The organism is Croceibacterium soli, from assembly GCF_009828065.1.
GTDB classification, from domain to species: Bacteria; Pseudomonadota; Alphaproteobacteria; order Sphingomonadales; family Sphingomonadaceae; genus Croceibacterium_B; species Croceibacterium_B soli.
Genome location: NZ_WTYK01000002.1, coordinates 339,512 through 453,812 on the forward strand (window position 1 = coordinate 339,512; position 114,301 = coordinate 453,812).

At 66.9% G+C, this 114,301-nt stretch carries 105 protein-coding genes, 1 tRNA gene, 1 pseudogene and 1 riboswitch (2 of these 108 cut by a window edge); of the genes and pseudogenes, 65 read left to right on the forward strand and 42 right to left on the reverse strand.

The features are described from left to right. A protein-coding gene (locus GRI75_RS04780) for a DUF3857 domain-containing protein (RefSeq protein ID WP_160745809.1) crosses the window boundary here: on the reverse strand, window positions 1-442 show its beginning. It extends 2,300 nt beyond the left edge of the window; the window shows 442 of its 2,742 coding nt (coding positions 1-442); its start codon is at window positions 440-442; its stop codon lies off the left edge, out of view. A gap of 253 nt (window positions 443-695) precedes the next feature. Here GRI75_RS04780 and purB point away from each other — a divergent pair, with 253 nt between their 5' ends. The 8 genes from purB (at window position 696) to GRI75_RS04820 (ending at window position 8,377) form a co-directional block, all read left to right on the forward strand. Further along, window positions 696-2,006: an adenylosuccinate lyase gene (gene purB, locus GRI75_RS04785; RefSeq protein ID WP_160745810.1), complete on the forward strand. Its 1,311-nt coding sequence runs from the start codon at window positions 696-698 to the stop codon at window positions 2,004-2,006. A gap of 91 nt (window positions 2,007-2,097) precedes the next feature. Beyond that, window positions 2,098-2,466: a hypothetical protein gene (locus tag GRI75_RS04790; protein ID WP_160745811.1), complete on the forward strand. Its 369-nt coding sequence runs from the start codon at window positions 2,098-2,100 to the stop codon at window positions 2,464-2,466. Beyond that, the gene (pyrF, locus tag GRI75_RS04795) at window positions 2,463-3,137 is read left to right on the forward strand and encodes an orotidine-5'-phosphate decarboxylase (protein WP_160745812.1); all 675 of its coding nucleotides are present in this window, start codon (window positions 2,463-2,465) and stop codon (window positions 3,135-3,137) included. The genes GRI75_RS04790 and pyrF overlap by 4 nt, the downstream gene beginning before the upstream one ends. 317 nt (window positions 3,138-3,454) lie before the next feature. Continuing rightward, window positions 3,455-4,090: a phosphoribosylanthranilate isomerase gene (locus tag GRI75_RS04800; protein ID WP_160745813.1), complete on the forward strand. Its 636-nt coding sequence runs from the start codon at window positions 3,455-3,457 to the stop codon at window positions 4,088-4,090. Then, window positions 4,087-5,301 carry a tryptophan synthase subunit beta gene (gene trpB, locus GRI75_RS04805; protein WP_160745814.1) on the forward strand — a complete coding sequence of 405 codons (1,215 nt, stop codon included), beginning with the start codon at window positions 4,087-4,089 and terminating at the stop codon, window positions 5,299-5,301. Before GRI75_RS04800 ends, trpB begins: the two co-directional genes overlap by 4 nt. Continuing rightward, window positions 5,298-6,092 carry a tryptophan synthase subunit alpha gene (trpA, locus tag GRI75_RS04810; protein WP_160745815.1) on the forward strand — a complete coding sequence of 265 codons (795 nt, stop codon included), beginning with the start codon at window positions 5,298-5,300 and terminating at the stop codon, window positions 6,090-6,092. The genes trpB and trpA overlap by 4 nt, the downstream gene beginning before the upstream one ends. Continuing rightward, the gene (gene accD / locus GRI75_RS04815) at window positions 6,089-6,937 is read left to right on the forward strand and encodes an acetyl-CoA carboxylase, carboxyltransferase subunit beta (RefSeq protein WP_160745816.1); all 849 of its coding nucleotides are present in this window, start codon (window positions 6,089-6,091) and stop codon (window positions 6,935-6,937) included. The genes trpA and accD overlap by 4 nt, the downstream gene beginning before the upstream one ends. Before the next feature lie 147 nt (window positions 6,938-7,084). Next, a complete protein-coding gene (locus GRI75_RS04820; RefSeq protein ID WP_160745817.1) occupies window positions 7,085-8,377 on the forward strand; it encodes a bifunctional folylpolyglutamate synthase/dihydrofolate synthase in 1,293 nt (430 codons plus the stop codon). Window position 8,378: 1 nt separating this feature from the next. Here GRI75_RS04820 and GRI75_RS04825 read toward each other — a convergent pair whose 3' ends face one another. Next, window positions 8,379-10,091, reverse strand: coding sequence for an AmpG family muropeptide MFS transporter (locus tag GRI75_RS04825; protein WP_160745818.1), 1,713 nt, complete (start codon window positions 10,089-10,091; stop codon window positions 8,379-8,381). 96 nt (window positions 10,092-10,187) lie between these two features. Between GRI75_RS04825 and GRI75_RS04830 the strand changes: the two are divergent. Both GRI75_RS04830 and rsmD read left to right on the forward strand, forming a co-directional pair. Continuing rightward, window positions 10,188-10,937 (forward strand): annotated as a pseudogene (locus GRI75_RS04830) (pseudouridine synthase); the annotation flags it as partial. A gap of 158 nt (window positions 10,938-11,095) precedes the next feature. Next, window positions 11,096-11,641, forward strand: a complete 546-nt coding sequence (rsmD, locus tag GRI75_RS04835) for a 16S rRNA (guanine(966)-N(2))-methyltransferase RsmD (protein ID WP_160745820.1) — start codon at window positions 11,096-11,098, stop codon at window positions 11,639-11,641. Between the two features lie 472 nt (window positions 11,642-12,113). On the opposite strand, the gene GRI75_RS14430 is transcribed toward rsmD, so the two are convergent. Beyond that, window positions 12,114-12,788, reverse strand: a complete 675-nt coding sequence (locus GRI75_RS14430; protein ID WP_202389596.1) for a hypothetical protein — start codon at window positions 12,786-12,788, stop codon at window positions 12,114-12,116. A 143-nt stretch (window positions 12,789-12,931) separates the two neighbouring features. Here GRI75_RS14430 and GRI75_RS04840 point away from each other — a divergent pair, with 143 nt between their 5' ends. From GRI75_RS04840 to GRI75_RS04850, 3 genes are all read left to right on the forward strand, one after another. Then, window positions 12,932-15,223: an ATP-dependent helicase gene (locus tag GRI75_RS04840; protein ID WP_328597937.1), complete on the forward strand. Its 2,292-nt coding sequence runs from the start codon at window positions 12,932-12,934 to the stop codon at window positions 15,221-15,223. Window positions 15,224-15,358: 135 nt separating this feature from the next. Next, window positions 15,359-16,630, forward strand: coding sequence for a ferritin family protein (locus GRI75_RS04845; RefSeq protein WP_160745822.1), 1,272 nt, complete (start codon window positions 15,359-15,361; stop codon window positions 16,628-16,630). Between the two features lies 1 nt (window position 16,631). After that, window positions 16,632-17,153: a DUF4142 domain-containing protein gene (locus tag GRI75_RS04850; protein ID WP_160745823.1), complete on the forward strand. Its 522-nt coding sequence runs from the start codon at window positions 16,632-16,634 to the stop codon at window positions 17,151-17,153. Window positions 17,154-17,600: 447 nt separating this feature from the next. On the opposite strand, the gene GRI75_RS04855 is transcribed toward GRI75_RS04850, so the two are convergent. Next, window positions 17,601-18,983 (reverse strand): DEAD/DEAH box helicase, encoded by a 1,383-nt coding sequence (locus GRI75_RS04855; protein WP_160745824.1) that lies wholly within the window; start codon window positions 18,981-18,983, stop codon window positions 17,601-17,603. A gap of 119 nt (window positions 18,984-19,102) precedes the next feature. After that, window positions 19,103-19,672 carry a hypothetical protein gene (locus GRI75_RS04860; RefSeq protein WP_160745825.1) on the reverse strand — a complete coding sequence of 190 codons (570 nt, stop codon included), beginning with the start codon at window positions 19,670-19,672 and terminating at the stop codon, window positions 19,103-19,105. Between the two features lie 130 nt (window positions 19,673-19,802). Between GRI75_RS04860 and GRI75_RS04865 the strand changes: the two genes are divergently transcribed. Together GRI75_RS04865 and GRI75_RS04870 are read left to right on the forward strand one after the other, a co-directional pair. Next, window positions 19,803-21,251, forward strand: coding sequence for an FAD-binding oxidoreductase (locus tag GRI75_RS04865; RefSeq protein ID WP_160745826.1), 1,449 nt, complete (start codon window positions 19,803-19,805; stop codon window positions 21,249-21,251). A gap of 66 nt (window positions 21,252-21,317) precedes the next feature. Next, window positions 21,318-22,121 carry a SapC family protein gene (locus GRI75_RS04870; RefSeq protein WP_160745827.1) on the forward strand — a complete coding sequence of 268 codons (804 nt, stop codon included), beginning with the start codon at window positions 21,318-21,320 and terminating at the stop codon, window positions 22,119-22,121. Between the two features lie 177 nt (window positions 22,122-22,298). On the opposite strand, the gene GRI75_RS04875 is transcribed toward GRI75_RS04870, so the two are convergent. After that, window positions 22,299-23,243 carry an N-formylglutamate amidohydrolase gene (locus GRI75_RS04875; RefSeq protein ID WP_160745828.1) on the reverse strand — a complete coding sequence of 315 codons (945 nt, stop codon included), beginning with the start codon at window positions 23,241-23,243 and terminating at the stop codon, window positions 22,299-22,301. 120 nt (window positions 23,244-23,363) lie between these two features. Between GRI75_RS04875 and cpdR the strand changes: the two genes are divergently transcribed. The 9 genes from cpdR (at window position 23,364) to GRI75_RS04920 (ending at window position 32,075) form a co-directional block, all read left to right on the forward strand. Continuing rightward, window positions 23,364-23,738 (forward strand): cell cycle two-component system response regulator CpdR, encoded by a 375-nt coding sequence (cpdR, locus tag GRI75_RS04880; RefSeq protein ID WP_160745829.1) that lies wholly within the window; start codon window positions 23,364-23,366, stop codon window positions 23,736-23,738. 81 nt (window positions 23,739-23,819) lie between these two features. After that, window positions 23,820-23,894, forward strand: a tRNA-Val gene (locus GRI75_RS04885). 94 nt (window positions 23,895-23,988) lie between these two features. Next, window positions 23,989-25,059: a type III polyketide synthase gene (locus GRI75_RS04890; protein ID WP_160745830.1), complete on the forward strand. Its 1,071-nt coding sequence runs from the start codon at window positions 23,989-23,991 to the stop codon at window positions 25,057-25,059. Then, window positions 25,049-25,735: a methyltransferase domain-containing protein gene (locus GRI75_RS04895; RefSeq protein WP_202389597.1), complete on the forward strand. Its 687-nt coding sequence runs from the start codon at window positions 25,049-25,051 to the stop codon at window positions 25,733-25,735. The genes GRI75_RS04890 and GRI75_RS04895 overlap by 11 nt, the downstream gene beginning before the upstream one ends. A 14-nt stretch (window positions 25,736-25,749) precedes the next feature. Then, on the forward strand, window positions 25,750-26,808 hold the full coding sequence (locus GRI75_RS04900) for an NAD(P)/FAD-dependent oxidoreductase (RefSeq protein ID WP_268891496.1): 1,059 nt from the start codon (window positions 25,750-25,752) through the stop codon (window positions 26,806-26,808). 78 nt (window positions 26,809-26,886) lie between these two features. Beyond that, window positions 26,887-28,110: an NADP-dependent isocitrate dehydrogenase gene (locus GRI75_RS04905; RefSeq protein WP_160745832.1), complete on the forward strand. Its 1,224-nt coding sequence runs from the start codon at window positions 26,887-26,889 to the stop codon at window positions 28,108-28,110. Between the two features lie 7 nt (window positions 28,111-28,117). Next, window positions 28,118-29,728, forward strand: a complete 1,611-nt coding sequence (locus tag GRI75_RS04910) for a bifunctional GNAT family N-acetyltransferase/carbon-nitrogen hydrolase family protein (RefSeq protein ID WP_160745833.1) — start codon at window positions 28,118-28,120, stop codon at window positions 29,726-29,728. Window positions 29,729-30,022: 294 nt separating this feature from the next. Next, the gene (locus GRI75_RS04915) at window positions 30,023-31,786 is read left to right on the forward strand and encodes a cation:proton antiporter domain-containing protein (protein WP_160745834.1); all 1,764 of its coding nucleotides are present in this window, start codon (window positions 30,023-30,025) and stop codon (window positions 31,784-31,786) included. Between the two features lie 109 nt (window positions 31,787-31,895). Then, window positions 31,896-32,075, forward strand: coding sequence for a hypothetical protein (locus tag GRI75_RS04920; RefSeq protein WP_160745835.1), 180 nt, complete (start codon window positions 31,896-31,898; stop codon window positions 32,073-32,075). Here the strand turns inward: GRI75_RS04920 and alaS are convergent. From alaS to dapA, 7 genes are all read right to left on the reverse strand, one after another. Beyond that, complete coding sequence (gene alaS, locus GRI75_RS04925) at window positions 32,072-34,732, reverse strand: alanine--tRNA ligase (protein WP_160745836.1); 2,661 nt, start codon at window positions 34,730-34,732, stop codon at window positions 32,072-32,074. The genes GRI75_RS04920 and alaS overlap by 4 nt on opposite strands. Window positions 34,733-34,804: 72 nt before the next feature. Next, window positions 34,805-35,647, reverse strand: a complete 843-nt coding sequence (locus GRI75_RS04930) for a class I SAM-dependent methyltransferase (protein WP_160745837.1) — start codon at window positions 35,645-35,647, stop codon at window positions 34,805-34,807. Window positions 35,648-35,785: 138 nt separating this feature from the next. Next, window positions 35,786-36,856, reverse strand: coding sequence for a recombinase RecA (gene recA / locus GRI75_RS04935; protein ID WP_160745838.1), 1,071 nt, complete (start codon window positions 36,854-36,856; stop codon window positions 35,786-35,788). 137 nt (window positions 36,857-36,993) lie between these two features. Further along, a complete protein-coding gene (locus GRI75_RS04940) occupies window positions 36,994-39,369 on the reverse strand; it encodes a response regulator (RefSeq protein WP_160746011.1) in 2,376 nt (791 codons plus the stop codon). Between the two features lie 88 nt (window positions 39,370-39,457). Continuing rightward, on the reverse strand, window positions 39,458-40,024 hold the full coding sequence (locus GRI75_RS04945) for a DUF2062 domain-containing protein (protein WP_235911312.1): 567 nt from the start codon (window positions 40,022-40,024) through the stop codon (window positions 39,458-39,460). A 68-nt stretch (window positions 40,025-40,092) separates the two neighbouring features. Next, on the reverse strand, window positions 40,093-40,575 hold the full coding sequence (smpB, locus tag GRI75_RS04950) for an SsrA-binding protein SmpB (protein WP_160745839.1): 483 nt from the start codon (window positions 40,573-40,575) through the stop codon (window positions 40,093-40,095). A 596-nt stretch (window positions 40,576-41,171) separates the two neighbouring features. After that, a complete protein-coding gene (gene dapA / locus GRI75_RS04955) occupies window positions 41,172-42,053 on the reverse strand; it encodes a 4-hydroxy-tetrahydrodipicolinate synthase (RefSeq protein ID WP_160745840.1) in 882 nt (293 codons plus the stop codon). 127 nt (window positions 42,054-42,180) lie between these two features. On the opposite strand from dapA, the gene GRI75_RS04960 reads away from it, so the two are divergent. Genes GRI75_RS04960 through GRI75_RS04970 form a run of 3 tightly spaced genes read left to right on the forward strand, consistent with a single transcriptional unit; the run spans window position 42,181 to window position 45,191 of the window. Continuing rightward, window positions 42,181-44,139 (forward strand): lytic transglycosylase domain-containing protein, encoded by a 1,959-nt coding sequence (locus GRI75_RS04960; protein WP_328597928.1) that lies wholly within the window; start codon window positions 42,181-42,183, stop codon window positions 44,137-44,139. A 30-nt stretch (window positions 44,140-44,169) separates the two neighbouring features. Then, the gene (locus GRI75_RS04965; protein ID WP_202389598.1) at window positions 44,170-44,691 is read left to right on the forward strand and encodes a GreA/GreB family elongation factor; all 522 of its coding nucleotides are present in this window, start codon (window positions 44,170-44,172) and stop codon (window positions 44,689-44,691) included. An 11-nt stretch (window positions 44,692-44,702) separates the two neighbouring features. Further along, on the forward strand, window positions 44,703-45,191 hold the full coding sequence (locus GRI75_RS04970; RefSeq protein WP_160745842.1) for an invasion associated locus B family protein: 489 nt from the start codon (window positions 44,703-44,705) through the stop codon (window positions 45,189-45,191). A gap of 64 nt (window positions 45,192-45,255) precedes the next feature. Here the strand turns inward: GRI75_RS04970 and GRI75_RS04975 are convergent, their stop codons facing one another. Then, window positions 45,256-45,915, reverse strand: a complete 660-nt coding sequence (locus GRI75_RS04975) for an outer membrane protein (RefSeq protein WP_160745843.1) — start codon at window positions 45,913-45,915, stop codon at window positions 45,256-45,258. Between the two features lie 292 nt (window positions 45,916-46,207). Here GRI75_RS04975 and rlmN point away from each other — a divergent pair, with 292 nt between their 5' ends. Next, on the forward strand, window positions 46,208-47,446 hold the full coding sequence (gene rlmN / locus GRI75_RS04980; protein ID WP_160745844.1) for a 23S rRNA (adenine(2503)-C(2))-methyltransferase RlmN: 1,239 nt from the start codon (window positions 46,208-46,210) through the stop codon (window positions 47,444-47,446). Window positions 47,447-47,500: 54 nt separating this feature from the next. Here rlmN and GRI75_RS04985 read toward each other — a convergent pair whose 3' ends face one another. Continuing rightward, entirely contained in the window at window positions 47,501-48,412 is a 912-nt protein-coding gene (locus GRI75_RS04985) for a PhzF family phenazine biosynthesis protein (protein ID WP_328597929.1), read from the reverse strand. 124 nt (window positions 48,413-48,536) lie between these two features. Here GRI75_RS04985 and GRI75_RS04990 point away from each other — a divergent pair, with 124 nt between their 5' ends. After that, complete coding sequence (locus tag GRI75_RS04990) at window positions 48,537-51,002, forward strand: PhoX family protein (protein ID WP_160745845.1); 2,466 nt, start codon at window positions 48,537-48,539, stop codon at window positions 51,000-51,002. A 205-nt stretch (window positions 51,003-51,207) separates the two neighbouring features. Next, on the forward strand, window positions 51,208-51,579 hold the full coding sequence (locus GRI75_RS04995) for a glycine zipper 2TM domain-containing protein (protein WP_160745846.1): 372 nt from the start codon (window positions 51,208-51,210) through the stop codon (window positions 51,577-51,579). Between the two features lie 73 nt (window positions 51,580-51,652). Here GRI75_RS04995 and GRI75_RS05000 read toward each other — a convergent pair whose 3' ends face one another. After that, the gene (locus GRI75_RS05000) at window positions 51,653-52,231 is read right to left on the reverse strand and encodes a c-type cytochrome (protein ID WP_160745847.1); all 579 of its coding nucleotides are present in this window, start codon (window positions 52,229-52,231) and stop codon (window positions 51,653-51,655) included. A gap of 400 nt (window positions 52,232-52,631) precedes the next feature. Between GRI75_RS05000 and GRI75_RS05005 the strand changes: the two genes are divergently transcribed. The 23 genes from GRI75_RS05005 to GRI75_RS05115 all read left to right on the forward strand — a co-directional run bounded on the left by GRI75_RS05005 (window position 52,632) and on the right by GRI75_RS05115 (window position 80,285). Continuing rightward, window positions 52,632-53,141 carry a CinA family protein gene (locus tag GRI75_RS05005; protein WP_160745848.1) on the forward strand — a complete coding sequence of 170 codons (510 nt, stop codon included), beginning with the start codon at window positions 52,632-52,634 and terminating at the stop codon, window positions 53,139-53,141. A gap of 76 nt (window positions 53,142-53,217) precedes the next feature. After that, entirely contained in the window at window positions 53,218-55,275 is a 2,058-nt protein-coding gene (locus GRI75_RS05010; RefSeq protein ID WP_160745849.1) for an NAD(+) synthase, read from the forward strand. Between the two features lie 103 nt (window positions 55,276-55,378). Continuing rightward, window positions 55,379-55,906: a methanogen output domain 1-containing protein gene (locus GRI75_RS05015; RefSeq protein WP_160745850.1), complete on the forward strand. Its 528-nt coding sequence runs from the start codon at window positions 55,379-55,381 to the stop codon at window positions 55,904-55,906. Further along, on the forward strand, window positions 55,878-56,954 hold the full coding sequence (locus tag GRI75_RS05020; protein ID WP_160745851.1) for a sensor histidine kinase: 1,077 nt from the start codon (window positions 55,878-55,880) through the stop codon (window positions 56,952-56,954). The genes GRI75_RS05015 and GRI75_RS05020 overlap by 29 nt, the downstream gene beginning before the upstream one ends. After that, complete coding sequence (locus GRI75_RS05025; RefSeq protein ID WP_160745852.1) at window positions 56,951-57,427, forward strand: response regulator; 477 nt, start codon at window positions 56,951-56,953, stop codon at window positions 57,425-57,427. The genes GRI75_RS05020 and GRI75_RS05025 overlap by 4 nt, the downstream gene beginning before the upstream one ends. A gap of 734 nt (window positions 57,428-58,161) precedes the next feature. Beyond that, window positions 58,162-58,767: a YceI family protein gene (locus tag GRI75_RS05030; protein WP_160745853.1), complete on the forward strand. Its 606-nt coding sequence runs from the start codon at window positions 58,162-58,164 to the stop codon at window positions 58,765-58,767. Then, the gene (locus GRI75_RS05035) at window positions 58,764-59,525 is read left to right on the forward strand and encodes an SDR family oxidoreductase (RefSeq protein ID WP_328597930.1); all 762 of its coding nucleotides are present in this window, start codon (window positions 58,764-58,766) and stop codon (window positions 59,523-59,525) included. Before GRI75_RS05030 ends, GRI75_RS05035 begins: the two co-directional genes overlap by 4 nt. Then, complete coding sequence (locus GRI75_RS05040; protein ID WP_160745854.1) at window positions 59,522-60,196, forward strand: cytochrome b/b6 domain-containing protein; 675 nt, start codon at window positions 59,522-59,524, stop codon at window positions 60,194-60,196. Before GRI75_RS05035 ends, GRI75_RS05040 begins: the two co-directional genes overlap by 4 nt. Next, window positions 60,183-60,917, forward strand: coding sequence for a molybdopterin-dependent oxidoreductase (locus GRI75_RS05045; protein ID WP_160745855.1), 735 nt, complete (start codon window positions 60,183-60,185; stop codon window positions 60,915-60,917). Before GRI75_RS05040 ends, GRI75_RS05045 begins: the two co-directional genes overlap by 14 nt. Window positions 60,918-61,161: 244 nt before the next feature. Further along, window positions 61,162-62,427 carry an SAM-dependent methyltransferase gene (locus tag GRI75_RS05050; protein WP_160745856.1) on the forward strand — a complete coding sequence of 422 codons (1,266 nt, stop codon included), beginning with the start codon at window positions 61,162-61,164 and terminating at the stop codon, window positions 62,425-62,427. Window positions 62,428-62,442: 15 nt separating this feature from the next. After that, window positions 62,443-63,696, forward strand: a complete 1,254-nt coding sequence (locus GRI75_RS05055) for an SAM-dependent methyltransferase (RefSeq protein ID WP_160745857.1) — start codon at window positions 62,443-62,445, stop codon at window positions 63,694-63,696. A 309-nt stretch (window positions 63,697-64,005) separates the two neighbouring features. Then, window positions 64,006-65,379, forward strand: a complete 1,374-nt coding sequence (locus GRI75_RS05060; RefSeq protein ID WP_235911314.1) for an MATE family efflux transporter — start codon at window positions 64,006-64,008, stop codon at window positions 65,377-65,379. 10 nt (window positions 65,380-65,389) lie between these two features. After that, window positions 65,390-65,941 carry a hypothetical protein gene (locus tag GRI75_RS05065; protein WP_235911316.1) on the forward strand — a complete coding sequence of 184 codons (552 nt, stop codon included), beginning with the start codon at window positions 65,390-65,392 and terminating at the stop codon, window positions 65,939-65,941. Between the two features lie 71 nt (window positions 65,942-66,012). Next, a complete protein-coding gene (locus GRI75_RS05070) occupies window positions 66,013-67,230 on the forward strand; it encodes an argininosuccinate synthase (protein WP_160745858.1) in 1,218 nt (405 codons plus the stop codon). Window positions 67,231-68,248: 1,018 nt separating this feature from the next. Next, window positions 68,249-68,764, forward strand: coding sequence for a septal ring lytic transglycosylase RlpA family protein (locus tag GRI75_RS05075; protein WP_202389599.1), 516 nt, complete (start codon window positions 68,249-68,251; stop codon window positions 68,762-68,764). 149 nt (window positions 68,765-68,913) lie between these two features. Continuing rightward, window positions 68,914-71,928, forward strand: a complete 3,015-nt coding sequence (uvrA, locus tag GRI75_RS05080; RefSeq protein WP_160745860.1) for an excinuclease ABC subunit UvrA — start codon at window positions 68,914-68,916, stop codon at window positions 71,926-71,928. A 527-nt stretch (window positions 71,929-72,455) separates the two neighbouring features. Then, window positions 72,456-72,878 carry a hypothetical protein gene (locus GRI75_RS05085; protein WP_160745861.1) on the forward strand — a complete coding sequence of 141 codons (423 nt, stop codon included), beginning with the start codon at window positions 72,456-72,458 and terminating at the stop codon, window positions 72,876-72,878. Window positions 72,879-74,096: 1,218 nt separating this feature from the next. Then, window positions 74,097-74,411: a hypothetical protein gene (locus GRI75_RS05090; protein ID WP_160745862.1), complete on the forward strand. Its 315-nt coding sequence runs from the start codon at window positions 74,097-74,099 to the stop codon at window positions 74,409-74,411. Window positions 74,412-74,642: 231 nt separating this feature from the next. After that, window positions 74,643-75,068 (forward strand): CHRD domain-containing protein, encoded by a 426-nt coding sequence (locus GRI75_RS05095; protein ID WP_160745863.1) that lies wholly within the window; start codon window positions 74,643-74,645, stop codon window positions 75,066-75,068. 885 nt (window positions 75,069-75,953) lie between these two features. After that, the gene (gene thpR, locus GRI75_RS05100) at window positions 75,954-76,484 is read left to right on the forward strand and encodes an RNA 2',3'-cyclic phosphodiesterase (protein ID WP_160745864.1); all 531 of its coding nucleotides are present in this window, start codon (window positions 75,954-75,956) and stop codon (window positions 76,482-76,484) included. Window positions 76,485-76,592: 108 nt separating this feature from the next. Beyond that, window positions 76,593-77,357 carry a lysozyme gene (locus GRI75_RS05105; protein ID WP_235911322.1) on the forward strand — a complete coding sequence of 255 codons (765 nt, stop codon included), beginning with the start codon at window positions 76,593-76,595 and terminating at the stop codon, window positions 77,355-77,357. 67 nt (window positions 77,358-77,424) lie between these two features. Next, complete coding sequence (locus GRI75_RS05110) at window positions 77,425-77,967, forward strand: hypothetical protein (RefSeq protein ID WP_328597931.1); 543 nt, start codon at window positions 77,425-77,427, stop codon at window positions 77,965-77,967. A 95-nt stretch (window positions 77,968-78,062) separates the two neighbouring features. Continuing rightward, window positions 78,063-80,285, forward strand: a complete 2,223-nt coding sequence (locus tag GRI75_RS05115; protein ID WP_160745865.1) for a M3 family metallopeptidase — start codon at window positions 78,063-78,065, stop codon at window positions 80,283-80,285. Window positions 80,286-80,626: 341 nt separating this feature from the next. On the opposite strand, the gene GRI75_RS05120 is transcribed toward GRI75_RS05115, so the two are convergent. From GRI75_RS05120 to GRI75_RS05135, 4 genes are all read right to left on the reverse strand, one after another. Then, window positions 80,627-81,376: an ABC transporter ATP-binding protein gene (locus GRI75_RS05120; protein WP_202389601.1), complete on the reverse strand. Its 750-nt coding sequence runs from the start codon at window positions 81,374-81,376 to the stop codon at window positions 80,627-80,629. Next, the gene (locus GRI75_RS05125) at window positions 81,376-82,329 is read right to left on the reverse strand and encodes a FecCD family ABC transporter permease (RefSeq protein WP_160745867.1); all 954 of its coding nucleotides are present in this window, start codon (window positions 82,327-82,329) and stop codon (window positions 81,376-81,378) included. Before GRI75_RS05125 ends, GRI75_RS05120 begins: the two co-directional genes overlap by 1 nt. Beyond that, entirely contained in the window at window positions 82,326-83,198 is an 873-nt protein-coding gene (locus GRI75_RS05130) for an ABC transporter substrate-binding protein (RefSeq protein ID WP_328597932.1), read from the reverse strand. Before GRI75_RS05130 ends, GRI75_RS05125 begins: the two co-directional genes overlap by 4 nt. Window positions 83,199-83,362: 164 nt before the next feature. After that, a complete protein-coding gene (locus tag GRI75_RS05135; RefSeq protein WP_202389602.1) occupies window positions 83,363-85,210 on the reverse strand; it encodes a TonB-dependent receptor plug domain-containing protein in 1,848 nt (615 codons plus the stop codon). A gap of 130 nt (window positions 85,211-85,340) precedes the next feature. Further along, a riboswitch (cobalamin riboswitch) is annotated at window positions 85,341-85,543 on the reverse strand. Window positions 85,544-85,834: 291 nt separating this feature from the next. Here GRI75_RS05135 and GRI75_RS05140 point away from each other — a divergent pair. The 11 genes from GRI75_RS05140 to GRI75_RS05190 all read left to right on the forward strand — a co-directional run bounded on the left by GRI75_RS05140 (window position 85,835) and on the right by GRI75_RS05190 (window position 98,989). Beyond that, a complete protein-coding gene (locus GRI75_RS05140; RefSeq protein ID WP_235911332.1) occupies window positions 85,835-86,785 on the forward strand; it encodes a cell wall hydrolase in 951 nt (316 codons plus the stop codon). Window positions 86,786-86,898: 113 nt separating this feature from the next. Beyond that, a complete protein-coding gene (locus GRI75_RS14550) occupies window positions 86,899-87,207 on the forward strand; it encodes a hypothetical protein (protein WP_235911334.1) in 309 nt (102 codons plus the stop codon). Between the two features lie 172 nt (window positions 87,208-87,379). Beyond that, on the forward strand, window positions 87,380-89,260 hold the full coding sequence (locus GRI75_RS05150; protein WP_328597933.1) for a putative bifunctional diguanylate cyclase/phosphodiesterase: 1,881 nt from the start codon (window positions 87,380-87,382) through the stop codon (window positions 89,258-89,260). A gap of 207 nt (window positions 89,261-89,467) precedes the next feature. Then, entirely contained in the window at window positions 89,468-90,430 is a 963-nt protein-coding gene (gene mdh, locus GRI75_RS05155; RefSeq protein ID WP_160745871.1) for a malate dehydrogenase, read from the forward strand. A gap of 103 nt (window positions 90,431-90,533) precedes the next feature. Beyond that, the gene (gene sucD / locus GRI75_RS05160; RefSeq protein WP_160745872.1) at window positions 90,534-91,424 is read left to right on the forward strand and encodes a succinate--CoA ligase subunit alpha; all 891 of its coding nucleotides are present in this window, start codon (window positions 90,534-90,536) and stop codon (window positions 91,422-91,424) included. Between the two features lie 49 nt (window positions 91,425-91,473). Then, complete coding sequence (locus GRI75_RS05165) at window positions 91,474-94,323, forward strand: 2-oxoglutarate dehydrogenase E1 component (protein WP_160745873.1); 2,850 nt, start codon at window positions 91,474-91,476, stop codon at window positions 94,321-94,323. 3 nt (window positions 94,324-94,326) lie between these two features. Next, complete coding sequence (odhB, locus tag GRI75_RS05170; protein ID WP_160745874.1) at window positions 94,327-95,589, forward strand: 2-oxoglutarate dehydrogenase complex dihydrolipoyllysine-residue succinyltransferase; 1,263 nt, start codon at window positions 94,327-94,329, stop codon at window positions 95,587-95,589. 114 nt (window positions 95,590-95,703) lie between these two features. Then, window positions 95,704-97,107 (forward strand): dihydrolipoyl dehydrogenase, encoded by a 1,404-nt coding sequence (gene lpdA, locus GRI75_RS05175; RefSeq protein ID WP_160745875.1) that lies wholly within the window; start codon window positions 95,704-95,706, stop codon window positions 97,105-97,107. A gap of 135 nt (window positions 97,108-97,242) precedes the next feature. Beyond that, window positions 97,243-97,662 (forward strand): VOC family protein, encoded by a 420-nt coding sequence (locus GRI75_RS05180; protein WP_160745876.1) that lies wholly within the window; start codon window positions 97,243-97,245, stop codon window positions 97,660-97,662. A 32-nt stretch (window positions 97,663-97,694) separates the two neighbouring features. Then, complete coding sequence (locus GRI75_RS14555; protein ID WP_160745877.1) at window positions 97,695-98,378, forward strand: PepSY domain-containing protein; 684 nt, start codon at window positions 97,695-97,697, stop codon at window positions 98,376-98,378. Next, window positions 98,375-98,989 carry a trimeric intracellular cation channel family protein gene (locus GRI75_RS05190; protein WP_328597934.1) on the forward strand — a complete coding sequence of 205 codons (615 nt, stop codon included), beginning with the start codon at window positions 98,375-98,377 and terminating at the stop codon, window positions 98,987-98,989. The genes GRI75_RS14555 and GRI75_RS05190 overlap by 4 nt, the downstream gene beginning before the upstream one ends. A 45-nt stretch (window positions 98,990-99,034) precedes the next feature. Here GRI75_RS05190 and GRI75_RS05195 read toward each other — a convergent pair whose 3' ends face one another. Next, window positions 99,035-99,601: a hypothetical protein gene (locus GRI75_RS05195; protein WP_235911340.1), complete on the reverse strand. Its 567-nt coding sequence runs from the start codon at window positions 99,599-99,601 to the stop codon at window positions 99,035-99,037. A 204-nt stretch (window positions 99,602-99,805) separates the two neighbouring features. Beyond that, on the reverse strand, window positions 99,806-100,225 hold the full coding sequence (gene rplQ / locus GRI75_RS05200; protein ID WP_160745879.1) for a 50S ribosomal protein L17: 420 nt from the start codon (window positions 100,223-100,225) through the stop codon (window positions 99,806-99,808). A 269-nt stretch (window positions 100,226-100,494) separates the two neighbouring features. Here rplQ and GRI75_RS05205 point away from each other — a divergent pair, with 269 nt between their 5' ends. After that, complete coding sequence (locus GRI75_RS05205; RefSeq protein ID WP_160745880.1) at window positions 100,495-102,807, forward strand: EAL domain-containing protein; 2,313 nt, start codon at window positions 100,495-100,497, stop codon at window positions 102,805-102,807. A 395-nt stretch (window positions 102,808-103,202) separates the two neighbouring features. On the opposite strand, the gene GRI75_RS05210 is transcribed toward GRI75_RS05205, so the two are convergent. From GRI75_RS05210 to rpsC, 20 genes are all read right to left on the reverse strand, one after another. Beyond that, window positions 103,203-104,258 (reverse strand): DNA-directed RNA polymerase subunit alpha, encoded by a 1,056-nt coding sequence (locus GRI75_RS05210; protein WP_160745881.1) that lies wholly within the window; start codon window positions 104,256-104,258, stop codon window positions 103,203-103,205. A gap of 104 nt (window positions 104,259-104,362) precedes the next feature. Further along, complete coding sequence (rpsK, locus tag GRI75_RS05215) at window positions 104,363-104,752, reverse strand: 30S ribosomal protein S11 (protein WP_160745882.1); 390 nt, start codon at window positions 104,750-104,752, stop codon at window positions 104,363-104,365. Between the two features lie 54 nt (window positions 104,753-104,806). Then, window positions 104,807-105,175 carry a 30S ribosomal protein S13 gene (gene rpsM / locus GRI75_RS05220; protein WP_160745883.1) on the reverse strand — a complete coding sequence of 123 codons (369 nt, stop codon included), beginning with the start codon at window positions 105,173-105,175 and terminating at the stop codon, window positions 104,807-104,809. Between the two features lie 300 nt (window positions 105,176-105,475). Continuing rightward, window positions 105,476-106,057, reverse strand: coding sequence for an SRPBCC domain-containing protein (locus tag GRI75_RS05225; RefSeq protein WP_160745884.1), 582 nt, complete (start codon window positions 106,055-106,057; stop codon window positions 105,476-105,478). 8 nt (window positions 106,058-106,065) lie between these two features. Further along, window positions 106,066-106,713, reverse strand: a complete 648-nt coding sequence (locus GRI75_RS05230) for an adenylate kinase (RefSeq protein WP_160745885.1) — start codon at window positions 106,711-106,713, stop codon at window positions 106,066-106,068. 29 nt (window positions 106,714-106,742) lie between these two features. Beyond that, window positions 106,743-108,107, reverse strand: coding sequence for a preprotein translocase subunit SecY (secY, locus tag GRI75_RS05235; protein WP_160745886.1), 1,365 nt, complete (start codon window positions 108,105-108,107; stop codon window positions 106,743-106,745). Window positions 108,108-108,221: 114 nt separating this feature from the next. Further along, complete coding sequence (rplO, locus tag GRI75_RS05240) at window positions 108,222-108,758, reverse strand: 50S ribosomal protein L15 (RefSeq protein WP_160745887.1); 537 nt, start codon at window positions 108,756-108,758, stop codon at window positions 108,222-108,224. A 154-nt stretch (window positions 108,759-108,912) separates the two neighbouring features. Continuing rightward, a complete protein-coding gene (rpmD, locus tag GRI75_RS05245; RefSeq protein WP_160745888.1) occupies window positions 108,913-109,098 on the reverse strand; it encodes a 50S ribosomal protein L30 in 186 nt (61 codons plus the stop codon). A gap of 5 nt (window positions 109,099-109,103) precedes the next feature. Continuing rightward, entirely contained in the window at window positions 109,104-109,910 is an 807-nt protein-coding gene (gene rpsE, locus GRI75_RS05250) for a 30S ribosomal protein S5 (protein WP_160745889.1), read from the reverse strand. Between the two features lie 2 nt (window positions 109,911-109,912). Next, on the reverse strand, window positions 109,913-110,257 hold the full coding sequence (gene rplR, locus GRI75_RS05255) for a 50S ribosomal protein L18 (RefSeq protein WP_160745890.1): 345 nt from the start codon (window positions 110,255-110,257) through the stop codon (window positions 109,913-109,915). A 1-nt stretch (window position 110,258) separates the two neighbouring features. Next, window positions 110,259-110,792: a 50S ribosomal protein L6 gene (gene rplF, locus GRI75_RS05260; protein WP_160745891.1), complete on the reverse strand. Its 534-nt coding sequence runs from the start codon at window positions 110,790-110,792 to the stop codon at window positions 110,259-110,261. Beyond that, complete coding sequence (gene rpsH / locus GRI75_RS05265; RefSeq protein WP_160745892.1) at window positions 110,792-111,187, reverse strand: 30S ribosomal protein S8; 396 nt, start codon at window positions 111,185-111,187, stop codon at window positions 110,792-110,794. Before rpsH ends, rplF begins: the two co-directional genes overlap by 1 nt. Window positions 111,188-111,198: 11 nt before the next feature. Further along, window positions 111,199-111,504 carry a 30S ribosomal protein S14 gene (rpsN, locus tag GRI75_RS05270; protein ID WP_160745893.1) on the reverse strand — a complete coding sequence of 102 codons (306 nt, stop codon included), beginning with the start codon at window positions 111,502-111,504 and terminating at the stop codon, window positions 111,199-111,201. 24 nt (window positions 111,505-111,528) lie between these two features. Further along, the gene (gene rplE, locus GRI75_RS05275; protein WP_160745894.1) at window positions 111,529-112,113 is read right to left on the reverse strand and encodes a 50S ribosomal protein L5; all 585 of its coding nucleotides are present in this window, start codon (window positions 112,111-112,113) and stop codon (window positions 111,529-111,531) included. After that, window positions 112,106-112,426, reverse strand: coding sequence for a 50S ribosomal protein L24 (gene rplX, locus GRI75_RS05280; protein ID WP_160745895.1), 321 nt, complete (start codon window positions 112,424-112,426; stop codon window positions 112,106-112,108). Before rplX ends, rplE begins: the two co-directional genes overlap by 8 nt. Beyond that, entirely contained in the window at window positions 112,426-112,794 is a 369-nt protein-coding gene (gene rplN / locus GRI75_RS05285) for a 50S ribosomal protein L14 (RefSeq protein ID WP_160745896.1), read from the reverse strand. The genes rplX and rplN overlap by 1 nt, the downstream gene beginning before the upstream one ends. A gap of 72 nt (window positions 112,795-112,866) precedes the next feature. Continuing rightward, a complete protein-coding gene (rpsQ, locus tag GRI75_RS05290; RefSeq protein WP_160745897.1) occupies window positions 112,867-113,157 on the reverse strand; it encodes a 30S ribosomal protein S17 in 291 nt (96 codons plus the stop codon). Window positions 113,158-113,168: 11 nt separating this feature from the next. After that, window positions 113,169-113,390 (reverse strand): 50S ribosomal protein L29, encoded by a 222-nt coding sequence (rpmC, locus tag GRI75_RS05295; protein ID WP_160745898.1) that lies wholly within the window; start codon window positions 113,388-113,390, stop codon window positions 113,169-113,171. Continuing rightward, a complete protein-coding gene (gene rplP, locus GRI75_RS05300) occupies window positions 113,390-113,824 on the reverse strand; it encodes a 50S ribosomal protein L16 (RefSeq protein ID WP_160745899.1) in 435 nt (144 codons plus the stop codon). Before rplP ends, rpmC begins: the two co-directional genes overlap by 1 nt. Window positions 113,825-113,845: 21 nt before the next feature. Then, window positions 113,846-114,301: the 3' portion of a 30S ribosomal protein S3 gene (gene rpsC / locus GRI75_RS05305; RefSeq protein ID WP_160745900.1), read on the reverse strand. The gene runs 240 nt beyond the window's last position; 456 of the gene's 696 nt are visible here — the last part of the coding sequence; its start codon lies off the right edge, out of view — the gene reads right to left on this strand; its stop codon occupies window positions 113,846-113,848.

Here is a 114,301-nt window from a genome sequence, read left to right on the forward strand (position 1 = left end):
AAAGCGAGGTCGTATAGCGGACCCGCAATACGTCGCCGACCTGCAACCCGGGGACCGGCATCGTCGCGGTGAATTCGCCGTCGAGTACCCGCTGCTCCAGGGAGGTTTCGCGTCTGAGGACATCGAGACGGCGCCCCTGCGCCAGAACGTCGATAGTCTCGCCTCCGCGCAATATCGTCACCTCGTGGACGATGAGATCGCCCTTGTCGGGTAGCCACGTCGCGGTGAGCGTCCCCAGTTCGGTGAGTTCCTGCGGCGTTCCCACGCGCACGGCCGTGTCGAGGTAGCGCCAGAGCGTCCCTTCCTCGAGCCGCAGTTGCTGATCGAACACCTGTAGATTGCCGGATCTGGCCGAAGGATTGGAAGGCAGGCTGGCCTTCTCGACCCACTCCGGCGCCGGACGGTAGAGGATCTCCTCACCCGCCAGAGCCGATGTGTGCATCAGGCTCGCGCCCACGCAGGCTGCCGCCGCCAGAAATCTGACTCTCACTGTCGCCCCCCGTCGAATCCCTGCGAGCCAGCCTAAAGCAAACGCCCGGCGGAGCAACGATCTCAATTACCACCCTAACGACCCGGGCGAGAGCTCGGCTCTGCTGGCAAGGGGACATTTGAAACGCTCGCGCTTGCCATTTGCTGCGCTGCCTCCTAGCCGCCGCGCTGTCCCGACAACTACATCCCAGCACCCGGAGCTACCGATGGTCCCCCGTTATTCCCGCCCTGCCATGACCGCGATCTGGGAGCCCGAGGCGAAGTATCGCATCTGGTTCGAGATCGAGGCCCATGCGACCGAGAAGCTCGGCGAACTGGGCGTGGTGCCGGAAAGCGCGGCCAAGGCGCTGTGGGACTGGTGGAAGACCGATCCGAAGATCGATGTCGAGGCGATCGACGCCATCGAGGCCGTGACCAAGCACGACGTGATCGCCTTCCTCACCTGGGTGGCGGAGAACGTGGGCGAACAGGCCCGCTTCATGCACCAGGGCATGACCAGCTCCGACGTGCTCGACACCACCCTGGCTGTGCAACTCGCCCGCTCCGCGGATCTCCTGATCGAGGATCTCGACCAGCTCCTCACCGCGCTGCAGCGCCGGGCGGAAGAGCACAAGTACACGCCGACCATCGGCCGCAGCCACGGCATCCATGCCGAACCGGTGACCTTCGGCCTCAAGCTGGCGCAGGCCCATGCCGAGTTCGCCCGCTGCCGCAAGCGCCTCGTCGCCGCGCGCGAGGAGATCGCCACTTGTGCGATCAGCGGCGCGGTCGGCACCTTCGCCAACATCGATCCGGCGGTGGAGGAGCATGTCGCCGAGCGCCTCGGCCTGCAGCCGGAGACGATCTCCACCCAGGTGATCCCGCGCGACCGCCATGCGATGTTCTTCGCCGTGCTGGGCGTCATCGCCAGCTCGATCGAGCGTCTGGCGATCGAAGTGCGCCACCTGCAGCGGACCGAAGTGCTGGAGGCGGAAGAGTACTTCTCGCCCGGCCAGAAGGGCTCCAGCGCCATGCCGCACAAGCGCAACCCGATTCTGACCGAGAACCTCACCGGCCTCGCTCGCGTGGTACGCGGCGCCGCGGTTCCGGCGATGGAAAACGTCGCGCTGTGGCACGAGCGGGACATCTCCCACTCCTCCGTCGAGCGGTTCATCGGGCCGGACGCGTGCATCACGCTCGACTTCGCGCTCGCCCGCCTGACCAGCGTCGTCGACAAGCTGCTCGTCTATCCCGAGCGGATGCAGAAGAACCTCGATCGGATGGGCGGCCTAGTCCACTCGCAGCGCGTGCTGCTGGCGCTCACCCAGGCGGGCGTCAGCCGCGAGGACGCCTACCGGCTGGTCCAGCGCAACGCGATGAAAGTGTGGGAGTCCGACGGCGCGCTGTCCCTGCTCGAGCTGCTCAAGGCCGATCCCGAAGTGAACGCGGCGCTGTCCGACGCGGAGCTCGAGGAGCGGTTCGACCTGGAGTACCATTTCAGGCAGGTGGACCGCATCTTCGAACGCGTGTTCGGCTGAGGGCGTAACCCCTTGGGGAACCGGCGTCCTCTTTCCTTCCAGCACCAACGGCCCTAGCATCCTCGCACGGCGGGATAGGAGAATAGGCGCGATGCAAATCGTTCGAACGATCGTCTGGGTGCTGCTCCTGGTGGCGCTGCTGGTGTTTTCCGCGTTCAACTGGAAGCCGGTGGAAGTGAAGATCTGGGAAGGGCTGGTGCTCGAAACAAAGATCCCCGCGCTTGTGGTGATCTCCTTCCTGATCGGCCTGGTGCCGATGTGGATGCTCCATCGGGCGAACCGGTTCTACATGAGCCGCCGGATCGCCTCGCTCGAAACCGCAGCGCGCAGCGCCGCGGTGACCCCGGTTGCACCGCCCGCTCCCGTCGAGGAGCACGGGACCGACCGCACGCTCGCCCGCGAGCACAGGCCGGACCACGCGTCCGAGCGGCCGAACCCTCTGCAGGCGGACGACCGTTGAGCAATCCCGTATACCTGGCACTCGATCTTCCGCAGCTCGACGCGGCGAAAGCGCTGGCCGAGAAGGTCAAGGCGCACGTCGGCGGGTTCAAGCTCGGCCTCGAATTCTTCTGCGCGCACGGCCATCACGGCGTGCACGAGATCGCCCATCTCGGCCTGCCGATCTTTCTCGACCTCAAGCTGCATGACATCCCCAATACCGTCGCCGGCGCGATGCAGGCGATCCACGTGCTCGAACCGGCGATCGTTACCGTCCATGCCTGCGGCGGGCGCGCCATGATGGAAGACGCCAAGGCCGCTGCCGGTAGCGGCACAAAAGTGGTCGCCGTGACGATGCTCACCAGCCTGGACGAGCGCGATCTCGAACGGACCGGCGTGGCCGGCAGCGCGCACGACCAAGTCATGCGGCTGGCCGACCTGGCCCATGCCGCCGGGCTCGACGGGATCGTCTGCTCGGGCGAGGAAGTCGGCGCAGTCCGCCGCCAGTGGAAGGACGGCTTCTTCGTCGTCCCCGGCCTGCGCCCCGCCGGCAGCGCGGTCGGCGATCAGAAGCGCGTCGTCACCCCGCGCCAGGCCCGCGATGACGGCGCCAGCGTCCTGGTCATCGGCCGCCCGATCAGCCGCGCCGAAGAACCGGCCACCGCCGCCCGGGCCATCGAAGCTACGCTGTGAGGTGAGCAACTGCCTCCTTCGCGCTCCTCGCGAAAGGCTTTTTTGCGCGCGCAGAGGCGCAGAGGCGCGGAGGACGTTCCTCTCAGCTCGTCGTCCCCACGAACGCGGGAGTTCAGGGACGAATAGGACCATAGGTTCCCGCTTTCGCGGGAGTGACAAAGGAGGGGGAGCGCTCTGCGCCTCTGCGAGCGCCTTCTTTCAACAGTCTGGTCTCTCGGTCGTTACCGACCTCCTCGTTATGCCCGCGAAGGCGGCCATGATGAGGCATTCACACGCGGCGAACTCGACTCCCGCGCAAATGACGCTAGATGCGCCTCATGGCGAACGTAGAGATCAAGATCTGCGGGCTTTCGACGCCCGAAACCGTCGATGCGGCAGTCGATGCAGGGGCGACGCATATCGGGCTGGTCCATTACGAGCCGAGCCCGCGCCACGTGTCGCTGGAGCAGGCCGCCGCCCTGCGCCAGCGGGTACCGCCGAGGACCAAGGTCGTGCTGCTGCTGGTGAGCATGGAGGCGCAGCCTACTGCCCTGGCGCTCGATGCGGTGCGCCCCGACGTCGTGCAGTTCCACGGCCGGGAGACGCCGGAATGGCTCGCCCTGCTGAAGCAGCATACGCCGCTTGAGATCTGGAAAGCGATCGGAGTGAAGAGCGCCGACTCTCTGACCAAGGCCCAGCGCTTCAAGGGCGCGGCGGACCGGCTGATCTATGACGCCGCGGCCGGCGCCCTGCCCGGCGGCAATGGCCTGGCGCTCGACTGGTCGCTCCTGTCGGCTTTCCGCCACGAGATGCCCTGGGGCCTTGCCGGGGGGCTGACGCCCGGCAACGTGGCCGAGGCGATCCGCACGACCGGCGCGCCACTGGTCGATACCTCTTCAGGCGTCGAGAGCGCCCCTGGCGTCAAGGATGTGGACTTGATCGCCGCCTTCTGCAAAGCGGCCCGCGGATTATGACCAAGCAGCCCAATTCCTATCGCAACCAGCCTGACGAGCGCGGGCATTTCGGCCAGTTCGGCGGCCGCTATGTCGCCGAAACGCTGATGCCGCTGGTCCTGGAGCTGGAGAGGGAATACCGCGCCGCCAAGGCCGATCCGGCGTTCAAGGCGCAGTTCGATGACTTGCTGGAGCACTATGTCGGCCGCCCCAGCCCGCTCTACTTCGCCGAGCGGCTGACCGAGGAATTGGGCGGCGCGGAGATCTGGTTCAAGCGTGAGGAGCTGAACCACACCGGCGCGCACAAGATCAACAACTGCATCGGCCAGATCCTGCTCGCCCTCCGCATGGGCAAGACGCGGATCATCGCCGAGACCGGCGCCGGCCAGCACGGCGTCGCCACGGCCACCGTCTGCGCGCGCTTCGGCCTGCCTTGCGTGATCTACATGGGCGCGACCGACGTCGCCCGGCAGCAGCCGAACGTGTTCCGCATGAAGCTGCTCGGCGCCGAGGTGATCCCGGTCGAGAGCGGCGCCAGGACGCTCAAGGACGCGATGAACGAGGCGCTGCGCGACTGGGTCGCCAACGTCCACGACACCTTCTACATCATCGGCACCGCCGCCGGCCCGCATCCATATCCGGAGCTGGTGCGCGACTTTCAGAGCGTGATCGGCACCGAAGCGCGCGCGCAGATGCTGAAGCGCACCGGCGCCCTGCCCGACCTGCTGGTCGCCGCAGTGGGCGGCGGATCGAACGCGATCGGGCTGTTCCACCCGTTCCTCGACGATCCGGACGTGGCGATGATCGGCGTCGAAGCGGCCGGCCACGGAATCGAGAGCGGCCAGCACGCGGCCAGCCTTACCGGCGGTTTCCCCGGCATCCTGCATGGCAACAAGACTTACCTGCTGCAGGACGAGGACGGTCAGATCACCGAAGCGCACTCGATCAGCGCGGGCCTCGACTATCCCGGCATCGGGCCGGAGCATTCCTGGCTGCACGAGAGCGGCCGGGTGAAGTACATGCCGATCACCGATGACGAGGCGCTCGAAGCGTTCCAGCTCTGCTGCAGGCTCGAGGGGATCATACCAGCGCTCGAAAGCGCTCACGCCCTCGCCGCGCTGCCGAAGATCGCCCGCGATTACGGCAAGGAGCAGCGCATCCTCGTCAACGTCTCCGGCCGGGGCGACAAGGACATCTTCACCGTGGCCGAGCATCTCGGGGCCAAGCTGTGAGCGACCGGCTGAGCAGGGCCTTCACCAAAGGCCGTCCCGCGCTCGTCTGCTTCATCACCGCGGGTGACGGCGACACGGCGGCCAATCTCGACGCGCTGGTCGAAGGCGGCGCCGACGTGATCGAGCTGGGCATGCCGTTTACCGACCCGATGGCCGACGGTCCCGGCATTCAGGCGGCAAACCTGCGCAGCCTCGGCAAGGGCACGACGACTGCAGACGTGCTGGCGATCGCCCGCGAGTTCCGCGCGCGCCACGCGGACGTGCCGCTGGTGCTGATGGGCTATGCCAACCCTATGGTCCGCCGTGGGCCGGAATGGTTTGCCGAGCAGGCCGCTGCCAACGGCGTTGACGGGGTGATCTGCGTCGATCTGGGGCCGGAGGAGGACCAAGACCTCGGACCTGCCCTTCGCGCTAAGGGTGTCGCCATGATCCGCCTCGCCACGCCGACGACCGACGATACGCGGCTGCCGGCCGTGCTCGATGGCGCCGGCGGGTTCCTCTACTACGTCTCCGTCGCCGGGATCACCGGCAAGCAGCAGGCCGCGCTCGGCTCGATCGAGCAGGCGGTCGCCCGGCTGAAGGCGCACACCACGCTGCCGGTCGCCGTCGGCTTCGGCGTGCGCACGCCTGAGCAGGCCCAGGCCATCGCCCGCGTCGCCGATGGCGTCGTGGTCGGTTCCGCTCTGGTCGAACTCGTCGGCAAGTACGGCGCCGACGCGCCGGAGCATCTGCGCGCGCTGACCGCATCGCTCGCCGACGGCATCCATTCCGCGCGAAAGGAACCCGCATGAGCTGGCTCACCCGCGTCCGCAATTCGCTTCCGTTCCTCGAGAAGCGCGAGACGCCCGACAATCTCTGGGTCAAGTGCCCCGGCTGCAGCGAGATGCTGTTCACCCGCGAGTACGAGGCCAATCTCTACGTCTGCCCGCGCTGCGAGCACCACGGCCGGATCGGCGCCGACACGCGGCTCGGCCAGATCCTCGACCCCGGCTACGCGCTGCTGCCGGCGCCGGAAGTGCGCGAGGATCCGCTCAAGTTCCGCGATTCGAAGCGCTATGCCGACCGCCTCAAGCAGGCGCGCGCCAACAACGCTCACCCTGACGCGTTCACGGTGGCCGCAGGCACGATCGAGGGCCAGAAAGCCGTCGTCGGCGTGCAGGACTTCACCTTCATGGGCGGATCGATGGGCCTGGCGGTCGGCGCGGCGTTCGTCGCCGGGGCGGAGCGGGCGCTGGAGGACAAGTGCGGCTATGTCGTCGTGACGGCGGCCGGCGGCGCGCGCATGCAGGAGGGCATTCTCAGCCTGATGCAGATGCCCAAGGCGACCGTCATGACGCGCCGCCTGAAGGAAGCCGGGCTCCCTTACATCGTCGTTCTGGCCGACCCGACCACCGGCGGCGTCACCGCCAGCTACGCGATGCTTGGTGACGTGCACATCGCCGAGCCGGGCGCGCTGATCGGCTTCGCCGGCCAGCGGGTGATCCAGGAAACGATTCGCGAGAAGCTGCCGGAAGGCTTCCAGCGCGCCGAATACCTGCACGAGCACGGCATGGTCGACATGGTCGTCCCGCGCGCAGAGATCCGCTCGACACTGGCCAAGCTGCTCCACTACATGAGCCCGGCGGAGGCTGCGTGAGCTACGGTAAGATCCTCCCCGCGACGGGGAGGTGGCAGACGCCGAAGGCGGCTGACGGAGGGGGCTCACTTCCAGCGCAGCGCTTGCGGCGCGCCCCCTCCACCGTCCTGCGGACGGTCCCCCTCCCCGTCCCGGGGAGGATTTGAAGTGAAAGACTTCGCAGCTTCCGAGGACCCGGCGGTTCAGGCGCAGCTCGACCGGCTGGCGGCGCTGTCGCTGCCGCAGGGGCGGCTCGGGCTGGATACGATCCGCGAGCTGCTCGCCCGCGTGGGCGATCCGCAGAAGCACCTGCCGCCGGTGTTCCACGTCGCCGGCACCAACGGTAAGGGTTCGACTTGCGCCTATCTGCGCGCGATCATGGAAGCGGAAGGGCTGACGGTCCACGCGGCGATCAAGCCGCACCTCGTGCGCTACAACGAGCGGATCCGCATCGGCGGCAAGCTGATCTCGGACCACGAGCTGGCCGCGCTGCTGAAGGAAGTGCTCGATCTCGGCGAGGAGCTCGGCCCGAGCTTCTTCGAGGTGACCACCGCCGCCACGTTCCTCGCCTTCGCGCGCCACCCGGCGGACGCCTGCATCATCGAGGTCGGGCTCGGCGGGCGGTTCGACGCGACCAATGTGATGGAGCGCCCGGCGGCATGCGGGATCGCCACGCTCGGCATCGACCACGAGGCGTTCCTGCTGGTGCCGGAGGAAGGCGCTCCCGAGGAGCCGATGGTGCGCATCGCGTTCGAGAAGGCGGGCATCGCCCGTCCCGGCGCGCCGCTGGTGACCCAGACTTATCCCGAGGAGCTCGAGGCCGAGATCGCGCTGCGTGCCAGCCTCGCGGGCGCACCGCTGCACATGCGCGGGCGCGACTGGTGGGCCGAGGTGAACGAGGCCATCGAATACCGCGACCGTCATGGCGCGATCACCCTGCCCCTGCCGCAGCTTCCCGGCCGGCATCAGGGCGACAACGCCGCGCTGGCCGTGGCCATGCTGCGCCACCAGGACCGGGTGAACGTCTCAGAGGCTGCAATGGCCGAGGGCATCCGCTCGGCACGCTGGCCGGCGCGTCTGCAACTGCTGGCGCAGGGCCCGCTGACAGAGCTAGCGCCCGCCCGCGAGGTGTGGCTCGACGGCGGGCACAACGCCGACGCGGGGCTCGCCATCGGCCGCCACTTTGCCGGGCAGCGCCTGCACCTGGTGATCGGGATGCTCGCCAACCGTTATCCGCAAGCGATCATCGATCCGCTCGAAGGACAACTCGCCAGCGTGACCGCGGTGCCGATCCAGGGCAGCGAGAGCCACGGCGCGGAAGCCTTCCCCGGCGCACGCTGGGCCAGCGATGCGGCGGACGCGCTACGCGGACTGCCGGACGACGGGCTGCCGGTGCTGATCGCCGGATCGCTGTACCTGGCAGGCAAGGTCCTCGCCGCGAACGACGAGATCCCCGACTAGGCTACTCCGCCGGTACGATTGCCCGATCGGGTGCGACGACGCCGGCGGCACGGCCGTAGCGGCGCTCGCGGATCCATTCGAACACGCACAGCACCACGGCCACGAGGCCGATCAGCGTGACGAACAGGAACATGTTGTAATAGCCCTGCTCCTCGATCATCTGCCCGAGCGCACCGCGCCCGAGCGTGCCGACGAGCAGCGTCAGGGATGAGAGCAGCGCATACTGCACCGCGCTGTGGCCTTTCGCCACGATCGAGGAGAGCCAGGCGATATAGGCCGCGCCGGCGATCCCGGTGGAGAAGTTCTCCGCCCCGATCGTCACCATTAGCCGGGCAAGCTTCTCCGTGCCGCCGAGGTTCTCGATCGCCCAGGTGAAGCCGATGGCGTTGCTGACGGTCGACATCACCGCGCCGCCCGCCGCGAGGTCCGCGTAGAGCAGGTTCGTCGCCGCCGCGAGCGCCGCGCCGAGCGTCAGCGTCGCCATTCGGCCGAGCACCGTCAGCAGCCAGCCGCCGAACGCCAGCCCGAGCACCATGGCACCGATCCCGAAGAACTTCGAGGCGACCGCAACCTCGTCATTGGTGTAGCCGAGCTCACCCAGGTAGAACGGATAGGCGAACGTGCCCCAGATCGAGTCCGTGATCCGGTAGGTCAGCACCAGCGCCAGGATCAGCACGAGCGCCCAACCGATGCGCCCGACGAACTCGGTCAGCGGCAGCACGAGCGCACGGTAGAGATGATCGGCCATCGCGCTGGAGCGCAGCGAACCCGCCTCCTCCGCTGTGACGACATGCCTGCCGTCGCGCTGCAGCTTGGCGAGCCAGCCGGCGATGAGGGCCGGCAGCACGATCGTGGCGATGACGATCAGCGGCCCGTAAGTGGCGGTGAAGACGGTCGGATCGGGCCGGGCGTCGGGCTCGGCGGTCATCGAGCGGACCATGAACACTATCACGACGCCGAGCGCCCAGGCCCACAGCAGGCCGACGGCCAGGAGCCCCCAGTTGCGGACGTTCGGGCGCAGCTGGCCGGGCTGGCGCAGTTCGGCCAGTTCCTCGGCGCTGGCGCCCAATGCCCGCTTGGCTTCCGCGTCGGGCGCGAACAGCCCGACGATACCGATCGCCAGCAGGATCGCGCCCATCATCATGTAAGTCTGCGGCCAGCCGATCCGCGCCGCGACGATCAGCCCGAGGGCGCCGCCGACCAGCGACGAAAGACGGAAGCCCATCTGGTAGACCGTCGACAGGATATCGATCGTCGCCTCGTCGTCGGCGACGTCGATGCGCCAGGCGTTGATCACGATGTCCTGCGTCGCGCTGGCGAAGGCGCCGATACCCGCGAGCAGGGAGAACCAGCCGAGCGAGGTCTTGGGGTCGAGCGCCGACAGGCTCACGAGAATGATCCCGAGCACGACTTGCGCCAGCACGATCCACTGCTTGCGCTTGCCCAGCCGCCGCATGACCGGAATGTCGAACCTGTTGAGCAGCGGCGACCAGAGGAACTGGAACGAGTACGCGAGGCCGATCAGCGAGAAGACGCCCATCGTCTCTAGGTCTACCTCAGCCTCGGTTAGCCAGGCGTAGAGCGTGCCGAGGAACAGCGCGAACGGCAGGCCAGAAGCGAAGCCGAACAGCGCCATGAACCCGGTCTTGCGGTTGCGCAGCGCGCGCAGCAGGATGCGCCATCCGGGCTTCTTCGTGGCTACGGCTTCCGCCATGCGGCGCTCCTCAAAATATTCGAACCGCAAGAACTAGCGGCATCGCCCATCATTGGAAGGGTGGATGAACGGGCGATCAACAGCTAGGGCGCGGCAATGGTCCAAGGCGAAAAACCCGAAGGCGAGCGAATCGCCAAGTTGCTGGCCCGGGCCGGTGTCGCCAGCCGGCGCGAAGTCGAGCGGATGATCGCCGAGGGGCGGGTCGCGCTGAACGGCGCCACGCTGCAGACCTCGGCCACGATCGTGCCCAACTTGCGGGGCGTGACGGTCGACGGAAATCCCGTCGGTTCCGCTGAGCGCACGCGGCTCTATCGGTTCCACAAGCCCGCCGGCCTGCTCACCGCCGAACGCGACCCGAAGGGCCGGCCGACGATCTACAACGCCCTCGCTAACGCCCTGCCGAAAGACGCACCGCGGCTGATGCCGGTCGGCCGACTGGACCTCAACACCGAAGGCCTGCTGCTGCTGACCAACGACGGCGAGCTCAAGCGCGCGATGGAGCTTCCCGCCAGCGAAGTCCCGCGCACATATCGCGCCCGCACGTTCGGCGAAGTCAGCCAGGCGCAGCTCGAAAGCCTGATGGACGGCATCACCATAGAAGGCGTCCGCTACGGCCCGATCGACGCCAACCTGGAGCGCCGCACCGGCCGCAACCAGTGGATCGAGCTGACCCTCACCGAAGGCAAGAACCGCGAGGTCCGCCGGGTGCTCGAACATCTCGGGCTTCAGGTCAGCCGCCTGCTGCGCACGAGCTACGGCCCGTTCGAGCTCGGCGATCTGCCGAAAGGCGCGGCCGAGGAAGTGAAGAAGCACGAGCTGGAGCGGTTCCAAAGCACCCTCAAGAAATCCTCCCCAGCACGGGGAGGTGGCGCCCGCGAAGCGGGTGACGGAGGGGGCCCACGACCACCACAGCGCCCGCGGCGGGCCCCCTCCACCACCGCCGCTCCGTCCTCCAGTTCTGGGCGCCGGCGGTCCCCCTCCCCGTCCCGGGGAGGACCGCGGAAGTGAGAATCATCGCCGGCGAATGGCGCCGGCGCCTGCTGAAGGCGCCGCCGGGCGAGGCTACGCGGCCGACCGCCGACCGCACGCGCGAAACGCTGTTCAACATGCTTGCCAGCCGCCTCGGTGACTTCGAGGGGCTCGCTGTGGCGGACCTGTTCGCCGGGTCCGGCGCTCTCGGCCTGGAAGCCCTCTCGCGCGGCGCGGCGACGTGCCTGTTCGTGGAGCAGGATGCGGCCGCCATCCGTGCGCTGCGGGCCAATATCGCCGCCTTGCGCGCTCAGACGCGGGGTTCGGTTCAGGCGAGTTCTGTCCTCTCGCTCCCCCAAGCCAAAGCACCGTACGACCTGCTGCTGCTGGACCCGCCATACGGCAGCGGCGCAGGCGCAGTGGCGCTGGACCGGCTGACGCGGCTCGGCTGGATCGGGGAGGCGACCTGGATCGCCCTCGAAACCGCGAAGGACGAACCCGCGAGGGTCAAGGCCCTCGAGATCGAAGCCGAACGCACCGTCGGCTCGGCACGCCTTACGCTGCTTCGCCTGCCCCGCTAAGTCCGCCCATTCTCCCCCTTACCCGTCATGCTGAACTTGTTTCAGCACCCATCCCGCCACTCGCGCGGGGTCGTGAGTAGGGGCACGGGCGGGGACCGCCTGCCCGCAGCAAGTTCCGCGCCTCGCTGCCCCATGGGCCCTGAAACAAGTTCAGGGTGACGAGGGGGGGGGGGGGTGATTTAGGACGACGGAGAGGTGGATATCGCGATATCTCACGCTCTCACACTTTTCGTCATGCTGAACTTGTTTCAGCATCCATCCCGCCACTCTCGCAGGTCGTGGGTCGGGCCGCCTGCCCCCCCAGCAAGCTCCGCGCCTCGCTGCCCCATGGGCCCTGAAACAAGTTCAGGGTGACGGAAGAGGGCTAATGGTGATGGCCATGGCGTCGTCCCGGCGCATGCCGGGACCGCTGGCCGCCTGGGTCGAACCGTACGGCCGCGGTCCCGGATCAAGTCCGGGACGACGTGACCAGTCAATCCCGCTCGCTGGCAGGCTCACCGGGCCAGTGCTGGAGAGCCCGCGACCGGCCGGGAGCTCCGCCCTCGCCAGGGTTCTGGCAGTTGTCCTGAACCTTTGCGGTGCAGACCGGGTAAGTCTTGTTCTGCGCGGAGGCCGGCGGCGGGGTGAGATTGCCGGGATTGGTGCGCACGACAGTTGCCGGTGTTGCCGGGTCACCCTCATCCACAACGGTGGTGCTGGACGGCGGCGGGACGGCTCGGGCGTTTGCCTGGTTCGCCGTCTGCGCAGAGGCCGAAGCATCGACGCTGGTGCTCGCGCCCACGCTGGTCTGGCTGTCATTCGCCTGAGCCGCGATTTGTGCCTCGATTGAGGTCCAGGCACTCGCGCGGGCTTCAGGCGTCATGCCCATGATCTGCGTGCGCTGTTGCGGTGTCAGGAACCAGTAGGCATCGCGCTGCTTCGGCGTGAGCGTCCAGAAGTAAGTCTGGTGCTCCTGCTCCAGAGCGTCGTACGTCGCCCGCCGGTCGTCGGGCCATGCATCATACATCGCCCGCTGTTCGGCAGTGAGTTCGACATCCGCTGCGGCATTGGCGGACGTCTGAAGTTCCGGGGCGTCCTGCGCTGATAGGACGGCAGGGGCGGCGATGATGCCGATCGTCGCAGCGCCTGCCAATAAGAGCTTACGCATGCTGTCTCTCCTTGGCCCGTCCAAGGTTTCCTCGCTCTGCCGCCCCAACGGCGCGGCAAGCGCCCGGGTTCCGGCGCCGGGCCGATCCAAAGCTTGCACCCACCTGCCGTGTTCCCTAGCTGTTCACCGTGAACGACACCCCCATCCCTGCCCCCGCGGACGCGCTGTCCGAAGCTCCCGAATGGCTCGCCGGATTGAACCCGCCGCAAAAGGAAGCAGTGCTCACAACCGAAGGGCCCGTGCTCATGCTGGCAGGCGCCGGCACGGGGAAAACCGCGGCTTTGACGGCGCGTCTGGCGCATCTGATCCGCTCGCGCCGCGCCTGGCCGAGCGAGATCCTGTGCGTCACTTTCACCAACAAGGCGGCGCGCGAAATGCGCCACCGCGTGGGGCAGCTGATCGGCGACGCGGTGGAGGGAATGCCGTGGCTCGGCACCTTCCATTCGATTTGCGCCAAGATGCTCCGCCGGCACGCCGAACTGGTGGGGCTCGAGAGCAACTACACGATCATCGACACCGACGATCAGCTCCGCCTGCTCAAGCAGCTCATCACCGAAAACGGTCTGGACGAGAAGCGCTGGCCGGCCCGCCAGCTCGCCGGGCTGATCGACCGGTGGAAGAACCGCGGGCTCAACCCAGACGATCTCGATGCGGTCGAGAACGAGGCCTATGCCAACGGCAAAGGCCAGCAGATGTACGGGCTCTACCAGCAGCGGCTGAAGGCGCTCAACGCCTGCGACTTCGGCGACCTGCTGCTCCACGTGCTCAACATCTTCCGCCGCGAGCACGACATCCTGCGCCAGTACCAGCAGCGCTTCAAATACGTGCTGGTGGACGAGTACCAGGACACCAATGCCGTGCAGTACCTGTGGCTGCGCCTGATCGCGCAGGAGCGGAAGAACATCTGCGTGGTGGGGGACGACGACCAGTCGATCTATTCCTGGCGCGGCGCGGAAGTCGCCAACATCTTGCGGTTCGAGAAGGATTTCCCGGGCGCGAAGGTAATCCGGCTGGAGCAGAACTACCGCTCCACCCCGCCGATCCTGGCGGCAGCGTCCGGCCTGATCGCCGCCAACAGCGAGCGGCTCGGCAAGACGCTTTGGACCGAGCAAGGCGGCGGCGACCGCGTGCGCGTGATCGGCGTGTGGGACGGTCCCGAGGAAGCACGCCGCGTCGGCGAGGAGATCGAGCGGCTGGAGCGCGAGGGCGCCTCGATGGAAGGCATCGCGATCCTGGTGCGGGCGCAGTACCAGACTCGCGAGTTCGAGGACCGCTTCATCCAGATCGGGCTCGGCTACCGCATCATCGGCGGCTTCCGTTTCTACGAACGTGCGGAAATTCGCGACGCCCTCGCCTATCTGCGGGTGATCGCCCAGCCGGCCGACGATCTGGCGTTCGAGCGGATCTACAACCAGCCCAAGCGCGGTCTCGGCGCCAAGACGCTGGAGAAGATGCACCAGCACGCCCGTCGGCGGGAGATGCCGCTCGCCGCCGCCGCGCTGGAGTTGGCCGACAGCGACGAACTGCCCGCCCGCGCGCGCGGAACCATCGGCAGCATGATGCGCGGCTTCCTGCGCTGGCGGGAGATGGCCGAGACGGTCACCCCCTCCGAGCTGCTACGGACCGTGCTGGAGGAGACCGGCTACAACGCCATGCTCCAGGCGGAGCGTTCGGCCGAAAGCGCCGGTCGGCAGGAGAACCTCGCCGAGCTCGCCCGGGCAATGGAGGAGTACGAAACGCTCGGCGACTTCCTCGAGCATGTCAGCCTCGTCATGGACAACGAGGCGGCGGGTAACGAGGAGAAGGTCACCATCATGACCATCCACGCTGCCAAGGGCCTGGAGTTCGACAACGTGTTCCTGCCCGGCTGGGAGGAAGGCGTGTTCCCCAGCCAGCGCTCCCTCGACGAAGGTGGCCTCGCCAGCTTGGAGGAGGAGCGCCGCCTGGCCTATGTCGCGATTACCCGTGCCCGCCGGCGCTGCACGATCCTGCACGCCAGCAACCGCCGCATCTATGGCCAGTGGACCAGCTCCATCCCCTCCCGCTTCATCGCCGAACTGCCCGAAGAGCACATCGAGCAGGAGACCACGATGACCGGCGGGGCATCGCTGTGGCGCGCCAACTGGTCGGAGCATGACGATCCGTTCGCCAGCGTCGCCCGCCAGCAGCCGAGCCGCACGGTCACCCGAGGCCCCGGCTGGCAGCGTGCCGTCGCCACCGGATACGACGCGACGCCGAAACGCCTTGCCGAACCGGGCCGCAGCGCCGCCAGCTTCGCCGCCAAGCCGCGCACCGACATCGCGATCGGCGACCGGGTGTTCCACGACAAGTTCGGCTATGGCGAAGTCGTGGGCCAGGAAGGCAACAAGCTGGAGATCGAATTCGAGCAAGCCGGCCGCAAGCGAGTGATCGACAGCTTCGTGACTCCGGCATGACAGAGCAGTCTAGGGACCTTTACTAGGGGCCGCGTGAGCCGTCCGTAATATTACCCATTCCGTCGCTGCGCCGGGACCGTTCTGCCCTGCCATCCCTTCCCGGAGTCCACCCCCCCCCCGGGAATGGAGGAAAACGTGAGCTTCAATCCTTTAAACGAGCGGGGAATCCCGCTCGAACGCCAACTGCGCAACTGGTCCGAACTGAACACACCGCCCTACGACCCCAACGCAGTCCACCCTTACACCCGCTGCCGCGCGATCTTCATGAACGGGATCGAGGTGGAAGCGATCATCAACTCCCACCAGTTCGCCCGCCACACCGCCGACGTGGGCGTGAAGCAGAAACTGGCGCTGGTGCGGCGGATCGAGCAGCAACAGCAGAAAGCCGTGAATTGGCTGATCCCCGGTAACGAGACGACGATCGAACGGACGATCGGCTATGAGCAGGTTGCCGTCGACCTGACGAGCTGGCTCGCCCGGCAGGAACCCGATCCTTACCTCAAGCGGGTCTACGAGTTCGCGCTGCTCGAGGATTTCGATCACCTCTACCGCTACGCCAACCTGATGGACCTGATGGGCGACCGGATGAAGGCCGAAGAGATCACCGGCGACCTGACGGAAATCCTCCCCGGCCGCCCGACGATCTTCGAGCACCGCGATCCGCACGACGACCTGCGCCGCCCGATGACCCTGACCGCAGCCGACACGCAGTCGGTGATGAACGCGATCACCATCGTCGCCGCCGAACAGCAGACGATGAACTTCTACATGAACGTCGGCAACGTTCCGGAAGACCCCCTCGCCCGCGGCCTCTACCTCGAGATCGCCCAGATCGAGGAGCAGCACGTCAGCCACTACGAATCGATCCTCGACCCGACGCTCGGGTGGCTGACCAATCTCGTACTCCACGAATATAACGAGTGCTGGCTCTACTGGTCGTGCATGCAGACCGAGGTCGACAACCGCATCAAGGCGCTGTGGGAGCTGCACCTCAACATGGAGATCGAGCACCTGCGGATCGCCTGCGAGATGCTCAGGGACATCGACGGCATCGAGGCCGAAAGCTTCCTGCCGGACGCCGGCATGCCCGAACCGATGACGTTCGAAACCAACAAGGAATACGTGCGTGACGTGCTGCGCAGGTCGGGCGATTTCACCGCCTGGGACGCGCAGTTCATGCCGGTCACGCAACTGCCGCCGGACCACAGGTATTTCGAATACCAGAAGGTGGTGAACGCCGGCGGCGCGCCGAGCGAGATGGTGATCAACCGGCACCGCGCGGACTTCGGCCAGGAGTACCGCTTCGCGACCCAAGGCGAGCACCCGATCGAGTCGCTGCGCGAACAGGGCGACCACGACAGCTACCCCTATCACCAGGTCGTCACCCGCGAACTGGAGGAGGTGTGAAATGACGAGCGAACTAAAGCAGACCATGGACAAAGCCACCGACGCGCTGGGCGGCATGGCGGGCAAGATGACTGCGGCGATGACGACGGAGCCTGACGGCTTCGTGGAGAACGCCGCCATGGGCGACATGTACGAGATTGCCGCGGCCGGGATCGCTCTGCGCAAGGGGCGCAGCGATCACATCCGCATGATGGCACGCCAGATGATCGCCGATCACACCACCAGCAAGCACCAGTTGCAGGCGGCGCTGGAGATGAACGAGACGCGGGGCGTGGCGCCCCCGCCGCGCGAACTCGACACACGGCGGCAGACGATGATCAAGCATCTCGAGGAAGCGCCGGAGGACGGCTTCGACACGATGTACCTCGATCAGCAGGTACTGGCGCACGAGGAGACCGTCACCCTCATGCGCGGCTTCGAGGAGCACGGGCGCAATCCGCAGCTGCGCTCCTACGCCGCCGGCACCCGCCCGGTGGTCGAGCGGCACCTGGCCATGGTCAAGCAAATGCGCGCGCAGCTTTGACCCGAGGCAGCAGTGAAGGCGCTTGTGCAACGGACAGCGCGCGCCTCGCGTGGTTCGACAAGCTCACCACGAACGGGGGTGGTGTGTAGGCATGAAGCCCGTGCCCTTACCCGCATCCGTTCGTCCCGAGCTTGTCTAAGGACGAAAGCGCGCGCCTCGCGTGGTTCGACAAGCTCACCACGAACGGGGGTGGTGTACAGGCATGAGGCCCGTGCCCTTACCCGCAAACGTTCGTCCTGAGCTTGTCTAAGGACGAAAGCGCGTGCCTCCCGTGGTTCGACAGGCTCACCACGAACGGGTTTCGGTTCTACCTTCTCCGTTCGTCCTGAGCTTGTCGAAGCACGATAACTGGTGCCTCCTCGTTCGACAGGCTCACGAACGGGGTCGCATTCAACCCTCTCCGTTCGTCCTGAGCTTGTCGAAGGACGCTAGCGCGGCGCTGAAGTACTAGAGCAGCGCGGACCTGGTCAGGAAGCCGGGGACCGGGCCGTTCCAGTCGCCTGGCTCGCTGTCGTCCTGCTCCTTGCGCCGGGGGCGCTGTGTCGCAGCCGGCTTGGCTACGGGCTCAGAACTGGACTGGGCGGGCACTTCCGCCTCGCGCTCCTGCCGCGGCTCTTCGCGGCGCTTCTCGCGCTTGGGGCGCTCCTTGCGTTCGCGCGGCGCCGGCTCGACAGCGGCAGGCTCAAGCGCGATCGGCTCGGCTTCAGCGGCGCCGCCGGAGAGGTCGAACACGGGGATCTTGAGCCCGGTCAGCTTCTCGACGTTCGCGATCGCCTCCTCGTCCTCGGGAGTGACCAGGGTGAAGGCACGGCCCTTGGCTCCGGCACGGCCGGTCCGCCCAATCCGGTGGATGTAGTCGTCCGGGTGCCAAGGCGTGTCATAGTTGATGACGTGGCTGACGCCCTTGATGTCGAGCCCGCGGGCGGCGACGTCGCTGGCGACGAGGATGTTGATTTCGCCCTTTTTGAACCGGTCGAGTTCCGCGATGCGGCTGCCCTGGTCCATGTCGCCGTGGATCTCGCCGGTCGCGAACCCATCGCGCTTCAGGCTCTTGTTGAGATCGCGCACGGTGGTCTTGCGGTTGGCGAAGATCACCGCGCTGCTGACGTTGTCGGTACGCAGGATGTGGCACAGAACGTCGCGCTTCTTGCGCGCGGTGACCGCCACTTTGTGCTGAACGATGTTGATGTTGGCCGTCGCGGGGCGAGTCGCCTCGATGTACTTCGGGTTCGTCAGGAACTTGTCGGCCAGCTTCTTGATCGGCGGCGGCATCGTCGCCGAGAACAGCAGCGTCTGGCGATTGGCCGGCAGCTTCTCGCAGATGAACTCGATGTCGGGGATGAAGCCCATGTCGAGCATGCGGTCGGCTTCGTCGATCACCAGCAGGTCGCAGCCGGTCAGCAGGATCTTGCCCCGTTCGAACAAGTCCATCAGCCGCCCGGGGGTGGCGATCAGCACGTCCACGCCTTCGTCCAGCGCCTTGACCTGGTCGCCCATCTGCACGCCGCCGATCAGCAGCGCCATCTTCAGGTCGTGGTTGATGCCGTACTTCTCGAAGTTCTCCGCCACCTGCTGCGCGAGTTCGCGGGTCGGCTCAAGGATCAGCGAACGGGGCATGCGCGCACGGCGGCGGCCGTGGGCGAGGATGTCGATCATCGGCAGGACGAAGCTGGCGGTCTTGCCGGTGCCCGTCTGCGCGATCGCGATCAGGTCCTTCATCATCTGGACCTGCGGGATCGCCTGGGCCTGGATCGGAGTCGGCTCGCTATAGCCCGCGGCTTCGACCGCCTGCAGCAATTCGTCAGAAAGGCCGAGATCGGCGAAGTTCATAGGCGTATAATGTCCGGGTTCGTGGGCGGTTGCCCGCCCGATCGGCGCGAGGGCAAATTCCCCAGGCCACAGTGCCGCGCCCTATGCACCAGGACGGGCGAAAGTCAAGGAAGTCAGCCCTAGTCGCGCACCGCGACCAGGCGGTTGAGCCGCGCGACCTCGCAACTGGCCCCGGCACGCGATTGCAGCCGGTCGCGCCCGGAGCAGAGCATGCCGTCGCCGTTGCGCTCGACATAGAAGCCCGAATAGAACGCCTGCGCGCTGCAAGCCCGCTCCAGCGAAGCGCTGAGCACGCGGCGGTCGCGCATGAACAGGAGCAACCGGTTTTCCGGCAGCGGCGCGGAGCCGGCGATGCTTTCGACCGGCACGCAGCCGTCGAGTTCTTCTTCCTGGTAGCGCTTCGCCATTTCGCGGCGCGGCAGACGGGAGAGCATCTCCTCGCGGGCGGAAGGCGGGCTCGGCGCAATGCGAATGATCACGCGCCGCTCGATCCGCACCTGTTCCTGCACTTGCGGGCGGAACCCGTCCTCGAACTTGCGAAACGGCTCCGGCATCTGCTGCTGAAAACCGAGGCTCGGCGTCTCTGCCTTGGGAACGCTGTGCGCAGCCGTCTCGCCATCCTTGAGCGCACCGAACAGGGCCGGCGCAAGCAGGGTGGCGGAAGCGAGAAAGACGGCGAATGTGTTCATGCGGCGGTTTGGTACCTGGCGGATGCGACGCGCGGCCGGTCGCTCGCCACCTTGCCGCAATCGCTTGAATGATGGCTTAACTCCTCGTTTTTGCTTTGCAAGCCGGCGCGCCTGCTGGCACATCGCCGCCATGAATGCGCCCGAGACATTCCTCGCCGAAGCCGCCGACCTGCTGGGACCGCGCGGCCTCACTCGCGACCCCGAAATCGTGCGCCCGTGGCTGACCGACTGGCGCGGACGCTTCACCGGCCAGGCTCTGGCCCTTGCCTCGCCGGCATCCACCGCCGAAGTAGCGGCGCTGGTCGCGCTCTGCGCGGCGCACGGCGTTCCGATCGTGCCGCAGGGCGGCAACAGCGGCATGTCCGGCGGCGCGACCCCGGACGAAAGCGGCACCGCGATCGTTCTCTCGCTGCGGCGGATGAACGCGATCCGCCGCCTCGATACAGAGGCGCGCGAGGTCACCTGCGAGGCCGGGGTAATCCTGCAGACGCTGCACGAGGCGGCGGCGGCCGAAGGGCTGCGCTTCCCGCTCACGCTCGGCGGAAAGGGATCGGCCACGATCGGCGGGCTGATCTCGACCAATGCCGGCGGCACGCAAGTGCTGCGCCACGGCTCGATGCGCGCGCAAGTGCTGGGTATCGAGGCGGTGCTGGCCGACGGCAGCGTCTTTGACGCTCTCGTCCCGCTCAAGAAGGACAATCGCGGGTTCGATTTAAAGCAGCTGCTGATCGGTTCCGAGGGCACGCTCGGGATCGTCACCGCGGCGACCTTGCGCCTGGTGCCGGCGCTCGTGGACCGGGCCGTGCTCTGGGCCGGGCTCGCCAAGGTGACCGACACCCGCGAGCTGCTGCTGCACGCGGAGCGGATCGCGGGCGACAGGCTCGAAGGGTTCGAGATCCTGCCCCGCCACAGCCTCCAGGCCGTGCTCGCGCACATGCCGGGCACGCGCTCACCCCTGCAGGGGGAGCACGAGTGGCACGCGCTGATCGAACTCGCCGCGGATCGCTCCGGAGCCGAAGCCCTGCCCGCACTTGCGCAAGAGTTGCTGGAAAGCGCCTTCGAAGCCGGGCTGGTGGAGGACGCCACGATCGCCGCCAACGAGACGCAAGCGGAGGCCTTCTGGCTGCTGCGCGACGAGATCGCCCCGGCGGAGCGCGCGATCGGCCCGGCGATGCAGCACGACATCTCGGTGCCGGTCGCACGAATGGCGGCGTTCATCGCCGAAGCCTCGCCGCAAGTGGAGGCGCGCTTTCCGGGCACATTGGCGGTGGCGTTCGGCCATCTCGGGGATGGCAATGTCCACTTCCACGTGCTCGCCCCGACAGGCGCCGTTCGCGGCGATTGGGAGGCGAACCAAGGCAAGGAAATCAGCAGCTTCGTGCACGATCTTGTCACTGAATGGGGCGGATCGATCAGTGCCGAGCACGGCATCGGGCAGCTTAAGCGTGACGAGCTCGGCCGGCTCGGAGACCCGGTGCACCTTCATCTGATGCGCGCGATCAAGCAGGCTCTCGACCCCCAAGGCCTGCTCAATCCGGGCAAGCTGGTGCCGCTTGCGCCGGGCGCGGCAACCTTTTAAGGCCGCGGCTTCGAGAGCGCGGCGCCCTGGGCACCGGGCAAATACGTCATAATTCGGAGAGACCAGATGGCCAGCGCGCCGCAGCCCCAGTTGCCCTTGTTCTATAACGACCTCGCCCCGCTCAACAGTCGCGACCACGCCAGCTGGCGCGCCCGTTCGGTGGACAAGGCCCCGTGGGTCGCCGGGCAGCATGCAGTGCCGATCACGACCGACGAGTTCGCCCTGGCCCTCCGCGATTTCCCGATCGTGTTCTCGGGCGGCGACCAGCCGGTTCCGCTGGCGCTCATGGGCCTCAACGAAGGCGTCAACGTGTTCTTCGACGACGAAGGGCAGATGACCACGCCGGCTTACGTCCCGGCCTACATCCGCCGGTTCCCGTTCCTCCTGGCCCGGCTGAACCCGAACTCCGAAGACATGTCGCTTTGCTTCGATCCGACGAGCGACATCGTCGGCGAAGGCGAAGAGGGCAATCCGCTGTTCGAGGGCGACCAGCCGAGCGAGCACACCAAAGGGCTGCTGCAGTTCTGCCAGAACTTCGAGGAAGCCGGTGCGCGGACCCAGTCGTTCATGGAAGAGCTGAAGAAGGCCGACCTGTTGATGGACGGCGAACTGGCGATCCAGCGCGCCGATGAGCCGGACAAGCCCTACGTCTATCGCGGGTTCAAGATGATCAACCAGGACAAGCTGCGCGAACTGCGCGGCGACCAGCTGCGCACCTGGAACCAGAACGGCATGCTGCCGCTGATCTACGCGCACCTGTTCTCGCTGGACCTGATGCGCGTGATCTTCGCCAAGCAGACGGAACAGGGCAAGGGCCCGGCCGCGAGCAGCGGCAACGCCGCGCTCGAAAATGTCGAAGCGAGCGCCTGACGCGCCGAGCGACAATTTGCGACAATCCCGGCCCCTTGCACAATCGGAGGCTGGCTCTATCTAGGTGATGTCCGGGCGGCGCTTCCCTCATGGCCCGCTCGGATAGGCGCGCTTCGGCGTGCCTCCTCCCTGAACCTTGGCCACCTCGTGCTTCTGCACGAGGTGGTTTTTTCTTGTCTACTCCGCCGCCTGGCGCGTGACGCCTCCGAGCCCGGCGAAGTCGCTCGCCAGACGGCGCACGAGGCCGCCGAGCAGCGTGACGACAGGGTCGAAGCCCGCGCCGGGCTCGCGAAGGCCCCGGTCGAGATAGATCTCCCGGCAGATCTCGAGCTGCAGACCGTGAAATCCTCGCGCCGGTGCCGTGTGACGGTCGAGCACATATCCGCCCGCGTAAGGCCGGTTGTGCGCCGCCCGCCGTCCGGCAGCCGCGAGATGATCGAACGCCGCCGCGCAGAGCATCCCGTCGCACGAACTGCCGAAGCGGTCGCCGATCACGATGTCGGCAGCGGCCTGTGCTCCGCGCTTGGGCCCGAGCGGCGGCATCGAATGAAGATCGATCAGCAGCGCCGCGCCCCAGCGGGCCTTGAGCGCCGCCATCTCGACCGCCAGGGCACTGTGGTAAGGTGCGTGAACCCCGGAAATGCGATCGCTAAGCTCGTCCTGCGTGATCGGACGACGCCAGATCTCGCCCAGGCCCGGCAGGCGGCGCGGAACCAGGCCGAGACCGCCACGTGCCCGGCGCCCGGTGCGCAAGCTTCCGCGCGGATGCTCGCCGCCGCCGGCGAGCATCTCCCAGTCCATGTCCTCCGGCGCGCGGTTGAGATCGATCATCGCGCGCGGCGCATGGGCGATCAGCAGCCCGGCGCCGGTCTGCTGGGAGACGGCGCGGGCGAGCAGGTCGACGTAGCGGTCTTCGAGCTTGAGGGCGGCGAGCTCAGGGTCGCGCATCTGCTGCATCAGCGCTGCGGGATAGCTTCGCCCGGCATGAGGGACGGCGATCAGCACCGGGATGGGTGAGGGATGGCGGCGCGCCAATGTGAAGGCGGGTTCGCCGGGCAACCCGGGGATGCGCCCCCCTCCCTCGCCGGGCGAATCGCCCCCTTGCACCGCGACTGGATCCATCTCCGCTAGCTGCCCCTCCCGCCCGGCTGTGTCAAAGCAGGGCAGTGCCGAAAACGGGAAAGACGTGACCGGCCACAGTGAGCTACCTGCCCGGTAATTCGACAAACAAGGGGACGTTCGATGATCCGCATTCTGCTCGCAGAAGATGACGAGGCGATGCGCGCCTACCTCTCCCGCGCGCTCGAGAATGCGGGTTACAGCGTGGTCGCGGTCGACCGCGGAACGGCGGCTCTGCCGCTGCTGGAGGAGGAGGATTTCGATCTCCTGCTGTCCGACATCGTCATGCCCGAGATGGACGGGATCGAACTCGCCCAGCGCTGCAGCGAGGTAAGCCCCCGCACGCGGGTGATGTTCATCACCGGATTCGCCGCCGTCGCGCTCCGCGCAAGCCGGGAGGCGCCGCAGAGCAGAGTGCTGTCGAAGCCCTTCCACCTGAAGGATCTCGTGCTCGAGGTCGAACAGATGTTCGGGGAACTGGCGTTCGCGGCGCTCTAACGCACTTGCCAGCTTGATGGCGCGGCGCTAGAGGGCGCGCCTGCCGCGGGTGGAGCGATCCACCGGGCATACCGATGGTGCGGGCGTATAGCTCAGTGGTAGAGCACCGTGTTGACATCGCGGGGGTCGCAAGTTCAATCCTTGCTACGCCCACCATCGGCAAAGAGGGCGTCGCTGCTGCGGCGCCTTTTTTATTTGGCCATGCTGCCCTTCCCCTAACTTTCGCGCCAGCGGCTCCTATCTCGGCATAATGCCCAATTCGAGGCCGGTCGCGCGCATCAACGCCATTGCCAGCGCCATCCCGGCGACCGACGTCGATGGCGATTATCGTGAGTGGGCGCGGCAGCAACTCACCGACCCGCGCGAGGCGCGGCTGTTCGGCCGAATGGCCGAGCGGTCCGGGATCGAGCACCGCTGGTCGGTGCTCGGCGATTCGGCCGGACTGGAACCGGGGAATTTCTACACCAGGGGCACCCCTCCCTCGACCGGCGAGCGGATGGAGGCTTACGCCCGCGAAGCGCCGAAGCTGGCGCTGCAGGCAATCGCCGGGCTGCCGGAACTCGGCACTATCACTCATCTCGTCGTCGCCAGCTGTACCGGCTTCGTCGCGCCGGGAATCGACCAGATCATCGCCCGCGAACTCGGCCTGCCGGGCCATGTCGAGCGCCTGGTGATCGGCTTCATGGGTTGTTATGCCGGAGCCACGGCGCTGCGGACTGCAGGCCACCTTGTCCGCTCCGAGCCGGGGGCGCGCGTGCTGGTTGTCGCGGTCGAGCTGTGCAGCTTGCACTTGCAGGAAGGCGCGCGGCTTGAAGCCATGCTCGCCATGGCGCAGTTCAGCGACGGCGCGGCGGCGGCGATCGTATCGGCTGAGGGGCCCGGCCTGACAATCGGCGAAGCCCTCTCGGCCACCATCGGCGATAGCGAGGGGCTGATCACCTGGACGATCGGCGACAGCGGCTTCGTGATGAACCTCTCTGGCGAAGTGCCCGGCCGCCTGGCCCATGCGCTGGCGGAGCCGGAGCTCGCCGCGGAGATCCTCGGCGGAGCGGAGGCAAGCGCCATCGAAGCCTGGGCGGTCCACCCCGGTGGCCGCTCGATCCTCGACGCGGTGGAGCGCGCTTTCGCCCTGCCGCCGGAAGGCCTGGCAGATTCGCGGGAGGTGCTGCGCGCCTGCGGCAACATGTCCTCAGCCACCGTCCTGTTCGTCATCGAGCGGCTGATGGCGCAGAAGCCGGAAAGCGGTGTCGCCATGGCCTTCGGACCGGGCATGGCGATGGAAGGGTTCCGCTTCAGCTGGACCGAAGGCGATGCTGGCTGAACGGCTCCAGGCCGAAGAGCTGATGGACGACCCGGCGCTCGACGCCGCAACCTACCACGCGGTGCTGACCGACCTCGCCCGCGTCAACCGCACCACCCGCGCCTACCGCCCCACGCTCGATTTCCTCCGCCGCGCGGTCGGCAGGCGCAAGTCCTTCCGCCTGCTCGACGTCGGGTTCGGCAGCGGCGACATGCTTCGCCGGATTGCCCGCTGGGCGCGGAGACGCGGCATTGCTGCCGACCTGACCGGCATCGACCTCAACGCGCGCAGCGTTGCCGTGGCCGAAGCGATCCCCTCCCCCGCCGCGCCGATCCGCTATCTCGCCGGCGACTATGCCACGCTGGCGGGCGAGCACTTCGACTTCATCGTCTCCAGCCTCGTCGCGCATCACATGAGCCATGAGCAGCTGACCGGTTTCCTCACGTTTATGGACCGGGAAGCCCGGACCGGCTGGTTCATCAACGACCTCCACCGCCACGGCTTCGCCTGGTCGGGTTACCCCTTGCTGGCCCGCGCGATGGGCTGGCACCGCGTGGTCCGCCTCGACGGCACGACGTCAATCGCGCGCAGCTACCGCCCGGCCGAATGGCCACCGATCCTCGCGGAGGCGGGCGTGGCAGGCGCGCGGGTGCGCCGCCGTTTCCCTTTCCGGCTCTGCGTGGAGAAGATCCGCTGACGCCGCCGCTCATCCTGGGTGCCGGTCCAGCCGGGTGCGCCGCCGCCATCGTGCTGGCCCGCTCCGGCGCCCACCCCCTGCTGGTCGACCGCGACGCCGAAGCCGGCGACGTGCTGTGCGGCGGGTTCCTGAGCTGGGCCACGGCCGAGCGGTTGCGCGGTCTCGGCATCGATGCAGAGGCGCTGGGAGCCCACGCCGTCGAACGGCTGCTCCTGTTCGGCAGCGGACGGCCGGTGGAGATCCCTCTGCCACGGCGGGCTTTCGGCCTCTCGCGCAAGACGCTCGACAGCACGCTGCGCCGCCAAGCAACAGAAGCGGGGGCCGAACCGATCGTGGAGACCATCCGGCAGGTCAACGGCCACCACGTGCTCGGACGACAGCGCGAGTGGCGACCTGAGAGCCTGTTCCTCGCCACCGGCAAGCACGACGTCCGCGGAGTCACCCGCCCCCGCCCCACCGACGACCCGGCGCTCGGCATCCGCCTGCGCTTCCGTCCTTCCGCGACTCTCGCCAAGCGCCTTGCCGGGACCATCGAACTGCACTTGTTCGACGGCGGCTACGCGGGCGTCGTGCTGCAGGAAGGCGCCAGCGCCAATCTCTGCCTGGCGGTGCGCAAGTCGCTTCTGGCGGAAGCGGGAGGGAACCCGGTCGACCTGCTCTCCAACCTGGCCGCGCGGCACCCGCACTTTGCCCTGCGGCTCGAACCCGGATGGCGCGAGGGGGCCATCGAGACGATCGGTGCCGTGCCTTACGGCTGGAGCGCCAGCACCACCGATCCGGGCCTGTTCCGCCTCGGCGACCAGGCGGCGGTGATCCCCTCGCTTGCAGGCGAAGGTATCGACATCGCGCTCGCCAGCGGGATCGCCGCAGCCGAGGCCTGGCTGCAGGGCGGTCCCGCGGCAGCACCGGCCTTCCAGCGCAAGTTCTACGAGTCCGTGAAGGATTCGATGCGCTGGGCCGGTGCGGCGTGGAGCCTCGCCGAAACGCCCGCGGCCGCGCACGCCGGGCTCGCCGCCGCACGCCTCGTGCCGGGCCTGATCGCCCCACTCATGGCAGCGACTCGGATCGCCTGAAGACCCTCGCTTGCGCTCCCCGGCCGCGCTGCCTAAGAGCGCGGCAAATCCTCACTTCAGGAACGACAGGACTCCCGCATGGCGAAAATCATGGTTGCGAACCCGATCGTCGAGATCGACGGCGACGAGATGACGCGGATCATCTGGCAATGGATCCGCGAGCGACTGATTCTGCCTTACCTCGACGTCGACCTGAAGTACTACGACCTCGGCGTCGAGAAGCGCGACGAGACCGACGACCAGATCACCGTCGACGCCGCGAACGCCATCAAGCAGTACGGCGTCGGCGTGAAGTGCGCCACGATCACGCCGGACGAGGCGCGGGTCGAGGAGTTCGGCCTCAAGGCCATGTACCGCAGCCCCAACGGCACGATCCGCAACATCCTCGGCGGCACGATCTTCCGCGAGCCGATCGTGATCGACAACGTGCCCCGCCTGATCCCCGGCTGGACCGACCCGATCGTCGTCGGCCGCCACGCGTTCGGCGACCAGTACCGCGCGACCGACTTCCTCGTGCCCGGCCCCGGCAAACTTCGCCTGGTCTTTGAAGGCGAAGATGGCAAAGTTATCGACCGCGAAGTCTACCAGTTCCAGGCCCCCGGCGTCGCGATGTCGATGTACAACCTTGACGAATCGATCCGCGATTTCGCCCGTTCGAGCATGAACTACGCGCTCGATCGCGGCTGGCCGCTGTACCTCTCCACCAAGAACACGATCATCAAGGCCTACGACGGCCGCTTCAAGGATCTGTTCGAGGAGGTGTTCAACACCGAAGGCTTCAAGGAGAAGTTCGCCGAAGCCGGGATCGAGTACCAGCACCGCCTAATCGACGACATGGTCGCCAGCGCGCTGAAGTGGAGCGGCAAGTTCGTCTGGGCCTGCAAAAACTACGACGGCGACGTGCAGTCGGACCAGGTGGCCCAGGGCTTCGGCTCGCTCGGCCTGATGACCAGCGTGCTGATGACCCCGGACGGCAAGACCATCGAGGCCGAAGCGGCCCACGGCACCGTCACCCGCCACTACCGCCAGCACCAGCAGGGCAAGTCCACCAGCACCAACCCGATCGCCAGCATCTTCGCCTGGACGCGCGGCCTGATCTACCGTGGCCGGTTCGACAACACGCCCGACGTGGTGCGCTTCGGCGAAACGCTGGAGAAAGTCTGCATCCAGACCGTCGAAAGCGGCAAGATGACCAAGGATCTCGCGCTGCTGATCGGCCCGGACCAGCCCTGGATGACCACGGAACAGTTCTTCCAGGCGATCGTCGACAATCTCGAGACGGAGATGGCCGGCTGGCAGTGAGATCCCGATGACCGAACGCAAGGCCAAGGCGCGGCTGGAGATCAGGCAGGCGAAACCCGCCGACGCCCGGTCGATCGCCGCCCTGGCCAAGCGGGTCTACGGGGACTTCGAGCCGTACACGCTCGGCGAGATCCGCGGGCAGCTGAACAACTTCCCCGACGGCTGCTTTGTCGCTGTGCTCGACGACAAGCTCATCGGCTATTGCGCATCGATGCGCATCGCCGCCGACAAGGCGCTTCGGCCGCATACCTGGGACGAGATCACCGGCAACGGCTACGGCAGCCGGCACGATCCGACCGGCGATTTCCTTTACGGCTACGAGATGTGCGTCGATCCCAAGGTGCGCGGCACCCGGATCGGCCGCCGCCTCTATGAAGAGCGGCGCAAGCTGGCCGAACGGCTCGAACTGCGCGGTATCGTGTTCGGCGGGCGCATGCCCAACCTCAAGCGCCTGTGGCGGCGGGTGGAAAGCCCGCAGGAGTATCTCGACCAGGTTGTCGCCGGCAAGCTGCACGACCCCGTGCTGCGCTTCCAGCTCGCCAACGGGTTCGAGCCGATCGGCGTCCTGACCAACTACCTTCCGGAAGACGTGCGCTCCCGCGGGCACGCGGTCCACATGATCTGGCGCAATCCGTTCGTCGATCAGGACGAAAGCCCGCAGTTCCGCGTTCCCCGCGATGTCGAGAGCGTCCGCCTGGCCACCTGCCAGTTGCAGGCGCGTGCGGTGAAGGACTTCGACGAGTTCATCGGTCAGGTCGAATATTTCGTCGATGTCGCAGCGGATTACGAGGCAGACTTCATCCTCTTCCCGGAGATGTTCACGCTCATGCTACTGAGCGCGGAGGAGAAAGAGCTCTCCCCGATGGAGGCGATCGAGGCGCTCAGCCGCTACACGCCGCGCATCCGCAAGGCGCTGTCGGAAATGGCCCTGCGCTTCAACATCAACATCGTCGGCGGATCGCACCCCACGCGCATGGACGACGGCGACATCCACAACGTCGCCTATGTCTGCCTGCGCGATGGATCGGTTCACGAGCAGGAGAAGATCCACCCCACGCCGAACGAGGCCTACTGGTGGAACATCCACGGCGGCGATGCGATCGATGTGATCCAGACCGACTGCGGGCCGATCGGCGTGCTCATCTGCTACGACGCCGAGTTCCCGGAACTCGCCCGCCGCCTGGTGGACGAAGGCGCGCGGATCATCTTCGTGCCGTTCTGCACCGACAGCCGCCAGGGCTACATGCGGGTGCGCTATTGCGCCGCCGCCCGCGCGGTCGAGAACCAGTGCTTCGTTGTGATGAGCGGCAACGTCGGCAACCTGCCCAACGTCGCCAACATGGACATCCAGTACGCCCAGAGCTGCATCCTCACGCCCTGCGACTTCCCCTTCGCCCGCGACGGCATCGCCGCCGAAGCGAGCGAGAACGTCGAGACGCTCACGATCAGCGACGTCAACCTGGCCGACCTCTCCTGGGCCCGCGCCGAAGGCACGGTGCGCAACCTCGCCGACCGGCGCTTCGACCTCTACCGCATCGAATGGGACAAAGGCTCGCACGCCGCCACAGAGCCCGACGGCCCTGCTCCTACGCGCAAAGGCGGCCCCGGCGGCGGGTGACTGGGGCAGCGGCGACGTCTCGCTGCGCCTCCACCACCCCCAACCCCCTCCTCTAAAGAGGAGGGGGCTTCTTCGCCGCTCCAGGTTCCGACCGCCCCTCCTCTTCAGAGGAGGGGCCAGCGAGACTTGGTGAGCCGTAGGCGAGCCTAGTCGCAGCGGGGTGGTGCCGCGGTAGTGCGCAACATCACACTGCGCCCCCACCACCCCCAATCCCCTCCTCGGGAGAGGAGGGGGCTTCCTTGTCACAGGATCGGGCGTTGTCTCCGCCACGGGCAGTCTGCATAGAACGGCGTAATGCATTCAGAAACGCTCTCGCCCGTGATGTCGGACGCGCTGGTGATCCTTGGCGCGGCGGGGATCGTCATTCCGCTGTTCGCGCGCTTCCGGATCACGCCGGTCATCGGCTTCATCCTCGTCGGCCTGCTGGTCGGGCCTTACGGGCTCGGCGGGATGGTCTACGAGCACGAGTGGCTGTTCTACGTCACGATCACCGATCCGGAGCGGCTCGAGCCTTTCGCCGAACTCGGCATCATCCTGCTGCTGTTCACGATCGGGCTGGAGCTCTCGTTCAACCGCCTGTGGGCCATGCGCAAGCTGGTGTTCGGCCTCGGCGCGCTCGAGCTGCTGGTCATATCGACGCTGCTGGCCGCGTTCCTTTCGATGATGGGGCAATTCTGGACCGGGGCTGTGGGCCTCGGCCTGGCGCTGGCGCTGTCCTCCACCGCGCTCGTCCTGCCGATGACCGGGACGCAGACGCCGGTCGGCCGCGCCGCGCTGTCGATGTTGCTGTTCGAGGATATCGCCATCGTCCCGATCATCTTCATGCTCGGCGCCATGGCTCCCTACGCACAGGCCGACGGTCTCAACGGCCTGTTCGACACGGTCTGGCAGGGACTGCTGGTGGTGATCGCGATGATGGTCATCGGCCGCTTCGCCCTGCCCCGCCTGTTCGCCCAGGCGGCGCGGACGAAGAGCCCGGAGGTGTTCCTCGGCGCGACGCTGCTGGTGGTGATCGGCGCCAGCCTGGCGACCGCGCTCGTCGGCCTCTCACCCATCGTCGGCGCGCTGCTGGCCGGGCTGCTGATCGCGGAGACCGAGTATCACGCCGAAGTCGCCGGCATCATGGAGCCGTTCAAGGGCCTGGCCCTGGGCGTGTTCCTGCTGACGGTCGGCATGGGCATCGACGTGCGGACGATCTGGGAGAACCTCGGCAGCATCGCCTTGGCGGTCGTAGCCGTGCTCACGCTCAAGGCGATCGTCACCGGCGTGCTGCTGCGACTGATGGGCGCTCGCCGCAGCACAGCGACGGAGACGGGCATCCTGATGGCTAGCCCGTCTGAGACGACCCTCATCGTGCTCGCGGCGGCGAGCAGCGCCCTGCTGATCCAGCCCGGCACCGCGCAGTTCTGGCAGATCGTCACCGCCATCGGCCTGACCATCACACCGCTGCTCGCCCGGCTCGGGCAAGTCGTGGCTCGGCGGGTGGAGCCGCAGCCGAAGTTCGAAGGCTTCTCCGAAGACGGCGAGGAACCGCGCGTCATCATCCTCGGCTTCGGCCGGGTGGGCCGGCTCGTCGCCGACATGCTGACCCGCCACGATCAGCCCTACCTCGCAATCGATTCCGATGCCGACCTGATCGAGCGCTGCAAGCGCGAAGGGTACAAGGCCGTGTTCGGCAACGCCGCCCGCGCCGATGTGCTCGAAAGGCTGGGCGTCGAGCGCGCCCCCGCGGTGATCCTGACGATGGACGAGCCGATCCTCGCCCAGCGGATCACCCGGAAGCTGCGCTCCGCCTACCCGGACCTGCCGATCGTCGCCCGCGCGCGCGACAGCATCCATGCCGCCGAGCTGTACAAGGCTGGCGCCAGCACCGCGGTTCCGGAGACGCTGGAAAGCTCGCTGCAGCTGTCGGAGGCCGTGCTGGTCGATCTGGGCGTGCCGATGGGCCCGGTGATCGCCTCGATCCACGAGAAGCGGGACGAGTTCCGCGAGCGGATCCGCCAGGGCGCGGCGCTGGAGCACAAGCCGAAGCTGCGCACGAGCACGGCGGAGAGCTGACCTCGTCCCCTTCCGTATACTCGCAACGGCGGTCTCGCAGGGCGGATCGCCGCTCGGCGCGGACCGATCCGCGGCTGTGACCGTTGGTCATGCGAAAGGAGAGACGCACATGGCCGATGGCAAGCAGAACCCCGACCCGACAGCCGACCAGAAACCGCAGAACCAGACCGACGAGGATCAGGGCTCCATCAAGGGAACCCAGGTCGATGAGCACAACGCGCCGGAGCGCTGGGACACGAGCCGCGGAAGCGGCCCGGCGCAGCGCGGGACCTCCGGCAACCGCGGCTAAGCGTCTACCGCGGACAGCACCCGGCGGACGGCATCGAGAGCCTCGGCGGCTTTGTCGCCGTCGGGGCCGCCGCCTTGCGCCATGTCCGGCCGCCCGCCGCCGCCCTTGCCGCCGAGCGCCTCGACACCGGCCTGGACCAATTCGACGGCGCTGAACCGCTCGGTCAGATCGTCGGTCACGCCCACGGCGAACGCCGCGCGCCCTTCGTTCACCGCGACGATCGCCGCGATGCCCGATCCCATGCGCTTCTTGGCTTCATCGAGCAGGCCGCGCAGTTCCTTCGGGTTCATACCTTCGAAGACCTGACCTGAGAACTTCACTCCGCCGAACTCTTCGTCCGCCGACGGCGCGGCTCCTCCGCCTCCGCCGAGCGCGAGCTGCTTCTTCGCCTCGGCCAGTTCGCGTTCGAGCTTGCGGCGCTCGTCGACCAGCGCGGCGACCCGGCCCTCGACCTCTTCGGGGGATGTCTTGAGCGCCGCGGCCACCGCCTTCAGCGTCTCCTCCCGGCCGACGACCCACTGGCGCGCGGCTTCGCCGGTCAGCGCCTCGATCCGGCGCACGCCTGACGAGACCGCGCTTTCCGAGATGATCCGGAACAGGCCGATATCGCCGGTGGCGCGCACGTGGGTGCCGCCGCACAGCTCGACCGAATAGTTGCGCCCGGGCTCGGTCGTCCGGCCCATCGACAGCACTCGCACTTCCTCGCCGTATTTCTCGCCGAACAGCGCCAGCGCACCGGCGGAGACGGCATCGTCCGGGCTCATGAGGCGGGTGGTGACCTGCTCGTTGTGACGGATCTCGGCGTTCACTTCGGCTTCGATCGCCGCGAGCTCCGCCGGGCTCAGCGCCTTGGGGTGCGAGAAGTCGAAGCGCAGCCGGTCTTCCGCCACGAGCGAGCCCTTCTGCGTCACGTGCTCGCCGAGCGCGTGGCGCAGGGCGGCGTGAAGCAAGTGGGTTGCCGAGTGGTTGGCGCGAACGCGGTCGCGGCGCTCGGCGTCAACTGCCAGGTGCACGGTGTCGCCCAAAGCGATCGTGCCGCTCTCGATCGTCCCGCGCATGGCGTGCAGCCGGCCGAGCGGCTTGGCGGTATCCTCGACCTTGATGGACAGCCCTTTGTCGCCGCTGATGCGCCCGGCGTCGCCGGTCTGGCCGCCGCTCTCGCCATAGAACGGCGTCTGGTTGGTCAGGACGATCACCTCCTGCCCGCCATCGGCCTGCGCGACTTCCTTGCCGTTCACGACCAGCGCGACGACCCGGCCTTCGCCTTCGGTCGAGGCATAGCCGGTGAACTCGGTGGAACCCTCGCGCTCGGCGATGTCGAACCACACGTCCTCGTCGGCAGTCGCGCCCGAGCCCTTCCACGCTGCGCGCGCGGCCGCCTTCTGCTGGGCCATTGCCGCATCGAAACCGGCACGGTCGACGCGGATGTTACGGTCCCGCAGCGCGTCCTCGGTCAGGTCGTAAGGAAACCCGAACGTGTCGTAGAGACGGAAGGCAGTTTCGCCGGGAAGTTCGGCACCTTCGGCCATTCCGTCGGTCGCTTCGTCGAGCAGGCGCAGGCCTTTGTCGAGGGTCTGGCGGAAGCGCGTCTCTTCCCGCTGCAGCGTCTCTTCGATCAGCGGCTGCGCCCGGCCGAGCTCGGGATAGGCCTGGCCCATCTCGCTGACGAGCGCCGGAACCAGGCGGTGCATCAGCGGATCGCTGGCGCCCAGCAGGTGCGCATGGCGCATGGCCCGGCGCATGATCCGCCGCAGCACGTAACCGCGGCCTTCGTTGGACGGCAGCACGCCGTCGGCGATCAAGAAGCTGGTGGAGCGGAGGTGATCGGCGATCACGCGGTGGCTGGCGAGCGCTTCGCCTTCGGCTTTCGCTCCGGCGAGTTCCTCGCTCGCTTCGATCAGCGCACGGAAGGTGTCGGTCTCGAAGACGTTATGGACGCCCTGCAGCACGGTGGCGATGCGCTCCAGCCCCATGCCGGTGTCGATGCTGGGGCGCGGCAGGTCGCCGACGATCTGGTCGTTTTCCTGCATGTATTGCATGAACACGAGGTTCCAGATTTCGACAAAGCGGTCGCCGTCCTCGTCGGGCGATCCCGGAGGGCCGCCGGCGACGGAGGGGCCGTGATCCCAGAAGATCTCCGAGCACGGGCCGCACGGGCCGTCGGCGCCCATGGCCCAGAAGTTGTCCTTCGTGGGGATGCGGATGATCCGCTCCTCAGGGAGGCCCGCGATCTTCTTCCACAGGCCGAACGCCTCGTCGTCGGTGTGGTAGACCGTCACCGTAAGGCGATCCTTGGCCAGGCCAAGCTCGCCCGTGACCAGGCCCCAGGCGAGTTCGATCGCGCGTTCCTTGAAGTAGTCGCCGAAGCTGAAATTGCCGAGCATCTCGAACAGGGTGAGATGGCGCGCGGTGTAGCCGACGTTGTCGAGATCGTTGTGCTTGCCGCCGGCGCGGACGCACTTCTGGCTGCTCGCGGCGCGCGGTGCCGGCGGAGTCTCCAGGCCGGTGAAGACGTTCTTGAACGGCACCATGCCCGCGTTGACGAACATCAGCGAAGGATCGTTGTACGGCACCAGCGGCGCGGACGGCACCGGCAGGTGATCGTTGCCCGCGAAATAATCGAGGAAGGTCCGGCGAATGTCGTTGGTCGAGTGCATGCCGGGCGAATTAGGGCGCGAGCGCGCCCGCGACAAGCGTATTAAACCGGACGAGGCGAGCGACGGAAACGATCAGCCGCGCCGGGCCGTGACAATCCAGGCCGCGGCACGCAAGGCGACGAGGCCTTCCTGCATGTTCCGCCGAGCCAGATCACGGAGGTTGGCGAAGAAGGCGACGCGGCGGTCCTCGTCCAGTTCGCGCAGCGCGCGGGCGGCCGGGCCGATCGTGGAGAAGTAGGCGCAGGCGTCTTCGACCGGATCCTCGCCTGCGCCGACGATCATCGGGAAGTCGAAGGATTCGAACGCGATGCCGGTCCAGCCGGAGCGCGCGAGAATGGCCTCCACGCGAGCGGGATCGCTGAAGCCGAACGGGCCCGGCGCATTGGCGGCGGGCGGCGGCGGCGGCACGGGCAGGAGCCGGGCGACGTCGGCGAAGGCGGGGTTCTCCTCCCACGCGCGGAAGCAGGAGAACAGCAGGCCGGCTTCGGGCGCGGCGACGGCATGGAGGTTGGCGAAGGCCGCGACCGGATCGGCGAAGAACATCACGCCGTGCCGCGAGACGAGCATGTCGGGCGCGAACGGCTCCGCCGGCTTCCATGCGGCGACGTCGGCCTCCTCGAATGTCGCGTTGCCGAGTTGCGAGCCCCGCTCGCGGGCAACTGCCACCAGTTGCGGCGAGATGTCGACGCCGACCACGCGGCTCTTCGGACGGCCGCGCGCGATGGCGAGCGAAAGCTCGCCGGCTCCGCAGCCGATGTCCAGCACGGACGCGCAGCGGTACTCGCGGGTGCGCTGGAGGAGGCGTTCGGTCAGGACGCCGAAGCTGCGATCGGTGCGGCGCCATTCCGCCGCCCAGCTGTTTCCGGTCCGCCCGAGCCACTCGTCGGCACCGACCGTTACACTGCCTGACTGCACCGCCACCTCCCGTTCCAGAGAGCCCGATACTTAGGGCAACCGGCCGGACATGCGAAGAGGCCGGCGCGCGCCCCGTAAGGCAACTCGCGCCGGCCCCGGTTCGGTGCGGCACGCCGGAAGCGACGCGCCGGCTGAGGATCAGTCTTCGGAGTCCGCGTCCGGCCCCGTCATCATCTCCTCGGCGACAGCTTCGGTGCGGCTGCGGATCGCAGCTTCCAACCTGTCGCAAACTTCGGGATTGTCCTTGAGGTACTGCTTGGCGTTCTCGCGGCCCTGGCCGATCCTAATCGAATCGTAGGAGAACCAGCTGCCCGACTTCTCGACCAGGCCGGCCTTGACGCCGAGGTCGAGGATCTCGCCGATCTTCGAGATGCCCTGGCCGTACATGATGTCGAATTCGACCTGCTTGAACGGGGGGGCGACCTTATTCTTTACTACCTTTACCCGTGTGGTGTTGCCGACAATCTCGTCGCGGTCCTTGATCTGGCCGGTGCGGCGGATGTCCAGGCGGACCGAAGCGTAGAATTTCAATGCGTTACCGCCGGTCGTCGTCTCCGGGTTGCCGTACATCACGCCGATCTTCATGCGCAGCTGGTTGATGAAGATGACCATGCACTTGGAGCGGTTGATCGAGCCGGTCAGCTTGCGCAGCGACTGGCTCATCAAACGGGCCTGGAGGCCGACGTGGCTGTCGCCCATCTCGCCTTCGATCTCGGCGCGCGGGACCAGCGCGGCGACCGAGTCGACCACCAGCACGTCGATCGCGTTCGAGCGCACCAGGGTGTCGACGATCTCGAGCGCCTGTTCACCGGTGTCGGGCTGGGACACGATCAGCTCGTCGATATCGACGCCGAGCTTCTTGGCGTAGACCGGATCGAGCGCATGCTCGGCATCGACGAACGCCGCGGTGCCGCCGCCCTTCTGCGCTTCGGCGATGACATGCAGCGCGAGGGTCGTCTTGCCCGAGCTTTCCGGCCCGTAGACTTCGATAACCCGACCGCGCGGCAGGCCGCCGACGCCGAGGGCGATGTCGAGCCCGAGCGAGCCGCTGGAGATCGCTTCGACCTGCATCGTCTCCTTCGAGCCGAGCTTCATCGCCGAACCCTTGCCGAACGCGCGATCAATCTGTGCGAGCGCTGCGTCGAGCGCCTTCTGACGGTCCAAATCCACGGTCTTGCCTTCCACCAGCTTAAGATTTGAAGCCGCCATGACATATGCCTCCATCGCTTGACTAGGGTTCGGGTCCGTTATGGCCCCAGTTCCTGTCGGATTTGCGATGTATCCTATTTGTTCTGGTGGAACAAGGGGAGAACGAAATTACTTCTCAGAAACCGGTGAGGACTGTCCTACAGCCCCGCCCCGCTCCGCTGACCGCCGAGCACGAGGCCCACTTTCGCGGCGATCTGCTGGACGCTGAAGGGCTTGGGGATGAAGTGGACGCCTTCGAAGTCGATCTCGCGGCGGAGCTGCTCCTCGGCGTAGCCGGACATGAACAGCACCGGCAGGCCGGGTGCGAGCTTGCGGATTTCGCGGGCCATCGCCGGTCCGTCCATGCTGGGCATGACAACGTCGCTGACGATCAGGTCGAACTCGCCGCCGGCGCGGACGATTTCGAGGCCTTCGTCCCCATCGCGCGCGGTGGTCACGGTATAGCCCTGGCGGGTCAGCGCGCGTTCGGCGACGGCGCGGACCATGTCCTCGTCCTCCACCAGCAAGATGCGCCCGCCGCCGGACCAGTTGCTCGCTTCCTCGATCCGCTTCTCCTTCTCCAGATCGTCCGGCGTGATCTGGTGGACCGGCAGATAGATGGTGAAGCGGGCGCCCTTGATCCGCCCGTCTGGCCCGGTGACGTTGTCGGCGAAGATGAACCCGCCCGACTGCTTGACGATGCCGTAGACCGTCGAAAGCCCGAGCCCGGTGCCCTTGCCCTGTTCCTTGGTGGTGAAGAACGGTTCGAAGATCTTGGTCAGATGCTCCGGCGGGATGCCGCCGCCGGTGTCCTCGGCGATCAGGGCGGTATAGTGCCCCGCGGGGATGATCTCGTTGTCGCGCATGCGGCGGATGTCGGTCGAGTTCACGCGCCGCGTGGCGAAAGTGAGCGTGCCGGAGGCATTCTCCCCACCGCGCGACTGGATCGCATCGCGGGCGTTGACCGCCAGGTTGACGATTACCTGCTCCAGCTGCCGCGGATCGGCGCGCACCGGGCCGAGCTCGCGGTCGTGGTGGGTGCGCAAGGTGATCTTCGCGCCGAGCAGGCGCTTGAGGAGCTGGCCGACCTCGCTGATCACGTCGGGCAGCTGGATCACCTCCGGCTGCAGGGTCTGCTGGCGGCTGAAGGCGAGGAGCTGGCGGGTCAGCGAGGCGGCGCGGTTGGAGTTGGCCTTGATCTGCTGGATGTCGTCGTAGTCGCTGTCCCCCGGGATGTGGCGCAGCAGCATCAGGTCGCAGTAGCCGATGATCGCCGTCAGCACGTTGTTGAAATCGTGCGCCACGCCCCCGGCAAGCTGGCCGACGGCTTGCATCTTGGTCGCCTGGGCGACCTGGTGCTTGAGGCGGGTCTCCTCGGTCGTGTCGGCAAGGCTGAGCAGCACCGCCGCATCGCCGAGCCCGCGCACCCCGGCGAGCCCGAGCGATACCGGCGTGTCGGGCTGGTGCCGCAAGCGCACGGCCATGTCCCCGCTCGACGCGGCGCCCTGGCCGTAGCGGCGCACGGCGTCGGACATCGCCGTCTTGTCTTCCGGGACCACGAGGTCCGAAGGGTATGGCGGCAGGTGCCTGCCCTGGACGCCCGCGGCGCGCTTGAAGGCCGGGTTGGCAAACAGGAAGTGGCCGTCGCGGTCGGTCATCGCCAGGCCGATGGGCAACTGCTCGAGCAGCGCTTCCAGCTGCGGCGCCTGGCCGCGCGATTCGTTACCCCAGCCGCCGATCCCGACACCGATGTCGATCAGCAGCATCAGCGCCGGCACCTGATCGGCGGCGACGTCGCTGGAACCGGGGTCCGTCAGCGGCACGTGCACGAGAGTCTGGGGCGAACCCTTGCGCCCTTCGCGGGCGAAGTAGATCCGGTCGCGGTCGTCGGAGCGCAGCAGCGTGGTGAAGTCCTGCCCGGCCATGCTGGCCTTCTCGTCGCCCGCTGCGCGGCGGGCGAAGCCGGGGCTGGCGGCGCGAATCACCCCGTCCGGACCGACGACCGCGACCTCTATGCCCGCGGCGCTGAGGATCTGGCCGAAGGCGCCCGTGACGTATTTGACGACGGCGTTCAGCGGTTCCTGCTTCGTCACGGGGGCGAAGCGCCAGACGAGATAGTTCTCGCCCCGCCCGGCGCGGACGACGCTGGCGGTCCAGCTGTTCTCCTCGTCGGCGATCGTCTGGCTTTCGCCCGCTCCATCTCGCCAGGCGGCGCGCGCGGCGCGCGCGAGGCCTTCGGCCGAGGCGCCGTCGACCTGCAGCCGGGGGGGAGCATAGGAAGAGCCGAACCACAGTTCGTAAGCGGCGTTGGCGCAGACCAGGCGGTTCGCCCGGTCGGTCACGGCGACGGCCATGCCCGGCTGCTCGATGGCCGCCACGGTCACCGACCAGTCGGGGATCTCGGCCGCCGGCACCGCCCGCGCCGCCGAGGCGCCGCGGGCCGCGGCGAACGCGACCAGCCCCAGCACCACGAGCCCGCCGGCGAAGGCGAGCGTCACCGCCAGCGATCCGGTGGCGAACTGCACCAGCGCCATGCTGGCGAGAGCGGCGGCGGCTACGGCCAAAGTGTCGGTCAGCCGCCCCGAAGGCTTCTCCGCCAGCAGGCTCACCGGATCGCGCCCGTCATTCGGCAGGCGTCAGCGACGTACTCCGCCGCCCCCGGCGCTGCCATTTACGCGCCACGACACCGCGCCAGATGAAGCCCGAGACGAGGTAGCCGATCGCCGAGCAGAGGATCGACAGCACGATGAAGCCGAACGCCGTCACCCCCGCGGTCTTCAGGAACCAGCCGAAATCCTCCCACTGCCCGCTGAGGAGATGGGTCTGGGCCGCGCCGCCGGTGACCGCATCGATCTTCAGAACGAAACCGCCGACCTTGTTGGCGATCATCAGCCAGAACGGCAGCGTGAAAGGATTGGTGATGAACGTCACCAGCGCCGAAAGCGGCACGTTGGCCCGCGTCGGCAGCGCCAGGAACGCGGCCAGGAAGATCTGCCCCACCGGAACGATGAAGGCGGCGAACATGCCGAGGGCGACTCCGCGCGGGACCGAGCGGCGCGTGAAGCGCCACAGCTCCGGGCTCAGGAAGCGATGCGCAATGGGCGCGAGCCAGCGGTTGCCCGCCATGTCCTCACGCGTCGGCATCGACGGAACCCGCCGCCCGACCCAATCGCTGATCCGCTTGCGCATGCCGCGCTCCATACACCATTAAACAGGCTGCGAAAGGCGCGCTTAAGAGTGACCTGACGAACGGGGGCTTAACCGCGGTCGCGCAGCAGCCGCGCCTTGTCGCGCTTCCAGTCGCGTTCCTTCATCGTCTCGCGCTTGTCGTGGGCCTGCTTGCCCTTGGCCAGCGCCAGCTCGACTTTCGCCCGTCCGCGCGAATTGAAGTAGACCGACAGCGGCACCAGGGTCATCCCCTTGCGCTCCACCGCACCGATCATCTTTTCGATCTCGCGCGCGTGCAGCAGCAGCTTGCGCGGGCGCTTCGGCTCGTGGTTGAAGCGGTTGCCGTGGCTGAATTCGGGGATGTTGGCGTTGATCAGCCAGCATTCGCCGTCGCGAATCTCGGCATAGGATTCGGTGATCGAACCGTCGCCGAAGCGCAGGGACTTCACTTCCGTGCCCGACAGCGCGATCCCGGCTTCGAAGGTTTCCTCGATGAAATAGTCGAACCGCGCGCGCCGGTTGAGGGCGACGGTCTTCTGCTTGTCGAAGCTGGAGGTCTTGGGGCGCGCCATAAGGGAGCGCCATGTAGGCGCTGCCCCGGCGGAAGCAAAGCCCCGTGACGCCTGGCGCAGCGATCGCGGCAGGCCCCCTCCACCGCGCTGCGCGCGGTCCCCCTCCCCGTGCCGGGGAGGATTTGTTTCACGCGAAGGCGCAGAGGCGCGAAGGAGTTGTGCTTTTTGCGAAGATGCTGGGCCTTCAACTCCTCCCCGGGACGGGGAGGTGGCGCCGGCTGAAAGCGGGTGACGGAGGGGGCCCGCCCCAGGGCGCAGTGATTGCGGCGGGCCCCCTCCACCGCGCTGCGCGCGGTCCCCCTCCCCGTGCCGGGGAGGATTTGTTTCACGCGAAGGCGCAAAGGCGCGAAGGACTTGTGCTTTTTGCGAAGATGCCGGGCCTTCAACTCCTCCCCGGGACGGGGAGGTGGCGCCCGCTGAAAGCGGGTGACGGAGGGGGCCCGCCGCCTGGCGCAGCGATTGCCGCGGGCCCCCTCCACCGCGCTGCGCGCGGTCCCCCTCCCCGTGCCGGGGAGGATTTGGACTGCAGTGCGGCGACGCGAAATGGCTTCGCGGCTTTGCGCCTTTGCGTGCTCAAAAATGCTGCCGCTCGCGCTTTAAACCAGCCCCAGCCCGGCCAGCGCCGCATCGACAGCTTCGCGGGCGGCGTCGCTGCACGGTGCGATCGGCAGGCGGGTGTCGGCGGTGATCCAGTCGTGCAGACGCGAGAGGGCGTACTTCGTCGGCGAAGGGCTGGCGTCGGCGAACAGGGCCTTGTGCAGCGGGAACAGCTTTTCGTTGAGTTCGCGGGCACGGTCGTAATCGCCGGCGAGGCAGGCCGAGTGGAAGTCGGCGCACTGCCGGGGCGCGACGTTGGCGGTGACGGAGATGCAGCCGACCTGGCCGAAGGCATAGCCGCCGAGCGCCAGCGGGTCGTCGCCGGAAAGCTGGCAGAACCCCTCCCCCGCGCCGGTGCGGTGCTGGACGATGCGCTGCAGATCACCGCTGGCATCCTTGATGCCGACGATTCGGCCCGGGTGGCGCCGGGCCAAGGTGACGACGGTTTCCGGCAGCATGTCGGTGACCGTGCGGCCAGGCACGTTGTAGAGGATGATCGGCAGGTCGCAGTTCTCGGCGAGATAGGAGAAGTGCGCGATCAGCCCGGCCTGGCTCGGGCGGTTGTAATAAGGCGCGACCAGTAGCGCGGCATCGGCGCCGAGCTCCTTCGCCACGTTCATGTGCCACAGCGCGGTGCGGGTGTCGTTCGAGCCGCAGCCGGGGATCACCGGCACGCGGCCGGCGGCCTGTTCGATGCAGACCTTGATGACGTCGTGGTGCTCGTCGTTGTCGAGCGTGGCGCTTTCGCCGGTGGTGCCGACGGGGACGAGCGCGGTCGAGCCGTTGTCGATCTGCCAGTCGACCAGCCGGCGGAAGGCGGGCTCGTCGAACGCTCCATCGCGAAAAGGAGTCACCAGAGCCGGAATCGAGCCCGAAAACATTTACTTGAACCCCTGAGTTTGTGCAGCCTGCGAAAAAGGCGTGCGGGAACATCGGCACGTGTGGAACGCTTGTTCAGGGCCTGATAAGGAGTGAACCGGCATTGTGTCCAGCATGGACGGGAAACCTTTGAAACATCTAGTCATTCTCGCACTTCCGCTGCTCGTCGCCTCGGCCCCGGTGTCGGCCCAGCAAGGTGCCATCGACACGACCAATGCCGCCTCCTGGAGCGCTGCCGACTGGGACCGGGCGCGCGCCAATCTGGTGGCGCAGCAGCCCGGCCAAATGGCCCACGCGGTGCGGCTGTGGCAGCAGCTCAGCAGCAGTCCGAACTACCGGTTCGACGACTATGCCGGCTTCCTGTTGTCCTACCCCGGCCTGCCCGACGCCGCCAAGCTGCAGGGCTACGCCGAGGAGCGGCTGAACCAGGAATATGTTCCGGCCGACCGGCTGGTGGCGTTCTTCGACCGCAACAAGCCGGTGAGCAACCACGCCCGGGCGCAATATGCCCTGGCGCTGATGTCGCAGCGCCCGGCCGCGGCGCTGGAGACCGCCCGCGCCGCCTGGCGCGGCGGGCAGATGAGCGACACCGCGGAAGCGGCGCTGCTCGGCAGCTATCACCAGCAGTTCACGCAGGACGATCACGACGCGCGGATGGACGCGCTGCTGTGGCAGCGGAACGCAGCCGCGGCGGCGCGGCAGCTTGGCTATGTCTCGCCGGGCAAGCGGGCGCTGTTCCAGGCGCGGCTCGCCATCCTGCAGGGCGGCGACGGGTTCACCCCCGATCCGGGGGCGACGGCCGATCCCGGCTATCTCTACAATCGCAGCCGCGAACTGCGGACCGAAGGCCGGGCGCACGAAGCGGTCGAGCTGCTCGCCAACCGGCGGCGGCTGAGCGCTGTTCCGTTCGACCAGACGGCCTGGGTGGAAGAGCTGCTCAATGTCGCCAAGATGGCCGACGCGGCGCGGGCGCAGCGCATCGCCGCGTCGATCGACGATGCGTTCCTCCCCAACGAAGACATCGCCGACAAGCCCTACAAGCTGCGCGACGACTACACCTCGCTGATGTGGCTCGGCGGAACCAAGGCGCTGTGGGAGCGGGGCGACGGCAATGGCGCCGCGCCGCTGTTCTACCGCTATGGCGCCGCCGCGCGTACGCCGCCGACCCGTTCCAAGGGCTTTTTCTGGGCCGGGCACGCCGCGCAGCGGGCCGGCAACCAGGCGGAGGCGACGCGTTATCACGCGATGGCGGCGGAGTATCCGGACAAGTTCTACGGGCAGCTCGCGCTCGAGCGGCTCGGCCGCCCGCTGCCGCCGCTGAACGGGCTGCCGGTCGGCGCGCCGACCGCGGCGGAGCGACAGGCGTTCATGGCCGCGCCGCTGACCCAGGCGGTGATCGAAGTCGCCCGCGGTACGCCATGGAGCACCGGCATCCGCTTCTACCGCGAGATCGCCAACCAGGCGAATACCGTCGGCGAGCACCTGCTGGTGGCGGAGCTGGCGCGCAACATCGGCCGGCGCGACCTGGCGGTAATCGCCTCCGACGCCGCGGCGGCGGACGGGCACAAGGGCTTCACGCTGATGGGCTATCCTACGCTGGTGACCCCGCCCGGCACCGAGTGGACCGCGGTCCACGCGATCGCCCGACAGGAAAGCCAGTTCGCGCAGAACGCGATCAGCCACGCCGGCGCGCGCGGTCTGATGCAGCTGATGCCGGCGACCGCGCAGGAAGAGGCGCAGAAGGCCGGGATGGCATATATGTCCGCCTCGCTGATCGACGACGCTTCGTACAACATCCGGCTCGGCAGCAATCACTTCCAGCGCCTGCTCTCGCGCTACGACGGCAGCTTCCCGCTGGCGGCGGCGGCTTACAACGCCGGACCCGGCAACGTGAACAAGTGGCTGCGGGCGAACGGCGATCCGCGCACCGGCGCGGTCAGCTGGATCGACTGGATCGAGCGGATCCCGTTCTTCGAGACCAAGAACTATGTCACCCGCGTGGTCGAGAACGCGGTGGTCTACGAGGCGCTCAACCCGGACAAGGCGCCGTACGGCAGGCCGCGCGGGGTGGGGCAGTTCCTTCGCTGAGGATCCCTCCCGCTTGCGGGAGGGGAGTTGATGGCGCGATCCGCCACGCCTAACCAGCGCGTTGTGAAACCCTCCAGCAATCCCATCACCCCGGCGGGCCTGGCGGCGCTACGGGCGCGGTACGACCACCTGCTCGGGACCGAGCGGCCGGCGATCGTGGAGATCGTCAGCTGGGCGGCGGGCAACGGGGACCGCAGCGAGAACGGCGATTACCTCTACGGGCGCAAGCGCATGCGCGAGATCGACCGCGAGCTGGCCCACCTCGCCCGGCGGATGAAGGCCGCGCAAGTGATCGACCCGGCGCAGCAGCCGGACCGCACCCGCGCCTGGTTCGGCGCCACAGTGCTCATCGCCGACGAGAACGACGAGGAACGCGCGGTGACGCTGGTGGGGGACGACGAGCAGGATCCCTCCGCCGGCAGGATCGGCTGGAGCGCGCCGATCGCCCGCGCCTTGCGCGGCGCCGCCGTCGGCGATCTCAGGACCGTACGGCTGCCGGCCGGCGAAAAGGAATGGGAAGTCCTGGCGATCGACTACCCCGAAGCGCGCTGACAGGCTAACCGATGCGCGTGCGCCGCTTCGCCCTCTTCGCAGCCCTGCTCGCCCTCGCCGCGCCCCTGGCTGCGAAGGACGGCCTCGGCGTGTTCGACGCCTGGGGTGCGTTCCGCGATCCGAAAGTGCCGCGCTGCTACGCCATTGCCGCGGCACAAGGGTCGTCCGGCCAGTACGAAGCTTATGCCGACGTCGGCACCTGGCCGCGCCGTGATGTGCGCGGGCAAGTGCATTTCCGGCTGTCGCGCGAACTGGCCGAGCGGGCGCGCATCACGCTGACCGTCGGCGGCCAGCGCTTCTCCCTCACCGGCGGCGGGGCCGATGCCTGGGCGGTCGACAAGCGAATGGACGCGGCCATCGTGGCTGCCATGCGGTCCGCGCAGACGATGAGCGTCAGCGCCACCGGCCGAACCGGACGAAGGTTCACCGATCGCTACACCCTCGCCGGCGCGGCCACGGCCATGGACGCCGCCACGGTCGGCTGCGCACGGGTCCGCTAGGAGCGACACGAAAACGGGCCGGAGGTTGCCCCCCGGCCCGTCCTCACTTCACATCACGCAGCGATCAGAAGCGCATGCCGACGCTCGCCACGACCTGGTGACGGTCGGTGTCGATGTCGAAGCGGTCGCTGTCGGCCACGTCCTCGGATTCGAAGTCGATCTCGCCTTCCTTGTAGTTGGAATAGCGATACTCGATCTTGCCGAAGGTGTTGGTGCCGAACTTCTGCTCCAGACCCGCGCCGAGGCGCAGGCCGTCGGTGTCGAGGCTTCGGTTGTAGTTCGTCTCACCGTCGGTGCCGACGTAGTTGAAGCGGGCGTTGGTGTAGCCCGCCTTGGCATAGACGAGCGTGCTCGGCGTGGCCTTGAAGCCGGCGCGCGCGCCGACGTAGATGTCGCGGCCCGCGTCGACGGCACCGAGGCCGAAGGTGTTGAAGTTGTCGTCGTAGTCGGTATCGGCCTTGGAATCGGTCAGTTCCGCTTCCGCGCCGACGACCATCGTGCCGAGATCGATGTCGTAACCGACCGCCGCACCGTACATCAGACCCTCGACGCTCTCGTCGCGGTCCTCGTTGACGTCGTCGTCCTGCGAGCTGCCGGCCTTGTTGATGTCATAACCGGCCACGCCGGCGATCCACGGACCCGAGAAACCGGTGTCCTGGGCAAAGGCCGGTGCCGAAACAGCCGTGAGCGACGTCGCAGCAATAAGTGCCAGACCCTTTTTCATGTTATAAACTCCAATCAATCGATAACTCCGCCGCGAAGATGCGGCAGGACCCGGAGAATGGATGGCTTGCTGATCGGTTTCATTAACCTCATACAACGAGCTCGGTGTTGCCATTAAGCAACTATGACTGCGATGAGACGCCGCTCTTCACAGTCGGGCTGCAGCAGAATATCTGACGAGCATAGCGCGCAGGGGATCGGTGCATGCCCCGCCAAGCGGTCCAGCCGCCGATTGCCCCGCTTCGCCGACGAGTTTTGCATTGGCGCACGTCCCACCCTATATGCGCCACGAAATGTCCCACACCGCCCTCATGTCGATACCCGGTCAAGTCGATCCGGTCCCCGTCGCTCGCGACATCACGCCGCGCGCCGACGGCCGCGTTGACCTCATCGGCTTGCCGAAAAGCCGCATCGCGGAGCTGTTCGGCGAAGCCGGGCTCGACCCGAAGCAGGCGAAGCTGCGCGCCAAGCAAGTGTTCCACTGGCTCTATCACCGCGGCGCGACCGATTTCGAGGCGATGACCGACATCGCCAAGACGATGCGGCCCTGGCTTACCGAGCGTTTCGTGATCGGCCGGCCGGAGATCGTCGAGGCCCAGCACTCCAGCGACGGCACCCGCAAGTGGCTGCTGCGCACCGCGGACAGCCACGATTTCGAAATGGTCTTCATCCCGGACGCGGACCGCGGAACGCTGTGCGTCTCCAGCCAGGTCGGCTGCACGCTCAACTGCCGCTTCTGCCACACCGGAACTATGCGCCTTGTGCGCAATCTGACGCCGGGAGAGATCGTCGGCCAGGTCATGCTCGCGCGCGATGCGCTGGGCGAATGGCCCAAGGGCAAGATGGACTTCGCCGAGGAGGAATCCGAAGCGGAGTATAGCTCCGACGGGCGCCTGCTGACCAACATCGTCATGATGGGCATGGGCGAGCCGCTCTACAACTTCGACAACGTGCGCGACGCGCTGCGGCTGGTGATGGACGGCGAAGGGCTCGCCTTGTCGAAGCGCCGCATCACGCTTTCGACCAGCGGCGTCGTGCCGATGATGGCCCGCTGCGGCGAGGAGATCGGCACCAACCTGGCCGTAAGCCTGCACGCGGTGAGCAAGGATGTGCGCGACGAGATCGTGCCGCTCAACCGCAAGTACGGGATCGAGGAACTGCTGGAGGCCTGCGCGGCCTACCCCGGCGCTTCCAACGCGCGGCGGATCACGTTCGAATACGTGATGCTGAAGGACAAGAACGACAGCGACGAGGACGCGCGCGAGCTGGTCCGCTTGCTCAAGCACTACAAGCTGCCCGCCAAGGTCAACCTGATCCCGTTCAACCCCTGGCCCAGCGCGGTCTACGAATGCTCGACCCCGGAGCGGATCAGGCGCTTTTCGGACCTCGTCTTCGAAGGCGGCATCTCCGCCCCGATCCGCACCCCCCGCGGCCGCGACATCGACGCCGCCTGCGGTCAGCTGAAAACAACGGCAGAAAAGAAGAGCCGCGCCGAACTCGACCGCGAAGCGACCGAAGCCGCCTCCGCATAGGATCTCGCTACTGCACTGCCCTGCGGGCTGGCACCTGCCTGCAGGAACGGCTCATCACGCGAATACCGAGAGTTCAGCGCCGGCGGCGATAGTATCGCACCGGCCGCCGATCCACACGGCGCCGTCCGGTTCCTGCTCGCAAAGGACGCGCCCGTCCGCGCCGGTCATCCGGCCTTGTGCCGCAATGTAAGAGCCGCTGACCAGCCCCGCTCCGAACAAATGCCGCGCCACGCCCGCATTGAAACTCCCGGTAACGGGATCCTCCCTCAGCCGGCCATGCTGATCGGTGAAGAAGGCGCGCAGCTCCCAATCGGCTTGTCCGTCCGGGCTGCCTGGCCCGGCGAGGCCGATGTCGGTACCTGCCGGAGCTTCCGGCATCGGCCGGGCTGCGAGCACGTCCTCCGCCGAGCGCAAACGGAGGGGCTGCCATTGCGGGCCGTTCGCGACATGCACCGCCTCCACCACCGCGGCATCGTCCACCCCGGCGAGGCGCACGGCTTGCGCCCGTTCATCGGCATCCAGCGGGCCGGTGCGCGTGAAAGGCGGCGCTTTGAGCGCGAGCGTGTCTCCGTCGCCGCGGACCTCGACAAGACCCACCCCGCACTCCTGCACGATCAGGCCGGCGCGTTGCGGCTTTCCTCCGGCGCGCAGCCAGGCATGGCAGGTGCCGAGCGTGGGGTGCCCGGCGAAGGGCAGTTCGCCACCGGGATAGAAGATGCGCACCGCGTAATCGGCACCCGGGTCCTGCGGCGGCATGAGGAAGGTCGTCTCGGAGAAGCCGAGCCATTGCGTCAGGCGCAGCATCTGCGCATCGGACATCCGTTCCCCGCCGTGCACGACCGCAAGCGGGTTGCCCCGCAGAGGGCTTGATCCGAAAACATCCACCAGTCCGATCTTCATCGCCATTTGTTCCTCCCACGTCCGCGTCCCGGGGGCCGTGTATCCACATAGCGAGATCGCCTGCAACGGTGCCTCAGATTGTGACCAGCTGTCAAAAGTGGGTCTCAAACGGATAATTTGGACCGCACATTGCTGTAATGAAACGCGGATAATCCCCGGCTCTCCAAACTTGAGGCGGGGACCATATCCGATGAAAAAGTACAGCTTGGTGCGCGGCTATTCCGACGGTGACGTGGACACGAACCGGACGGGCAGTGCTTCGCTCGAATCGATGGTGAGCGAGCGCTATTCGCGGCGCGAGACGCTGTTCGGGGGCATGCGGGCGACGGCGATGGCGCTGTTCGGCACGACGATGCTGACGGCTTGCGACTTCGACGTGTTCGGCAATGACGACAAAGGCCCGACCGTTAGCGCCGGCCAGGATGCGACCACCACCGCCGGACGCCTCGTCACGCTGACCGGGACGGCCGAGACGACCTCTACCGTGACGTCCGCCTGGCGGCAGACGGGCGGGCCTTCGGTGGCGCTGCAGGGCACCGGCAATTCGGTCACCTTCTTCGCCCCGGGCGTTGCCGCTTCGACCGACCTGACTTTCGAGTTCACCGCGACCGAAGCGGACGGCGACGCCGCTTCCGCCACGACCAAAGTCACCGTCCAGCCAGCAGTGCTCGGCTTCGATGCGGTGCCGAAGAACCTCAACGACATCGTCACGGTACCCGCGGGTTACCTCGTGACCGTCATGACCCGCCTGGGCGATCCGATCGCAGCGGGAGTTTCGGCTTACGCCAACGACGGCACCGACGGCAACTTCGCGCAGCGCATCGGCGACCACGGCGACGCGCTCTACTACTACGGTCTCAACGCCGCCGGCACGCGGGACGACAACAGCTCGACCCGCGGCCTGCTGGTGCAGAACCACGAGAACCTGAACGTCCAGTACCTGCACCCGAACGGCCCGACCAACGTCAGCACCGGCCCCCGCCCGGAAGTCGAGGCGATCAAGGAGATCGAGGCGCACGGCGTGTCGGTCACCGAGTATCGCGACACCGGGGGCCGCACCTGGACTTACGTGCAGGACAGCGCCCTAAACCGCCGCATCACGCCGAACACGCCGGTCACCTTCCACGGCCCGGTGCGCGGATCGGCGCTGATCCGCACCGCATATTCGCAGGACGGCACCCAGGGGCGCGGCACGATCAACAACTGCGCCAACGGTCACACGCCGTGGGGTACCAACCTGACTTGCGAGGAGAACTGGTCCGGCTACTTCACCCGCAGCGGCGACGACGCCGCGCGCACTCCGGCCGAAGTCACCGCGCTGCGCCGCTATGGCGTGACCCGCACCCTGGGCAACTACGCGTGGTCCACCGTCGCATCGACCAACTCGATCTTCCGCCGCTGGGACGCGCGGGCCACGGGCGCGACGGCGCTGGCCGATTACCGCAACGAGCCCAACCAGTTCGGCTGGGTGGTCGAGATCGATCCCTACAACCCCGGCAGCACGCCGCGTAAGCGCACCGCGCTGGGGCGCATGGGGCACGAGGGCGCCTGGCTCGGCAAGCTGACCGCCGGCAAGAAGGTCGCCGTGTACATGGGCGACGATTCGCGGCGGGAATACTTCTACAAGTTCGTCTCCAACGCCGCGTGGGATGCCGGCGACGCCAACACGACCGATCGCCTGGCGATGGGCGACAAGTACCTCGATGCCGGCACGCTCTACGTGGCGAAGTTCAACGCCGACGGCACCGGCACCTGGCTGCCGCTGGTGTTCGGCAGCGTGCCGAACCGGCCTGCCACGGGCGGGCAGCCGGAATATGTCTTCGCCAACCAGGCGGACATCCTGGTCAACACGCGTCTCGCCGCCGATGCCGTCGGCGCCACTCCGATGGACCGCCCGGAATGGACCGCCACCAATCCGGTCACCGGCGAAATCTATCTCACGCTGACCAACAACAACGCGGCCGGCCGGCCCCTGGGCGGAACCGACGCGGCCAATCCGCGGCACTACAATGACCCGAAGGACGGTTCGAACCAGGTCGGAAATCCCAACGGCCACATCGTGCGCCTGAAGGAAACCGGTGACGATCCGGCCGCCACCGGCTTCGCTTGGGACATTTACCTGTTCGGCGCCGACTCGGCGGAGGCCAGCGCGGCGAACGTCAACCTCTCCGGCCTCGACGCCAGCAACGACTTCTCCAGCCCCGACGGCCTGTGGTTCTCGCGCACGCAGAACCCCGCCGGCCAGGGCCGGCCGCTGTTGTGGGTCCAGACGGACGACGGCGCGCTGACCGACCGGACCAACAACCAGATGCTCGCGGCGCTCCCCGGCACCGTCGGCGACGGCGGCGCGAAGACGATCACCAACGTGGGGGCCGACGGCACCACGGCCACGCAGGCCACGATCGTTGGCGCGGCAGCGACCACGGCGACGCTCCGGCGCTTCCTGACCGGACCGAAGGAATGCGAGATCACCGGCGTCGATTCGACGCCGGACGGCCGCACGCTGTTCGTCGGCATCCAGCACCCGGGCGAAGACGGCGAGCCGGACGCGCCGAGCAGCAACTGGCCGCAAAGCCAGGGCGGCACCACGAGCGGGCGCCCGCGCTCGGCAGTGGTCGCCATCACCCGCCAGGATGGGGGTATCATCGGCCTCTGACCATGGCGGCGGCCGGGAGCCCATGGGGGCGGGCTCCCGGCCGAACGCGTTAATCGATCGCTAAAAAACCGAGCGATTTGCCGCTCGAAACTCACGGCTCGTCTCTCTTTTCGGAGGCGAGCCGTTTGTTCATCTGGCGTTGTGGATCACTGAACAAGAGTCCCCGTTCTGAGGCAAGAGATTCAAGAACGGAAAGGTTCGAGCGATGAAAAAGACTCTCCTAACGATCGCCGCCGCGGCGCTGATCCTTCCCGCGGCCCCGGCCGCTGCCGACCCGCCCTCGTGGGCGCCGGCGCACGGCTATCACAAGGTCAACGGCAAGAAGTACGACCGTCACGGCCGCTACTACGAGCCCCGCCGGCTTTCGAGCTCCGACCGTGTCTGGCGCGGCGACGACGGGCGCTATTATTGCCGGCGCGACAACGGCACGACGGGCCTGATCATCGGCGCCGCGGGCGGCGCGCTGGCGGGCCGTGCGATCGACACGCGCGGCGAACGCGCGACCGGTACGATCCTTGGCGCGGCGGCCGGTGCCCTGCTCGGCCGCGAGATCGACCGCGGCGCTCGCTGCCGCTAACACATCGACGAAAGTCCCCCCGGAAGGGCCGCGCGAAGGTATCCTCGCGCGGCCCTTTTTGCGTCGGGGTGTATCAGTCGTGGTGCGCCGGCGTTCCCGGGGCGTGCGAGTGGCCGCCTTCTCCCGGGGGGCCGTGCACGGCGGGATAGGCCGCGTACTCCTGCGCGCTCATCTGCGGGAGCGCCTTCACGAAGGCGGTGATGTTCCACATCGTCGCGTCGTCGTGAGTGGGTCCGAAGGCGGGCATACCGGTCATCTTGAGGCCGTGCTTGACCATCCAGAAGACCTCTTCCGGGCTCCATTCTTCGGCGACTTCCGCCAGCGGCGGAGCGTTGGGAGCCATTCCGGCCGACCAGCTCGCAGCGTCCTTGCCGACGCCGCCGTGGCAATGTTCGCACATCGTCTTGTACTCGCCCGCACCGGCGGTCACCATCGTGGGGGTGAGGGCCGGCGCATCGATCCCCCCGGCCTGCCCTTCCACCGATTTGATCCTGGTGGTTTCGAGTGCCCAGGCGACGGGGGTCTCGTGCCGGTCGGTCGCCGCGACGTTGTAGGCGCCGGTCAGCACCACGGTCAGGGCAATCGCCACGAGCAGCACCAGCAGCGCGAGCGCGCCCGCCAACATCGATTTCCAGCGCAGGGTCTTGAACATTCTCGTGCCTCCTTGGCCGGGTTCATCCTTGGCACCCCAACGCGTGATGATCAAACCGGCTCTCCGCGGCTCCGCCCTTCCTCGTCATCCTGAACTCGTTTCAGGGTCCATTTCACCGCCCGCACCGTCGCCGGCGGCGGAAGCATGGATCCCGGATCAAGTCCGGGATGACGATGGGGAGATGGTGGCGCGTGGAACCACCCCCCGCCTCCGCGTCACCCTGAACTCGTTTCAGGGCCCATTTCGCCACCTGCACCGTCGCCAGCGGCGGTGAGATGGATCCCGGACCAAGTCCGGGATGACGGTGACGGGAGGAGCGGTCGAGCAGCAAAGGGGAGCGGAGCGCGGAACCCTGTGAGGGCAAACGGCTTTTCCCCTGCGAACCGCTCAAGGAACGCTCATGGCCGATACGCTCGATCCCGCCCTGCCGCCGAAAGTCCAGGACCGCGCCCAGAGGGTGCTCGAACTGGCGGACAAGCGCGAGTTGATGCTGACGACGGCCGAAAGCTGCACCGGCGGGCTGCTCGCCGCGCTGCTCACCGACGTGCAGGGCTTCGGGCACGTGTTCGAGCGCGGGTTCGTGGTCTATTCCAAGCAGGCCAAGTGCGACCTGCTCGGCATCGCGCGCAACAAGGTCGACGGCTGCGGCGCGGTGAGCGAGGAGATCGCGGTGGAGATGGCGCACGGCGCCTTGCGGTTCTCCAACGCGGACGTGGCGCTGTCGATCACCGGTTTCGCCGGCCCCGGCGGGGACGACGACGAGGAAGGGCTGGTCCATTTCGCCTGCGCCCGGAAGGATGGGACGGTGCAGCACCGGGAGGAGCACTTCGGGCCGATCGGCCGCGACGGGGTGCGGATCGCCTCGCTCGATGTCGCGCTGCAGATGATCGAGCAGGCGCTGAAAGCGTGAGGCGCCCCGAAACGGCGAAAGCTTGGCACGCCGCCCGCCACGCTGCTAGCCCCGCACAAACGATGAGGCGCCCGGCATGAGCAAACGCGATCACCCCTTCTACGACATGCACGCACATGGCTTCGTGCGCGTGGCGACGAGCACGCCTTCGGTGCGCACGGCGGACGTCGACCACAACCGCGATGCGATCGTCGCCGAAGCCAAGCGGGCGCACGAAGCGGGGGTCGACCTGCTGGTCTATCCGGAGCTCTGCGTTTCTTCGTACGCGCTCGACGACTTGCTGATGCAGGGGGCGCTGCTGGACGCGGTGGAGCGGGCGGTCGGCGAGATCGTGGCGGCGAGCGCGAAGCTCTCGCCGGTCCTGCTGATCGGCGCGCCGCTGCGGCACAATGGGCGGCTTTATAATTGCGCCCTGGCGATCGCCGACGGCCGCCTGCTCGGCGTCGTGCCGAAGAGCTACCTGCCGAACTACCGCGAGTACTACGAGAAGCGCTGGTTCGCCGCGGGGCGCAACGTAATCGGGCAGACGATCCGCGTTGGCGAGGCGGAAGTGCCGTTCGGCACGGACCTGATCTTCGCTTCCAACCAGCTTGCCGGGTTCAAGCTGTTCATCGAGATCTGCGAGGACTACTGGGCGCCCGATCCGCCCTCCACCGCGGGCGCGCTGGCCGGGGCGACGATCCTGGCGAACCTTTCAGCGTCGAACATCGTCATCGGCAAGTCCGACGAGCGGCACCTGCTGTGCCGGTCGCAATCCTCGCGCACCGCCTCCGCTTACGTCTACTCGGCCGCAGGGCACGGGGAGAGCACGACCGATCTCGCCTGGGACGGCCAGGGCCTGATCTTCGAACTCGGCGATCTCCTGGCCGAAAGCGAGCGCTTCAGCCTCGATCCCGAGCTGTGCATCGCCGACGTCGACTGCGAGCGCATCCTGGCCGACCGCATGCGCTGGCAGACCTTCAACGACAACGCCGAACATGCCGGACGGCCGGAGGATGTCTTCCGCACGGTGCGGTTCGACCACAGCCCCACGCGCGGGGACATCGGCCTGATCCGCCCGATCCGCCGCTTCCCGTTCGTGCCCAACCGCCCGCACAAGCTGGACGAGGATTGCTACGAGGCGTTCAACATCCAGGTCGACGGCCTGATGCGGCGGTTCGAGCATACCAGCGGCGAAAGCATGGTGATCGGCGTTTCGGGCGGGCTCGATTCGACCCACGCGCTGATCGTGGCGGCCAAAGTCTGCGACCGGCTGGGCCTGCCGCGCACGACGATACGCGGCTACACGATGCCAGGTTTCGGCACGTCCGAGGGCACCAAGTCGAACGCCTGGAAGCTGATGAAGGCGATCGGCATTACCGCCGAGGAGATCGACATCCGCCCGGCGGCGCAGAAGATGCTGGAGGACATGGGTCACCCCTTCGGCCGCGGCGAGCCGGTCCACGACGTGACCTTCGAGAACGTCCAGGCGGGCCTCAGGACCGACTACCTTTTCCGCCTGGCGGGCCATCATCGCGGCTTCGTGATCGGCACCGGGGACCTCAGCGAACTCGCGCTCGGCTGGGCGACGTACGGCGTCGGCGACCAGATGAGCCACTACGCGGTCAACGCCGGAGTGCCCAAGACCCTGATCCAGTACCTGATCCGCTGGTGCACCCGCACGAACCAGTTCGATGCCGAGACCGACGCGGTGCTCGAAGCGATCCTCGGCCAGGAAATCAGCCCCGAGCTGGTCCCCATGGGCGAGGACGGCGAGATGCAGAGCACGCAGGACAAGATCGGCCCGTACGAGCTCAACGACTTCTTCCTGCATCACACGATGCGCTTCGGGCAGTTGCCGTCGAAGGTGGCCTTCCTCGCCTGGCATGCCTGGCGCGATGCCTCCCAAGGCCTGTGGCCGGCGGAGTTTCCCGAGGCGAACAAGAACGCTTACGACCTGCCGATCATCCGCAAGTGGCTGGAAAGCTTCCTGCAGCGCTTCTTCGGCTTCAGCCAGTTCAAGCGCAGCGCGATACCCAATGGGCCGAAAGTCTCGAGCGGCGGCGCCCTCAGCCCGCGCGGCGACTGGCGCGCCCCGAGCGACGCTGTGGCGGACGTGTGGCTAGCGGAACTGCGTGAAAAGGTGCCGGAATAAGCAGCTACGACGCGCGAGATCTTCGCATCGATCAAGCATTTGCATCGCCCGGAGCAAGGAGTACACTAGGGCTGCGCCCACGGGAGGCGCTGGGAGGCTTCCTATGCCTGGCACCAGCACGAGCAGCGTTGCAGCGGCCGATGTCGGCCTGGAGCGCGACATTTTCACCAGGCAACTGCTCCGCGAATTGGCCGGCACTCTGCAGGAGGTCGTCGGGCTGGATGACGCCTCGGGCTACATCAGCGTCGTCGGCACGGCGATGGGCGAGCACATCGACGCGCGCTACCGGGAGGCGTTGGCCGTCGAGAGGCTCTCCCGCGAGCAGGTGTCCGAGGTTCTGGTCGATCTGAAGCGGCGCATCCAGGGCGATTTCTACGTCATCGAGGAAACCGAGGATCGTATCGTGCTCGGCAACCGCGCCTGTCCCTTCGGTGAGATGGTGAGAGACCGCCCTTCGCTCTGCATGATGACCTCCAATGTGTTCGGCCACATCGCCGCGCAGAACCTCGGCTACGCCGCGGTATCGCTTCCGGAGACCATCGCCGCCGGCCATTCCCACTGCCGGGTTGTCGTCCACCTGCGCCCCACGGAAGACCTCCCAGATGCGGCACGAGAGTATTACCAGCGCTGACACCGCGGCGGACGCCGGCGCGAAGGCCCTTCTCGAAGCGCTTCCGGAAGCGGCGCTGCTGCTTTCGCGCGACGCGATGATCCTCACCAGCAACCGCGCAGCCAGAGCCTTCCTGGGCCGCGATGTCACCGGAGAGCCGCTCAGCGCCCTCCAGGCGGGGGACGATGCCGCGCTGGCCCACTACATCGACCGGTGCTTCGGAACGAGCTCGCCGTTGATCGGAAGCATCGTGCTGAACGACGGAGGAAAGGGCGACTCGTGCCGCCTGTTCGGCTGCCGCGCGACTCTGCCCGGAGGAGCGGTGGTGCTCCTCCGGCTGGATCCGAACGAGGACGGGCGGTTCACCGCGCTCAACAGCAAGATAGCGGAGCTGCACGGGGAGATCCGCCAGCGCAGGCACGCCCAGGCGATCCTTGCGGAGACGGTCGCCGAGCGCGAGCTGCTCCTGCGCGAGCTGCAGCACCGCGTGAAGAACAACATGCACATGCTGGACGGCATCCTGCGCGGCGCCGAGCGCGAGGCCCGCAGCGAGGAAGCGAAGGACGCGCTGCGCGACGTGTCGCTGCGGATCGCCGCGATCGGCGCGGTCCAGCAGCTGCTCTACAGCTCCGAAGGCATCGAGACGATCGACTCGGCGCGGCTGGTGGAGGCGGTCTCCAAAGGGGCGCTGGCCCTTGCCCGGAACGAGGCCGCGACGCGCTTCGAGGTCGATTCCTTCCGCATTCCGATCGAGACGGCCGTCACCGTGGCGCTGATCCTCAACGAGCTTCTCACCAACGCGGTGAAGTATGGGCAGCCGGCCAGCGGAGCCCAGCAGGTGGCGGTGGAAATGACGCTGGCGGACCGCCAGGTCACGCTCACGATCGCTGACAACGGCCCCGGGTTCGCGCCCCAGCAATCGCACAGGCGGGCGTCCGGCGTCGGCCTCGTCAAAGGGCTCCTGAGGCAGCTCGGCGGGTCCTTGCATATCGGCAGCACGCCGGAGGGGACGACCTGCCACGTCGGCTTCCCTCTGCCGGAGCAGGAGGTACGGCGCGACTTGTCATGACGGGAATGTCTGCTTCGGCTCGGCTCTGCCGCCCCTCCGACGAGTTCGACCCGCCGCCCGTTCCGGCGGCCTTCGGGATCCACGGAGAGGATGCCGGGCTGCGCGAACGCATCCTGGTGGTGGAGGACGATTACTTCGTCAGCCTGACCATCGAAGCCGATCTGGTCGATGCCGGGTACGAAGTCGTGGCCGTGGTGGCCACCGGTGAGGCCGCCCTGGCCAGGGCGGACAGCCTGCGTCCGGACCTCGCCATTGTCGACATCCGCCTGGCCGGGAAACTGGACGGGATCGAGACCGCAACCGAACTGCTCCGGCGCGGCATCCACTGCATCTTCGCCACCGCCCATTCGGACCTCCAGACCCGCGAGCGCGCCCGGGCCGCCTGCCCGCTCGGCTGGCTGACCAAGCCGTTTACCAGCGGCGATCTCCTGCAGGCGGTGAAGCAAGGGCTCGCGGATTCGGGATCGCACTGAGCGCGAGGCGCGCGCGCCTCCGAGCAACGCCCCCTCCTCCTCCTCCCCCCTATTCCCGTTCGTGCTGAGCCTGTCGAAGCACATTGGGCGAGCGTTCCGCCAGCGCCCTTCGGCGCAGCCGGGCGAGCCTCTGCCGGCTCTTCGCGTGGGGCGGGATGGATCCTGAAACGAGTTCAGGATGACGAGGTTTTCCGGCCTGCCCCATGTCTGACCCGTCACCCTGAACTTGTTTCAGGGTCCATGTGGCTCCCAGAGCTGACGCCTGACGGCAGGCTGCACACGCAAATCCTCCCCTGCAAGGGGAGGTGGCAGCCGCGAAGCGGCTGACGGAGGGGTGTCACCTTACCGGCGGGCGGTTACACCCCTCCACCACCGCCTGCGGCGGCGGTCCCCCTCCCCTTGCAGGGGAGGATCAGGAGCGTTCCGCCAGCGCCCTTCGACAGGCTCAGGGCGAACGGAAACGGGGGATCCGCGGCTGTCCTAGACCCCGTTCGTGCTGAGCTCGTCGAAGCACGGTGGGCAAGTGTTCCGCCAGCGCCCTTCGACAGGCTCAGGGCGAACGGAACCGGGGGGCAATTCAATTCCAACCCTAAGCTCAGGGTCCGCGGGGAAAGGGATATCCCCTCCCCGTTCGTGCTGAGCTTGTCGAAGCACGCTGGCGCAACCTGGCCGATAACGGGTTGCCATGACCGGGCGAACATTCGCTATAGTCGCTGCGAAAGAGAGAGGGACGCATGCACATCCACAAGACGAAGCTTTTCGCGGCACCGGCGGCGCTGGCGCTGCTTGCCGGCACCATGATCGCGCTCGGGGGCGGCACTGGCGAGGCTACCGCCGCCACCTCGGACGCGCCGGCATGGGCCGTGCAGCCGGGCGGCGAGCTGGGGTTCACGGTCATGAACAACGGCAGCGAACGGCTCACCGGCAAGTTCGGCACATGGAGCGGGGACATCCGCTTCGATCCGCTGGCACCGGAAACCGCGGCGATCGCCATCACCGTCGATCTTGCCAGCGCCACGCTGAACGACGGCTTCCGCGACGGGCTGCTCAAGGGCGACGAGTTCTTCGACATCGCTTCGGGTCCGACCGCGACGTTCACCAGCTCCTCTGTCGAGGCTCTGCCGGACGGGCGCTATGTCGCGCACGGCACGCTCTCGCTGCGCGGCGTGAGCCAGCCGCAGGACGTCGAGTTCCGCCTGACGGGCGGGGACGAGGCCAAGCGGGTCGAAGGCAGCGCCACGATCGAGCGCCAGCCGTTCAACATCGGCTTCGGCCAGTACGGCGGCTCGCTGGACCCCTCGGTCGCGGTCGAATTCGCGTTCGACGCCGCGCGCGGGTGACCTCGCGCCCCGCCGTCCTGGTTACCGGCGGCGCCCGGCGGATCGGCGCGGCGATCGCTCGTCGTTTCGCCGGCGAAGGCTGGCACGTGGTGATCCACTGCCATGCCTCGCTGGGCAAGGCTGAGGAAATGGCGGCAACTCTGCCGAGCGCGGAGGCGATCTGCTGCGACCTCTCCGACGGCGGGGCGGCCGTCGCGATGATCGAGCGGCAGGCGGCGCGGCTGGATAACTGGCGGGCGCTGGTGAATTCCGCGTCCGTCTTCAGGGCGGACGACGTTGCGGCGCTCGATCCCGCGATCTTCAGCGAAGCGATGCAGGTCAATGCCGGCACTCCGGCGGCGATCGCGCAAGCCTACCTGCGAGGCGCGCGCTCGCCGGCGGGTCGGCGGGTGATCCAGGTCACCGACCAGAAGCTCGCCAACCCGAACCCCGATTTCTTCAGCTACACGATGAGTAAGCACGCGCTCGGCGCCACGGTGCCGATGCTGGCGCAAGCCGCCGCTCCCGCCGACCGCGTCTACGGCCTGGCGCCCGGCGCTATCCTGGCCAGCTACGACCAGGCGCCGGAAGAAGCCGAGGTGTCGCACCGAATGAACCTGCTGCAGCGCCGCACGGGGGCAGACGAAGTGGCCGACGCCGCCTGGTTCCTGGCCACCGGGCCGCTCGCCGGCGGGCAAACGCTCTTTGTGGATTCCGGGCAGCATCTGCTAAGCCAGCCGCGGGACGTGATGTTTCTCGCACGCGGGGAAGGCGGATGAAGCGGCACCGGCTGTCGACGCGGATCTGGCACTGGGTCAACGCGCTCAGCCTGGTGATCCTGTTCATGTCGGGGCTCAACATCTCGAACGCCCATCGGCGTCTCTACTGGGGCGAAGCGGGGTTCGAAGCGGCCGACGCTTGGCTCCACGTCGCGCGCTTCCCCGGCTGGGCGACGATCCCCGGTCACTACAGTCTGTCCGCCGCGCGCGACTGGCACTTGCTGTTCGCCTGGGTCTTCACGCTGGGGCTGCTGCTCTACATAGCGTCGGCGCTGCTCAACGGGCACTTGCGCCGCGATATCCTCACTAGCCGCAAGGAATGGCGTTGGGCGGCGATCCGCGCGGACTTTGCCGCACACTTGCGGCTCGATTTCCAGCACGCCGGGGGCAAGTACAACTTCTTCCAGAAGCTGAGCTACGCGCTGGTCATCTTCCTGATGTTGCCGCTGATGGTGCTTACCGGGCTGGCGCTCAGCCCGGCGATGGACGCCAGTTGGCCGTGGCTGCTCGACCTGTTCGGCGGGCGGCAGAGCGCGCGTTCGATCCATTTCATCGTCGCCTGGGGGCTGGTCGTGTTTCTCGTCGTCCATGTCGTCCTGGTTCTGCTGTCCGGGCCGATCCGCCAGCTCAGGGACATGACCGTTGGAGGATCCGCCGATGAAGCGGCGTAACCTGCTGGTGGGCCTCGGCGCCGGCCTTGTCGCCGGGTGCTCGAAGGTCGGCCAGAGCGAGCCGATGCAGACGCTGTTCGACTGGTCCGAAAGGCTTCACAACGGCGCGCACCGCGCGCTCGGGCGCAAGGCCCTCGCCCGCGAATACGCGCCGGAGGACATCTCGCCCTTCTTCCGCGGCAACGGCACGATCGAGCCGGACGGCGGCGCCTATGCCGCCCACGCCGCAGCCGGTTTCGCCGACTGGCGGCTCGCGGTCGGCGGTCTGGTGCGGCGCGAGCTGGCGCTGTCGCTGGACCAGCTCATGGTCCTGCCGCAGCGCACGCAGATTACCCGCCACGACTGTGTCGAAGGCTGGAGCGCCATCGGGCAGTGGACCGGCCCGCAGCTCTCCACCGTGCTGCAGATGGCGGACCTGCAGCCCGAAGCGCGCTACATCGTGTTCCGCTGCGCCGACCGGCTGAACGGCGCGGAGTACTACGAGAGCATCGATCTCGAGGACGCGTTCCACCCGCAGACGATCATCGCTCACCGGCTCAACGGCGAGCCGCTGCCGGTACGCAACGGCGCGCCCTTGCGAATGCGGATCGAGCGCCAGCTGGGCTACAAGCACGCCAAGTACCTGACCGGGATCGAGGCCGTCGCCAGCCTGGAGGGGATCGGCCGCGGCGAAGGCGGCTACTGGGAGGACCGCGGCTACCAGTGGTACGCGGGCATTTGAGTCAGTCGCCCTCCCGCTTGCGGGAGGTCCTTCGAGACGGGCTCTCAGCCTGCGGCTTCGATCCCTCCTCAGGACGAACGGATTTGAAGCCTATCCCGTTCGTCCTGAGGAGCGAGGACGCAGTCCGAGCGTCTCGAAGGACAGGCCCCTCCCGCAAGTGGGAGCGGAGATAGCCGGTGATTGACAGTGCCGGGGCGGCGCTGTTCAAAGCTCCCGGGGTAATAACGAGAGAGGACCGCCGCCGATGTGGCTGCTCGACAAGTTTCTGACCAAAGCCATCCGCCGTGGCCGGCTGGTGGTCACGAATTACAACGGCAAGACATACCAGTACGGTCCGGGAGGCGGGGACGAAATCCGCATCCGCCTGAACCACCCCAAGGCCGCCCGGCACATCGCCGCCTATCCGCAAGTCGGCGCTGGCGAGGCCTACATGTGGGGCTGGCTCGAGGTCGAGCCGCCGCACGACATTCGCGACATGGTGCTGTTCGTCACCGGGAACACCAAGAAGACCGGCGACGTGGCGATCCAGCCGAAGGGCCCGCTGCGCCGGTTCACCCAGCGCCTGATCGCCAAGGCCGACGGCATCAACCTGCGCGGCAAGGCGCGCAAGAATGCCGAGCACACCTACAATCTGACCCGCCGGCTGTACGAGCTGTTTCTCGACGAGGACCGGCAATACACGATGGCCTATTATCGCGACACGTCGAACAGCCTGGAGAAGGCCCAGCTCGACAAGAAGGCCCACATGGCGGCCAAGATGAACATCAAGCCGGGCATGAAAGTCCTCGACATCGGCTGCGGCTGGGGCGGGTTCGCGCTCTACCTCCACAAGCACTACGGCTGCGAAGTGCTCGGCGTCGCGCTGGCGCCGGACCAGATCGCCTTCTGCCAGGAACGGGCCAAGGCCGAAGGCGTGGAGGACAAGGTCAAGTTCGCCCTGATGGACTACCGCGACGTCGAAGGGCAGTTCGACCGGATCAGCTCTGTCGGCCTGCTGGAGCATGTCGGCACCGCGCACTATCCGGAGTTCTTCAGGCACACCAGCAAGCTGCTGAAGCCGGACGGGGTGATGTTCAGCCACTGCTGCGGCCGTGCCGGCACCCCCGGCTTCACCGACGCCTGGACGCGCAAGTACATCTTCCCCGGCGGCTACATCCCCGCCCTGTCGGAGCTGGTGATCGAGAGCGAGAAGGCTGGCTGGCAGGTGATGGACGTGGAAGCGATGCGCTTCCACTACAGCCACACGCTGGAGGAATGGTACAATCGGACGGTCATGCACCGGGAGGAGATCGTCGATCTCTATGACGAGCAGTTCTACCGCATGTGGCTGTTCTACCTCGCCGGCGCGGAGCAGAGCTTCCGCCACGGCAAGATGGTCAACTGGCAGATCGTCTATGTGAAGGACCGCGCGGCAATCCCGATGACGCGCGACTTCATGTACGAGGAAAGCGAGCGGCTGCGCGAGAGCGAGGAGCCGCCGGTCTGGCACCTCGCGCAGGCGGCCGAGTAGAGCGGCAGGGGGTCGATGAAGCAGGAGCTGTTCGAGCGCTTCCTGGCGCGCGTGGTGGAGCGCGGCCGGCTGGAGGTGACGTATGCCTCCGGCACGACCGCCTCTTTCGGGCACCCGGCCGAGGGTTATCCCGAAGTCGCCCTGCGCTTCACCGACGACAAGGTGCCGCGCGACCTGGTCATCGATCCGCGCACCGGCGCCGGCGAAGCCTACATGGACGGGCGAATGGTGATCGAACGCGGCGACGTGCTCGACCTCGTCACGCTAGTGCGGATGAACAACCGCTTCGAACGGTTCGACCGGCTCCACGAACCCGGCGCGCTCGCCGGGCTCAAGCGCCGCCTGCGGTTCCTCCACCGCTCGTTCAACGACGCCCGGAGCGCGCGCCGGAACGTCGCCCATCACTACGACATCGGCAACGATCTCTACCGGCTGATGCTCGATGCCGAGCACATGCAGTACAGCTGCGCCTATTGGCCGGACGACGGCATGACGCTGGAGCAGGCGCAGAACGCCAAGCTGGCGCATATCGCCGCCAAGCTGGCCCTATCGCCGGGGCAGCGCGTGCTCGATATCGGCTGCGGCTGGGGCGGGATGGCGATCTACCTGGCGCGCCACTGCGATGTCGAAGTGCTCGGCATCACCCTCAGCAAGGAGCAGCTCGCCCTCGCCGAGCAACGCGTGCGCGACGCCGGAGTCTCGGCCCGGGTGCGGCTGGAGCTGGTCGACTACCGCGATCTCGCCGCGCGCGGGGAGCGGTTCGACCGGATCGTCTCGGTCGGCATGTTCGAGCATGTCGGCCGGCCGCAGTTCGGGACCTTCTTTCGCGCCTGCGCCAATCTCCTGGCCGACGACGGCGTGATGCTGCTGCACACGATCGGCCGCATGGGCGGCCCCGGCGTGACCGACGCGTTCACCGACAAGTACATCTTCCCCGGCGGCTACATCCCCGCGCTCAGCGAAACCGTCGCCGCCAGCGAGCGGGTCCGCCTGATCGCCACCGATGTCGAGACCTTGCGGCTGCACTACGCGAAGACCCTGCGCGAATGGTACAAGCGCTGCGTCGCCAACCGAGCGGCGATCGTGGCCATGTACGACGAACGCTTCTTCCGCATGTGGACCTTCTACCTTTGCGGATCGATCGCCGCCTTCGAGCACGGCGGCATGTGCAACTACCAGATCCAGTACACCCGCAACCGCCACGCCCTGCCGCTGACCCGCGGCTACATGGAGCCGGCCGAGCAGGCGCTGCTGTGTGGTACGAGGTAGTGTAACCGGCACTTAGCCCCTTCCCCTCTCCCCTTGCGGGAGAGGGAGGAGCCCCGCAGGGGCGGAGGGAGAGGGGTCGGCGGCGTTAGCCGCCGATGGCGGCGCCCCGAGCGATAGTTCGGTCACTCTAGCGCCTCCCGATAACTTCGTGGTTCGACAGGCTCACCACGAACGGACAGAGAGACCCCCCGATGTCCGAATACATGAACCGTTCGTCCTGAGCTTGTCGAAGGACGATCGGCGCCACGCCGGACCGCTGTGCCAGGTTCGCGATTCGACAGGCTCACCACGAACGGAGATAAGCCCGCCATGTCCCAGCCTGCGCCCGCCGCTGTGCCGCTGACTCGCGCGTCGATCTTCGCGCAGGCCTGGCCGATCATGCTCGGGCAGGCGTCGATCCCGCTCGTCGGCGTGGTCGACGCGATGGTCATCGGACGCACCGGAGATGCTGCCGCATTGGCCGGGGTGGCGCTTGGCGCGACGGTCATCGGCCTGATCTTCTGGAGCTTCGGCTTCCTGCGCATGGGCATGACGGGGCTGACCTCCCAGGCCGACGGCGCCGGCGACAGAAAGGAAGTCGAGGCGCTGCTCGTCCGCGGACTGGCGATCGGCGGCGCGATCGGTGTGCTGCTGCTGGCGCTGCTCTGGCCGCTCCGAGAGCTCGCCTTCGCCATCCTCGCCGGCGGCGAAGCGACCACGGCCGAAGCGAGCGGGTACGTCACCGCGCGCTTCTTCGGCGCCCCGGCGGCGCTGTGCGTCTTCGCGATCACCGGCTGGCTGTTCGGGCTCGGCCGCACGCGCGCGGCGCTTACGCTGCAGCTGGTGATGAACGCCGCGAACATCGTGTTCGACGTCGTGCTGGTGTTCGGCTTCGGCCTGGGCGCGGCCGGGGTCGGGGCCGGCACCGCGGGCGCGGAGTGGGTCGCCCTCGCCGCCGGGCTGGTGCTCGTCACGGGGGTCGCCGGCGCAAACCCGCACGCCCTCGCCCGCCGCGCCGGACGCGCGGCGCTGTTCGCCCCGGCGGCCATGCGCCGGCTGTTCGCCATCAACCGCGACCTGATGATCCGCACTGTGGCGCTGCTGATCATGTTCGCCTGGTTCGCCAATGCCGGCGCGCGGCTCGGCGCAGAGACGCTGGCGGCCAACCACGTACTGCTGCAGTTCGTCAACGTCGCCGCCTTCATCCTCGACGGTTTCGCCTTCACCGCCGAGTCCCGCATCGGCCAGGCGATCGGCACCCGATCCCGCGCCCAGTTCGTCCGCGCCATCCGGCTGACCGGCGAGTTCTCGCTCGCCGCCGGTGCACTCATGGCCGCCGCGTTCTGGCTGCTGGGAGAGCCGGTGATCGCACTGATCTCCACGGACCCCGCGATACGCGCGAGCGCGAGCCTGTTCCTCCCCTTCGCCGCGCTCGTGCCCCTGATCGGGATGCCGAGTTGGCTGCTCGACGGCGTGTTCATCGGCTCCACCCAAGGCCGTGCGTTGCGCAACGCCGGTGTGCTCGCGGCCGTGCTCTACCTCGCCGCCGACCTGGCGCTGCGCCCGCTCGGCAACCTGGGCGTGTGGCTTGCGTTCTCCGCCAGCTACCTGCTGCGCGCCGGAGGTCTGGCGCTCTATTTCCCGAGCCTTCTCCGGTCTTTCGAGCAAACACAAGCGGTTGCGCGGCCGGGGGCGATTGCGTAACCCCGCGGCGATGACAGTTCGCCATCTCAACCGGATCATGCTGCGCCTGGTCCTGGCTGTTCTCGGCCTCGTCGCTTTCGCCCACCCAGCCGCCGCCGAGGTGGACGTGCACTTCCACAGCTTCAACGGTTCGGCCCTGTTCGGCCGCTATCCGCACACGTTCGTGGTGTTCGAGGGCACGCTGGAGGGCGGGCACAAAGTGAACGAGAACTTCGGCTTCAGCGCCAAGCGAATCTCCCCGGCGATCCTGACGGGCCCGGTCGAGCACACGATCTACGTCGAAGAGCAGAAGTACATCGCCAAGACCAACCGCCACTTCACGGTGACGGTAGACGACGCCACCTATCGCAAGATGCGCGCCGAAATCGACGCCCTGCGGGCGGCGAAGGGCAAGCTATACGACCTCGACAAGTACAACTGCATCCACTTTGTGGGCCGGATGGCCCAGCTCGCCGGCCTGAAGGTCGACTACCCCAAGAACCTGCTGCGCAAGCCGCGCGCATGGCTGAACCGGGTCAGCACGCTCAATCCGAAGCTCGGCGCGAAACCGATCACCGGCTGAGCCGCCGTTCCCGTGTTGCCGCGCGGGCGCGCGCCTGTTAACGGCGCGCGCGAATTCCGGCGGAGCGAAACATGTCCGATATCAAGCGTGTCGTCCTGGCCTATTCGGGCGGACTCGACACCAGCGTCATCCTCAAGTGGCTGCAGGTGACCTACGGCTGCGAAGTCGTCACGTTCACTGCCGATCTCGGCCAGGGCGAGGAACTGGAGCCCGCGCGCGCCAAGGCGCAGCTCATGGGCGTTCCGGACAAGCACATCTACATCGACGACTTGCGCGAGGAATTCGTCCGCGACTTCGTCTTCCCGATGATGCGCGCCAATGCCCGCTACGAAGGGGACTACCTGCTCGGCACCTCGATCGCCCGGCCGCTGATCTCCAAGCGCCTGATCGAGATCGCCCGCGAGACCGGCGCCGACGCCATCGCCCACGGCGCGACCGGCAAAGGCAACGACCAGGTCCGTTTCGAGCTCAGCGCCTACGCGCTCGATCCGGACATCAAGGTCATCGCTCCCTGGCGCGAATGGGAGCTGACCTCCCGCACCGCGCTGATCGCCTGGGCGGAACAGCACCAGATCCCGGTGCCCAAGGACAAGCGCGGCGAGAGCCCGTTCTCGACCGACGCGAACCTGCTGCACACCTCCAGCGAAGGCAAAGTGCTCGAGGATCCGTGGGAGGAAGTGCCCGACTATGTCTTCAGCCGGACCGACAATCCCGAGGATGCGCCCGACTCTCCCGAATATATCACCATAGATTTCGAGCGGGGTGACGGCGTCGCCCTGAACGGCACGGCCATGAGCCCCGCGACCCTGCTCACCGAGCTGAACACCCTCGGCAAGCGGCACGGCATCGGCCGGCTCGACCTGGTCGAGAACCGCTTCGTCGGCATGAAGAGCCGCGGCATGTACGAGACGCCCGGCGGCGAGATCTACGCCCGCGCCCACCGCGGAATCGAGCAGATCACCCTCGACCGCGGCGCCGCGCACCTCAAGGATGAGCTCATGCCGAAGTACGCGGAGCTGATCTACAACGGCTTCTGGTTCGCGCCCGAGCGCGAGATGCTGCAGGCGGCGATCGACCACAGCCAGGCGAAAGTGAGCGGGACCGTGCGCCTGAAGCTCTACAAGGGCCAGGCGAGCGTCGTCGGCCGCAAGAGCGCCGACAGCCTTTATTCGGAACGCCACGTCACCTTCGAGGACGATGCCGGCGCTTACGACCAGCAGGATGCGGAAGGCTTCATCAAGCTCAACGCGCTGCGTCTGCGCCTGCTGGCGAAGCGCGACCGGGGATAAACCCTGCATTTCGCGGCGAACCGTTGACTTATCCAGCCTTGTCCACTGGCATTCCTGACTAAAGTGGATAAGTCGGCCGGTTCGCTCTTGCCCGACTCGGCGCGCAGGCGCATTCTCTAGACATCGAGAGCGGGGATTGGCTCTTCGGACGGACGGGATCACACCCTGAAAGACGAAGAGATTTTGGAACTTCTCTCGACGCGATGGCGAGATGCCGCGCGGTGGAGGGATGAAAGCCAGGGCATCTTCGGATGCCGCAACTTCCAGACCGCTGAAGCCGCAAGGGCGCGCGATCGGCAGGCCGCACTTCCGGCCGGTTTCGATAAAGCGGCGATGCCCCGCATCGCCGAACCATGAGAAGCTGGCCAGGAGAACGGTCGCGGAACCGCCGGACGGCAAGGGAAAGGTCTTCGGATCATACCCGGCCCCGACGGAACCGGCACCGGCGCGAGCGCCGGGCGACATAACTGCCGCCTCCGGGCTGCAGTGAAACGTCAGGCGTAAAGCGTTCCTCGGAACCCACACGCCGGTGAGAGTGGGGTCGGCAGCAATGCCGGCCCCATTTCCGTTTGTGGCCGGCTTGCTCTGCCTCCCTGCCTACTCCCACCCTTCCTTGTCATGCTGAACTCGTTTCAGCACCCATCCCGCCGTTTGCGCCGGGCTTGCAGATCGAGGTCTGGCCCGCCCCACCTCTCCCGCCACCACAATGCCGGCCAAATGGCCCTGAACCGAGTTCAGGGTGACGAGTGGGAAGAGGGTGCATCGGACTTATCGGGCGAAGTTGGACAGCATGATCCCGCTCGCGCGCTGCGGATCATCCTCTAGGGACATCGCCGCCAGGGACCCACAACACGCAGTAGCGTGCGAAAAATCGCGCTGGCCGCCCTCATTTCGCCCGAATTGTTCCACGACTCGCGGCGAGTCGAGCCTGCGGCGGGGCCGGACGACTGCGCTGGGGTTCTTTTCATCGGCGAACCCCCGTACCGACCCTCCCCACATGGTCGACGGGAACATCACTATGAAGCTGCGCGCAGGGATTGCCGCTTTTGCGGTACTTGGTCTCGGCGGGGCGCTGGCCTCGGCGCATGCGGAAGATGCCGCGCCTGCGGTCGCAGCGCCGCAGCCGCAAGCCGTGGATGCCTCCCTCCCCCGGTTCCAGCCCGCCGTGCAGCCGGCTCAACTCGTGCCGGTCGCTCCGGTCGCGGAAGAGATGAGCGAAGCCGAGCCGGAAGAGAGCTGGGAGCCGGTCGGCCGCGGTGTCGCGAGCTGGTACGGTCCGAAGTTCGCCGGCCGCCGCACCGCCAGCGGCGAGACCTTCGACCCGACCGAGTACACCGCGGCCCATCGCACCCTGCCGTTCGGCAGCACGGTCCGCGTGACGAGCGACTCCGGCCGCTCCGTGGTGGTGCGGATCAACGATCGCGGGCCCTTCAGCCCGGGCCGGGTCATCGACGTCTCGCAAGCCGCGGCGCGAGACCTGGGCCTGATCGGCCCCGGCCACGGCAACGTTTCGCTCGCCATTCTCGACGAGTGAGCGCGGGCGCCCTGAGCGCCATTCTTCACCGCAACCGAGTTGCAATCCGGCTGTCCGCCCCCACATCGCATCGAGCCTTGGGGCCGCTTCCGCGCGCCCTCGATCCCAATGCTTGACTGGCGCGAACATTTGCGGAACATCCACACACTATGTCCCTGACTCACATTTCCGTCCGCGGCGCCCGAGAGCATAACCTCAAGGGCATCGACATCGACCTGCCGCGCGACGCCCTGATCGTGATCACCGGCCTTTCCGGCTCGGGCAAGAGCAGCCTGGCGTTCGACACGATCTACGCCGAAGGCCAGCGCCGCTATGTCGAATCGCTGAGCGCCTATGCGCGCCAGTTTCTCGAAATGATGCAGAAGCCGGACGTCGAGCATATCGACGGCCTCAGCCCGGCGATCTCGATCGAGCAGAAGACCACCAGCCGCAACCCGCGCTCCACGGTCGCCACAGTGACCGAGATCTACGACTACATGCGCCTGTTATGGGCGCGTGTCGGCGTGCCCTACTCCCCCGCCACCGGCCTGCCGATCGAGGCACAGACCGTGTCCAACATGGTCGACCGGGTCATGGCCCTGCCCGAAGGTACGCGGCTCTACCTGCTCGCCCCGGTCGTGCGCGGCCGCAAGGGCGAGTACCGCCGCGAGCTGGCCGAATGGCAGAAGGCCGGCTTCACCCGCGTGCGGATCGACGGTGAGATCTACGAGATTGCCGAAGCGCCCGCGCTCGACAAGAAGTACAAGCACGACATCGAAGTCGTGGTCGACCGCCTCGCGGTTCGCCCCGGGATCGAGACGCGCCTGGCCGACAGCTTCGAGACCGCGCTGAAGCTGGCCGAGGGGCTGGCTTATGTCGACCTGGCGGATGGGACGGTGGCTGAACTGCACCACCCCCCGACCCCCTCCTCTGAAGAGGAGGGGGGGAAGAAGAAGCGTAAAAAAACTCTCCCCTCCTCTTCAGAGGAGGGGCCGGGGGTGGTGGCGAGCGAAGCGAGCGGCGGCAAGCTCAAAGGCGCCGGCCTCCCGCCGAACCGCATCGTGTTCTCGGAAAAGTTCGCCTGCCCGGTATCCGGCTTCACGATCGAGGAAGTCGAGCCGCGGCTGTTCTCGTTCAACGCGCCGCAGGGCGCCTGCTCCGCGTGCGACGGCCTGGGCGAGAAGCTGCTGTTCGATCCGCAGCTCGTCGTTCCGAACGAGCACCTCTCGCTCAAGAAGGGCGCGATCGTGCCCTGGGCGAAGTCGAACCCGCCCTCCCCTTATTACATGCAGGTCCTCGCCAGCCTGGCGCAGGCTTACGACTTCAGCCTGGAGACCCCCTGGACGGACCTCGCGCCCGACCAGCGCGAGATCATCCTGCACGGCACCGGCGGACTGCCCGTGGCGCTGACCTTCAAGGACGGGCGCAAGCAGTACACCGTGCACAAGGCGTTCGAGGGGGTGATCGGCAACCTCAACCGCCGCATGCTGCAGACCGACAGCGCCTGGATGCGGGAGGAGCTGTCGAAGTTCCAAACCGCCCAGCCGTGCGAGACCTGCCACGGCAAGCGCCTGAACGAGAAAGCCCTGGCGGTGAAAGTCGCCGGCACGGACATCGCCACGCCGACCAAGATGAGCGTGTCCGACGCCAAGCGCTGGTTCCTCGATCTCGAGCCGCAGCTCGGCTCGCAGCAGCAGCAGATCGCCCGCGCGATCCTCAAGGAAATCAACGAGCGGCTCGGCTTCCTCGACAACGTCGGACTGGACTACCTCAACCTCGACCGGACCAGCGGCACCCTTTCCGGCGGAGAGAGCCAGCGCATCCGTCTGGCGAGCCAGATCGGTTCAGGACTGTCCGGCGTTTTGTACGTTCTGGACGAGCCATCCATCGGCTTGCACCAGCGCGATAACGACCGCTTGCTGGAAACGCTCAAGCGCCTGCGCGACCTCGGCAACACGGTGATCGTGGTCGAGCACGACGAGGACGCGATCCGCACGGCCGACCACATCGTCGATCTCGGCCCCGGTGCCGGCGTGCACGGCGGGGAGATCGTTGCCCAGGGCACGCTCAAGCAGATCCTCAAGAGCAAGAACAGCCTAACCGCCGCCTATCTCAACGGCACGCGCGAGATCGCGGTGCCGAAGAAGCGCCGCAAGGGCAACGGCAAGCACGTGACCGTCCACGGCGCGCGGGCGAACAACCTCAAGAACGTCACCGCCGCGATCCCGCTCGGCACGTTCACCTGCATCACCGGCGTGTCCGGCTCCGGCAAGTCGAGCTTTACCGTGGACACGCTCCACGCCGGCGCGGCCCGCGCGCTCAACGGCGCGCGCGTGATCGCCGGCCCGCACGACAAGATCACCGGCCTGGAATACTGCGACAAGGTGATCGAGATCGACCAGTCGCCGATCGGCCGCACCCCGCGTTCTAACCCGGCGACCTACACCGGCGCCTTCACCCAGATCCGCGACTGGTTCGCCGGCCTGCCGGAGGCGCAGGCGCGCGGCTACAAGCCCGGCCGCTTCAGCTTCAACGTCAAGGGCGGCCGCTGCGAGGCGTGCCAGGGCGACGGGCTGATCAAGATCGAGATGCACTTCCTGCCGGACGTCTACGTCACCTGCGAAGAATGCCACGGCCGCCGCTACAACCGCGAAACGCTGGAGGTGAAGTTCAAGGGCCTCAGCATCGCCGACGTGCTCGACATGACGATCGAGGATGCGGAGGAATTCTTCAAGGCCGTGCCCCCGATCCGCGACAAGATGCATATGCTGAACGAAGTCGGCCTGGGCTACGTCAAGGTCGGCCAGCAGGCCACGACGCTGAGTGGGGGCGAGGCCCAGCGCGTCAAGCTCGCCAAGGAACTCAGCCGCCGCAGCACCGGCCAGACCCTCTACATCCTCGACGAGCCGACCACGGGCCTCCACTTCGAAGACGTCCGCAAGCTCCTCGAAGTCCTCCAGCGCCTGGTCGACCAGGGCAACTCCGTGGTGGTGATCGAGCACAACCTCGACGTCATAAAGACCGCCGACTGGATCATCGACCTAGGCCCCGGCGGCGGCGTCCGCGGCGGCGAGATCGTGGCGGAGGGCACCCCGGAGGATGTGGCGGCCGAGCCGAGGAGCTTCACGGGCGGGTACCTGAAGCCGATGTTGAAGAAGCGGAAGGTGCGGGAGGCGGCGGAGTAGGGGCGCTCACAAAGCGGAAGTAGTCGCACAATTCTGTTGAGCATACCAAGGAGATTTGCGTAGTGTCGTCACACTAACACTTTCTTTGGGGGGGAAAGATGGAGAAGTGGCTTCACGTATTCCGAATTCGTTGTGAGCACTTTGCGCAATCGGACATGTTTGCAGAAGATCGCAGACCAGATGAAGTCATCATCGACGCGTTCCGCGCACACCCGGCGGCTGAGATCGGAGGTGGGAGCGAGTGGCACATCGCAGCCACAGACGTGTTCGCCGGGAATGCCATCGCGTTCCAGATCGGACGAGTGTAGTCGGTCACCAATCCGCAGTACGACGGACAACGAGAAAGGTTCTACGAAACCGAGGGTGAACGCGCTCCGTACGCTTACGGGGTTTTCGACGGTGATACCCAAGCGTGCGTCATCGAGCGGAAGTCTCAGGTCTCAGCAAAGGCGGCCGAAGTCGCTTCAAAGCTACAAAAGCTCCTCAACACCTCAAAGTATGCGCCCGAAGCGGGCTTCCGTATCGTAGTGGATGAACTGCGAGACCCGGAAGGTTTCATCGAGCAGATCCGCGATGCCGACCGAGTCACCCGCTTTCAGTTTGCAGCTGAGTTTGAGAACGCCCATGACGTTTATAATCTCATCCACCGGCCAGCGGAAGAGTATAATGAGAAGATTGGCGGCACCAAGACGACCGTCGAAAGTCGCGGCCCTTCGCTCGATAAAGACATAGTTGAGGAAATGGCTCGGAGCGCTGCGTCTGTCGGAGATCCAGCGAGCGCCACCATCAAAGAAAAAGGTAAGTCGAAGGGGAAGACGATATATCTGCGCGGTACTCCTCTTTTAGAAAAAATACTGCTGCCAGCTGGAATTGATGGCATGAAGGAGCAGATGCTCGCTGCCCTTAGGTCAGCATATAATCGCTTGAGAAGGCCGGACCAAGGTGATTGAGGGGTTCTGGCCTTGGGTGATAGGCCGGTCCGGCAGAAAGACCGGACTTAAACTGCTATTTACTAGATGGCTACTGGCCGACGCAGCAATTGCCGCTGCGCTGACATTTGGCTTACGTGTGAATGGCTTCGACTTTGCGTCTAAGGCACTCTTTCCGGCCGCATCAATACTAGTGGGAATGGCCATTGCCTGGACAGCCCGGGCAGCTACAATCCTGAATTCCGGCGAATTTCGCAAGGAAATCATCTCAGACGACAATCCGATAGAAGATTATATTTACGGGTATCAACTGTCAAATAGCCATTCTCTTTGGCTGCGTAATATATATCGCAATTATGTCGGTCGGTGGTTTCTCGTTCTTTGTGTATAATCGTTATTATTCATGTCTCGCGTCGTCGTTTTTTATGTACTTTATTATTTCTTCGACCATTAGGGAGTGTTGGTCACTTATAAATTTCACCAACTTATTAGCAATATTGGACTCAAAGGTCAGGTGATTCCGAAGAGCTGCCTGCCGGAAGCGATGTTGACTGGGCGAGCACAGCCCTCAAGCAAACGCGCTTTGCCCCAAGGCCATCGACGACGGCAGCATCAAGTGGTAACCTGACGGCGGCGGAACAACCACTTTGCAGGCTTCCTACGCATGGGTTCTGTTTGCTCCGGTTTACAAGGAGCAGAATGGACACCCTCTGAAGCCGCACCGACGCCGCTCGCCCGCCCACGGTATCGGTTCACTGCCAGCACCAATGTCCTCTGAGCTCCCGAACGCAGGCGACCTCTATGCTCGAGGATATTGGATAAGCTGCCGCGACACTGGAGAACTTTTAGCCGCAGGCATTCACAAACACAGTAGCGCGTTTCACATATATCAGGACGATTTTCTTCGCTAATTCAATCGTTTTGCTCTATAGGTTCAGTAATCCCCCGCGTAACGCGCTGGCGGCGAAGCAGGCTGGTCTGCACCGGCCCTTCGTTGGAGCAATTGCATGTCCTGGATTGCTGTCGTCGCCATTGTGAGCGTGGGCTTTGCTTGCGCGTTTGCCTTGAGCGAATGGGTCGTCAGGCGGCGGGACACGGGGCTCCCCGACACGGACGATGCGCAGGACTGGGTGCCCTGAGGCACTCGCGGCGCGGGCGGCAGGGCTGCTTATGGCGCCTCCCCTCTGAAATCGCGCTGAGCCCGGAACCAACGGCCCCTGCGCGCGCTCCACATTCCGCATGAACGGCCCGCTCGAATGGATCGCCGCCATCGGCACGATGATCGCTGCAGGGCTGATCGCCGCCGATATGGGGCGCAAGGCGACCGGCTGGGGCTTCGTGCTGTTCTGCGCGGTGGCGGTGACCTGGATCGTCTCCGGCCTCACCAGCGGCGCCGTGCCGATCGCGGCGATGAACGCGGTGCTGCTGCTGATCAACGTGTGGGGCGTGTGGCAGTACCTGCTCAATCCCAAGAACCGCCGCAAGCTGGAGAAGCTCGAGGAGCTTGAGGAGCAGGCTGAGCGGGAAGTGGAGGCTGAGGCGGCGGCGGAGTAGGCGGGCCCTCCCCCGGCCCCTCCCGCAAGCGGGAGGGGAGAGTGTGGTGCCACCTTCCTGCGCCTCCTTCCCTCCCCCAGCCCCTCCCGCGGGCGGGAGGGGAGAGGGTAGCGCGGCGCGCTAAGCCTGGAAACCGCCGCCGGTTCCGTGCGTTATGTGCGCGAGGCGGCGCCGGCTGCCTTCCCCCTCGTCCGTCGGCGTCGTCTCCCACAACAGGAGGGAGACCTGACCATGCATACGACGATCAAGGGCGCGGCTTTCGCGCTCAGCACTTTTGCGGTCGCTGCGGCGGCTTCGGCCCAAGAGGCGGCTAACCCCTACGTCAGCGACGATGCGGTGATCTTCGCCACGCTCGACATCGGCGGCAGCGGCAACTTCACCGGCGTGATCGACCGGGAGACGAACCGGATGTGCTACATCCTCAACGCCGCCGCGGTCGACAAGCCGACGGCCGCGCACATCCACTCCGGCGGACCCGGCGAGAGCGGCCCTCCGGTTGTGCCGCTGGAGACCCCCGCCGACGGAGCCAGCGGCGCCTGTGTGACGCTGAAGGCCGACGTGGCCCGGGCGCTGGTGGAGAACCCCGGCGGCTATTACGTCAACGTCCACAACGCCGCCTACCCGAACGGCAGGGCACGCGCGCAACTGCGGGGATAGCCTTGGAACTGGTTCACGCGGAGGCAGCGGATTTTAGGCGCTCGCAGAGGCGCAGAGGCGCTGAGGGGCTTTGTTGCCGAAGGCAGTCATACCCCGCGAATGCCGGAGTTTCTGGACGGATTCGGCCATAGGTTCCCGCTTTCGCGTGAATGACTTCGGAGGGGAAACACTCTGCGCCTCTGCGCCTCTGCGAGCGCAAAACCTTCTGGAGCCCGATCACTTGGTGCGCCCCGACTGCTCATCGCATCACTCACACACCTCGCCGCAGGGGGCGGAAACATCGGGCGGCTCGCTCGCTGCGCCCACACGAGGTGACGCCGGCCATCCTCCCCCCTCCCGTCCCCCCCAACCGGCGTCACCTCCACTTTTCCTCCAGGCATGGGTTCAACCGTACCTCGCAGCAGGGACACGATCCGTCGCGCGCCCGGGAAACGGCGGCCCGCCGGGCGTTTATCCGCTTGTGCGGCCGTCGCCCGTCCCCCGGGCGCGGACCTCACGCAAGCCGCCGGCAGAACCTCAGGCCGGACGCACGCCTCGGGCGAATGGACGACCGGCCGGTCCTAGTCCCACCGGCCCCTCGCCGACCCGCCGGGCGACCACCGAAAGGGGGAGGCCATCAGCGCCTCCCCCTTTCTTTGAAGGCCCCGGCGCCCCTCGCTGCCGAGCCGCTCCCCGCTCGCGGGCGGACGTGCGAAAACGCACCGCACAGCGCGGAACGCAGGGCCAGCTTCATCGTTTTGGATCGCGGGGCGCGGATCGGTCGCCATGCGGTTTGCCCCCTCCCGTCCCCTCCGCATGCGGCCGGTCCGCTCCCTCCCGCCATTCGAAACGGAGAAAGCGATGGAAGGCAGCGACATGACCGGCGGGCCGGAGTAGGCTGCGGCGATGCCGCGACTCTTCATCGCCCTTCGCCCGCCGGGGACCGTGCGCGATACGCTGCTCGACGCGATGGGCGGAATCGAAGGCGCGCGGTGGCAGGACGACGAGCAGCTCCACTGCACGCTGGCATTCCTCGGCCAGGTCGACGGCACGCAAGTGGAGCCGCTGATCGCTGCCCTGGAGCAGGTCGAAAGCCCGGCTTTCGCCATCGAGGTGGCGGGCGTCGGACATTTCGAGCGGAAGGGCCTGCCGAGCGCCCTCTGGGCCGGAGTGCCGCTGACGGAGCCACTGGCGCGCCTGCAGCGGCGCGTGGTCAGCGCCTGCCGCGAGGCCGGGATCGTCCCCGAGAAGCGCAACTACCGTCCCCATGTCACCCTCGCCCGCCTGCCGCGTTCGGCCGGCCCGGTCGGCGACTGGCTGGCGCTTCACGGCCGCTTGCGGGCGGGACCGTGGGAGGTGATCGGCTTTACCGTGTTCGAGAGCACGCTCTCCCCTGCCGGAGCGGTCTACGAGCCGCTGGTCGAATACGAGCTGTAAGCGGCCCCAAGGCGCACGAGCCGTTGCCCACGCCCGACGGAGCGTGGACCCCTCGCGTTCGCCGGCCCGTTGAGGAGGCACCACCACCCCTTCGACAGGAGCCGGCCGATGTCTCCTCCACAGCCCCTCCCCAGCCGGCACCGTCCTGCCAGCGGCGAGGCCGAACCCCGCCCGCGCAGCAAGGCGCATGCGGTGATCCGGCAATTGCGGCGGCGGCTCGGCGGCGGCAGCGGCAAGCGGATCAGCAAGCGCAAGGCCGCGCTGGCGCTGTCCGCCGGGGTCATGGGGCTCGGCACCGCGGCGATGCCGATGTCGCAGCCCCAGGCGCCGCAGCTGCCTTCGTCCAGCCCGGTCGAGAAGCGGAAGCGCGCGCCCTTCCTGAAGGCCAGCCCGGCGATGCTGGAGGCGATGATCGAGGAGGAAGGCGCCCGCCAAACAGTGTACCGCGATGTCGCCGGGTACCCGACCGTCGGCGTGGGGCACCTAGTGAAGCCCGAGGACGGGCTCCGGGTCGGAGACCGGATCAGCAAGGACCGGGTGCTCGACTTCCTGGAGCAGGACATCGCCATCGCCGAACGCGCGGTCGCCAGGCTGGTCGGCGACCTGCCGCTATTCCAGAACGAGTTCGACGCGCTGGTCGATCTCGTCTTCAACGTCGGTGAAGGCAATGTCTCCGCCGAGCGCAGCCCGCGGCTGAACGAGGCGATCGCCGCCGCCGACTATGATGCCATCGCGGAGGAACTGGGCTATCACCACGCTGGGGGCAGCATCGCCAAGGGCCTCATCCACCGCAGCGAAAGGCGCGCTAATATCTTCATGGATGCCTCCTACGAAGACCCGCGGGAAGCCGCGGGGGGCAGCTCTGTCGCTTAGGATCGCGGCGCTGGCCGCACTTGCGCTGTCCGCCGGCGGCTGCGGCGAGCCATCGCCGTCCCGCCCCGTGGAGGAGCCACAAGCCGCCGCCGATCAGGTCGAGGATTGCCTGCTGCTGGTGTGGCAGCGCCAGGCGACCCGGACAGAACGGTTCGACCGCGAGAACGATCGCGTCAAAGGCGGGGCGATCTCCTGCGCCACCGGGACGAGCCCGAGCCAGTTCGAGGCGGCGCTTGCGGCGATCCGCGCGGCGGCGGCGAGCGGCGACAAGGCCGCGCTGCTGGCCGAACTGGGCATGCCGCTGCTCTACATCGATGCCGCTGGAAACCGCCGCGAACTGCAGCAGGACGAACTGGCCGATGCGCTGTTCGACGACGTCTTCTCCCCGGACGTGCTCGCGCTGCTCAGGCGGGTGCGGCTGGAAGACCTGACCGTCGTGCCGGACCAGGGCGCGTTCGTGGAGCTTGGCTCGATCTGGCTCGTGGTCGACAGCTTCGGCGGGCGGCCGCGCATCGTCACCGTCAACCGCCAGGCGCTCGGCGAAGCGGCCGCGGCCGCCCGGGACGCGGCCCGGCAGGGCCAGGGACGGCCCGCCCCGCTGAACGAATGAAGCAAGCCGTTCAACGCCTTGTCATCCGCTCCGCCATACCGCTAAGGCAAGTTTCATAGGAAACCGCTGGCGAGCGGATCTCAGGAGATATGCGAATGCGGATGCAATTGTTGGCGACGGTAGCGCTCGGTTCGATGCTGGCGGCCTGCACCACCACAGATGGGGGTGTTACGAGCGAGAACGTGGCCGCGGCCCGTCCGGCGATCCCTGCCGGGACCGGCTACTTCGCGCAGGACAGCACGCTGCCCTTCCACGCGCCCGACTTCACCCAGGTGAAGGAAACGGACTATCTGCCGGCTTTCGCTCAGGGGATGGCGATCCAGTCCGCGGAAGTGGCGGCGATCGCCGGCAATCCGGAGCCTCCGACCTTCGAGAACACCATCGTCGCGCTCGAACGGTCGGGGCGGATGCTGGGCCGGGTGCAGACCATGTTCTTCGCCCTCACCGGCGCCCACACCAACGATGCCCTCGATGCGATCGACGCCGAGATCTCACCAAAGCTGACCGCGCATTACGACGCCATCAACCTCAACCCGCAGCTCTTCGCGCGAGTGAAGGCAGTCTACGACAACCGCGCGGCGATGAGCATGACGCCGGAAGACGCGGCGCTGCTCGAGAAGACTTACGACGACATGGTCCACGCCGGCGCGCTGCTCGGCGAAACCCAGCAGGCCGAAGTCAAGGCGATCAACGCGCGGCTCTCCGAAGCGACCACAGCGTTCGGCCAGCGGCTGACCGATGCGACGAACGAGAACGCCCTGGTCGTAGCGGACCACGCGAAGCTGGCGGGGCTCACGCCGGCAGAGATCGAAGCGGCCGCCAAAGAGGCCACCGAGCGTGGCCTGGCGGGCCAGTACGTCGTCACGCTGCAGAACACCACGCAGCAGCCGGCCCTCGCCTCTCTGCAGGATCGCGCCACGCGGGAGGCGCTGTTCGAGAAGAGCTGGAACCGCGCCGTGCGCGGCGGCACGAACGACACCGGATCGTTGATCGCCGAGATCATCAACTTGCGCGCCCGCAAGGCGGCGCTGTTCGGCGAGCCCGACTGGGCCAGCTACACGATGTACGACCGCATGGCGAAGGACCCGAAGACCGCGGTCGATTTCATGCGGGCGATGATCCCGGCGCTCGGCGCCACCCAGCGGCGCGAGGCGGCGCTGCTCAACCAGGCGATCAAGGCGGAAGGCAAGAACTTCACGGTGAAGCCGTGGGACTGGCAGATGTACGCCGAAAAGGTGCGCAAGGAACGCTACGACTTCGACGCGGAATCCGTGCGCCCCTACTTCCAGCTCCGCCCGGTGCTGGAGGACGGCGTGTTTTTCGCCATGAACAAGCTCTACGGCCTGACCTTCAAGGCGCGCACCGACCTGCCCGTCTATCACCCGGACGTGTGGACCTACACGGTGTTCGACAAGGACGGCAGCGAGCTCGGCCTGTTCTATTTCGACCCGTTCCAGCGCCCCTCCAAGCGCGGCGGCGCGTGGATGGGCAATTTCGTCGACCAGAGCCACCTGTGGGGCACCAAGCCGGTGATCTACAACGTGCTCAACATCCCCAAGGCGCCCGAAGGCGAGGTGCAACTGGTCAGCTGGGACAACGTCGAGACGATCTTCCACGAATTCGGCCACGCGCTGCACGGCTTCTTCGCCGACCAGCGCTACGTCACCATGTCGGGCACCAACGTGGCGCGCGACTTCGTCGAATATCCGAGCCAGGTGCACGAGATGTGGGCAGCCGAGCCCGAAGTGCTGGCGAACTATGCCAAGCACTACCAGACCGGCGCAGCGCTCGACCCGGCGACGATCGAGAAGCTCAACGCCGCCAGCAAGTTCAACCAAGGCTACGAGTTCGGCGAGACCTTCGAAGCGGCGCTGCTCGACATGCAGTGGCACGCGCTCAGCCCCGAAGAAGCGGCGACGATCCGCACCACGGCCGACGTGAACGCGCGCGAAGCCGAATGGCTCGCGGCACTGGGGCTCGAGGTGGAGAACGTCCCGCCGCGCTATCGCACGAGCTACTTCCGGCATATCTTCTCGAGCCCCGCGGGCTATTCGGCGGGCTACTACTCGTACCTCTGGACCGAGATGCTCGACCGCGACAGCCGCCAGTGGTTCCGCGACAACGGCGGCCTGACCCGCGCGAACGGCGAGCACTTCCGCAAGACCGTGCTCAGCCGCGGCGGCACGCAGGACTACTTCGAGATGTTCCGGGCCTTCGCGGGGCGCGATCCGCGGGTCGAGCCGATGCTGGAGGCCCGCGGCCTCGGTGGCGGCGGGACCGAGGCGGAGGCGGCTGACGCGGCTGATGAAACAGGCTGAGGCTGGGCCCTCATCCAAGCTTCGCTAGCTGCTGAAGCAGCAAGCTGCGCTATCCTTCTCCCACGAGTGGGAGAAGGAATTGGGTGCCGGCCTGACCATCTTTCCCACACTAGTGGACGGAACTAGGCCTTCCTTCTCCCACTGGTGGGAGAAGGATACGAAGACTTGGCCCCGCAGGGGCCTAGTCGAAGCTGGATGAGGGCAGCGGGCTCCTTCTCCCACTGGTGGGAGAAGGATACGGAGACTTGGCCCCGCAGGGGCTTAGTCGGAGTTGGATGAGGGCAGCGGATCCCTTCTCCCACTGGTGGGAGAAGGATACGGAGACTTGGCCCCGCAGGGGCTTAGTCGGAGTTGGATGAGGGCCGGCTGCCAGCAACCAACGCCCGCCCACCGGGCTCCCCGAGCCAGCGCGCCGGAACGCCCCAGACGCGTTCCACCGTGCCCGCCGACAACGCCAGCTCCGGCGGACCGTCCGCCGCGCAGCACCCGCCATCCAGGACCAGCACGCGATTCGCGTGGTTCATCGCCAGCGCCAGATCGTGCAGCACTATAACCACTCCTGCCCCGCCCCGCGCCGCGCGGCGCAAATGCTCGAGCAGAGCCAGTTGGTGCGCGAGATCGAGCGCCGCGAGCGGCTCGTCGGCGAGAATCCAGCGCGGTTCACCGGCCAGTACGCGGGCGAGCAGCGCACGGCCGCGCTCGCCGCCGGAGAGCGTCGACACAGGCCGATCGGCGAAGTCTCTCAGATCGAGCGCGGCCAGTGCACGATCGACTTGCGCCTCCCCCGCATCGGCGTGCGGCAGCCGGCCAAGCGCGACCAGGTTACGCACGGACATGTCCCAGGCCACTTCGCCGGACTGCGGGAGATAGCCGATGGCTTGTGCGCGCCGCCGCGGGTGAAGCGCGGCGAGCTGCTCATCGTCGAGCAGGACCGAGCCACGCTCCGGCGGCAACAGCCCCGCGAGCACTTGCAGCAGGGAGGACTTGCCCGCGCCGTTGGGGCCGCAGATGGCGGTAATCTCCCCCGGGCGTAGCTGGGCCGACACTCCGTTCAGGCGCGACGCGAGCACCAGATCGCGCGCTTCGAGCATCACAGCGCCTCCCTTCGCATCCGCAGCAGCAGCCAGAGAAAGAACGGCGCGCCGATCAGGCTGAGGGCGATCCCGAGGCGCAGCTCGGTGACCAGCGGCAGGATGCGGCAGACGACGTCCGCCACCAGGACCAGCAAGGCGCCCGCCAGCGCGCTCGGCACGATTAGCGAGCTCGGCCGCCGGTCGGTCAGCGGCCGCACGAGATGCGGCACGATCAGGCCGACGAAGCCGATCACCCCGGCCACCGCCACGCCGCTGCCTACCGTCAGCCCCACGCCGGCGATCAGCAGCGCCTGCAGCCGGCCGGGCGATACTCCAAGAGAGCGAGCTGCCGCCTCGCCGAGAGTCAGCGCGTCGAGCGCACGGCCCGCCATCGCCAGCAAGGCAATCCCGACGAGCACCAGTGGCGCCGCCAGCCACACGTCGGGCCATCCGCGGTCGGTCAGGGCACCCATCAGCCAGGAGACGATCTGGCTCATGGCGAAGGCATTCGGCGCGAGACTGACCGCGAGGCTGGTCAGCGCGCCAGCAAGGCTGGCGACCATCATTCCGGCGAGCGTGAACAGCGCGATGCCACCGGTACGCCCGGCGATCAGCGCCAGGAGGGCCATTGCACCCGCAGCGCCGGCCAGTGCGAACAGGGGCAGGAGCCAGGGGCCGGCGGCATAGCCGAACCACAGGCTCGCCACGGCCCCCAGGGCCGCGCCCGGCGCGATGCCGAACAGGCCCGGGTCGGCCAGCGGGTTGCGCAAATACCCCTGCATCGCCGCCCCTGCGGCGCCGAGGCCGGCGCCGATCACGACCGCCAGCAGCGCGCGCGGCAGGCGCAGTTCGCCGAGGATGATCGCCGCGTTTGGTGTTTCCCATGGGTCGAGCCAGACCCTGCCGGCGAGGAGCGACAGCGGCAGCATGACGGCGAGCGCCAGCAGCAGGGTGGGGATGGGGCGAGTCATTGCGTTGTCTCCACCACCCCCCGGCCCCCTCCTCTGAAGAGGAGGGGGAGCGGGTTGCGCTGTGCTGAAGCCCCCTCCTCTTCAGAGGAGGGGGTTGGGGGTGGTGCTCGCAAGGCTTGATCCCTTAGCGCCGCGAGCCGCCCAGCCAGCCGCGGAATGGTCGGGCCGCCGCAGAACAGCAGCGAGGGCTCGAGCTTCTCGTAGCGCACGCCGGGAAGATCCTGCAGCACCGGGTGGTGCAGCATGCGGTCGCCGCCCGCCACCAGCACGATCTGCGGCGGATCGGCCAGGACTCGCTCGAGCGGCACGTAAGCCCCCTGCCCCAGCCCGCGCGCGGCCGAATGGCTGGCGAATCCGCTGTTGGCGAGGAGCTCCGCCACTAGCGTATCCGGCCCCGGCACCAGCCCGCCTTCCTGCCACACGAGCACCTCCGGGCGCGGCCCGTCACGCTCTGTGGCGGCTACCGATCGCTCGATCCGGGCCACCAGCGCCTCACCGCCCGAGCGATTGCCGCTCACTCCGGCGAGCCGGCGCACTTGCGCGGTGCTGCCGGCGACAGTGGCGGCGATGCCGACGGTCTCCACCCGAATGCCTAGGCGGCGGAATGCCTGGGCCGTCGCCGGATCCAGGAAGGTGCCCGCCACCACCACGTCCGGATCGAGCGCAAGAACTTCCTCGACCGTGCCGCCGGTCGCGGCGTAACGGCGCGCCTGGGCCGGCGGCATCGAACTGGCGCGCGGATCGTGACTGTAGTGAGAGATGGCCAGGAGCTGGCCCGGGGCGGTCACCTCCGCCAGGATGGCATCGGTGCACGGGTTGAGGCTGACGATCGTAGGGTGGTGGGCCGGACCGACCGGCTCCACATCCACACACCCGGACAGCAGCAAGGCCAGCGCCGCGACCAAACTCCTCCCCGGCACGGGGAGGGGGACCGTACGAAGGACGGTGGAGGGGGCCCGCCGCACGTGCTGCGCCACTAGGGGGGCCCCCTCCGGCAGGCCTGCGGCCTGCCACCTCCCCATTGCGGGGAGGATCAAAGGCGCAACCTCGCCCCGACGAAGGCCCCGCGTCCGGCGGAAGCATAGCCGGCTGCGGTCTCGTACTCCTCGTCCAGCAGGTTTTCGACCCGGCCGAACAATTCGACGACGTCGGTCACTGGCCAGCGCGCGGTGAAATCGACCACGGCGCGGGGAGACATGCGGACCTGGTTCGCGGCATCGTCATAGCTGGCCGAGACCCAGCGCAAGTCCGCACCGACCGCGGCGCCAGCCGGAGTCACTCGCCACTCCCCGCCGAGCGAGAGCGCGTGGCGCGGTCGCCGGGCGAGCACGTTGCCGCGGTTGGGCGATCCCGGCGTGCGGTTCTCCGTTTCGACGAAGCTGTATGCGACCCGTGCCGAAAGTGCTTCCGTGAGATCGTGACGCGCTTCGATCTCCAGGCCCTGGGCGCGGACCCGCCCAACATTGTCGTAAGTGCCGAACGGCCGGTCGGTGCAGATGCCGCTCGTATTGCCGAAGCACGAGACGAACTCGATCAGGTCCTCGCTGTCGCGGCGGAACACCGTCGCGGCGAGGTGGAGCGGGGCATTGCGGTCGTTCAGCTCGATGCCGAGGTCGGCGCTGGTGCTGCGCTCCGGCTCCAGGGCGGTGTTGCCGTAGTCGGAGAACAGCTGGAACAGCGTCGGCGCCTTGAAGCCCTCGCCGAAACTCGCCCGCAAGCGCCAGCCTCCGCCGAAAGCCCATGACGCATCGGCGCCGAAAGTGACCGCGCTGCCAAAGCGGCTATGGTCGGCGAGGCGTGCGCCCGCGTTGAGCGAAACGCCCTCGGACACCGCCGCCCCGAGTTGGGCGTAGACCCCGGAGGTGCGGGCGCGCTGCTCGTCATCGAAAGTCGAGCTGAAGCTCGACCACTCGCTTTCACCGCCGAACCACACCGTCGCCTGCCCCAGCCGCCATGCGCCGCGCAAGTCCAGCCGGTCGGAGCGGCCATCGGTCGTGAAGGTCGGGGCCGTGCCCAGATCCAGATCGAAGCTGTCGCGTTCGGTGTCGGAGGCCGACCAGCCGCCGGTCAGCTGCAGGTTCCGCCCGTCGAACTCGAGCCCCGCGGAACCCGAAAGCCGGCGGGTGTCCTGATATTCCCGCGTGTCCGCCAGGCTGAACGCCGGCGCGGGAAAACCGTCGATCTCGACCCTGGCATCGGCATAGCGCAGGCCACCGCGCAGCCGCAGCCCCGGGGCGATGGCGAGCCTGCCGCGCCCCCCAGCTTGCCATTGGCGGAAGCCGTCCGGCTCACTGCCCGAGGCCGCGGCGGAGAACCCGTCGGTGCGGTACCACGCTCCGTCGGCGGCCAGTTCCAGCGGGCCGTGCGCGATGCCGGCCCGAGCGGTCGTGTAGAGCGTGTCGGGCGCACCGTATTCGGCGCTGCCCTCCACGCCGGGATCGAACCCAGACCACGCGGCGAGAACGCCGCCGATCGCCTGGCTGCCCCAGATCGTGCCGTTGGAGCTGCGCAGCAGCTCGATCCGCTCGATCCCGCCCGGCAGCAGGGTCGCGAAGTCGAACCCGCCGCCCGGCGCGGCGGGATCGGCGACGCGTACGCCGTCGATCAGCACCAGCAACTGCTCGGCGTCGGCCCCACGCAAGCGGACGCCGGTGAACGAACCGATCCCTCCGTTGCGCGACGCCGCGATGCCGGGAGCACGTTCGAGCACGCGGACGATATCGCCGCCCTGGACCTGCTCGATCTCCTCGCGGCCGATGATCGTCAGCGGCTGCCCGCTGGTTTGAAGCGTCTCGTGCGTCCCGGTGGCGAGCACCGTGATCTGCGTGTCGCCGGATTGCTCCTGCGCTGCCACCGGCACGCAGAAGAACGAAGTACTCAACAGGAAAAGCAAAGATTTACGCACGGCTAACCTCCCTCGCCAAGACGGAAGTCGTCCATGGCGGGGAGGCCCGTCGGGATTACCCGCGCGAGCGCATCCATCGCTTGCCTGCGGTACACCCCGCCCGCGGGCCGAACGACGGTCACAGGCAGGTCTCCTGACTCGCCGGATCTTCACCGATGCGCCTGCCTTCCCGGTTTCCCAGTGGCTTGTCGGCGCGCGGCTCCCCGGTCACAGTTGCGGGGGCAGTCCGGGGATTCCTCGTCCGCCTGCGGCGGCTTGGGCACCCGGTTCCCTCAGCAAGGACATGCCGCCCTTGCCGGCCCGGCCACCCGGGCGATCCATGACACGGCGGCGTTCATAGCGCCGGTCGCCGCCGGGGACAAGCGCCGCACCCGGGGCGCAACCGTCCCGTGGCGGCACACCCGCTGCAGCGCGCATGCGGCAGGCAAACCGATGGGCTAGGCGCGAAGCGCACTGCGACCGAAGGACCGGATCATCAACGGCGCCTACCCCTCCCCTGCCGATCGGCCTCGCGATTTCCACGCGCGGACGACGCGCGCCCGGCGCGCCCAGCCCGTCCTGGCGCGGCGCCGGCGGCAACTGCGGCTCCGCTATGCGGCCATGGCCGCGGTTATCGCCGTCCCCGCAATGGCCGCCCCGGGCGACTGGCGGGTGGCCGAGGACCAGGCAAGCACCCCGGCCGCGCCGATGGGCTTCGAGACGCCGGGGGAGAGCTTTCCCGGCTCGGCCTTCTACTACCTGGCCGACGACCCCTATGAGCCGCTGCCCGCCGAAGCGCGGATCCGTTCCGACGCAGCGGAGCCGGCCACGCGCTTTTCAAATAGCGCCGTCGTGGCGCCCGGGCAGACTGCCCGCCCGTTCCTCGCCCGGGGGGGCTGGACCGACCTGGCGCGTGCGCAGCAGTGCCTGACGATGGCGATCTATTACGAAGCCGCCAGCGAATCCGACGCGGGCCAGCGCGCCGTGGCCCAGGTCGTGCTCAACCGCGTGGCCCATCCGAGCTATCCGAACACGGTCTGCGGAGTCGTTTTCCAGGGCTCCGAACGCACGACCGGGTGCCAGTTCACTTTCACCTGCGACGGATCGCTCGCCCGCCGGCCCGCCCCAATGTGGTGGGACCGGGCCAGCCGGGTGGCGCGTGCCGCACTGGCGGGCGCGGTCTACGCGCCTGTGGGCATGGCGACACATTATCATACGGTGCAGGTCCATCCCTACTGGGCGCCCAGCCTGCACCACGTGACCACGATCGGCGCCCACCGGTTTTACCGCTGGCCCGGCGCGGCCGGCCAGCAGGCGGCCTTCCGCGCTGCTTATCTCGGCGGCGAACCCGCGGCCGTGCCGCATCCACGCGCCCACAGCCGTGCCGTGCCGGCAGTGCTCGCCGGGAGCGACCCGGCATCGATCCCGATCGAGGCCGCCATACCGACGCCTCCAGCCGATGTTCAGGGACCCGGCACTGCAGCGCCCACCAGCGACAAGCCGCCCGCCAGCGGTTCGGTCCTGCCGGCATACCAGCGCAGCGGCCAGTGGCTCGATGCGGCGTTAAGGTAAACGCCAAGCGAAGATCCGGAAACCATGATCTCGAACACTCGCTTAGCCGCGCTGCCGTAAGACCAGGGGCATCGGTGCCACGGCAGCTGACCGTAGCGAAAGTCTGGAGAATCATGAGCATACGTTTCGCCGCCCCGCCCCAGGCGATGTCCGCCAGACTATCCGAAGAGCAAGTCCGCGCCTTCGCGCGCCGCCCGGCGAACGACGACCAAGAGGTCGGAGCCGACGAAGCCATGCTGCGCGCCGCCCTTCGCCACTTCGCCGATCACGGGCTCGCCGCAGCAAGTCACGCCAGGCGCCGCGCCGAAACCGCATTCTTCGCCGGGGATCGGGAAGCTTACCGCTGGTGGCTCGGCATATGCCGGACGCTCGACCGCCGCATGGCGCGGGAACTCGCCACGACAACCAAAAACGCGCGCTGACGGCTCAGAGCAGCACCGCCCAACGGGAGCTAGGTAACAGCCTCGTTAACCAATGGGTGATCTTATGTCCCTAAGGTCGCTCGCGAGGAGCAGTTCTATCAAGCGCCTGAGCACAATAATCGAGGGCTACCTCGGCTGCGACAGCCAAGACGAGCTTGTCAGGCGCAAGCTGGTGGCATCGCTTTATGCGCAGCCCGCCAGTCTCATCTTCGGCGCGCTGGCCGGCATCGCGACGGCCGTCACTGCAGCGGTGCTAACCGAACATCCGCTGCTAATCGCAAGCGCCGGCATCCTCATCATCGTCGCGGTCGCTCGCGTGATCGCGACGCTATGGTTCCGGCAGGACAGTGAGAGTGAAAGGGGCGACACTCACTCACTGGACCTCGTATTCCAGCTCGGCGCCCTGAGCTTCGCGCTGCTCGGCGGTATTGTGGGGGCTCTTACCCTTCTCGTCGGCAACGTCGCGCACCTCCCGACACTGACGGTCAGCTATGCGCTCGTCTACGGCGTCAGTATCGCCGCGCGCAATGCCGGGCGGCCGGTCATGGCGATGGGACAGTTGCTGTTCGCAAGCGTTCCGGTCCTCGTCGCCTGTCTCCTGGTCGGCGGCGCTCCGCTCTATGTCTTCGCAGCCATCCTGGTCATGCTCATCCTCGGGATGACTTCGATCACCCGGAATGTCTTCGAGGTTCTGCGCGAGCAGATCATTGCCGCGAAGGCGAGTGCCACGATGGCCGACCAGATGCGCGAGCAGGCGCGGACCGATGTGGTCACCGGGCTGCTCAACCGCGCGGGCCTGAACCATGCCCTGGTCGAGCAAATGATGAAGCTGCCCCAAGGCCGCAGCCTGGCGCTGTTCTGGCTGGACCTCGACAGATTCAAGGAAGTCAACGACACCCTGGGGCATGCGATCGGCGACGGGGTGCTCGCCGAAGTCGCCAAGCGCCTGATCGACACCGTGCCGGAAGGCGCGACCGTCGCCCGCTTCGGCGGGGACGAATTCGTCGCCGCCTGCATCGTCGACGATCGCGCGCAGTGCGAGCAGCTTGCCAGCGCGATGATCTGCGACCTCTCGCGCCCGTTCCGCATCTCCGGCCATCGCATCGGCACCGGCGCCTCGATGGGCGTGGCGCTGCTGCCCGACGACGGGCCGGACATCGAAACCGTGATGCAGAGCGCGGACCTGGCGCTCTATCACGCCAAAGTCGGCGGCCGGAACCAGCTGCGCTTCTTCGACCCTTCGATGACCCGCGACCTCGTGCGCAAGAAGGAGATCGAGACCGAGCTGCGCTCCGCCATCCTGCGCGACGAGTTGTCGATCTTCTTCCAGCCGATCGTCGATCTGAAGACCGGCCGGATCCGCACGTTCGAAGCCCTCGTCCGCTGGTTCCATCCTGAAAAAGGCGAGCTTCGGCCGGACGAGTTCATCCCCGTCGCGGAAGAGACCGGCGTTATCATCACGCTCGGCAACTGGATCACCGCGCAGGCCGCCAAGGCCGCGGCGCAGTGGCCGGACGACGTGACCCTGGCGGTGAACCTCTCCCCCCTGCAGATCCGCGCGCCCGGGGCCGCTCTCGGCATCCTCAACGCCTTGCGCGACGCAGGGCTGCCGCCCCACCGCCTCGAGCTGGAAGTCACCGAAAGCCTGTTCATGGACGACAGCGAGAACACCGCGCGCTTCATGCAGGAGCTTTCGGCCGCGGGCGTAAACTTCGCTCTCGACGACTTCGGCACGGGTTACTCCTCGCTCGGCTACATCAACAACTTCCCATTCAAGAAGATCAAGGTCGACCGCAGCTTCGTGTCCGGTCCGCACATCGGCCGGAAGAGCGACGCGATCATCCGCGCCGTGGCCGAAATGGGATCGACTCTTGAAATGGAGATCGTCGCCGAGGGGCTGGAGACCGTGGAGCAGGTCCAGGCCGTCAGCGCGGCCGGCTGCACCTTGGGTCAGGGCTACTACTTCAGCCGTGCCGTCCCCGATTTCCTCGCCGCCATGCTGCTGGCGCAGGAGCGCGACGGCCTGGATACGGGTAAACGCCTCGCGAGCTAGCGACCGCCAAGGGCGGTTTGCCGCAGTTATCGCTATTGCGAACTGATTGCAAAGATAGTTCCCACCTGCCGCACTTTATCGGTTGCCATGATTTGGGTGCACGCTTAGGGCTGCCGCCGCACACCGGGCACGGCTCCTTTCGCGGGATGCGGGGACGTGCCTTGGACCGATCTCGCGAGCGCCCGCGCAGTGAAGGACTATCGACACATGGCCCGCAAGAAGATTGCGCTCGTCGGCGCCGGCATGATCGGCGGCACCCTCGCCCACCTCGCCGCAATGAAGGAAATGGGCGACATCGTCCTGTTCGACATCGCCGAAGGCATGCCCAGCGGCAAGGCGCTGGACCTCGCCCAGGCCGGCCCGGTCGAAGGCTACGACGCCAAGCTCAAGGGCACGAGCGACTATGCCGACATCGCCGGGGCGGACGTGGTGATCGTCACCGCCGGCGTACCGCGCAAGGCGGGCATGAGCCGCGATGACCTGCTCGGCATCAACCTCAAGGTCATGCAGGCCGTCGGCGCGGGCATCAAGGCGCATGCGCCGAACGCCTTCGTCATCTGCATCACCAACCCGCTCGACGCCATGGTCTGGGCGCTGCGCGAATATTCGGGCCTGCCGCACAACATGGTCGTCGGCATGGCCGGCGTGCTCGACAGCGCGCGCTTCCGCCACTTCCTGGCCGATGAGTTCGACGTCAGCGTCGAAGACGTCACCGCCTTCGTGCTCGGTGGCCACGGCGACACGATGGTCCCGGTGATCGAGTATTCGACCGTCGCGGGCATCCCGGTGCCGGACCTCATCAAGATGGGCTGGTCGACGCAGGAGAAGATCGACGCGATCGTCCAGCGCACCCGCTCCGGCGGCGGCGAGATCGTCCAGTTGCTCGGCAACGGCAGCGCATTCTACGCCCCGGCCACCAGCGCGATCGCGATGGCCGAGAGCTATCTGAAGGACAAGAAGCGCCTGCTTCCTTGCGCCGCGCACCTGACCGGTCAGTATGGGGTCGACGACCTCTATGTCGGCGTGCCGGTGGTGATCGGCGCCGGCGGCGTGGAGCGGGTCGCGGAGATCGCGCTGAACGACGAGGCGAAGGCGAACTTCCAGACTTCGGTCGACGCGGTCAAGGAACTGCTGGTCGCCTGCAAGGCGATCGACGGCAATCTGAATTGAACGTCGTCCCGGCCATCGCGCCGGGACCGCTGCCCTCCGGGCGCAGCGCAAGTGGACAGCGATCCCGGACCGGCTCCGGGATGACGAAGGGAAGACCAAGCGAATGAGCATTCTCGTCGACCGGAACACCAAGGTCATCACCCAGGGCATGACCGGCGATACCGGAACGTTCCATACGCAGCAGGCGCTTGACTACGGCACGCAGATGGTCGCCGGCGTGACCCCGGGCAAAGGCGGACAGACGCACATCGGGCTGCCGGTGTTCGACACCGTTGCCGAAGCGAAGCACGCCACCGGCGCCACCGCCAGCGTGATCTACGTTCCGCCGCCCTTCGCCGCGGACTCGATCCTCGAAGCCATCGACGCCGAGATCGAGCTGATCGTGGCGATCACCGAAGGCATTCCGGTGCTCGACATGGTGCGCGTGAAGCGCGCGCTTGCCGGCTCCAGCTCGCGCCTGATCGGGCCGAACTGCCCCGGCGTCCTCACGCCCGGCGAATGCAAGATCGGCATCATGCCCGGCTCGATCTTCAAGAAGGGCACCGTCGGCGTCGTCAGCCGCTCCGGCACGCTGACGTACGAAGCAGTGCACCAGACCACCGCCGTCGGCCTCGGCCAGACCACCGCGGTCGGCATCGGCGGGGACCCGGTCAACGGCACCAACTTCATCGACGTGCTGGAACTGTTCCTCAAGGACGACGAGACAAAGTCGATCATCATGATCGGCGAGATCGGCGGCAGCGCCGAGGAAGAAGCGGCCCAGTTCATCAAGGACGAAGCCAAGCGTGGCCGCTCCAAGCCGATGGTCGGCTTCATCGCCGGGCGCACCGCCCCTCCGGGCCGCCGCATGGGCCATGCCGGGGCGATCGTCTCCGGCGGCCAGGGCGGCGCGGACGACAAGATCGCGGCGATGGAAGAAGCGGGCATCCGCGTCGCCGCCTCGCCCAGCGAACTTGGCACCACTCTCGACGCGCTGCTGAAGGAACTGGCGTAAGCCGGCGCCCGTTAGCCGTCCGTCCCTTCCCTCCTCGAGTCCTCCACACATGGGTAACGAAGCGCAGAATTTCCTTCCCGAGCTGACCGGCCAGGACGGGCCGCAGCCGGGGCCGAGCTGGCGGAACGCAAGCTGGCCGCTCGTCGGCGGCGGGGACGATCTGACCAATGCGCTCGATCCCACGACGCTGAAGATCGCGGTCCAGCAGGCCGCGGCCAAGGCCGGCAAGCCGGTGGACGACGGCGCGATCGAGCAGGCGGCGGCAGATTCGATCCGCGCCATGCTGCTGATCCGCACCTACCGCGTGCGCGGCCACCTGGCGGCCGATCTCGATCCGCTCGGCCTTTCGCAGCGCGAACTGCCCGACGATCTCAAGCTCGAATGGCACGGCTTCACCGGCGAAGCGCTGGAGCGCGAGGTCTACATCGGCGGCACGCTGGGGATCGACTGGATCACGCCCTGCAAGCTGGTGGAGATCCTGCGCAAGAACTACTGCGGCCACGTCGGCCTCGAATACATGCATATCGCCGACGTGGAGGAACGCCGCTTCCTGCAGGAGCGGATCGAAGGTCCCGACAAGGTCATCACCTTCACGCCGGAAGGCAAGAAGGCGATCCTCCAGGCGGTGATCCGCGGCGAGGAATACGAGAAGTTCCTCGGCAAGAAGTACGTCGGCACCAAGCGCTTCGGGCTCGACGGCGGCGAGGCGATGATTCCGGCGCTTGAGGCGGTGATCAAGTACGGCGGCGCGCTCGGCGTTCGCGAGATCGTCTACGGCATGGCCCACCGCGGCCGGCTGAACGTGCTCGCCAACGTTATGGCGAAGCCCTACCGCGTGATCTTCCACGAATTCTCCGGCGGTTCCGCCAACCCCGACGATGTCGGCGGCTCCGGCGACGTGAAGTATCACCTCGGCACCAGCACCGACCGCGAGTTCGACGGCATCAAGGTGCACATGAGCCTGGTGCCGAACCCGAGCCATCTTGAGGCGGTCGACCCGGTCGTGCTCGGCAAGGTGCGGGCGCAGCAGGCCACCCGCGAGGACCTGGCCAAACACCAGGAAGTGCTGCCGGTCCTGATCCACGGCGACGCGGCCTTCGCCGGCCAGGGCATCGTCTGGGAGTGCCTCGGCTTCTCCGGCGTGCGCGGCTACAACACCGGCGGCTGCATCCACTTCGTCATCAACAACCAGATCGGCTTCACCACGAGCCCGCAGTTCGCGCGCAGCTCGCCCTACCCGTCCGACGTGGCCAAGGGCGTTCAAGCACCGATTCTGCACGTCAACGGCGACGATCCCGAAGCGGTCACTTTCGCCTGCAAGCTGGCGATCGAATACCGCCAGCAGTTCAAGCGCGATATCGTGATCGACATGTGGTGCTACCGCCGGTTCGGCCACAACGAAGGCGACGAACCGAGCTTCACCCAGCCGCTGATGTACGAGCGCATCCGCAAGCATCCGCGGGTCTCCGACATCTATTCGGAGCGGCTCAAGGCCGAAGGGGTGATCGATGCCGGAGTGGCTCCGGCTGTCCGCGCCGAGTTCACCGACCTGCTCGAGCGCGAGTTCGAGGCCGGCAAGAGCTACGTGCCCAACGAAGTCGACTGGTTCGCCGGCCGCTGGAGCGGGCTGCACAAGCCGGCCGATCCGGAAACCGCACGGCGCAACGTCCACACGGCGATCGAACGCAAGCTGTTCGACAGCCTCGGCCGCACGCTGACGACCGTCCCCGAAGGGCTCAACATCCACAAGACCCTGGCCCGGGTGATCGAAGCCAAGCGGCAGATGTTCGAAAGCGGCGAAGGCTTCGACTGGGCAACGGCCGAGGCGCTCGCCTTCGGCAGCCTCGTCACCGAAGGGTTCGGCGTGCGCCTGTCGGGCCAGGATTCCGGCCGCGGCACCTTCAGCCAGCGGCACGCGATGTGGATCGACCAGCAGGACGAGCGCAAGTACATCCCGCTGACGACCCTGCCGCACGGCAAGTTCGAGGTCTACGACAGCCCGCTGTCGGAATACGGCGTGCTCGGCTTCGAATACGGCTTCTCGCTGGCCGATCCCAAGACCCTGGTGTGCTGGGAAGCGCAGTTCGGCGACTTCGCCAACGGCGCGCAGATCATCATCGACCAGTTCATCGCCGCGGGCGAAGCCAAGTGGCTGCGGGCCAACGGCCTGGTGATGCTGCTGCCCCATGGTTACGAGGGCCAGGGCCCCGAGCACAGCTCCGCGCGGCTGGAGCGGTTCCTGCAGCTTTGCGCCAACGACAACATCCAGGTGTGCAACATCACCAGCCCGGCGAACTACTTCCACGTTCTCCGCCGGCAGATGCTGCGGCCGTTCCGCAAGCCGCTGATCATCATGACGCCCAAGAGCCTGCTGCGCCACCCGCAGGCCAAGAGCAGCTGCGACAAGTTCCTGGGCGAAAGCCACTTCATGCGCATCCTCTCCGACAAGCGCGAGATCGCCGACAAGGATGTCCGCCGCCTCGTCCTCTGCTCGGGCAAAGTCGCTTACGACCTGATGGAGAAGCGCGACGAGGAAGACCTGAAGAACGTCTCGATCGTGCGGCTGGAGCAGCTCTACCCGTTCCCGGGCGAGCCGCTGGCCGTGCGCCTCAAGCGGATGACCAATCTGCAGGAGGTCGTCTGGTGCCAGGAAGAGCCGAAGAACAACGGCGCCTGGTTCTTCGTGGAGAACCAGATCGAGGACGCGCTGATCGCCGCCGGGCACGATGGCATGCGGGCGAAGTACGCCGGGCGCGAGGTTTCCGCCTCGCCCGCCACGGGCCTCGCCAGCCGCCACAAAGTGCAGCAGGAAGCGCTCGTTTCGATCGCCCTTGGCATTGCCGACAGCGGCGACGCGCGGCGGGACCCGAACATCGGCAAGAACGCCGGAGGAAAGTGACGCATGGCCAGTGAAGTGAAAGTCCCCACCCTCGGCGAATCCGTGACCGAGGCGACGATCGGCGAATGGCTGAAGCAGCCGGGCGACAAAGTTGCCCTCGACGAGCCGATCGCCAGCCTCGAGACCGACAAAGTCGCGGTCGAGGTCCCCTCCCCCGTTTCCGGCGTGATGGGCGCGCACAAGGTCAGCGTCGGCGACACGGTCGAAGTCGGCGCCGTGATCGCGGTGATCGAGAACGAGACCGCCGCCGGTGAATCGACCCAGGTCGAGCCGCGCGAACGCGTCGAGACCGAAGGCGTGCAGGAGCGCGCAGCGGGCGAGGAGCTCGAAGACCCGCCCAAGGACGACGAGCACCACGACCATGCGACGACGCTTTCCCCCTCTGTCCGCCGCGCGGTTCTCGAGCACGGCGTCGATCCGACCCAGATCAAGGGCACCGGCAAGGACGGGCGGCTGACCAAGGAAGACGTTCTCTCCGCCGCCAAGGCCAAGAAGGACAGCCCCGCTCCCTCCGTCTCGAAGGAAGCGCCGGCCCCTTCCCCGGCACCTTCCGCCGCTGGCGGGGAGCGCCGCAGCGAACGGGTCAAGATGACCCGCATGCGCCAGACGATCGCCCGCCGCCTCAAGAGCGCGCAGGAAGAAGCCGCGCTGCTGACCACGTTCAACGATGTCGACATGACCGCGGTGATCGAGGCGCGCGAAGCCTACAAGGACCTGTTCGCCAAGAAGCACGGCATCAAGCTCGGCTTCATGAGCTTCTTCGCCAAGGCGAGCTGCCTGGCGCTGAAGGACATCCCCGCCGCCAACGCCTATCTCGAAGGCGATGAGATCGTCTATCACGATTACGTCGATATCTCGGTGGCGGTCAGTGCGCCCAACGGCCTGGTCGTGCCAGTGGTGCGGGACGCGGACAGCAAGAGCTTCGCGCGGATCGAACTCGATATCGCCGACTTCGGCGCGCGCGCCAAGGACGGGACGCTGACCATGCAGGACATGCAGGGCGGCACGTTCACCATCTCCAACGGCGGCGTGTTCGGCAGCCTGATGAGCACCCCGATCATCAACCCGCCGCAGAGCGCGGTCCTGGGCCTGCACCGGATCGAGGATCGCCCGGTCGCGGTGAACGGGCAGGTCGTGATCAAGCCGATGATGTACATCGCCCTGTCTTACGACCACCGCATCATCGACGGCCGCGAGGCTGTGACCGCACTCAAGATCATCAAGGACGCGATCGAGGATCCGATGCGGATGCTGATCGACTTGTAAGTTTTCATCCAAGTTCGTGGTTCGACAGGCTCACCACGAACGGCAACGTCAGGGCACCCCATTTGCCGTTCGCCCTGAGCCTGTCGAAGGGCGGACCCGCACGACGGAGGCCAAATGGCTGAGCAGACTTACGACTACGACGTCCTCGTCATCGGCGCCGGCCCCGGCGGCTATGTCGCCGCAATCCGGGCGGCGCAGCTCGGCCTGAAGACCGCGTGCGCGGAAAGCCGCGAGACGCTCGGCGGAACCTGCCTCAACGTCGGCTGCATCCCCTCCAAAGCCATGCTGCACGCATCGGAATACTTCGAAGCAGCGAGCAACGGCGCGATGGCCAAGATGGGCGTCGAGGTCACGCCCACGCTCAATCTCGATGCGATGCACGGCCAGCGGCTCGACGCTGTCAAGCAGCTGACCGGCGGGATCGAGTACCTGTTCAAGAAGAACAAGGTCGACTGGAAGAAGGGCCGCGCCACCTTCCAGGATGCGCACACGGTGAAAGTCGGCGAGGAGACGGTCACGGCGAAGAACGTGGTCATCGCCACGGGCTCCTCGGTCACTCCGCTCACCGGCATCGAGATCGACAATGCCAAGGGCGTGGTGGTCGATTCCACCGGCGCGCTTGAACTGCGCGCGGTGCCGAGGACGATGGTCGTCATCGGCGGCGGCGTGATCGGGCTCGAGCTCGGATCGGTATGGCGGCGGCTCGGCGCGAAAGTGATCTGCGTCGAATTCCTCGACCAGATCCTGCCCGGCATGGACGGCGACGTGCGCAAGGAAGCGCACAAGATCTTCAAGAAGCAGGGCATCGAGTTCCGCCTCTCGACCAAAGTCACCGGCGTGACGGTTGAGGGCGACAAGGCCACGCTCACGCTCGAACCCGCTGCCGGCGGGAACGCGGAGACGCTGGAGGCCGACTGCGTGCTCGTTTCCGTCGGCCGCAAGGCGAACACCGAGGGGCTCGGCCTTGAGGCGATCGGCCTCACGACCAACCAGCGGGGCCAGATCGAAACCGATCACGACTTCCGCACTGCGGTCGACGGCGTCTGGGCGATCGGCGACGTGATCCCCGGCCCGATGCTGGCGCACAAGGCCGAGGACGAAGGCATCGCCGTGGCCGAGAACATCGCCGGGCAGACCGGCATCGTGAACCACGATGTGATCCCCTCGGTGGTCTACACCTGGCCCGAGATCGCCGGCGTCGGCCTGACCGAGGAACAGGCAAAGGAACAAGGCGCCGTCAAGGTCGGCAAGTTCCCGATGCTCGCCAACAGCCGCGCCAAGACCAACCACGAGCCCGACGGCTTCGTGAAGATCATCGCCGACGCCGAAACCGATCGCGTGCTCGGCGTTTGGTGCATCGCCTCGGTCGCCGGCACCATGATCGCGCAAGCGGCGCAGGCGATGGAGTTCGGCGCCACCAGCGAGGACATCGCCTACACCTGCCACGCCCACCCGACGCACTCCGAAGCGATCAAGGAAGCGGCAATGGCGGTCACGGGGAAGCCTATTCACATCTGATCCTTCGAGACGCTCGGGCATGCGCCCTCGCTCCTCAGGACGAACGGAAATTTGCCCTCAACCCAAACCCCGTTCGTCCTGAGGAGCCGAAGTCTTAGACTGAGGCGTCTCGAAGGACAGCAAGCGAGCCCCAGAATGATCCTCCGCCCGTTCCACCTCGCGTTCCCCGTCCACGATCTCGCGCAAGCCCGCGCGTTCTGGGGCGGCGTGATCGGTTGCCCTGAGGGGCGCAGCAGCAGCGAGTGGATCGATTTTGACTTCTACGGCCACCAGATCGTCGCCCATCTCGCGCCGGCGCCGACAGCGGATGCGAGCAACCCCGTCGACGGCCACGACGTGCCGGTGCCGCATTTCGGTGTGGTGCTGGAGATGGCCGACTGGCAGGCCCTTGCCGACCGGCTCAAGGCCGCCGGCACCGAGTTCGTGATCGAACCGCACATCCGCTTTCCGGGCAAGGCGGGCGAGCAGGCGACGATGTTCTTCCGTGATCCCAGCGGCAATGCGATCGAGATGAAGGCCTTCGCCGACCTCCGGCAATTGTTCGCTCGCGACTAGCGGTGTCCCGCCCGGCGCGGTAACGCCGTGGAATGGCTCAACAACGCATGATGCGGCGCTTCGCCCGGTGGCATATCTGGCTCGGCTGGGTGGTCGGCGCTCCCTTCCTGATGTGGACGCTCACCGGCCTGATCATGGTCGCCCGACCGATCGAGGAGGTCCGTGGAGAACACCTGCGGGCTCCCGCCGCCCTTGTGACGGAGGGCCGCTATGCCCTGCCGGACGTGGGCGAGCCGATCATCGGCGCCGAATTGGTCCAGCAGCCGATCGGCCCGGTGTGGCTCGTGTCGACCGCGGAGGGCGCCCGCTACCGCTACTTCGCGCCGGATGGAACGCTGATCCCGCCGGTGATCGAGTCCGAAGCCCGGGAGATCGCCGACGCGGCTTACGCCGGTGACGGCAGGCTCGAAGCCGTGGTCTACACCCCCTCCGACGCACCGCCGAGCGATCTGCGCGCGGGCGTGAATGCCTGGCAGGCGCGCTTCTCCGACGGCACGAACGTCTATCTGGATGCCAGCACCGGCGAGATCCTGGCGGTGCGCACCGGATGGTGGCGCACTTACGACCTGATGTGGGCACTGCACATCATGAACCTGGAGAACCGCGAGAACCCGCACCACCCGCTGATCATCGGCTTCGCAGTGCTCGGGACGCTTGGCGCGCTGCTCGGCTGCATCCTGCTGTTCCGCCGGCGGAAGGCGCGGCCGAAAGCGTGATCGCGCCCGCCCTGCCCCCGCTGCTCGACCTGGCCGGCACCGCGGTGTTCGCGCTGAGCGGCGCGCTGGTGGCGGCCCGTCTCAAGCAGACTTTCGTGACCTTGAGTTTCTTCGCCCTGGTCACCGGCGTCGGCGGGGGCACCGTGCGCGACCTGCTGATCGGCGTGCGGCCCTTCTGGCTGGACGACCAATGGGTCGCACCACTGATCTTCGCCGTCGCGCTGGTGGCCTGGTTCACGCCGCGACGCTGGTGGGAGGGTGCACTGCTCGAATGGGCGGACGCGGCCGGGCTGGCCACTTATGCGGTGATCGGAACGGCCAAGGCGCTGGCCTACGGCGTTGCGCCGGTGCCGGCGGTGGTGGTTGGGGTCATCAGCGGTTGCGCCGGAGGGATCGTTCGCGACCTTCTCGCCGGCCTGCCCTCGATCCTGATGCGGCCGGAGCTCTACGTCACCGCCGCCGCGCTAGGCGCCGCTCTGTGCGCGCTCGGGAGCGTGGCCGGCCTGCCGCCCGCGCCAGTGTGGTCAGCCGCGGCGCTCGCCGCCTTCGCGCTGCGCGGCGCGGCCCTCATATGGCGGATCGAGCTGCCGGCTTATTCACGGCAAGCTTAGGCGGCCCGGCCTCGACAGCCGAACCGCCCATGTTCGTCGGGGCTCTTAGCGGAGCCCGCGGATGCCGTCGAAGTCGAGGCCGACAACCCGGCCGTAGCGAACATCGCAGGTGAACTTGCCTGCGTCGTAGCCGCTGTAGCGGTTGTCCCAGCCACGATAGTCGTTGCCCCAGCCGCGGCGCCAGTCGTTGCTCCTGGTGTTGACCGCGATGCGGCCCTTCACCCGGTAACCGTCCCGCCGGCTGTCGACATCGCGGATGTCGGTCACATGCGCGCGGCCGCCGTAGGAATAGCGGTTGGCGGTGCGCTCTGCGGCATAGACGCACTGTTCCACTGCCGTGCGCGGATTGCCCGAGCGGTAGTAGCGATCGTCATACCGATAGCGATCGTCATAACGATCATACCGGTCACGGCCGGCGGACGACGCAACGGCGGCGATGCCGCCGATGATCAAGGCACCGGCAATGATATCACCGACGTCGATGTCGTCGTCGTCGCGATCGTAATAGCGGCCCTGGGCCATGGCGGACGCCGAAGTCATCGCCATCGCGCCAGCCGCGACGGTTCCGACCAGGGCTTTGGACAAGTTCTTCATCGTCTTCACCTTTCGCATGGGGGAGCGGAGTGCTCCTGTCATGGCTAAGGTTCTAACCGACCGGGGTTGAGGTGCTGCTGAACCCCGCAGTCATAAAGCGTTCAGGAAATCTGAAAGCAAGGTGAACAACCTCACCTCGACTGGAGGTTTCCGGGGCACCAACAGAAAGGGCGGCCGCATCGCTGCGACCGCCCCTTGCCTGCCGTATTTCGAGAGAAGCTTTTACGCGTCCTCGAACTCGCTCTCGTTCATCACCGGGCCGCTGTCCTGGCCCTTGGCGCTGACGTCGCGGTCAACCAGTTCGATGATCGCCATCGGCGCCGCGTCCGAAGCGCGGATGCCGGCCTTGATGATGCGGGTGTAGCCGCCTTCACGACCGGCGTAACGCTCGGCCAGAACCTCGAACAGCTTCCGCTCCTGCGCGTCGTCCATCATGCGGCCGTGCGCCAGGCGGCGGTTTGAAAGCCCGCCACGCTTCGCCAGCGTGATCAGCTTCTCGACGTAGGGCCGCAGCTCCTTCGCCTTCGGGGTGGTGGTCTTGATCTGCTCGTGCTTGATCAGCGCGGCGGCCATGTTGCGCAGCAGGGCGGCGCGGTGGCCGGATTTGCGCTGCAGCTTGCGGCCGGAAATTCCGTGGCGCATATTCAGTACTCCGTTCGTAAGGGGGCCGTATCAGGTACCCCGGTCCAGGCAGCAGTTCGGGTCGCCGCCATCACCCTCCAGAAGAGGCCGCGCCAAAGCCGAAGCTGGCGGGGAAGTCAAGCCTTTGCGCCTTCGAAAGGCCTACCTACAGGCATTGCCAGGCCGTGTATCCGGCCGGTTAACCTAAACGATGCGTTTACGATCACCTGTTAATCCTGCCGCAGTCCACCCGCTCGGGTGGGCCGACCGGGCGCGCGGACAGGTACCGAATGACGTTGCTGAAGCACCTCTGGCGAAGCGAACGGGCCCGGCACGCACTCATCGCGGCCGCGCTTGCTGCGCTGTTGGGGAGTATCGACTTCTTCGAGCCCGCGCGGCCGAGGGAATGGCAGATGCACGCGCAGATCGCATCTCGGCCGGCGTCCGGCGATATCGTGTTCGTCGAGATCAGGGACGATCCCAGCAATCCCTCGAACGTCCAGGCACGCCGGGAAGTGGCGGGTCTCGTCAGCGGACTGACGCAGGCAGGCGCGCGCAAGATTGTGCTCAACATAGTCTTCGACCGCCCCGCTGGTGCGCAAGTCGACCAAGCCCTTCGGGACTCCATCGCCCGCTCCGGGCGAACGGTTCTGGCGCAAGGCTATGTCAAAGCGGCAGCGGGGGAGCGCTTGAGGCGCACCCTGCCGGAAATCGCCGGCTCAGCACCCCAGGCAATCAACAAGCGATGGCTCAGCCCGTTCGGATACCAATGGTTCGAATCGTATTCCGCTGTGGCCGATGGGCTGATCTTGCCGAGCGTACCCGCAGCCATCACCGGGAAAACCGGGCCGGTAAACGCCGAATTCCCGATCGATTACTCTATCGATTTGGCATCGATCCCCTTCTTCAGTGTCAACGAAGCAACCGCGGCGCTCGCCTCCGGCACGGCCGAGCGATCCTTTGGCGAGAAGACCATCGTGATCGGGGGCAGCGACACCGCCACCGACTTCGCGTCCGTTCCCGGAAAGCAGCACGTCCCGCCCAGCATCGTGGCGATCCTGGCCGCGGAGACGCTCAAGATCGGGCCTCCGTTGGTCATCGGCTGGTTTGCGCCGCTGCTGCTGGTGGTCGCATTGCTCCTGGGCGCTACTCTCGCGCTGAAGCACGCCCGCCGCCGGCGACTTGTTTACGCTGCAGCCGCGGCGGTTCCCGTCGCGCTTCTGTTCACGCTTCCCCACCTGCGCATCTTTGCCGATCTCACGACACCGGTCGCGTTTCTCGCGATCTTCGCGGTGCAGCGCCTGTGGCACATGCGGCAGGAGAAGGCCGCGCTTACCGACGCACTGAGCGGCCTGCCCAGCTTCCGCCAACTGGAGCAGGACCTCGCCGGACGAGACTCGCACCGGTTGCCAGCTGTTGTTGTTGCGAAGGTTCACCGGTTCGACGCGGTGCTCTCGTCCTTGGCCACCCGGCATCACGGCGATTACGTGCGACTGACAGCGGATCGCCTGCGGATCGCGGACGAAGATCTGGTCGTCTACAGCAATGGCGGTCGCTACCTCGCCTGGATGCAGGAGGCTGATGACGAAGAGCAGCTTTTCGCCCACCTGACTGGCCTGAGGGCAGTGCTGGCGCATCCGCTCGACATTGCCGGAACCGCCGTCGACGTGGGGATTACCTTCGGCGCCGATGCGACGACCGAAGACGATGCCGCCCGCAAGATCGCCGCAGCTGCAGCGGCGGCCGAACGGACCACCGAGGCTCACACCCCTGTCCTCCTGGCATGCGAATCCTCGCAAGCGGACCGCCTGTGGAATGTCTCACTTCAGGCAAAGATCGATCAGGCGCTGCGCTCGGGTGAGATCTACGTCGTATATCAGCCCCAGTTCGATATCCTCTCAGGCACGATGTTCGGGGCCGAAGCCCTGGTCCGCTGGAACGATCGCGAGCGGGGGCACATTTCGCCTGCCTATTTTATCGAACAGTGCGAACAGGTCGGGCGAATGGACGCACTGACGAAGAAGGTCTTCGAGGACGCCATCGGCGCCGTTGCCACATCGCCATTGGCCGCAACCGATTTCCAGCTTTCGATCAACGTATCAGCGATCCTGCTGCACGACCTCCGGGTCGCCGCAATGCTGAGCGAGGTGCTGTCCCGCTGCCCGTTTCCTGCACGACGATTGACGCTGGAAATCACCGAGACTTCGCGCATCAGCGACTATGACACCGCCCGCCTGGTAATGGACCGGCTGCGCGCGCTCGGCGTACGGCTCTCAATCGACGACTTCGGAGTGGGTGCAACCAGCATGGAAACCTTGCTGTTGCTGCCTTTTGACGAACTAAAAATCGACCGCATGTTCGTGTCTCGTGTGCGCGATAGCGCAAAGGCCCGCTGCATCGTCGAATCACTCGTCAAGCTCGGATCCGATCTGCGAATCACCACCGTCGCAGAAGGCGTGGAGGACGCCGCGACGCTTTCGACTTTGAAGGAGATCCGCTGCGATGCGGCGCAAGGGTACTTCCTGGGCCGACCCAATACTTTGGATTCGTTTGCGAACCTCGCCACAAGCCACCTCCCTAGCCTGCACCTGAGGCAAAATTAACGATAAACCTTTACAGTTTGTTAAGGTTAATGCATCGTCGCGGCCTCATCAGCAGGAGGCTTCGACCATGTCCAAACGGAAGATTATGCAGGCTCCCCGGGGCAGCAATCCCCGTCGCCCTCAGCAACACCGTGGCTTCTGGCGGTGGTTCCTAGGCGACTGGTGATCTGCACAAGCTGAACCATCACAGCATCTGAACAGTTTGGGGGTCCCTGGCGGGACCCCTTTTCATTGGAGCGCTGCTGAGCGCCCTGATGGGACAGCTCCCTGATTGTAGCCTGGTAGCAGTGGCTCCCTGGCGCCACCTCATCGGCACAAACGAAAAGGGCCGCCCGGTGGGCGGCCCTTCTGGTGATTGGCGCTGCTCCCTTAGGAGCTAGATCTGCAGCGATCCGTTAGCCGAGCAGTTCCTGCTCCAGCTTCTTGGCCATTTCCTCGATGTTCTCGGGCGGCCAGCCAGGGATGTCCATGCCGAGGCGCAGGCCCATGCTGGACAGCACTTCCTTGATCTCGTTGAGCGACTTGCGGCCGAAGTTCGGCGTGCGCAGCATCTCGGCTTCGGTCTTCTGGACCAGGTCGCCGATGTAGATGATGTTGTCGTTCTTGAGGCAGTTGGCGCTGCGGACCGAAAGCTCCAGCTCGTCGACCTTCTTGAGCAGGTAACGGTTGAGCTGGTTGGCGTCGGACTCTTCCGGCTTGGCGGCCACGCCGATCATCTGGCCCTGCGGCTGCGGAATGCCCTCCTCGAAGTGGACGAACAGCGACAGCTGATCCTGCAGGATGCGCGCGGCATAAGCCACCGCGTCTTCCGGCGTGACCGTGCCGTCGGTCTCGACGGTCAGCGAAAGCCTGTCGTAGTCCAGTTCCTGGCCCACGCGGGCGTTCTCGACCTTGTAGCTCACCTGGCGCACCGGCGAGTAAAGGCTGTCGATCGGGATGAGGCCGATCGGCGCATCCGCGGGACGGTTCTGCACGGCCGGAACGTAGCCCTTGCCGGTGTCCGCCGTCAGTTCCATGTTCAGCGTCGCACCTTCGTCGAGGTGGCAGATCAGCAGGTCCTTGTTGAGGACCTCGATGTCGCCCGAAACGGCGATGTCGCCGGCCTTGACGTCGGCAGGGCCGGTCACGGACAGCTGCAGGCGCTTGGGGCCCTCGCCTTCCATGCGCAGCGCGATCTGCTTCACGTTGAGCACGATGTCGGTCACGTCCTCACGCACACCGGCAAGACTGGAGAACTCGTGCAGCACGTTCTCGATCTTGATCGAGGTGATCGCCGCGCCCTGGAGCGAGGAGAGCAGCACGCGGCGCAGCGCGTTGCCGAGCGTCAGGCCGTAGCCACGCTCGAGCGGCTCGGCAACGAAGGTCGCCTTGCGCTTCTTGTCGCCGCCTTCCTTGACGTCGAGACTGTTGGGTTTCTTGAGTTCCTGCCAGTTCTTCGTGTTGACGGACATGGAGTTCCCCTAAAGGTGTTCTACTGGCGGCATCGGCCGCGGAGCGCTGGGAGCGCCGCGGCCGATGCGAATTGCTTTTGCGGCGTGAGCCGCGGCAGTTTCGATCAGACGCGGCGGCGCTTGGACGGCCTCACGCCATTGTGCGGGATCGGCGTCACATCGCGGATAGATGTGATGGTGAAGCCCACCGCTTGCAAGGCCCGCAGCGCGGATTCACGGCCGGAGCCCGGACCCTTGATCTCGATCTCGAGCGTACGGACGCCATGCTCGGCGGCCTTCTTGCCGGCATCGTCGGCCGCAACCTGAGCGGCATACGGGGTCGACTTGCGGCTGCCCTTGAAGCCCATCATGCCGGCGCTGGACCAGCTGATCGCATTGCCCTGCGCATCGGTGATGGTGATCATGGTGTTGTTGAAGCTGGCGTTGACGTGAGCGACGCCGCTCGAAATATTCTTGCGTTCCCGCCTACGGATGCGCTGGGGTTCGCGTGCCATGGTTCGTATCCTGTCCTAGAATCTGGAAAAGTGAAGCTGCAGCCGAAGCCGCGCTTACTTCTTCTTGCCGGCGATCGGCTTGGCCTTGCCCTTGCGGGTGCGCGCATTGGTGTGCGTGCGCTGGCCACGGACCGGAAGGCCCTTGCGGTGACGAAGGCCGCGGTAGCAGGCCAGATCCATCAGTCGCTTGATGTTCATCGACGTGTCGCGGCGGAGATCGCCCTCGACCGTGTGGTCGGCGTCGATCGTCTCGCGGATCTGCAGGATTTCCTGGTCGTTCAGGTCCTGCACGCGGCGGGTGTGATCGATTCCCAGCTTGTCGGCAATCTTCTTCGCCGTCGTCGGACCGATACCGTGAATGTAGGTCAGCGCCACGATAACGCGCTTGTTGGTGGGGATGTTCACCCCGGCAATACGAGCCACTTAATTCTCCATGCTCCACAGGGACATGATGCCCGCCTCGCGGGCGCCCCTATCTCATCGCGACATTCGGGAAGTCGGGTCGCCGCTGAACGGCAAAAAGCCCGGTTGGCGCGCATCAAGGCTGCCGCCTGCCGGACTGAATCCCGAATTCTCGAATGAGGGCCGCTTACGGCGATTCGCCTCTGCCGTCAACAGCAGACATGGCCACGAAGGGCAATCCCGCGCAGCACAGCGATCGCGACCCCCGGCAACCGCTGAACGCCCTATAGCCGGAATCGCCCTTGCGGTCAAAACCTGGCTTCAGTCGGCAGGACCAGTGCCTTCGCCGTCCAGGTGAGCGGAAAGGCGGCCGAACTGCGCGGACAGGACCGCATCCACGGCCGGGGCGATCCGGTCCAGCGGCAGTTCGGTATGGCCGCCGACTTTGTAGGTCCAGGCGAGCGTGGTTCCTTCCGACTGCCGCTCGATCGTTACCGACATTGTCGCCGCGAGCCCCTCCCCCTGCAGCGGACCGAGTGCCCCGCTCATCCGCAGCTGCTGACCGGGCGCGGCATATATCACCCGCATATGCTCGACCGATCCACCGCCGGGAAGCGACCCGCAGAAGCACCCGCCGGCGCGCGGATCGATGGATAAGTTCGCGCCCTGCCCCGACCAGCTGTGTTCCGGATCCCACCACAGGGAGGGCTCGACCAAGGCGGCCCAAGCCTGTTCGGGTGAAACGGCAGCCGTCAGGCGCCCGGCAATGGCAAAGCCGCTATCACTGCGTGATGTCACTTCCGCCGCAGCGGGAGCGGAGCAGGCGAACGCGGCGAGCGGAATGATCCAGCGCATGGAGCGAAGATAGCGGCGCGCGAGATCGATGTCGCGCCCTATCGCCACGCGGCGGGTCAGCTGGCGAGAACCGCCTCGACGGCCTCGGTCACTTCGTCGATGTCGGCCATGCCGTCGACGCGCGAGACGATGCCGCGCTCTTCGTAGAGAGGCAGGATCGGAGCCGTCTTCGCCCGGTATTCCGCCATCCGCGTGCGGACTGTTTCCTCGTTGTCGTCAGGCCGGCGCTTGAACTCGGTGCTGCCGCACTTGTCGCAGACTTCCGCCACCTTGGGCTGCTTGAAGACGTCGTGATATCCGGCCCCGCATGAGGCGCAGGTGAAGCGGCCGGTGATCCGCTCGACCAGCGCATCCTCGTCGACATCGAGTTCGACCACGTGGTGCAGCTTGCGGCCGTGCTTCGCGAGGATCGCGTCGAGCTGCTCGGCCTGAGCGGCCGTGCGGGGATAGCCGTCGAAGATCACGCCTACGTCGTCGCCGAGCGCAGCCAGTTCCGCGTCGATCAGGGCAGAGACGATCTCGTCGGAGACGAGCTCGCCGCGGTCCATGACTTCCTTGGCCCGGATCCCGACCGGCGTGCGGGCTGCAACCGCCGCGCGCAGCATGTCACCCGTGGAAAGCTGGCGCATTCCGTGGCGCTCGACCAGGCGCGCCGACTGCGTGCCCTTGCCCGCTCCCGGCGGTCCAAGAAGGATAATGTTCACCGGGACCTCTCCCTAACCCTGGTGCGCGCTTAGCGCATCCGGCCCTTGAGCTTCGCCTTCTTGATCAGATCGCCGTACTGGTGCGCCAGCAGGTGCGACTGGATCTGGCTGATCGTATCGACGGTCACGTTGACCACGATCAGCAGGCTGGTGCCGCCCAGGAACAGCGGAACGCCCGTCTGCGCGATCATGTACTCCGGCAGTACGCAGACCAGCGTCAGATAGGCGGCGCCGATCACGGTAATCCGGGTAAGCACGTAGTCGAGATAGGTCGCGGTGTTCTTGCCCGGACGGATGCCCGGGATGAAGCCGCCGTTCTTCTTCAGGTTCTCCGCCGTCTCTTCCGGGTTGAAGACCACCGCGGTGTAGAAGAAGCAGAAGAAGATGATGCCGGCGGCATAGAGCGCCAGGTAGATCGGCTGGCCGTGCGCCAGATACTGGTTAAGCGTCTGGATCGCGCTGTAGAACGTGCTGTCCGTGCTCACCGAGTTGCCGGCGAACTGGCTGATCGTCAGCGGCAGCAGCAGCAGCGAGCTGGCGAAGATCGGCGGGATCACGCCGGCGGTGTTGAGCTTCAGCGGCAAGTGGCTGCGGTCGGCCTGCATCATTCCGCGAGCGCTGGCGCGCTTCGGATACTGCACCAGAAGGCGGCGCTGGGCGCGCTCCATGAAGCAGATGAACAGGATCAGGCCGATGATCATGGCGATCAGGCCGATGATCACGATCGCGCTGATCGAACCGGTGCGGCCGCCTTCGAACAGGTTGCCGATGAACACCGGGAATTGCGCGACGATGCCGGCCATGATGATCAGCGACACGCCGTTGCCGATCCCGCGGCTGGTGATCTGCTCGCCCAGCCAAAGGAGGAACATGGTCCCGCCGATGAGGTTGATCACCGCCGTGAACCGGAACAGGTAACCGGGATTGACCACGGCCTGCAGGCCGCTCTGCGCACCGTAGGCCTCAAGGCCCGCGGCCAGGAACCAGCCCTGAATCGCGCACAGGAACACCGTGCCGTAGCGGGTGTATTGGTTGAGCTTCTTGCGGCCGGCTTCGCCTTCCTTCTTCAGCGCCATCAGCGACGGATGAAGGGATGCGGCCAGCTGGATGACGATCGAGGCGGTGATGTATGGCATCACGCCGAGCGCGATGAGGCTCATGCGCTCGAGGCTGCCGCCCGAGAATGTGTTGAACAGGTCCAGGATGCCGCCACGAGTCTGGTCGTAGAGCGTTTCCAGGATCAGCGGATTGACGCCGGGCAGCGGCACGAAGCTCAGGAAACGGAACACGATCAGCGCTCCGATCGTGAACCAGATGCGCTTCTTGAGCTCGGTCGCCTTGGAGAAGTTGGCGAGGCTCAGATTGCTTGCGATATTATCGGCGCGTGATGCCATCGTCTTCGGTTGCCTTTGTTGAAGGCGCCGGTCCCTCCCCGGCGTGGACCCTGCGAGAGGCCCATATAGGGCGCGGGCGGGATTGTGAAACCCCGCCCGCCGTCCTTGTACCCGTTACTTCGCGGTCTTCGCCGCTTTAGCAGTCTTGTTCACTTCGCGCCGGGCCGTCTTCTTCTCGTGCTCGGAAGGCTGAGCTTCGGGAAGCTCGACCTTGCCGCCGGTCTTCTCGACCGCGGCGATCGCGCCCTTGCTGGCGCCGGCGACCTTGAAAGTGACCTTGGAGGTCAGCTCGCCCTTGCCGAGCAGACGCACGCCGTCCTTGCCACCCTTGGCCAGGCCGATCGCCTTGAGCGCGTCGTGGTCGATCGTGCCGCTCGCGTCGAGCTTGCCCGCGTCGATGAACTTCTGGACCATGCCCAGGTTCACTTCGGCGAAGTCCTTGCCGAACGGGTTGTTGAAGCCGCGCTTAGGCAGACGCATGTGGAGCGGCATCTGACCGCCTTCGAAGCCGGCGATGGACACGCCCGAACGGCTCTTCTGGCCCTTCTGGCCGCGGCCGCCGGTCTTGCCCTTGCCCGAGCCGATGCCCCGGCCGACGCGCATCCGGCTCTTGCGGGCGCCGGGATTGTCGCGGATTTCGTTCAGTTTCATGAGTGCACTCGCTTTCGCTTTATTCGCGCTGAGATCTATCTCACCCCTGCGGGAGAGATACGAAGACTAGGGTCTGCGCTGCAGGCCCTAGTCAAAGTTGCGAGGGGACGGAACCCCTCTCACCACACTCTCCCGCCAGGGGAGAGCACTCGAGTTATTCGACCACTGCCACCATGTGCGGCAGCTTGGCGATCGCGCCGCGGACTTCAGGGGTGTCCTGAAGCTCGACGACTTTGTGCATCTTGCCAAGGCCAAGACCGATAAGGATCTTGCGCTGCGATTCCGGGCGGCGGATCGGCGAACCGATCTGCTTGATCTTGACGGTTTTCTTGTCGGCCATCGAAATTACTCCGTGATCGCCGCTGCGTCGGCCTCGGCCTCCGCAGCGCTGGCGCCGCCGCGACCGAGAAGGTCGGCGACTTTCTTGCCGCGGCGCTGGGCGACGGACTTCGGCGAAGTCTGCTCAGTCAGGGCCGCGAAAGTGGCGCGGATCATGTTGTAGGGGTTGGACGTGCCGATCGACTTGGTGACCACGTCGGCCACGCCAAGGCTCTCGAACACGGCGCGCATCGGACCGCCGGCGATGATGCCGGTACCCGCGGGCGCGGTGCGGAGGTTGACCTTGCCGGCGCCGAAGCGGCCCTTGCCGTCATGATGAAGCGTGCGGCCTTCCTTGAGCGGAACGCGGACCATCTTCTTCTTGGCAGCGGCGGTCGCCTTGTTGATCGCCTCCGGAACTTCGCGGGCCTTGCCGTGGCCGAAGCCAACGCGGCCCTTGCCGTCACCGACCACGACCAGCGCGGCAAAACCGAAGCGCTTGCCGCCCTTCACCGTCTTGGACACGCGGTTGATGTGGACCAGCTTCTCGATCAGCTCTTCGCCGCCATCGTCGTTGCCACGGCCACCGCGACGGTCGTCACGGCCACCACGGCCACCGGGGGCGCCGCCACGGCCACGGCCGCGGTCACCACCGCCACCGCTGCCGCCACGATCGCCGCCGCGGCCACGGCCGCGCTGCGGGGTCGGGTCGCCCGAGGCAGCCGACTGCGTGTCGGCGGCTTCGGAAGGAGCTGCAGCTTGCTGCGTCTCGGCGGTGGCTTCCACCTTGGTCTCTTCCGCTTTCACGGCTTCGTTGTTGTTTTCGTCAGCCATCGTCAGAACTCCAGCCCGCCCTCGCGGGCGGCATCGGCCAGCGCTTTGACGCGGCCATGGAACAGGTAGCCGCCGCGATCGAACACGACGGTGGTGACGCCGGCCTTCTGGGCCGCCGCAGCGATGTCCTTGCCCACCTGCACGGCGGCATCGACATTCGCACCCGAGGGTGTGCCGCCCAGCGTGGACGCTGCGGCGACCGTGCGGCCGCTCGCATCGTCGATGACCTGGGCATAGATGTGCTTGCCGGTGCGGTGAACGGACAGGCGGGGCCTGCCACCGGAACGGCTGCGAAGCGCGGTACGGACCCGGCGGCGCCGGCGTTCGAAAAGGGAGAGCTTGGCCATCTTACTTCTTCTTCCCTTCCTTGCGGAAGATGTACTCGCCGCGGTACTTGATGCCCTTGCCCTTGTAAGGCTCCGGCTTCCGCCAGCGACGGATCTCGGCGGCGAACTGGCCGACCGCCTGCTTGTCGGTACCGCTGATCTCGATCGTGGTCTGATCGGGGGTCTTCACTTCGACACCCGCCGGCACGTCCAGATCGACGTCGTGGCTGTAGCCGAGCTGCAGCTTGAGCTTGTTGCCCTGGGCCGAAGCACGGTAGCCGACGCCGGTGATCTCCAGGACTTTGGTGAACCCCTGGGTCACACCTTCGACGAGGTTCGACACCAGAGTGCGCTGCATGCCCCAGTAGGACCGCGCCTCTTTGCTGTCGTTCGCCGGCATGACGGAGATTTCGTCGCCTTCGACCTTGTAGTCGATCAGATCGGACAGCCCGAGGGTCAGGGTGCCCTTGGGCCCCTTCACGCTGAGCGTGCCGTTCTCGATATTCGCAGTGACGCCGCTTGGGATCGCCACCGGCTTTTTGCCGATGCGGCTCATCAGAACACCTCCGCCAGCACTTCGCCGCCGACGTTGTAGCTGCGTGCTTCGGCATCCGAGAGCACGCCGCGCGGCGTCGAGACGATGGTGATGCCGAGGCCGTTGCGGACGTTCGGCAGTTCCTTGGAAGCCGAGTACACCCGGCGGCCAGGCTTGGAGACGCGGGCGACGTGCTTGATCGCAGGCTCGCCCTCGAAATACTTCAGTTCGATCCGCAGCGCCTTGTGCTTGCCGGTGTCGTCTTCGCTGTAGCCACGAATGTAGCCTTCGCGCTGAAGCACTTCGAGCACGTTCGCGCGCAGCTTGGACGCCGGCGAAAGGACGGAGTCCTTCTTCGCCTGCTGGCCGTTGCGGATACGGGTGAGCATGTCACCCAGTGGATCGGTCATAGCCATCTGTCAGTCCCTCACCAGCTCGACTTGGTCACGCCGGGAATAAGGCCCTTGTTGGCCAGATTCCGCAGCTCGATCCGGTTCAGGCCGAACTTGCGATAGTAGCCGCGCGGGCGGCCGGTGGTGGTGCAGCGGTTGCGCACGCGCGTGGGGTTCGCGTTGCGCGGGATCTCCGCCAGTTTCAGACGCGCCATCAGACGCTCGGTATCGTCGAGCGACTTGTCGTCCGCGACAGCCTTCAGCTTCGCGTACTTGGCAGCATGCTTCTTCACGAGCTTCTTGCGCCGCTCGTTCTTGTTGATGGAACTCAGTTTCGCCATGGACTTAAGCTCTCCTGAGACCGCTTACGCGGCCTCCTTCTCTTCAGCCGCTTCTTCGGCCGGGAACGGGAATCCGAACAGACGCAGCAGCTCGCGCGCTTCATCGTCGGTCTTTGCGGTGGTGGTGACGATGATGTCCATGCCACGCACCTTCTCGATCTTGTCGTAGCTGATCTCCGGGAACACGATCTGTTCCTTGAGACCCATCGCATAGTTGCCACGGCCGTCGAACGAACGCGGGTTGAGCCCACGGAAGTCGCGGATGCGCGGCATCGCGATGGTCACCAGGCGGTCGAGGAATTCGTACATACGCTCCCGGCGCAAGGTCACCTTGCATCCGATCGGCATGCCCTCACGCAGCTTGAACTGCGCGATCGACTTCTTCGCCTTGGTGATGACCGGCTTCTGGCCGGCGATCAGCTGCATTTCCTCGGCGGCGGTCTGGACCTTCTTCTTGTCCTGGCTCGCTTCGCCCACGCCCATGTTGAGCGTGATCTTCTCGAGACGCGGAACTTCGAGGCGGTTCTTGTAACCGAACTTCTCGGTCATCGCCTTGACGATCTCGTCGTCGTACCGCTGCCTGAGGCGGGGGGTGTACTTATCAGCCATCGATCGTTTCCCCGGACTTCACGGCAACGCGCACCTTCTTCCCGTCCTTCTCTTCGAAGCGGACTCGGGTGGGCTTGCCGTCCTTGGGATCGGCGATAGCAACTTTGCTGATCGCCATCGGAGCGGGCGAACGGTCGATGCCGCCCTGCGGATTGGCCTGCGTGGGCTTGCGGTGACGGGCGGCGACGTTGATGCCGTCCACCAGAACCTTGCCAGCCTTCGGCAGAACCTGGGTCACTTTGCCGGTGCGGCCCTTGTCCTTGCCGGACAGGACCACGACCTGGTCACCCTTCTTGATCTTCGCGGCACCCATCACAGCACCTCCGGAGCAAGCGAGATGATCTTCATGAAACCCTTGGAGCGCAGCTCGCGCACGACCGGGCCGAAGATACGGGTGCCGATCGGCTCCTCGTTCTTGTTCACGAGCACCGCCGCATTGGTGTCGAAGCGGATCACGCTGCCGTCGGCGCGGCGCACGTCCTTGCGGGTGCGAACGATCACCGCACGGTGAACGTCGCCCTTCTTCACGCGGGCACGCGGCTGCGCCTCCTTCACGGAGACGACGATCACGTCGCCGACGCTCGCGGTCCGACGCTTCGACCCGCCCAGCACCTTGATGCACTGGACGCGCTTCGCGCCGCTGTTGTCCGCGACGTCGAGATTGGACTGCATCTGGATCATCGATCCGGTTTCCTTCTCATCGGCTTGCCGGAACGAGTCCGGCAGTTCCAAAAAACGTCTGTTGCCGTAACCTTAGTTACCGGCGGCTTCGACCTCGATGTCGGCTTCGAAAGCCACACCCTTGCCGGCCTGCACCCGATCGAGCACCTTCCAGGTCTTGGTCTTCGAAATGGGGCGGGTCTCTTCGATCCGCACCTGATCGCCAGGCTTGAAGGCGTTGTCCTCGTCGTGTGCGTGGTACTTCTTCGAGCGGCGGATGATCTTCCCGTACAGCGGGTGCTTCACCTTGCGCTCGACCAGCACCGTAACGGTCTTGTCGGTCTTGTCGGAAACGACGGTCCCGATCAGGATACGCTTGGGCATCGTCTGGTTCCTTACTTCGCTTCGGCCGCGGCCTGGGCACCGTTGGTGCGCTCAGACTGCAGCGTCTTGATGCGGGCGATCGCGCGGCGGACTTCCTTGATCCGCGCGGGACGCTCCAGCTGGTTCGTGGCCGACTGGAAGCGCAGGTTGAACTGCTCGCGCTTCAGCTCGGTGAGCTGCGCGGCGAGCTGGTCGTCGCTCTTCGTCCGCAGGTCTTCAATCTTGGCGGCCATTATTCGCCTCCCAGGTGCGAGGTGTCGCCGAGACGGGCGACGACCTTGGTCTTGATCGGCAGCTTCATCGCGGCGCGGCTGAAAGCCTCGGCTGCGAGCGGACCGGAAACGCCGTCCAGCTCGAACAGGATCCGGCCCGGCTTCACGCGGGCGGCCCAGTATTCGACCGAGCCCTTGCCCTTGCCCTGACGGACTTCGGCAGGCTTCTTCGATACCGGCACGTCCGGGAACACGCGGATCCACAAACGCCCCTGGCGCTTGATGTGACGCGTGATCGCGCGGCGGGCCGCTTCGATCTGGCGCGCGGTGATCCGCTCGGGCTCCAGGGCCTTGAGGCCGTAGGAGCCGAAGTTCAGGTCCGTGCCACCCTTGGCCAGGCCGTGGATGCGGCCCTTGAAAGCCTTGCGGAACTTGGTTTTTTTCGGTTGCAGCATGATCTTTACTCAGTCCTGCGATCAGCGTGCCGGACGGACGCCGGAGGTTTGAGCCTCCATCATCAGCCGGTCTTGCGCCATCGGGTCGTGGCCGAGAATCTCGCCCTTAAACACCCACACCTTAATGCCGATGATACCGTACGCGGTGAGCGCTTCGGCTTCGGCATAGTCGACATTGGCGCGCAGCGTGTGCAGCGGCACCCGGCCCTCGCGGTACTGTTCGACGCGGGCGATCTCGGCGCCGCCGAGACGGCCGCCGCACATGATCTTGATGCCTTCGGCACCGAGACGCATGGCCGACTGCATCGCGCGCTTCATCGCCCGGCGGAACGCCACGCGGCGGATCAGCTGGTCGGCGATGCCCTGGGCGACGAGCTTGGCGTCGATCTCCGGCTTGCGGATCTCGACGATGTTCAGCTTCACTTCGCTGGCGGTGATCTTCGCGAGCTTGGAGCGGAGCTTCTCGATGTCCGCGCC

Excerpts from the sequence above, each read along its gene's own strand:
- GRI75_RS04825 (WP_160745818.1), bottom strand. The coding sequence starts at position 10,091 with ATGGCGGAAGCCGTAGCCACGAAGAAGCCCGGATGGCGCATCCTGCTG.
- GRI75_RS14555 (WP_160745877.1), top strand. The coding sequence starts at position 97,695 with ATGGCTCAACAACGCATGATGCGGCGCTTCGCCCGGTGGCATATCTGG.
- GRI75_RS05060 (WP_235911314.1), top strand. The coding sequence starts at position 64,006 with ATGTCCCAGCCTGCGCCCGCCGCTGTGCCGCTGACTCGCGCGTCGATC.
- GRI75_RS05020 (WP_160745851.1), top strand. The coding sequence starts at position 55,878 with ATGCGGCACGAGAGTATTACCAGCGCTGACACCGCGGCGGACGCCGGC.
- GRI75_RS05005 (WP_160745848.1), top strand. The coding sequence starts at position 52,632 with ATGGCCGATACGCTCGATCCCGCCCTGCCGCCGAAAGTCCAGGACCGC.
- GRI75_RS04850 (WP_160745823.1), top strand. The coding sequence starts at position 16,632 with ATGACGAGCGAACTAAAGCAGACCATGGACAAAGCCACCGACGCGCTG.
- GRI75_RS14430 (WP_202389596.1), bottom strand. The coding sequence starts at position 12,788 with ATGCGTAAGCTCTTATTGGCAGGCGCTGCGACGATCGGCATCATCGCC.
- rplQ (WP_160745879.1), bottom strand. The coding sequence starts at position 100,225 with ATGCGCCACGGAATTTCCGGCCGCAAGCTGCAGCGCAAATCCGGCCAC.
- GRI75_RS05140 (WP_235911332.1), top strand. The coding sequence starts at position 85,835 with ATGGCCGCGGTTATCGCCGTCCCCGCAATGGCCGCCCCGGGCGACTGG.
- GRI75_RS05120 (WP_202389601.1), bottom strand. The coding sequence starts at position 81,376 with ATGCTCGAAGCGCGCGATCTGGTGCTCGCGTCGCGCCTGAACGGAGTG.
- rplP (WP_160745899.1), bottom strand. The coding sequence starts at position 113,824 with ATGCTGCAACCGAAAAAAACCAAGTTCCGCAAGGCTTTCAAGGGCCGC.
- GRI75_RS05205 (WP_160745880.1), top strand. The coding sequence starts at position 100,495 with ATGACGTTGCTGAAGCACCTCTGGCGAAGCGAACGGGCCCGGCACGCA.
- GRI75_RS04975 (WP_160745843.1), bottom strand. The coding sequence starts at position 45,915 with ATGAAAAAGGGTCTGGCACTTATTGCTGCGACGTCGCTCACGGCTGTT.
- GRI75_RS05095 (WP_160745863.1), top strand. The coding sequence starts at position 74,643 with ATGCATACGACGATCAAGGGCGCGGCTTTCGCGCTCAGCACTTTTGCG.
- lpdA (WP_160745875.1), top strand. The coding sequence starts at position 95,704 with ATGGCTGAGCAGACTTACGACTACGACGTCCTCGTCATCGGCGCCGGC.
- dapA (WP_160745840.1), bottom strand. The coding sequence starts at position 42,053 with ATGTTTTCGGGCTCGATTCCGGCTCTGGTGACTCCTTTTCGCGATGGA.
- GRI75_RS04790 (WP_160745811.1), top strand. The coding sequence starts at position 2,098 with ATGCAAATCGTTCGAACGATCGTCTGGGTGCTGCTCCTGGTGGCGCTG.
- mdh (WP_160745871.1), top strand. The coding sequence starts at position 89,468 with ATGGCCCGCAAGAAGATTGCGCTCGTCGGCGCCGGCATGATCGGCGGC.
- GRI75_RS04875 (WP_160745828.1), bottom strand. The coding sequence starts at position 23,243 with ATGGATCCAGTCGCGGTGCAAGGGGGCGATTCGCCCGGCGAGGGAGGG.
- GRI75_RS04945 (WP_235911312.1), bottom strand. The coding sequence starts at position 40,024 with ATGCGCAAGCGGATCAGCGATTGGGTCGGGCGGCGGGTTCCGTCGATG.
- uvrA (WP_160745860.1), top strand. The coding sequence starts at position 68,914 with ATGTCCCTGACTCACATTTCCGTCCGCGGCGCCCGAGAGCATAACCTC.
- GRI75_RS05015 (WP_160745850.1), top strand. The coding sequence starts at position 55,379 with ATGCCTGGCACCAGCACGAGCAGCGTTGCAGCGGCCGATGTCGGCCTG.
- GRI75_RS05115 (WP_160745865.1), top strand. The coding sequence starts at position 78,063 with ATGCGGATGCAATTGTTGGCGACGGTAGCGCTCGGTTCGATGCTGGCG.
- GRI75_RS04860 (WP_160745825.1), bottom strand. The coding sequence starts at position 19,672 with ATGAACACATTCGCCGTCTTTCTCGCTTCCGCCACCCTGCTTGCGCCG.
- GRI75_RS04915 (WP_160745834.1), top strand. The coding sequence starts at position 30,023 with ATGCATTCAGAAACGCTCTCGCCCGTGATGTCGGACGCGCTGGTGATC.
- trpB (WP_160745814.1), top strand. The coding sequence starts at position 4,087 with ATGACCAAGCAGCCCAATTCCTATCGCAACCAGCCTGACGAGCGCGGG.
- rplN (WP_160745896.1), bottom strand. The coding sequence starts at position 112,794 with ATGATCCAGATGCAGTCCAATCTCGACGTCGCGGACAACAGCGGCGCG.
- GRI75_RS05075 (WP_202389599.1), top strand. The coding sequence starts at position 68,249 with ATGAAGCTGCGCGCAGGGATTGCCGCTTTTGCGGTACTTGGTCTCGGC.
- GRI75_RS04910 (WP_160745833.1), top strand. The coding sequence starts at position 28,118 with ATGACCGAACGCAAGGCCAAGGCGCGGCTGGAGATCAGGCAGGCGAAA.
- GRI75_RS04855 (WP_160745824.1), bottom strand. The coding sequence starts at position 18,983 with ATGAACTTCGCCGATCTCGGCCTTTCTGACGAATTGCTGCAGGCGGTC.
- alaS (WP_160745836.1), bottom strand. The coding sequence starts at position 34,732 with ATGCACTCGACCAACGACATTCGCCGGACCTTCCTCGATTATTTCGCG.
- rplX (WP_160745895.1), bottom strand. The coding sequence starts at position 112,426 with ATGGGTGCCGCGAAGATCAAGAAGGGTGACCAGGTCGTGGTCCTGTCC.
- GRI75_RS05195 (WP_235911340.1), bottom strand. The coding sequence starts at position 99,601 with ATGCGAAAGGTGAAGACGATGAAGAACTTGTCCAAAGCCCTGGTCGGA.
- rplO (WP_160745887.1), bottom strand. The coding sequence starts at position 108,758 with ATGAAACTGAACGAAATCCGCGACAATCCCGGCGCCCGCAAGAGCCGG.
- rpsH (WP_160745892.1), bottom strand. The coding sequence starts at position 111,187 with ATGGCTATGACCGATCCACTGGGTGACATGCTCACCCGTATCCGCAAC.
- GRI75_RS04800 (WP_160745813.1), top strand. The coding sequence starts at position 3,455 with ATGGCGAACGTAGAGATCAAGATCTGCGGGCTTTCGACGCCCGAAACC.
- GRI75_RS04905 (WP_160745832.1), top strand. The coding sequence starts at position 26,887 with ATGGCGAAAATCATGGTTGCGAACCCGATCGTCGAGATCGACGGCGAC.
- GRI75_RS05070 (WP_160745858.1), top strand. The coding sequence starts at position 66,013 with ATGTCCGATATCAAGCGTGTCGTCCTGGCCTATTCGGGCGGACTCGAC.
- rplR (WP_160745890.1), bottom strand. The coding sequence starts at position 110,257 with ATGGCCAAGCTCTCCCTTTTCGAACGCCGGCGCCGCCGGGTCCGTACC.
- GRI75_RS05045 (WP_160745855.1), top strand. The coding sequence starts at position 60,183 with ATGAAGCGGCGTAACCTGCTGGTGGGCCTCGGCGCCGGCCTTGTCGCC.
- GRI75_RS04970 (WP_160745842.1), top strand. The coding sequence starts at position 44,703 with ATGCGCGTGCGCCGCTTCGCCCTCTTCGCAGCCCTGCTCGCCCTCGCC.
- smpB (WP_160745839.1), bottom strand. The coding sequence starts at position 40,575 with ATGGCGCGCCCCAAGACCTCCAGCTTCGACAAGCAGAAGACCGTCGCC.
- odhB (WP_160745874.1), top strand. The coding sequence starts at position 94,327 with ATGGCCAGTGAAGTGAAAGTCCCCACCCTCGGCGAATCCGTGACCGAG.
- rpsN (WP_160745893.1), bottom strand. The coding sequence starts at position 111,504 with ATGGCGAAACTGAGTTCCATCAACAAGAACGAGCGGCGCAAGAAGCTC.
- rpsK (WP_160745882.1), bottom strand. The coding sequence starts at position 104,752 with ATGGCACGCGAACCCCAGCGCATCCGTAGGCGGGAACGCAAGAATATT.
- GRI75_RS05050 (WP_160745856.1), top strand. The coding sequence starts at position 61,162 with ATGTGGCTGCTCGACAAGTTTCTGACCAAAGCCATCCGCCGTGGCCGG.
- GRI75_RS05165 (WP_160745873.1), top strand. The coding sequence starts at position 91,474 with ATGGGTAACGAAGCGCAGAATTTCCTTCCCGAGCTGACCGGCCAGGAC.
- GRI75_RS04965 (WP_202389598.1), top strand. The coding sequence starts at position 44,170 with ATGGCGCGATCCGCCACGCCTAACCAGCGCGTTGTGAAACCCTCCAGC.
- GRI75_RS04920 (WP_160745835.1), top strand. The coding sequence starts at position 31,896 with ATGGCCGATGGCAAGCAGAACCCCGACCCGACAGCCGACCAGAAACCG.
- GRI75_RS05210 (WP_160745881.1), bottom strand. The coding sequence starts at position 104,258 with ATGTCCGTCAACACGAAGAACTGGCAGGAACTCAAGAAACCCAACAGT.
- GRI75_RS05180 (WP_160745876.1), top strand. The coding sequence starts at position 97,243 with ATGATCCTCCGCCCGTTCCACCTCGCGTTCCCCGTCCACGATCTCGCG.
- GRI75_RS05030 (WP_160745853.1), top strand. The coding sequence starts at position 58,162 with ATGCACATCCACAAGACGAAGCTTTTCGCGGCACCGGCGGCGCTGGCG.
- rplE (WP_160745894.1), bottom strand. The coding sequence starts at position 112,113 with ATGGCTGATAAGTACACCCCCCGCCTCAGGCAGCGGTACGACGACGAG.
- thpR (WP_160745864.1), top strand. The coding sequence starts at position 75,954 with ATGCCGCGACTCTTCATCGCCCTTCGCCCGCCGGGGACCGTGCGCGAT.
- GRI75_RS14550 (WP_235911334.1), top strand. The coding sequence starts at position 86,899 with ATGAGCATACGTTTCGCCGCCCCGCCCCAGGCGATGTCCGCCAGACTA.
- GRI75_RS04990 (WP_160745845.1), top strand. The coding sequence starts at position 48,537 with ATGAAAAAGTACAGCTTGGTGCGCGGCTATTCCGACGGTGACGTGGAC.
- GRI75_RS04940 (WP_160746011.1), bottom strand. The coding sequence starts at position 39,369 with ATGGCGCTGGTGCAGTTCGCCACCGGATCGCTGGCGGTGACGCTCGCC.
- GRI75_RS05010 (WP_160745849.1), top strand. The coding sequence starts at position 53,218 with ATGAGCAAACGCGATCACCCCTTCTACGACATGCACGCACATGGCTTC.
- rpmD (WP_160745888.1), bottom strand. The coding sequence starts at position 109,098 with ATGGCCGACAAGAAAACCGTCAAGATCAAGCAGATCGGTTCGCCGATC.
- secY (WP_160745886.1), bottom strand. The coding sequence starts at position 108,107 with ATGGCATCACGCGCCGATAATATCGCAAGCAATCTGAGCCTCGCCAAC.
- rlmN (WP_160745844.1), top strand. The coding sequence starts at position 46,208 with ATGTCCCACACCGCCCTCATGTCGATACCCGGTCAAGTCGATCCGGTC.
- purB (WP_160745810.1), top strand. The coding sequence starts at position 696 with ATGGTCCCCCGTTATTCCCGCCCTGCCATGACCGCGATCTGGGAGCCC.
- GRI75_RS05040 (WP_160745854.1), top strand. The coding sequence starts at position 59,522 with ATGAAGCGGCACCGGCTGTCGACGCGGATCTGGCACTGGGTCAACGCG.
- rpmC (WP_160745898.1), bottom strand. The coding sequence starts at position 113,390 with ATGGCCGCCAAGATTGAAGACCTGCGGACGAAGAGCGACGACCAGCTC.
- GRI75_RS04895 (WP_202389597.1), top strand. The coding sequence starts at position 25,049 with ATGCTGGCTGAACGGCTCCAGGCCGAAGAGCTGATGGACGACCCGGCG.
- GRI75_RS04870 (WP_160745827.1), top strand. The coding sequence starts at position 21,318 with ATGGCCAGCGCGCCGCAGCCCCAGTTGCCCTTGTTCTATAACGACCTC.
- rpsQ (WP_160745897.1), bottom strand. The coding sequence starts at position 113,157 with ATGCCCAAGCGTATCCTGATCGGGACCGTCGTTTCCGACAAGACCGAC.
- rplF (WP_160745891.1), bottom strand. The coding sequence starts at position 110,792 with ATGAGCCGCATCGGCAAAAAGCCGGTGGCGATCCCAAGCGGCGTCACT.
- sucD (WP_160745872.1), top strand. The coding sequence starts at position 90,534 with ATGAGCATTCTCGTCGACCGGAACACCAAGGTCATCACCCAGGGCATG.
- GRI75_RS04865 (WP_160745826.1), top strand. The coding sequence starts at position 19,803 with ATGAATGCGCCCGAGACATTCCTCGCCGAAGCCGCCGACCTGCTGGGA.
- rpsE (WP_160745889.1), bottom strand. The coding sequence starts at position 109,910 with ATGGCTGACGAAAACAACAACGAAGCCGTGAAAGCGGAAGAGACCAAG.
- GRI75_RS05065 (WP_235911316.1), top strand. The coding sequence starts at position 65,390 with ATGACAGTTCGCCATCTCAACCGGATCATGCTGCGCCTGGTCCTGGCT.
- GRI75_RS05000 (WP_160745847.1), bottom strand. The coding sequence starts at position 52,231 with ATGTTCAAGACCCTGCGCTGGAAATCGATGTTGGCGGGCGCGCTCGCG.
- GRI75_RS04890 (WP_160745830.1), top strand. The coding sequence starts at position 23,989 with ATGCCCAATTCGAGGCCGGTCGCGCGCATCAACGCCATTGCCAGCGCC.
- recA (WP_160745838.1), bottom strand. The coding sequence starts at position 36,856 with ATGGCGGCTTCAAATCTTAAGCTGGTGGAAGGCAAGACCGTGGATTTG.
- GRI75_RS05125 (WP_160745867.1), bottom strand. The coding sequence starts at position 82,329 with ATGACTCGCCCCATCCCCACCCTGCTGCTGGCGCTCGCCGTCATGCTG.
- GRI75_RS04995 (WP_160745846.1), top strand. The coding sequence starts at position 51,208 with ATGAAAAAGACTCTCCTAACGATCGCCGCCGCGGCGCTGATCCTTCCC.
- GRI75_RS05105 (WP_235911322.1), top strand. The coding sequence starts at position 76,593 with ATGTCTCCTCCACAGCCCCTCCCCAGCCGGCACCGTCCTGCCAGCGGC.
- GRI75_RS05090 (WP_160745862.1), top strand. The coding sequence starts at position 74,097 with ATGAACGGCCCGCTCGAATGGATCGCCGCCATCGGCACGATGATCGCT.
- accD (WP_160745816.1), top strand. The coding sequence starts at position 6,089 with ATGAGCTGGCTCACCCGCGTCCGCAATTCGCTTCCGTTCCTCGAGAAG.
- GRI75_RS05055 (WP_160745857.1), top strand. The coding sequence starts at position 62,443 with ATGAAGCAGGAGCTGTTCGAGCGCTTCCTGGCGCGCGTGGTGGAGCGC.
- GRI75_RS05025 (WP_160745852.1), top strand. The coding sequence starts at position 56,951 with ATGACGGGAATGTCTGCTTCGGCTCGGCTCTGCCGCCCCTCCGACGAG.
- cpdR (WP_160745829.1), top strand. The coding sequence starts at position 23,364 with ATGATCCGCATTCTGCTCGCAGAAGATGACGAGGCGATGCGCGCCTAC.